At 56.3% G+C, this 113,369-nt stretch carries 111 protein-coding genes, 3 tRNA genes and 1 other RNA gene (1 of these 115 running past the window's edge); 60 read left to right on the top strand and 55 right to left on the bottom strand.

The window, feature by feature from the left end; translation table 11 throughout:
- The 21 genes from FKN99_RS09640 to FKN99_RS09540 form a co-directional block, all read right to left on the bottom strand.
- On the bottom strand, positions 1-680 hold the 5' portion of the coding sequence (locus FKN99_RS09640; RefSeq protein WP_264757779.1) for an MFS transporter. Its footprint begins 460 nt before the window's first position; 680 of the gene's 1,140 nt are visible here — the first part of the coding sequence; the start codon lies at positions 678-680; its stop codon lies beyond the left edge, outside the window.
- A 150-nt stretch (positions 681-830) separates the two neighbouring features.
- Entirely contained in the window at positions 831-1,421 is a 591-nt protein-coding gene (locus FKN99_RS09635) for a 4'-phosphopantetheinyl transferase superfamily protein (RefSeq protein WP_172117653.1), read from the bottom strand.
- Positions 1,421-1,867 (bottom strand): excinuclease ATPase subunit, encoded by a 447-nt coding sequence (locus FKN99_RS09630; RefSeq protein ID WP_226912060.1) that lies wholly within the window; start codon positions 1,865-1,867, stop codon positions 1,421-1,423. The genes FKN99_RS09635 and FKN99_RS09630 overlap by 1 nt, the downstream gene beginning before the upstream one ends.
- A gap of 72 nt (positions 1,868-1,939) precedes the next feature.
- Positions 1,940-3,199, bottom strand: a complete 1,260-nt coding sequence (locus FKN99_RS09625; RefSeq protein ID WP_172117652.1) for a beta-ketoacyl-ACP synthase — start codon at positions 3,197-3,199, stop codon at positions 1,940-1,942.
- Positions 3,199-3,924 carry a 3-oxoacyl-ACP reductase FabG gene (fabG, locus tag FKN99_RS09620; protein ID WP_172117651.1) on the bottom strand — a complete coding sequence of 242 codons (726 nt, stop codon included), beginning with the start codon at positions 3,922-3,924 and terminating at the stop codon, positions 3,199-3,201. Before fabG ends, FKN99_RS09625 begins: the two co-directional genes overlap by 1 nt.
- A complete protein-coding gene (locus FKN99_RS09615; RefSeq protein WP_172117650.1) occupies positions 3,921-4,415 on the bottom strand; it encodes a hotdog family protein in 495 nt (164 codons plus the stop codon). Before FKN99_RS09615 ends, fabG begins: the two co-directional genes overlap by 4 nt.
- On the bottom strand, positions 4,408-5,574 hold the full coding sequence (locus tag FKN99_RS09610) for a beta-ketoacyl-[acyl-carrier-protein] synthase family protein (RefSeq protein ID WP_172117649.1): 1,167 nt from the start codon (positions 5,572-5,574) through the stop codon (positions 4,408-4,410). The genes FKN99_RS09615 and FKN99_RS09610 overlap by 8 nt, the downstream gene beginning before the upstream one ends.
- A gap of 11 nt (positions 5,575-5,585) precedes the next feature.
- Positions 5,586-6,155, bottom strand: coding sequence for a DUF3261 domain-containing protein (locus FKN99_RS09605; RefSeq protein ID WP_172117648.1), 570 nt, complete (start codon positions 6,153-6,155; stop codon positions 5,586-5,588).
- Complete coding sequence (locus tag FKN99_RS09600) at positions 6,152-7,414, bottom strand: NAD(P)/FAD-dependent oxidoreductase (RefSeq protein WP_216658034.1); 1,263 nt, start codon at positions 7,412-7,414, stop codon at positions 6,152-6,154. The genes FKN99_RS09605 and FKN99_RS09600 overlap by 4 nt, the downstream gene beginning before the upstream one ends.
- A gap of 23 nt (positions 7,415-7,437) precedes the next feature.
- Positions 7,438-9,735, bottom strand: a complete 2,298-nt coding sequence (locus FKN99_RS09595) for an MMPL family transporter (RefSeq protein ID WP_172117646.1) — start codon at positions 9,733-9,735, stop codon at positions 7,438-7,440.
- The gene (locus tag FKN99_RS09590) at positions 9,732-10,301 is read right to left on the bottom strand and encodes a LolA-related protein (protein ID WP_172117645.1); all 570 of its coding nucleotides are present in this window, start codon (positions 10,299-10,301) and stop codon (positions 9,732-9,734) included. Before FKN99_RS09590 ends, FKN99_RS09595 begins: the two co-directional genes overlap by 4 nt.
- Positions 10,298-10,738 carry an acyl-CoA thioesterase gene (locus FKN99_RS09585; protein ID WP_172117644.1) on the bottom strand — a complete coding sequence of 147 codons (441 nt, stop codon included), beginning with the start codon at positions 10,736-10,738 and terminating at the stop codon, positions 10,298-10,300. Before FKN99_RS09585 ends, FKN99_RS09590 begins: the two co-directional genes overlap by 4 nt.
- Complete coding sequence (locus tag FKN99_RS09580) at positions 10,728-12,299, bottom strand: HAL/PAL/TAL family ammonia-lyase (RefSeq protein WP_216658033.1); 1,572 nt, start codon at positions 12,297-12,299, stop codon at positions 10,728-10,730. Before FKN99_RS09580 ends, FKN99_RS09585 begins: the two co-directional genes overlap by 11 nt.
- Entirely contained in the window at positions 12,283-13,281 is a 999-nt protein-coding gene (locus FKN99_RS09575) for an LpxL/LpxP family acyltransferase (protein ID WP_319941258.1), read from the bottom strand. Before FKN99_RS09575 ends, FKN99_RS09580 begins: the two co-directional genes overlap by 17 nt.
- Positions 13,221-13,976: a glycosyltransferase family 2 protein gene (locus FKN99_RS09570; protein ID WP_172117643.1), complete on the bottom strand. Its 756-nt coding sequence runs from the start codon at positions 13,974-13,976 to the stop codon at positions 13,221-13,223. The genes FKN99_RS09575 and FKN99_RS09570 overlap by 61 nt, the downstream gene beginning before the upstream one ends.
- Positions 13,969-15,666 (bottom strand): AMP-binding protein, encoded by a 1,698-nt coding sequence (locus tag FKN99_RS09565; RefSeq protein WP_172117642.1) that lies wholly within the window; start codon positions 15,664-15,666, stop codon positions 13,969-13,971. Before FKN99_RS09565 ends, FKN99_RS09570 begins: the two co-directional genes overlap by 8 nt.
- Positions 15,663-16,187, bottom strand: coding sequence for a COG4648 family protein (locus tag FKN99_RS09560; RefSeq protein ID WP_253927012.1), 525 nt, complete (start codon positions 16,185-16,187; stop codon positions 15,663-15,665). The genes FKN99_RS09565 and FKN99_RS09560 overlap by 4 nt, the downstream gene beginning before the upstream one ends.
- Positions 16,188-16,189: 2 nt before the next feature.
- On the bottom strand, positions 16,190-16,456 hold the full coding sequence (locus FKN99_RS09555; RefSeq protein ID WP_193056546.1) for an acyl carrier protein: 267 nt from the start codon (positions 16,454-16,456) through the stop codon (positions 16,190-16,192).
- Positions 16,446-16,721, bottom strand: coding sequence for a phosphopantetheine-binding protein (locus FKN99_RS09550; RefSeq protein WP_172117640.1), 276 nt, complete (start codon positions 16,719-16,721; stop codon positions 16,446-16,448). The genes FKN99_RS09555 and FKN99_RS09550 overlap by 11 nt, the downstream gene beginning before the upstream one ends.
- Positions 16,687-17,481 (bottom strand): lysophospholipid acyltransferase family protein, encoded by a 795-nt coding sequence (locus FKN99_RS09545; RefSeq protein WP_172117639.1) that lies wholly within the window; start codon positions 17,479-17,481, stop codon positions 16,687-16,689. Before FKN99_RS09545 ends, FKN99_RS09550 begins: the two co-directional genes overlap by 35 nt.
- Positions 17,478-18,146, bottom strand: a complete 669-nt coding sequence (locus tag FKN99_RS09540) for a beta-ketoacyl synthase chain length factor (protein WP_319022682.1) — start codon at positions 18,144-18,146, stop codon at positions 17,478-17,480. The genes FKN99_RS09545 and FKN99_RS09540 overlap by 4 nt, the downstream gene beginning before the upstream one ends.
- Positions 18,147-18,379: 233 nt before the next feature.
- Here FKN99_RS09540 and FKN99_RS09535 point away from each other — a divergent pair, with 233 nt between their 5' ends.
- Entirely contained in the window at positions 18,380-19,045 is a 666-nt protein-coding gene (locus FKN99_RS09535) for a hypothetical protein (protein WP_172117638.1), read from the top strand.
- Positions 19,046-19,121: 76 nt separating this feature from the next.
- On the opposite strand, the gene FKN99_RS09530 is transcribed toward FKN99_RS09535, so the two are convergent.
- Both FKN99_RS09530 and ispB read right to left on the bottom strand, forming a co-directional pair.
- Positions 19,122-19,198, bottom strand: a tRNA-Pro gene (locus FKN99_RS09530).
- 86 nt (positions 19,199-19,284) lie between these two features.
- Positions 19,285-20,289: an octaprenyl diphosphate synthase gene (gene ispB / locus FKN99_RS09525; protein WP_172117637.1), complete on the bottom strand. Its 1,005-nt coding sequence runs from the start codon at positions 20,287-20,289 to the stop codon at positions 19,285-19,287.
- A gap of 307 nt (positions 20,290-20,596) precedes the next feature.
- Between ispB and rplU the strand changes: the two genes are divergently transcribed.
- The 4 genes from rplU (at position 20,597) to proB (ending at position 23,796) form a co-directional block, all read left to right on the top strand.
- Positions 20,597-20,908, top strand: a complete 312-nt coding sequence (gene rplU / locus FKN99_RS09520; protein ID WP_087108812.1) for a 50S ribosomal protein L21 — start codon at positions 20,597-20,599, stop codon at positions 20,906-20,908.
- Between the two features lie 31 nt (positions 20,909-20,939).
- Positions 20,940-21,197 (top strand): 50S ribosomal protein L27, encoded by a 258-nt coding sequence (rpmA, locus tag FKN99_RS09515; RefSeq protein ID WP_018917617.1) that lies wholly within the window; start codon positions 20,940-20,942, stop codon positions 21,195-21,197.
- 140 nt (positions 21,198-21,337) lie between these two features.
- Complete coding sequence (gene cgtA, locus FKN99_RS09510; RefSeq protein WP_172117636.1) at positions 21,338-22,531, top strand: Obg family GTPase CgtA; 1,194 nt, start codon at positions 21,338-21,340, stop codon at positions 22,529-22,531.
- A 125-nt stretch (positions 22,532-22,656) separates the two neighbouring features.
- Positions 22,657-23,796, top strand: coding sequence for a glutamate 5-kinase (gene proB / locus FKN99_RS09505; protein WP_172117635.1), 1,140 nt, complete (start codon positions 22,657-22,659; stop codon positions 23,794-23,796).
- A gap of 89 nt (positions 23,797-23,885) precedes the next feature.
- On the opposite strand, the gene FKN99_RS09500 is transcribed toward proB, so the two are convergent.
- Both FKN99_RS09500 and FKN99_RS09495 read right to left on the bottom strand, forming a co-directional pair.
- Positions 23,886-24,842, bottom strand: a complete 957-nt coding sequence (locus FKN99_RS09500; protein ID WP_172117796.1) for a DUF1853 family protein — start codon at positions 24,840-24,842, stop codon at positions 23,886-23,888.
- Positions 24,843-25,013: 171 nt separating this feature from the next.
- Positions 25,014-25,490 (bottom strand): PepSY domain-containing protein, encoded by a 477-nt coding sequence (locus FKN99_RS09495; protein ID WP_172117634.1) that lies wholly within the window; start codon positions 25,488-25,490, stop codon positions 25,014-25,016.
- Between the two features lie 228 nt (positions 25,491-25,718).
- Here FKN99_RS09495 and FKN99_RS09490 point away from each other — a divergent pair, with 228 nt between their 5' ends.
- The 15 genes from FKN99_RS09490 to FKN99_RS09420 all read left to right on the top strand — a co-directional run bounded on the left by FKN99_RS09490 (position 25,719) and on the right by FKN99_RS09420 (position 40,236).
- Positions 25,719-26,039, top strand: coding sequence for a PepSY domain-containing protein (locus FKN99_RS09490; protein WP_087108801.1), 321 nt, complete (start codon positions 25,719-25,721; stop codon positions 26,037-26,039).
- Positions 26,036-26,710 (top strand): response regulator transcription factor, encoded by a 675-nt coding sequence (locus FKN99_RS09485; protein WP_087108798.1) that lies wholly within the window; start codon positions 26,036-26,038, stop codon positions 26,708-26,710. The genes FKN99_RS09490 and FKN99_RS09485 overlap by 4 nt, the downstream gene beginning before the upstream one ends.
- The gene (locus tag FKN99_RS09480) at positions 26,707-28,074 is read left to right on the top strand and encodes a sensor histidine kinase (protein ID WP_172117632.1); all 1,368 of its coding nucleotides are present in this window, start codon (positions 26,707-26,709) and stop codon (positions 28,072-28,074) included. Before FKN99_RS09485 ends, FKN99_RS09480 begins: the two co-directional genes overlap by 4 nt.
- Positions 28,075-28,089: 15 nt before the next feature.
- Positions 28,090-30,009: an alkaline phosphatase D family protein gene (locus FKN99_RS09475; protein WP_172117631.1), complete on the top strand. Its 1,920-nt coding sequence runs from the start codon at positions 28,090-28,092 to the stop codon at positions 30,007-30,009.
- A 240-nt stretch (positions 30,010-30,249) separates the two neighbouring features.
- Positions 30,250-30,546 carry a YtcA family lipoprotein gene (locus tag FKN99_RS17775; protein ID WP_216658032.1) on the top strand — a complete coding sequence of 99 codons (297 nt, stop codon included), beginning with the start codon at positions 30,250-30,252 and terminating at the stop codon, positions 30,544-30,546.
- A 3-nt stretch (positions 30,547-30,549) separates the two neighbouring features.
- Positions 30,550-31,599, top strand: a complete 1,050-nt coding sequence (gene mdtN / locus FKN99_RS09465) for a multidrug transporter subunit MdtN (protein ID WP_172117630.1) — start codon at positions 30,550-30,552, stop codon at positions 31,597-31,599.
- Positions 31,589-33,493 (top strand): FUSC family protein, encoded by a 1,905-nt coding sequence (locus FKN99_RS09460; protein ID WP_172117629.1) that lies wholly within the window; start codon positions 31,589-31,591, stop codon positions 33,491-33,493. Before mdtN ends, FKN99_RS09460 begins: the two co-directional genes overlap by 11 nt.
- Complete coding sequence (locus FKN99_RS09455; protein ID WP_172117628.1) at positions 33,477-35,012, top strand: TolC family protein; 1,536 nt, start codon at positions 33,477-33,479, stop codon at positions 35,010-35,012. The genes FKN99_RS09460 and FKN99_RS09455 overlap by 17 nt, the downstream gene beginning before the upstream one ends.
- A gap of 162 nt (positions 35,013-35,174) precedes the next feature.
- Entirely contained in the window at positions 35,175-35,369 is a 195-nt protein-coding gene (locus FKN99_RS09450; protein WP_253927011.1) for an EAL domain-containing protein, read from the top strand.
- Positions 35,370-35,469: 100 nt separating this feature from the next.
- Positions 35,470-36,435 (top strand): phosphate/phosphite/phosphonate ABC transporter substrate-binding protein, encoded by a 966-nt coding sequence (gene phnD, locus FKN99_RS09445; protein WP_172117627.1) that lies wholly within the window; start codon positions 35,470-35,472, stop codon positions 36,433-36,435.
- A gap of 79 nt (positions 36,436-36,514) precedes the next feature.
- The gene (phnC, locus tag FKN99_RS09440) at positions 36,515-37,351 is read left to right on the top strand and encodes a phosphonate ABC transporter ATP-binding protein (protein WP_172117626.1); all 837 of its coding nucleotides are present in this window, start codon (positions 36,515-36,517) and stop codon (positions 37,349-37,351) included.
- Positions 37,348-38,184 (top strand): phosphonate ABC transporter, permease protein PhnE, encoded by an 837-nt coding sequence (phnE, locus tag FKN99_RS09435; protein WP_172117625.1) that lies wholly within the window; start codon positions 37,348-37,350, stop codon positions 38,182-38,184. Before phnC ends, phnE (FKN99_RS09435) begins: the two co-directional genes overlap by 4 nt.
- Before the next feature lie 16 nt (positions 38,185-38,200).
- Positions 38,201-39,016 (top strand): phosphonate ABC transporter, permease protein PhnE, encoded by an 816-nt coding sequence (phnE, locus tag FKN99_RS09430; protein ID WP_172117624.1) that lies wholly within the window; start codon positions 38,201-38,203, stop codon positions 39,014-39,016.
- Between the two features lie 37 nt (positions 39,017-39,053).
- Positions 39,054-39,683 carry a histidine phosphatase family protein gene (locus tag FKN99_RS09425; RefSeq protein ID WP_087108773.1) on the top strand — a complete coding sequence of 210 codons (630 nt, stop codon included), beginning with the start codon at positions 39,054-39,056 and terminating at the stop codon, positions 39,681-39,683.
- Positions 39,684-39,747: 64 nt separating this feature from the next.
- On the top strand, positions 39,748-40,236 hold the full coding sequence (locus FKN99_RS09420; protein ID WP_172117623.1) for a C40 family peptidase: 489 nt from the start codon (positions 39,748-39,750) through the stop codon (positions 40,234-40,236).
- Positions 40,237-40,427: 191 nt separating this feature from the next.
- On the opposite strand, the gene FKN99_RS09415 is transcribed toward FKN99_RS09420, so the two are convergent.
- A complete protein-coding gene (locus tag FKN99_RS09415; RefSeq protein ID WP_172117622.1) occupies positions 40,428-41,018 on the bottom strand; it encodes a putative metalloprotease CJM1_0395 family protein in 591 nt (196 codons plus the stop codon).
- Between the two features lie 126 nt (positions 41,019-41,144).
- Here FKN99_RS09415 and FKN99_RS09410 point away from each other — a divergent pair, with 126 nt between their 5' ends.
- The 4 genes from FKN99_RS09410 (at position 41,145) to FKN99_RS09395 (ending at position 45,568) form a co-directional block, all read left to right on the top strand.
- Positions 41,145-41,372, top strand: a complete 228-nt coding sequence (locus FKN99_RS09410) for a DUF2835 family protein (RefSeq protein WP_087108764.1) — start codon at positions 41,145-41,147, stop codon at positions 41,370-41,372.
- A gap of 204 nt (positions 41,373-41,576) precedes the next feature.
- Entirely contained in the window at positions 41,577-42,155 is a 579-nt protein-coding gene (locus FKN99_RS09405; RefSeq protein WP_172117621.1) for an antibiotic biosynthesis monooxygenase, read from the top strand.
- A gap of 127 nt (positions 42,156-42,282) precedes the next feature.
- On the top strand, positions 42,283-42,954 hold the full coding sequence (locus FKN99_RS09400; RefSeq protein ID WP_172117620.1) for a glutathione S-transferase: 672 nt from the start codon (positions 42,283-42,285) through the stop codon (positions 42,952-42,954).
- Between the two features lie 7 nt (positions 42,955-42,961).
- Positions 42,962-45,568 carry an EAL domain-containing protein gene (locus FKN99_RS09395; RefSeq protein WP_253927010.1) on the top strand — a complete coding sequence of 869 codons (2,607 nt, stop codon included), beginning with the start codon at positions 42,962-42,964 and terminating at the stop codon, positions 45,566-45,568.
- An 82-nt stretch (positions 45,569-45,650) separates the two neighbouring features.
- Here the strand turns inward: FKN99_RS09395 and nhaD are convergent, their stop codons facing one another.
- Positions 45,651-47,126, bottom strand: a complete 1,476-nt coding sequence (nhaD, locus tag FKN99_RS09390) for a sodium:proton antiporter NhaD (protein WP_172117619.1) — start codon at positions 47,124-47,126, stop codon at positions 45,651-45,653.
- A gap of 494 nt (positions 47,127-47,620) precedes the next feature.
- Between nhaD and FKN99_RS09385 the strand changes: the two genes are divergently transcribed.
- Positions 47,621-48,589 (top strand): TAXI family TRAP transporter solute-binding subunit, encoded by a 969-nt coding sequence (locus FKN99_RS09385; protein WP_172117618.1) that lies wholly within the window; start codon positions 47,621-47,623, stop codon positions 48,587-48,589.
- 85 nt (positions 48,590-48,674) lie between these two features.
- The gene (locus FKN99_RS09380) at positions 48,675-50,465 is read left to right on the top strand and encodes a TRAP transporter permease (RefSeq protein WP_172117617.1); all 1,791 of its coding nucleotides are present in this window, start codon (positions 48,675-48,677) and stop codon (positions 50,463-50,465) included.
- A gap of 29 nt (positions 50,466-50,494) precedes the next feature.
- On the opposite strand, the gene FKN99_RS09375 is transcribed toward FKN99_RS09380, so the two are convergent.
- From FKN99_RS09375 to FKN99_RS09365, 3 genes are all read right to left on the bottom strand, one after another.
- Positions 50,495-51,040: a hypothetical protein gene (locus tag FKN99_RS09375; protein WP_172117616.1), complete on the bottom strand. Its 546-nt coding sequence runs from the start codon at positions 51,038-51,040 to the stop codon at positions 50,495-50,497.
- A 59-nt stretch (positions 51,041-51,099) separates the two neighbouring features.
- Positions 51,100-52,059 (bottom strand): calcium/sodium antiporter, encoded by a 960-nt coding sequence (locus FKN99_RS09370; protein WP_172117793.1) that lies wholly within the window; start codon positions 52,057-52,059, stop codon positions 51,100-51,102.
- A 123-nt stretch (positions 52,060-52,182) separates the two neighbouring features.
- Complete coding sequence (locus tag FKN99_RS09365; protein WP_172117615.1) at positions 52,183-53,208, bottom strand: CNNM domain-containing protein; 1,026 nt, start codon at positions 53,206-53,208, stop codon at positions 52,183-52,185.
- Between the two features lie 366 nt (positions 53,209-53,574).
- Between FKN99_RS09365 and FKN99_RS09360 the strand changes: the two genes are divergently transcribed.
- Positions 53,575-54,264: a ZinT family metal-binding protein gene (locus tag FKN99_RS09360; RefSeq protein WP_172117614.1), complete on the top strand. Its 690-nt coding sequence runs from the start codon at positions 53,575-53,577 to the stop codon at positions 54,262-54,264.
- A 150-nt stretch (positions 54,265-54,414) separates the two neighbouring features.
- Positions 54,415-54,813, top strand: coding sequence for a lysozyme inhibitor LprI family protein (locus FKN99_RS09355; protein ID WP_172117613.1), 399 nt, complete (start codon positions 54,415-54,417; stop codon positions 54,811-54,813).
- Positions 54,814-54,878: 65 nt separating this feature from the next.
- Here the strand turns inward: FKN99_RS09355 and ssrA are convergent.
- Together ssrA and smpB are read right to left on the bottom strand one after the other, a co-directional pair.
- Positions 54,879-55,257, bottom strand: a transfer-messenger RNA (tmRNA) gene (gene ssrA / locus FKN99_RS09350).
- 45 nt (positions 55,258-55,302) lie between these two features.
- Positions 55,303-55,794, bottom strand: a complete 492-nt coding sequence (smpB, locus tag FKN99_RS09345) for an SsrA-binding protein SmpB (RefSeq protein ID WP_087108742.1) — start codon at positions 55,792-55,794, stop codon at positions 55,303-55,305.
- A gap of 126 nt (positions 55,795-55,920) precedes the next feature.
- On the opposite strand from smpB, the gene FKN99_RS09340 reads away from it, so the two are divergent.
- Entirely contained in the window at positions 55,921-56,355 is a 435-nt protein-coding gene (locus FKN99_RS09340) for a type II toxin-antitoxin system RatA family toxin (RefSeq protein ID WP_087108740.1), read from the top strand.
- Entirely contained in the window at positions 56,345-56,656 is a 312-nt protein-coding gene (locus FKN99_RS09335) for an RnfH family protein (RefSeq protein ID WP_172117612.1), read from the top strand. The genes FKN99_RS09340 and FKN99_RS09335 overlap by 11 nt, the downstream gene beginning before the upstream one ends.
- 5 nt (positions 56,657-56,661) lie before the next feature.
- Here FKN99_RS09335 and FKN99_RS09330 read toward each other — a convergent pair whose 3' ends face one another.
- The gene (locus FKN99_RS09330; protein WP_172117792.1) at positions 56,662-57,132 is read right to left on the bottom strand and encodes an outer membrane protein assembly factor BamE; all 471 of its coding nucleotides are present in this window, start codon (positions 57,130-57,132) and stop codon (positions 56,662-56,664) included.
- Positions 57,133-57,204: 72 nt separating this feature from the next.
- Between FKN99_RS09330 and fur the strand changes: the two genes are divergently transcribed.
- Positions 57,205-57,657: a ferric iron uptake transcriptional regulator gene (gene fur / locus FKN99_RS09325; protein WP_172117611.1), complete on the top strand. Its 453-nt coding sequence runs from the start codon at positions 57,205-57,207 to the stop codon at positions 57,655-57,657.
- Between the two features lie 124 nt (positions 57,658-57,781).
- Here the strand turns inward: fur and recN are convergent, their stop codons facing one another.
- Positions 57,782-59,455, bottom strand: a complete 1,674-nt coding sequence (gene recN / locus FKN99_RS09320; protein ID WP_172117610.1) for a DNA repair protein RecN — start codon at positions 59,453-59,455, stop codon at positions 57,782-57,784.
- A gap of 222 nt (positions 59,456-59,677) precedes the next feature.
- Here recN and grpE point away from each other — a divergent pair, with 222 nt between their 5' ends.
- The 4 genes from grpE to FKN99_RS09300 all read left to right on the top strand — a co-directional run bounded on the left by grpE (position 59,678) and on the right by FKN99_RS09300 (position 64,630).
- The gene (gene grpE, locus FKN99_RS09315) at positions 59,678-60,307 is read left to right on the top strand and encodes a nucleotide exchange factor GrpE (RefSeq protein ID WP_172117609.1); all 630 of its coding nucleotides are present in this window, start codon (positions 59,678-59,680) and stop codon (positions 60,305-60,307) included.
- A gap of 130 nt (positions 60,308-60,437) precedes the next feature.
- Entirely contained in the window at positions 60,438-62,369 is a 1,932-nt protein-coding gene (gene dnaK / locus FKN99_RS09310) for a molecular chaperone DnaK (protein ID WP_172117608.1), read from the top strand.
- Between the two features lie 111 nt (positions 62,370-62,480).
- The gene (gene dnaJ / locus FKN99_RS09305; protein WP_172117607.1) at positions 62,481-63,632 is read left to right on the top strand and encodes a molecular chaperone DnaJ; all 1,152 of its coding nucleotides are present in this window, start codon (positions 62,481-62,483) and stop codon (positions 63,630-63,632) included.
- 98 nt (positions 63,633-63,730) lie between these two features.
- Complete coding sequence (locus FKN99_RS09300) at positions 63,731-64,630, top strand: DMT family transporter (protein ID WP_172117606.1); 900 nt, start codon at positions 63,731-63,733, stop codon at positions 64,628-64,630.
- On the opposite strand, the gene FKN99_RS09295 is transcribed toward FKN99_RS09300, so the two are convergent.
- Genes FKN99_RS09295 through FKN99_RS09285 form a run of 3 tightly spaced genes read right to left on the bottom strand, consistent with a single transcriptional unit; the run spans position 64,608 to position 67,490 of the window.
- Positions 64,608-65,357 carry an ABC transporter ATP-binding protein gene (locus FKN99_RS09295; protein WP_172117605.1) on the bottom strand — a complete coding sequence of 250 codons (750 nt, stop codon included), beginning with the start codon at positions 65,355-65,357 and terminating at the stop codon, positions 64,608-64,610. The two genes, FKN99_RS09300 and FKN99_RS09295, sit on opposite strands and share 23 nt — an antisense overlap.
- On the bottom strand, positions 65,351-66,421 hold the full coding sequence (locus tag FKN99_RS09290; protein ID WP_172117604.1) for a FecCD family ABC transporter permease: 1,071 nt from the start codon (positions 66,419-66,421) through the stop codon (positions 65,351-65,353). Before FKN99_RS09290 ends, FKN99_RS09295 begins: the two co-directional genes overlap by 7 nt.
- Positions 66,411-67,490, bottom strand: a complete 1,080-nt coding sequence (locus FKN99_RS09285; RefSeq protein ID WP_172117791.1) for an ABC transporter substrate-binding protein — start codon at positions 67,488-67,490, stop codon at positions 66,411-66,413. The genes FKN99_RS09290 and FKN99_RS09285 overlap by 11 nt, the downstream gene beginning before the upstream one ends.
- A gap of 307 nt (positions 67,491-67,797) precedes the next feature.
- Here FKN99_RS09285 and FKN99_RS09280 point away from each other — a divergent pair, with 307 nt between their 5' ends.
- The 5 genes from FKN99_RS09280 (at position 67,798) to greA (ending at position 74,489) form a co-directional block, all read left to right on the top strand.
- Positions 67,798-68,082 carry a DUF2218 domain-containing protein gene (locus FKN99_RS09280; protein WP_087108719.1) on the top strand — a complete coding sequence of 95 codons (285 nt, stop codon included), beginning with the start codon at positions 67,798-67,800 and terminating at the stop codon, positions 68,080-68,082.
- A 170-nt stretch (positions 68,083-68,252) separates the two neighbouring features.
- Positions 68,253-69,056, top strand: coding sequence for a 4-hydroxy-tetrahydrodipicolinate reductase (dapB, locus tag FKN99_RS09275; RefSeq protein WP_172117603.1), 804 nt, complete (start codon positions 68,253-68,255; stop codon positions 69,054-69,056).
- A gap of 514 nt (positions 69,057-69,570) precedes the next feature.
- The gene (carA, locus tag FKN99_RS09270) at positions 69,571-70,716 is read left to right on the top strand and encodes a glutamine-hydrolyzing carbamoyl-phosphate synthase small subunit (protein WP_172117790.1); all 1,146 of its coding nucleotides are present in this window, start codon (positions 69,571-69,573) and stop codon (positions 70,714-70,716) included.
- A 69-nt stretch (positions 70,717-70,785) separates the two neighbouring features.
- Positions 70,786-74,016 (top strand): carbamoyl-phosphate synthase large subunit, encoded by a 3,231-nt coding sequence (gene carB, locus FKN99_RS09265; RefSeq protein WP_172117602.1) that lies wholly within the window; start codon positions 70,786-70,788, stop codon positions 74,014-74,016.
- Positions 74,013-74,489, top strand: coding sequence for a transcription elongation factor GreA (gene greA, locus FKN99_RS09260; RefSeq protein ID WP_172117601.1), 477 nt, complete (start codon positions 74,013-74,015; stop codon positions 74,487-74,489). Before carB ends, greA begins: the two co-directional genes overlap by 4 nt.
- A gap of 130 nt (positions 74,490-74,619) precedes the next feature.
- On the opposite strand, the gene yhbY is transcribed toward greA, so the two are convergent.
- Positions 74,620-74,946: a ribosome assembly RNA-binding protein YhbY gene (yhbY, locus tag FKN99_RS09255; protein ID WP_087108709.1), complete on the bottom strand. Its 327-nt coding sequence runs from the start codon at positions 74,944-74,946 to the stop codon at positions 74,620-74,622.
- Between the two features lie 115 nt (positions 74,947-75,061).
- Between yhbY and rlmE the strand changes: the two genes are divergently transcribed.
- From rlmE to FKN99_RS09170, 17 genes are all read left to right on the top strand, one after another.
- A complete protein-coding gene (rlmE, locus tag FKN99_RS09250; RefSeq protein WP_172117600.1) occupies positions 75,062-75,709 on the top strand; it encodes a 23S rRNA (uridine(2552)-2'-O)-methyltransferase RlmE in 648 nt (215 codons plus the stop codon).
- Positions 75,710-75,913: 204 nt separating this feature from the next.
- Positions 75,914-77,932, top strand: coding sequence for an ATP-dependent zinc metalloprotease FtsH (ftsH, locus tag FKN99_RS09245; protein ID WP_172117599.1), 2,019 nt, complete (start codon positions 75,914-75,916; stop codon positions 77,930-77,932).
- 97 nt (positions 77,933-78,029) lie between these two features.
- Positions 78,030-78,944, top strand: a complete 915-nt coding sequence (gene folP, locus FKN99_RS09240; RefSeq protein WP_253927008.1) for a dihydropteroate synthase — start codon at positions 78,030-78,032, stop codon at positions 78,942-78,944.
- The gene (glmM, locus tag FKN99_RS09235) at positions 78,941-80,290 is read left to right on the top strand and encodes a phosphoglucosamine mutase (protein ID WP_172117598.1); all 1,350 of its coding nucleotides are present in this window, start codon (positions 78,941-78,943) and stop codon (positions 80,288-80,290) included. Before folP ends, glmM begins: the two co-directional genes overlap by 4 nt.
- 78 nt (positions 80,291-80,368) lie before the next feature.
- Positions 80,369-81,118, top strand: a complete 750-nt coding sequence (gene tpiA / locus FKN99_RS09230) for a triose-phosphate isomerase (protein ID WP_172117597.1) — start codon at positions 80,369-80,371, stop codon at positions 81,116-81,118.
- Positions 81,119-81,122: 4 nt separating this feature from the next.
- Positions 81,123-81,482 carry a preprotein translocase subunit SecG gene (gene secG / locus FKN99_RS09225; protein ID WP_172117596.1) on the top strand — a complete coding sequence of 120 codons (360 nt, stop codon included), beginning with the start codon at positions 81,123-81,125 and terminating at the stop codon, positions 81,480-81,482.
- A 34-nt stretch (positions 81,483-81,516) separates the two neighbouring features.
- Positions 81,517-81,603 (top strand) — tRNA-Leu (locus FKN99_RS09220).
- Between the two features lie 152 nt (positions 81,604-81,755).
- A tRNA-Met gene (locus FKN99_RS09215) sits at positions 81,756-81,832 on the top strand.
- A 307-nt stretch (positions 81,833-82,139) separates the two neighbouring features.
- Positions 82,140-82,601, top strand: a complete 462-nt coding sequence (gene rimP, locus FKN99_RS09210) for a ribosome maturation factor RimP (RefSeq protein WP_172117595.1) — start codon at positions 82,140-82,142, stop codon at positions 82,599-82,601.
- Positions 82,602-82,673: 72 nt separating this feature from the next.
- Complete coding sequence (nusA, locus tag FKN99_RS09205; RefSeq protein WP_172117594.1) at positions 82,674-84,188, top strand: transcription termination factor NusA; 1,515 nt, start codon at positions 82,674-82,676, stop codon at positions 84,186-84,188.
- Positions 84,189-84,215: 27 nt separating this feature from the next.
- Entirely contained in the window at positions 84,216-86,747 is a 2,532-nt protein-coding gene (infB, locus tag FKN99_RS09200; protein WP_172117593.1) for a translation initiation factor IF-2, read from the top strand.
- Positions 86,748-86,765: 18 nt separating this feature from the next.
- Positions 86,766-87,176 (top strand): 30S ribosome-binding factor RbfA, encoded by a 411-nt coding sequence (rbfA, locus tag FKN99_RS09195; protein WP_172117592.1) that lies wholly within the window; start codon positions 86,766-86,768, stop codon positions 87,174-87,176.
- Positions 87,176-88,096 (top strand): tRNA pseudouridine(55) synthase TruB, encoded by a 921-nt coding sequence (gene truB, locus FKN99_RS09190; RefSeq protein WP_172117591.1) that lies wholly within the window; start codon positions 87,176-87,178, stop codon positions 88,094-88,096. Before rbfA ends, truB begins: the two co-directional genes overlap by 1 nt.
- A gap of 8 nt (positions 88,097-88,104) precedes the next feature.
- Positions 88,105-88,245, top strand: a complete 141-nt coding sequence (locus tag FKN99_RS09185) for a hypothetical protein (RefSeq protein WP_172117590.1) — start codon at positions 88,105-88,107, stop codon at positions 88,243-88,245.
- A 31-nt stretch (positions 88,246-88,276) separates the two neighbouring features.
- Positions 88,277-88,546, top strand: a complete 270-nt coding sequence (gene rpsO, locus FKN99_RS09180; protein ID WP_018917553.1) for a 30S ribosomal protein S15 — start codon at positions 88,277-88,279, stop codon at positions 88,544-88,546.
- Between the two features lie 182 nt (positions 88,547-88,728).
- On the top strand, positions 88,729-90,891 hold the full coding sequence (gene pnp, locus FKN99_RS09175; RefSeq protein WP_172117589.1) for a polyribonucleotide nucleotidyltransferase: 2,163 nt from the start codon (positions 88,729-88,731) through the stop codon (positions 90,889-90,891).
- Between the two features lie 126 nt (positions 90,892-91,017).
- Positions 91,018-92,187 carry an MFS transporter gene (locus FKN99_RS09170; protein ID WP_172117588.1) on the top strand — a complete coding sequence of 390 codons (1,170 nt, stop codon included), beginning with the start codon at positions 91,018-91,020 and terminating at the stop codon, positions 92,185-92,187.
- A 100-nt stretch (positions 92,188-92,287) separates the two neighbouring features.
- Here FKN99_RS09170 and FKN99_RS09165 read toward each other — a convergent pair whose 3' ends face one another.
- The 11 genes from FKN99_RS09165 to dksA all read right to left on the bottom strand — a co-directional run bounded on the left by FKN99_RS09165 (position 92,288) and on the right by dksA (position 104,635).
- Positions 92,288-93,466 carry an acetyl-CoA C-acetyltransferase gene (locus tag FKN99_RS09165; protein ID WP_172117587.1) on the bottom strand — a complete coding sequence of 393 codons (1,179 nt, stop codon included), beginning with the start codon at positions 93,464-93,466 and terminating at the stop codon, positions 92,288-92,290.
- Between the two features lie 253 nt (positions 93,467-93,719).
- A complete protein-coding gene (panD, locus tag FKN99_RS09160) occupies positions 93,720-94,100 on the bottom strand; it encodes an aspartate 1-decarboxylase (protein ID WP_087108680.1) in 381 nt (126 codons plus the stop codon).
- A 49-nt stretch (positions 94,101-94,149) separates the two neighbouring features.
- On the bottom strand, positions 94,150-94,998 hold the full coding sequence (panC, locus tag FKN99_RS09155; protein ID WP_172117586.1) for a pantoate--beta-alanine ligase: 849 nt from the start codon (positions 94,996-94,998) through the stop codon (positions 94,150-94,152).
- A gap of 37 nt (positions 94,999-95,035) precedes the next feature.
- A complete protein-coding gene (gene panB / locus FKN99_RS09150; RefSeq protein ID WP_172117585.1) occupies positions 95,036-95,827 on the bottom strand; it encodes a 3-methyl-2-oxobutanoate hydroxymethyltransferase in 792 nt (263 codons plus the stop codon).
- 184 nt (positions 95,828-96,011) lie between these two features.
- Positions 96,012-96,512 carry a 2-amino-4-hydroxy-6-hydroxymethyldihydropteridine diphosphokinase gene (folK, locus tag FKN99_RS09145; protein WP_172117584.1) on the bottom strand — a complete coding sequence of 167 codons (501 nt, stop codon included), beginning with the start codon at positions 96,510-96,512 and terminating at the stop codon, positions 96,012-96,014.
- 7 nt (positions 96,513-96,519) lie between these two features.
- Positions 96,520-97,905 carry a polynucleotide adenylyltransferase PcnB gene (gene pcnB / locus FKN99_RS09140; RefSeq protein WP_172117583.1) on the bottom strand — a complete coding sequence of 462 codons (1,386 nt, stop codon included), beginning with the start codon at positions 97,903-97,905 and terminating at the stop codon, positions 96,520-96,522.
- Between the two features lie 841 nt (positions 97,906-98,746).
- Positions 98,747-100,129 (bottom strand): sigma-54-dependent transcriptional regulator, encoded by a 1,383-nt coding sequence (locus FKN99_RS09135; protein ID WP_172117582.1) that lies wholly within the window; start codon positions 100,127-100,129, stop codon positions 98,747-98,749.
- Positions 100,107-103,049, bottom strand: a complete 2,943-nt coding sequence (locus FKN99_RS09130; protein ID WP_172117581.1) for an ATP-binding protein — start codon at positions 103,047-103,049, stop codon at positions 100,107-100,109. Before FKN99_RS09130 ends, FKN99_RS09135 begins: the two co-directional genes overlap by 23 nt.
- Positions 103,039-103,215, bottom strand: coding sequence for a hypothetical protein (locus tag FKN99_RS09125; RefSeq protein WP_172117580.1), 177 nt, complete (start codon positions 103,213-103,215; stop codon positions 103,039-103,041). The genes FKN99_RS09130 and FKN99_RS09125 overlap by 11 nt, the downstream gene beginning before the upstream one ends.
- Before the next feature lie 10 nt (positions 103,216-103,225).
- Positions 103,226-104,116, bottom strand: coding sequence for a tRNA glutamyl-Q(34) synthetase GluQRS (gluQRS, locus tag FKN99_RS09120; protein ID WP_172117579.1), 891 nt, complete (start codon positions 104,114-104,116; stop codon positions 103,226-103,228).
- Positions 104,117-104,197: 81 nt separating this feature from the next.
- Complete coding sequence (gene dksA, locus FKN99_RS09115) at positions 104,198-104,635, bottom strand: RNA polymerase-binding protein DksA (protein WP_087108663.1); 438 nt, start codon at positions 104,633-104,635, stop codon at positions 104,198-104,200.
- Between the two features lie 185 nt (positions 104,636-104,820).
- Between dksA and FKN99_RS09110 the strand changes: the two genes are divergently transcribed.
- Both FKN99_RS09110 and sfsA read left to right on the top strand, forming a co-directional pair.
- A complete protein-coding gene (locus FKN99_RS09110; RefSeq protein ID WP_172117578.1) occupies positions 104,821-105,981 on the top strand; it encodes an aminotransferase class I/II-fold pyridoxal phosphate-dependent enzyme in 1,161 nt (386 codons plus the stop codon).
- Complete coding sequence (sfsA, locus tag FKN99_RS09105) at positions 105,978-106,787, top strand: DNA/RNA nuclease SfsA (protein WP_172117577.1); 810 nt, start codon at positions 105,978-105,980, stop codon at positions 106,785-106,787. The genes FKN99_RS09110 and sfsA overlap by 4 nt, the downstream gene beginning before the upstream one ends.
- Here sfsA and metW read toward each other — a convergent pair.
- The 6 genes from metW to FKN99_RS09075 form a co-directional block, all read right to left on the bottom strand.
- Entirely contained in the window at positions 106,728-107,321 is a 594-nt protein-coding gene (metW, locus tag FKN99_RS09100) for a methionine biosynthesis protein MetW (protein WP_172117576.1), read from the bottom strand. The two genes, sfsA and metW, sit on opposite strands and share 60 nt — an antisense overlap.
- Complete coding sequence (gene metX, locus FKN99_RS09095; protein ID WP_172117575.1) at positions 107,321-108,502, bottom strand: homoserine O-succinyltransferase MetX; 1,182 nt, start codon at positions 108,500-108,502, stop codon at positions 107,321-107,323. Before metX ends, metW begins: the two co-directional genes overlap by 1 nt.
- 64 nt (positions 108,503-108,566) lie before the next feature.
- The gene (locus FKN99_RS09090; protein WP_172117574.1) at positions 108,567-109,160 is read right to left on the bottom strand and encodes a YggT family protein; all 594 of its coding nucleotides are present in this window, start codon (positions 109,158-109,160) and stop codon (positions 108,567-108,569) included.
- A 28-nt stretch (positions 109,161-109,188) separates the two neighbouring features.
- A complete protein-coding gene (proC, locus tag FKN99_RS09085; protein ID WP_172117573.1) occupies positions 109,189-110,013 on the bottom strand; it encodes a pyrroline-5-carboxylate reductase in 825 nt (274 codons plus the stop codon).
- Between the two features lie 14 nt (positions 110,014-110,027).
- Positions 110,028-110,738, bottom strand: a complete 711-nt coding sequence (locus FKN99_RS09080) for a YggS family pyridoxal phosphate-dependent enzyme (protein ID WP_172117572.1) — start codon at positions 110,736-110,738, stop codon at positions 110,028-110,030.
- A 129-nt stretch (positions 110,739-110,867) separates the two neighbouring features.
- Complete coding sequence (locus FKN99_RS09075) at positions 110,868-112,010, bottom strand: anhydro-N-acetylmuramic acid kinase (protein WP_172117571.1); 1,143 nt, start codon at positions 112,008-112,010, stop codon at positions 110,868-110,870.
- Positions 112,011-112,127: 117 nt separating this feature from the next.
- Here FKN99_RS09075 and tyrS point away from each other — a divergent pair, with 117 nt between their 5' ends.
- The gene (gene tyrS, locus FKN99_RS09070; RefSeq protein WP_172117570.1) at positions 112,128-113,327 is read left to right on the top strand and encodes a tyrosine--tRNA ligase; all 1,200 of its coding nucleotides are present in this window, start codon (positions 112,128-112,130) and stop codon (positions 113,325-113,327) included.
- The last annotated feature ends 42 nt before the right edge of the window (positions 113,328-113,369 follow it).

Genomic DNA, 113,369 nt, shown 5'->3' with positions numbered 1-113,369 from the left:
CCGCTGACCTCACCCTGCTCTGAAAGTAAAAAAGGCAGTTGCGCCGGAAACATGTAAAACATCATCATGCTCAGCATGCCCGCCAGATAGGCAATCCCGGTGCGCATATAGTCGACCTTGACTGGCGCGTTGACGCTGCCTGCCTGCGCATTGCTTTGAAGCTTAGGCGCCTTGAGCATCGCCCAGGCATAAGGCAGTAGAAACACCCCGGTTAGGTAAAGCAGAAAAGGCCCCCGCCAACTCCAGTCGGAGAGTAGCCCACCCAGATTAATAAACACCACCCCACCGAGCGCCATGCAGCTACTTTGCAGACCCAAAAAACGCACTCGCTCGGGGCCATCAAAATAGTCGCCAACTAGCGTAGTACTAATACTTAAAATACCGGCCACGGCGATGCCCATCAGCGCCCGTGATGCTAACAACAGGTCCACGCTATCAATCAAGAAGCCCGCTCCACCCGCCAAGCCATAAATGGACAGCATCATCAGGAGTAGAGGCTTGCGCCCAAACCGGTCGGCCAGATAGCCCATTAGCGGGCTGAACAGCGTAATCATCAGCGCAGGAAGCGTCAGGATCAGTTGAATCAACACCTGTGGCTGATCCGAAAAATGGCGGCTAATACCCGGCAAAGCAGGCGCAATAATCGCGCCCGACATCACCGTCATGGTGCTGGCAAACAGCAGTACGGCTTTGGTATGGGTTAAATGGTTGATGGTGAGCTTCCCTAGATGAACATCGAGATGGCAAAGGCACTGATAATAGCACTGTCGTTAGCAAGCTACTATTTTACGTCAGGAAGTAAGGGAGGGGGCGGCCCGCGTTGGCGAGTGTTAGTCGAGTTGCATAAAAGAGAGGTTGGGGAGACTGCGAATTTCAAGCGAACTTGCGTGTGCACAGAGGCTGATGGTCCAGCCTTGCTGCTGCCATTGCCAGGCATGAACATTGCCCCTAGGGGCTAGCCGCTCAAGACGGGTGCTCAATACATGGCTTGAAGGAGTGCCGGACAGGCTATCCAACTTGAACAGCGCTTCGTGGAGTGTCCATGCGCGGTAAAAGGCGTCTAGAGGTACAGCGGACTGATGTATCTTGCGGCGTACGTCGGCCTCAGGCAGGCACGCCACCAGCTCGGGTAGGCGTTTTTTATGTCGCAGGCGAACATGCTCTATATCAATGCCCACAGGGACCGTGGCGATACCGGCAATCACGCGGTTGTCGCGGTGGGCGAGACATGCTTTCCACGGAGGCGGAAGTGCTGGGTGCCACGGCGCACCGCCGCCTCTAGGCGACCACTCGCTAACAGGGCAGCGGTAGCCGCGAGCGTCGGCAAGCTGGGAGAGAAGCTCTCTGCCCAGCGCCGATAAACAAGCCCCGCTGCTGTGAGCGGGGGCTTGGGCCAACACAATGTCTAAATACGCGGTCATTAGTCGGCTAGCGTGACAACGTCACCTCGCAGCGCGACACCGGCCATAAGCGCCCCTGCATGGCACTCATACTCACTGGTCGAGGACATCGGCTGACGGTCATAGAAACTCTCAATGTTAACCACCGCATTACCGCCTTCCGCTTTGACGCGGTCTTGCAAGCTAAGAAGCGCCGAGAGCATGACCCACTCGCAGGCTTCTACATCAGACTTGTTGAAAGCATTGGTCTTTTTATTTGTGACGGCAGGACCATGCTCAGCGGTAATCTCGCCGTGCGGGGTGTCGCCAAAGATAAATTGAATATTGGAATCAAGCCGTGCTCTCGCATCGGGCGTGTTCATTGCGTCCTCAATAGAGAGCATGTGTGTCGTGTCGCGCGCATGGCTCGTCGTGCTTACTAGTAGAGCGCCTAGTAGCACCCCCATTAACATCATTCCTCGGCTCATTTAGCGTTCCTTCTTGCTGGGTTTAAGTACCTGAGAGCAGGTAGTGTGAGTGGCACTGAGTCGTAAGCGATATCAGGGCCAGCGGCGGAAGATCAACGAGGTGTTGATGCCTCCAAAAGCGAAGTTATTGCTCATGACATAGTCACAGTCAATGTTCCGTCCTGGGCCGTTCAAGTAGTCGAGTTCTGCACAGGCATCATCAAGGCGGTCAAGATTGGCGGTGCCGTGGAACCAGCCTTCCTGCATCATCTTGATGGCGACCCAGGCTTCCAGCGCACCGCAGGCGCCCAGCGTGTGGCCGGTGAAGCTTTTAAAAGCGCTAATGGGCAGGTTTGAGCCGAACACCGCGTGTGTCGCATGACTCTCGGCAATATCGCCCCGCTCGGTGGCCGTGCCGTGGGCGCTGACATAACCAATCTGCTCGGGCTGCAAATTTGCATCCTCCAGTGCTTGGCGAATCGCCTGCTCCATCATGCTGGCATCCGGCTGGGTAACGTGGCGGCCATCGCTGTTGGTGCCAAAGCCCACAAGCTCTGCGTGAATGGTGGCTCCCCGTGCCTGGGCATGCTCCAGTTCCTCAAGGATCAGCGTGCCTGCCCCTTCTCCGATCACCAGACCGTCGCGCTCGGCGTCAAAGGGGCGCGGCGAGGTGTGCGGCGCGTCATTGCGCGTACTGGTCGCAAACAGCGTATCGAAGACGGCCGCCTCGGAAGCTGAAAGCTCCTCGCAACCACCGGCAATCATGGCGGTCTGGCGCCCGAAACGGATGGCTTCGTAAGCATAGCCGATGCCTTGGCTGCCAGACGTGCAGGCACTTGAGGTGGTATAGATCCGCCCGCGCACCCCGAGAAAAACGCCGATATTGACCGGTGCGGTGTGGGCCATCATACGAATATAGGAGTTGGCGTTCAGGCCATCGGTCGACTTATTGATCAACATGTTGCCAAAGTCGGCAATGGCGTCGGGCTCCCCAGCAGAGGCGCCGTACGCGATCCCCATCTGGCCACTGCCTAAGAGCGGCGTATCCAGCAGGCCTGCATCTTCCAGCGCCAGCTCACTGGCACGCGTGGCCATTTGCGCGCCGCGGCCCATGCTGCGCAGCGCCCGGCGATGATAGTGCGCAGGCAAGGTAACGTCGCGTACGGGCGCCCCAAGGCGCGTATTGAGGCCGTCATAACTTTCCCAGTCATCCATGTGGATAACGCCGTTTTGCAAACGCTCAAGGCGAGCCTTGATGCTTGGCCAGTCGTTGCCGATCGGCGAGAAACCGGCCATGCCGGTCACTACCACACGGCGCCCCAGCCCGTCTTGGCGTTGTACATTACTTGCCATCAGCACATCCCTCCGTTGACGGCGAATACTTGCCGAGTGATATAGCCGGCATCGGCTGAACATAAAAAGCCCACTGTGGCTGCGACTTCTTCGCTGGTACCGGTGCGTTGCATGGGAATTAACTTGAGCGCTTCCTCGGTAACCAGGTCGTCGGTCATGTCGGTGTCGATCAAGCCTGGGGCAACGCAGTTGACCGTAATGCGGCGTTTCGCCAGTTCCACGGCCAAGGCTTTCATGGCACCGATCAGTCCGGCCTTGGCAGCGCTATAGTTGACCTGGCCACGGTTGCCCATCATGCCTGAAACCGAGGACATCACGACGATGCGGCCGGGCGCCCGGCGGCGAATCATCGGCATGACGAGGGGCTTCACAACGTTATAGAAACCGTCGAGATTGGTGTGGATCACGCTGTCCCAATCCTCATCAGAGAGCGCGGGGAAGGCGGCGTCGGCGGTAATTCCCGCATTGCAGACAACACCATAGTAGGCGCCATGCGCTTCGATATCGGCGTCCAGCGCCTGCTGCGCCGCGGCCCTGTCGGCAACATCAAAGCACAGCACGCGGGCGTTGCGGCCCATCTCACGAATCTGGTTTGCGACGGCTTTTGCCTCTGCCTGACGCTGACGGCAATGTATGACGATATCGAAGCCATCCCGCGCCAAGCGTAAGGCGATGGCTTGGCCGATACCACGGCTTGAACCGGTAACCAGGACGGTGTTCGTCATTGAGTTTTTCCTTGTTGCATCATTTCCAGCGCCTGTTGCGTATCGGGCTGAAACACGTTGAGTGTGGCGTTAGCGATCAGCTGTTGCTGAGCATCTAGCAAGCGCCCCTGAAACGCGCCCAGGCCATTATCTGCCCGAAAATCGAGCTCTACTTCGATGCGTATCGGCTGGTCGAAGTTAAAAAACGGCTGCTGGCACTGATAACGGCGCGTGCCGAGTAGAAAGCCAATTTTCGGCGTATCGCCTGACGTCACGGACTGCACACCCGCCCACGCGGCAACGGCCTGGGCAAGCCACTCTAACCCGACCCAGCCGGGAATGCCGTCTGGTGTGGCAAACAGGTCGTCGGGTTGAGGTACGACGCGGGCATGCAGGTGTTCGTCACCCACGGCCAGTAGCGTATCCAGAAGGCACATGCCCAGGCGGTGTGGCACGTACGGCGCGATATCGCAGGGCAGGTCAAGCCGTGCGGGCATAAGTGAATCATTCATTGAAACGTTCCAGCAACAAGGCGATGTTATTACCCCCAAACGCGAAGGCATTGCTGATCGCGCGACGGCCGTGATGAGTCGTCGCCTTGGCGTAATTCAGTAACGGAAGTTCTGGGTCGACGTCACTATCGTGAACCTGGGGCGGCAGGCGCCCCTCATTGAGCGTCAGCCAGCAGAACGCCGCTTCGAGCGCGCCGCAGGCGCCTAGCGTATGCCCGGTCAGGGCCTTCGTTGAACTGCACGGTAGCGTATTGCCGAAAAGCGTTGCGACTGCCTTGGCTTCCATGCTGTCGTTCTGGCGCGTGGCGGTGCCGTGCAGATTGAGATAATCAATGGCCGTGGCGGGCAGCTGTGCCATGAAAAGCGCGGCTTGCATCGCTTGAATGGCCCCCTGGCCATCTGGCCGTGGAGCGGAAATATGGTAAGCGTCGCTGCTTTCACCGTAACCACTGAGCTGAATGCCGCCGGTTTCTGCCGTTACCAGAAACAGCGCGGCGGCTTCTCCAAGGTTGATACCGTCACGCTCGGCCGAGAAAGGCTGAGAAGGACGGTCGCTAAGCGCCTCAAGCGAGGCAAACCCGTTGACGGTCAACCCGCAAAGACTGTCAGCCCCACCGGCGATAACCGCATCGCACATGCCGCTCGCCAGCAGGCGTTTGGCGCTTGCCAGGGCGCGCGCACTCGACGTACAGGCGGTAGAGAGCGTGTAGGTTGGTCCGTCCAGGCCGAGCCACTCGGCAACAAAGCGGGCTGGTGAGCCAATTTCATGGCGCTGGTAATGAAAGTCGTCGGGCCAGTGGCCTTCGCGCTGACGCTCAGCCAGCGCCGTTTCGGTTTCGCCGATGCCGGAGGTACTGGTGCCGAGCACCACGCCGATACGCGCTTGGGGGTGCCGCTTGCGAAAAGCCTCAAGCGTCGGTGCCAACTGCTCCAGGGCGGCGGCCAGCAGCTGGTTATTGCGCGAACGGTGTGCTGGCGGTAGCGCCTGGGCATCGGGCAGGGAGGTCGTGACTCGGCCTAACGGTAAAGGCCGGCCGGGGGTAAACACGTCGTCATACTCAAGCCCACGACGGCCAGTAAACAGGGCGTCGGCTATGGTGGCCAGGTCGTCACCGATCGAACAGACCAGGGCCGGTGGCAGGAGGCGACAAGGAGGCATCTGAGACGCTATCAAGGGGTTAAGCATGGGGCGGTTGTCTGGTCGGTGTCACTAAGGGGCATGATATACAGGCGGTAGCCTGCCTCAACGTCGTCAATTAACGTGCATGCCGAGTTACCGCTGATCCGCGCGACGACGCGCTGTCGATAGCGCATCGTGCGGCCTGTCTTATCCTCCTGGATTGACCAGGCGTTGGACCCAAAGGCTTGTTCAATAGCCGGTGCGGGCCACAGGTTCCAGCTCAAACGGCTGGCCAGCCACTCAGCGGTAAAGGGCGGCTCAAAGGCGGCATCCTGTAGAAAGCGGCTGCCGCTATCGTCGTGTATCAGAGTCAGCAGGCGCTGGCCTTGTGGGCTTAGTATGACCAGGCGCAACGTCTTGTCGTCGTGGCGCAGAACGCCAATCATCTCATGGTGCTGGTCATTATGTTCAAACGTCAGGCGCTGCCGCTGCGTTTCCATCGCCGGTAGTGTCGAGAGGCTGGGTACGGTCGCCACCGGCCGCCCGGCACAGCCGAACAGCAGAAGCAGGGCGCTGAGCAGTCCTGCCTGACATGCGAAGCGAAACAACGTGGTGGTCATTTTTCCTTCCCTGCGGTATCGCAGTACATATCGGTACAGGCCTCTGCCAGACTGTCTAACCGCCGACGGCTGGCGGCAACGAACGGGTTTTCTTCATCCCAGGCGTAGCCGGCGAGCACTGAGCTGATCATGGTGCGTATGCGAGGTATCTGCTGGTCATTGAAGATGATCCGCGGTAGGCGGCCATCGTACCAGGCCTCCACGAATTCACGGAAGGTGGCAACGCCGCGTCGTAGGGGCTGTTCAAACTGGCTATTCCAATCGACGTGCTCACCGGCGAGCTGGCGCTCGACCAGGGGGGCGGCACGCAGGGCCGAATCCAGGGCAATGGTGACCCCTGAAGAGAAGACCGGATCAAGAAATTCGCCCGCGTTACCCAGTAAGGCAAAGCCGGGGCCGTGCAGTTGCTCGACATCTGCTGAATAACCCTCTAAGCGGCTAACCGCGCGAACGGCGTTCGCATTGACCAGTAGTTCGGCGAGCCTCGGTTCGGCACGTATGAAGTGCCAGAGGCGCTCCTCATCATTGATACCTGCAGCTTCCAGCGTTGCCCGATCACCTACTACGCCAACCGATGCCCGCCCATTCGTGAAGGGAATCAGCCAGTACCAGATGCCGGGATGCTCAGGGTGTAAACCGATCAGGATCTTCTCGCGGTCGTAACGCGAACAATCAATGTGATCGTCAATATGGGTAAACAGCGCGCAGCGTGATTCAAGCGTCGAGGGGCGGGCAAGGCCGGTGAGGCGCGCAAGGACGCGACCATAACCACTGGCGTCGAGCACAAAGCGTGCGTGTAACGAGCGCTGCTCACCGTTGGCATCGACCAACGTAAGGCTGGGGCGCTCGGGGTCGGCGACAAAGGCTTCAACGCGGGTGTCAAACTCAACCTGGGCGCCCAGCTGGCGCGCGCCTTCGATCAGGCGCTGGTCAAAATCAGCGCGTTCGATCTGCCACGTGGTGCCTGGGCCTGGCGTGAACTTGTCGCGAAAATCGATGGCCGCATAGCGATCCTGCCAAGTAAAGGCCGCCCCGTTCTTGGTTTGAAATCCGCCTGCCTTGGCGGCATCCAGCAGGCCACAGGCTTCAAGATGGACCATGCACTGTGGCAGCAAACTTTCGCCGATGGAGAAGCGCGGAAAGCGGCTGCGCTCAATCACCCGCACATCCAGACCCCGCTGGGCAAGCCAGGCCGCTGCAGCCGCTCCGGAAGGCCCGGCGCCGATGATGGCGACATCGGTGGTATCTTGGATATTCATGTGTTGCGTTGTTTCTATAGCCATCAGGGAGTGTCCTGTCGAGAAGATAGAGGCCTGGTGCCCGCCCTGGCAAACGGCACAAGTGCCCAAGCTGATGCAAGGCCAATGAGGCAAGTGAGCCCCAGGTAGTGAAGCGCCGGGGTGGCACTGAACGCCAGTAGGCCAAAGGCCAATAGGCTTGAGGCACACGACAGGCTAATGGCCAGCCAGGCAGCTGGGCTGTTGGGGTGTTCGGTGCTGAAGATACCCGCGTCGAGACCGATACCCAGTACCAGCAGCAATCCCAGCAGGTGGAAAAGCGTCAAGCCGATATTAAAGGCGCTCAACAGCGCGATGGTTGACAGCAGTGCGCCCAGCGGGGGCAATAATACGCGCCAGGCCCGCCTGCGATAGCGAACGCCAAATATCACCGCAAGCCCCGCCACGGCGATGGCCAGGCACAGGGCGATCTGGTCGCGGAGCTGCGACAGATGGCTGGATAACGTTGCCACGCGGTCCTGGTAGAGCACGTATTCCGGTGCAGCAAGGTGAGTAAATGCTTGCTGAGCAGTACTGTCGGCATCGCCCAGCGTTATCAGCGCCGCCATGTCTGTACGCTCGACATCGGCGGTTGCGTCTAGCCAGAGCATGGTATCGGCTTGCCCCGCCGGGGTGTTGAGCCACGCCGTGATCGTCAGCAGCGGCACGCTTTCAAGTGAGCGCTGCGCGGCTTCCTGTAAGGTTGAGGGAAGGCCTGCTTGGGCGATCAGCTCGGGCAGGGCGTTGCGGTAGGCCTGGCGCACACGCTCAAGGTTGGCGTCTTGTGTCGCTGGAGAGGGCACCGCTTGGGCCAGGTGGCGGTAGTGGGTCAAGTGCCCTTGCGCCTCTAAATCGGCAAGGTCCGCGTCCAGAGCTTCAAGGCGCTCCAATAGTTCGCCTTCCTGCTCGGCGGTGACAAGCAGGTAGCGGCTGGCGGTCGGGCTATCCAGCAGTATTTGTACGCGTTGCTGCTCGCTAATCAGCTCGGCCGGTGATGGGTTGAGCTGGCGAAGATCATCGTCAGCGGACAGCCGCGTGGCGATCATGACGACTGCGAGAACGCCAAGTAGAGCGAGTAGCCCCCAATACCTGGGTGCGTGAGGCGGTAAACGTAGACGGTTCAACTGAGTGGCAATACGCGTGGTGGCGGCATGAGGGCGCGGGGTGAACCACGGCAGCCAAAGCCGCACCGTTAGCCAGGCGCCAATTAGCCCCAGTGCCACGAACGTGGCCATCTGGCGCAGCCCCGGCAGCGGCGTGGCAAGCTGGACAAGATAGGCGACCAGGCTGGATATCAGGCCGAGTAATAGCCCCGGCCAAAGCCTGGCCAGCGGCTGTTCGGGCGCCAGCTGGCGAGCGCATTGAAAATGCAGGGCGTAATCTATCGCAATGCCGATCAAGCTAGCGCCAAAGGCCAGCGTCAGCAGGTTAAGCGTACCAAAAAGTAGCCAAGTCAAGGGCAGTGCAAACAGAACGCCACACGCCACCGGTAGCAACAGGCTGGCCAGTATCGAACCGCGCCGAAAGGTGACCCAGAGCAGCAAGGCGATACCCAGCAGCGAGCCAATGCCGATGGTCAAGGTTTCGCGCTTGGCCTGCTCGGCACCGGCGGCGGCGTGAAACACCAGCCCGCTTCGCAACAGCTCGGCTTCTGGATGAGCATCGCTAAACTCCGCAAGCGCTGTGACAAGGCGTTGCTGCATGGCCATATCGTAGGGGCTGGCCGTGAGTTGACCGCTGATGATGAACCAGTTACCGCTCTCATCCCTGACGGCAGGCAGGCCGTCGACCAGGCGAATGGGGCCCGCCAGGCGTTGGTCCTGCCAGGCATCCAGCAGGCCAAAGGGGTCTTGGCGTGGGTCAGCGCCACTTCCCGGCGTGAACAACTGGCGCAGGCCTTGTTGCACCCAGACGTCGTTATCGGCAGCGGCCAACGAGGGCGATAGCAGCCGATAACGGTACGCTGACAAGTCGCTGTCGGGGGTGTGCAGAAGGTCATCGTCGAAGGCTGTGACGCTGGCCGATTGTTTAAGACGGGTCTTGAGATCCGCAACCAGCTGAGCCGGCGATTCGCTCTGCAACAGCAGCACGAAGCGATCCTCGAAGGCCTGCGTCAGGCGCTGCTCAGCGTGTTCGAGCAGCGCTCCCTGCCGGGTGTCCGGCAACAGCGTGGTAATGCGCGTATCCAGTGCTGCGCCCCTGCTCAGCAGGCTCGCCAAGAGCAAGGCGCAGCCCAGCAGCAGCCCCGCCCAGCCGATAGCTGCCAGACGCTCCAGGCGGCCGGGACGCGTTGCTGCACTCACGATGTATGCTTATCGTCTTCAAGACGCTCGCAAGCCGCACCGCTCAAGGTAAGCTCAAGGCGGTCATCATTGGTGAACATGATCTCGACACGCTCTACCTGCTGGTTGCCGTGAACCAGTAACTGGTCAAGCCGTTGGGCGATGTTCGCTTCACTGGGCGTCAGCTTGGCCTGCCACTCTTCCTGGGTGCCGCTGAGTTCGATGGCGAAGTATCTCTCCAACGCCTGCCAGTCACCTGAAAGCAGGCCACCAAGCACCGGTGCGACCGCCTGAAAACCCATCGGTAGCTCGTCGTTGTCCGCGCTCATCACCACGCGGTCATTAATGGGGGAGGTCGTTTGCCAGACAAGCCCTGCGTCTTGATGTTCAAAGGTTCCACGGCTTTCCAACTGACTGTCGAGATCGGCTAGCCAGCGTGTCTGCTCGAATCGCCCGCACTGCGGTGCATTGTCGGCCAGGCGTGCGGCAAGCTCGTCAGCGTCGGGAGCCGCCCAGGCGGCAGCGCTGGCGCTGATGGCTAGAAGGGTAAAGACAAAAAAAGCCGCTTGGTGAATAGCGCGCATCATTGATTGGCCTCCTGCCAGGCGAGCAGACGTTCCCGCAGAACGGGGGGCGATTCCAGGCGCATTTCGCGGTCTTCAATTCCGACGGCCACTTGTACGCTCCAGGCACGCGTCAGGCGTTTGCGGGTGTGTGCATCGCGAATGGTGTAGTCGATCTTGAGGCGGTTCTCCCACTCGCTCAGGCGCGCTTCGATTGCGATTCGCTGGGCGAATAGCGCTGGCGCCGCGTAGCGCAGGCGTAAATCGATCACCGGCCAGGCAAATCCTGAGGCCTGCATTTGGGGATAGTTGTAATCGAGCGCATCGAGCAGCGTGCAGCGGGCAATTTCCAGGTAGCGCACATAGTGGCCGTGCCAGGCCACCTGCATCATGTCGATATCGTGAAACGGTATCGACAGTTCGGTTTCGTAACGGGGCAGTTTGCCATTATCAAGCGTCATATAGGCTCCAGTGGCGTTGGCGAATCACGTCACACAGAGTGCGGAGTTCGTGTTCCAGGGCGCGGTCTTCGCCAAGTGCCGGAAAGATCTGGCGGCAATCGGTCAGAAACTCAGCCAGGCGGTCGGGCAGCGGTGGCGCATCGCCTATCTGGCTGCGTAGCTCAACACCCTGACAGGCCGCATGCAGCGTGGCGGCCGCGACCTGTTCTACCAGGGTGAGCACACGCAGCGCATCGCGGGCGGCAATCGTGCCCATGCTGACCTTGTCCTGATTGTGGCATTCGGTGGAGCGCGAGAAAACGCTGGCGGGCATGGTCAGCTTCAGCGCCTCGGCGGTCCATGCGGACGCACCGATCTGCACGGCCTTGTAGCCATGATTAAGGCTGGCCCGCTCGGGGACGGCACCGCTTAAGTTGCTGGGCAAGCCATGATTGAAACGAGCATCCACCAGCAGCGCCAGTTGGCGGTCGAGCAGATCCGCGAGGTTGGCGCAGGCCTGCTTGAGGCTATCCATGGCGAAGGCGACATGGCCGCCGTAAAAGTGGCCGCCGTGCATGACCTTGCCTTGTTCGGCGTCGATCAACGGATTGTCGTTGGCGCTGTTGAGTTCGTTCTCGAGAAACTGGCGCCACCAGGGCAGGGCATCTTCTACTACGCCGATCACATGCGGGGCGCAGCGCGTCGAGTAGCGATCCTGAAGGCGCGATGAGTTGCGCGGCGTATCGGGCGCGTGGAGATCCTCGCGCAGGCGTTCAGCTACCTTGTTCTGCCCTGGATGCGGTTTGGCGGCGAAAAGCTCGGCATCAAAATGGTAGGGGTTGCCGTTCAGCGCATGCACGGAAAGCGCCGTGATACGGGTGGTCAGGCGCGCCAGATAAGTGGTGCGGGCGAAGGCGAACACGCTCAGCGCTGTCATCACCGCGGTGCCGTTCATCAGCGCCAGGCCTTCCTTGGGCTTCAGGCGATAGGGTGCAAGCCCGTGCTCGGTAAACACCTCAGCCGTAGGCCGTCGCTTGCCGTCATGAAATACGTCCCGCTCACCGCACAAGACGGCAGCCAGGTAAGATAGCGGTGTGAGATCCCCGCTGGCCCCGACAGAGCCTTCTTCAGGAATCACCGGTATCACGTCGTGTTCAAGCAACCATGTCAGGCGCTCGAGAAGTTCGACGCTGACGCCGGATACGCCGCGACAAAGCGAGACAAGGCGTACCATGATCACCGCCCGCGCGGCTTCAACCGACAGCGCCTCGCCCAGCCCGCAGCCATGAAAGGTGTACAGCTGGCGGGGCAGTTGCTCCAGGTCGGAGGCGGAGACTTCGCGGGTGCAGGAATCGCCATAACCGGTGGTAACGCCGTAGACAACGCCCTCTTCCTCTAGCAGGCGCTCGAGAAAGGCATTGCCTTTGGCAATACGCTTACGAAAATCGGGCGTCGTCGACAGGATGACGCGGCGGCGACCTTCGGCAACCGCCAGCACGTCTTCAAGGTTGACCATCGATCCATCCAGAATGAGCGGCTCGCTGGTGAGAGGGCCCGCCGTCGGGTCACGCAGTATCGTCATGAAGGTATCCAGTGTCATTTATCCAGAAGGGATAAAAATTGAACCATTGCAGCGGGTGCCGCCGAACGCGTTCGGACAGATGGTCGGCATGCGCCTGCATGGTATCGGCAATCCACGTTTCACGCTGACGACGAGGCAGGCTCTGGGTGTCGCCAAGAAGCTCAAAGTCGATCCTGAAGTTGTCATCATCGCGTACGCAGGCCAGCGTATAGAGAGGGCAACGCAGCAAGGTGGCCAGGCGGAAAGGGCCTTCCGGGAAGCTTGCCCGGTCGCCGAGAAAATCAAGCGGCTGGGTTCGCTCGCCTGACAGGGGAAGGCGGTCGGCGGCGATGACCACATAGCCACCGGCGTTAATGCGCTCGGCCAGCGTCTGGGCTGTGGCCGGGGTAACTTCGCTGACTTCGAGAATCTGTGGGCGCGGCTTGCCCGTGACGCGTTCAAGCAGGGCATTGAACTTGCGCGCATTGCGGGTGTGCATCATTACCGTCAGGTCGAGATTGGTATGGCGTTCGGTCAGCGCATTCACAACGTCAAGGTTGCCGTGGTGGGCGACAAGGATCAATCCGCCCTGACCGCCAGCGATCGCTTGAGTGAAGCGCTCGACCCCGCTACCCATCAGGCGCTCGTCGGCAATATTGCCGCTCCACGCTTCAACCTTGTCCATCAGCGTTTCGCCAAAGGCCAGAAAGTGGCGATAGCTTTGCCACCAACGGGCGAAAGGCTGCTGCTTGAGTGAGGGATAAAGGCGTTGCAGAAAAGCCTGGGAAGCGCGTCGCGCCGTGGTGTGGACGAGAAAATACCAGAGCATCACCGGCCATAGCGCCAGCCGAAAAGGCCAGCGGCCCAGGCGCCGCTGTATAGCCACCATCAGGGTCATCCCCAGCAGCGTGCCGCGTTCGCCGATCCGCGCCCAGTGGTAGTTCATGGGCTCGCCACGCGGTGTGGCGGAAAGCGCCGGGCGAGCAAGCGTGGCAGGCGCCACAACATGCCGAAAAACAGGCGCGTATGCATCAGCGATATCTGCCGGTTATCGCGCCATACGGCAAAATGGCTGATACCGTCGCGGGGGTAGTGCACACGTACCGGGCGGTGCATCATGGCGCCTTGTTCCCAGTGCCAGCGCACCAGCACTTCGGTATCGAAGGTCATGCGATTACCGCAGGGGTGGCGGGCCAGCATTCGGTTGAGCGGTGCCACCGGGTAGAGCCTGACACCACACATCGAGTCGCGAATATCCAGCGATAAGGTATTTATCCACACCCAGATATGGGTGGCGTAGCGGCCATAGAAGCGCACTCGGGGCACGCTAGCGTCATATCGAGGATAACCCACTACTAGCGTGTGCTGGGCTACCGTTAGCGTGGCGAGAAACGCGGGCAGATCATCGACCCCGTGCTGGCCGTCGGCATCGACCTGAAGTGCATGGCTGAACCCCAACTGCTCGGCGTAGCGTAGTCCGGCACGCACCGCCGCCCCCTTGCCCTGGTTAGTCTCAAGGCGCAGCAGGTGATGGCCCTGTTCAGCCAGGCGATCCAAAACGGCGGCACACTGTTGGTCACTACCGTCATCGACCAGTAGCAGCGGTATCTCCAGCGCTGCCAGTTCCTCGCATAGCGGGGTGATTGTCGCTGGGTGGTTATACACAGGGATAAGGATACAGGGCCTTGGTTCAGCCATGCTGGTCTCCCTTGGGCGTTTGCAGGCGAACCTGCCCGGTGCAGTGGCGCCCTTCCTGGGAGTCAATGCTAAACGCGATACCATCCTCGCGGCGGGTCAGCTGTAGGGTGAAACGAGTGCCGGGCATCAGCGCGCGCGTAAACTTCAAGCGCTCGATACCCAGAAACAGGCCTCTGTGGCCAAAGATATCGTGGGCATAATGGATGGCCCACTGCACCATCACCACGCCCGGAACCAGCGGGTACTGATCAAAGTGGCCTTCCAGAAACACCAGCCGCTCCGGAACTTCCAGGGTGAGCAGGCGACTATTGGCATCAAGAGGGTGCTCTCCCAGCCAGCGCGGCACTTTCGGGTCGTCCAGGTCGGCAAACAGGCGGTTGATCAGCGTGCGGTCCAGCTTTCCCTGGGCATTGCTTGGCAGCGTTTCAACAAAGCGCCAATAGCGGGGCACGGCAATAGGCTCCAGGTGGTCGGAAAGGTTTTCGCGCATACGCTGGATCAAATTCTGCCGAGCATCACGCTGGTGCGGAATCGATGGTTTATCCAGCACAATTATGGCGCCTAGACGGCTATCGGCGCGGTCAAGGTCGACACAGCGAACCTCGCTGACCGCTTCCACTGCCGCAAGAATGCGCTCGACATGGTCGAGAGAGACACGCTTGCCGCCAATCTTGACCAGGCGATCCGCTCGGCCCAGCAGCGTGAAGCCATCATCTGCCGGCGCCGCCTGATCAGGCTGATGCCACCACTGTTGAGGCGTCTCCAGAAACGGCGACCGCAGGCTCAGGCCGCCATCTTGAAATGCTAACTCCACGCCGGGCAGCGGCTGCCAGCTGGAACGGCGTGTTTGCCGACGCTGGGCAATGCCGCCCGTTTCGGTGCTGCCATAGATCTCGATGACCGGCGCCTGTAACAGGCGTTCAGTAAGCTGCGCATGTTCCAGCGCCAAGGGCGCACCCGATGAGAACACGCGGACCGGCGGCGTAGCGGCGTGCCAGGGCAGGTGTTCAGGCAAGCGCGACAGCTGCGCGGGGGAGCTGACCACGACCGGATGCAGGCCTGCTGTATCGGCTTCCTGCAAACGGGCCATCAGCGCTTCGGGATAACGGCTTTCACCACCGCAGAACGGCGCGCCCGCACATAAGGGGTGCAGTATGCCGGTGAGCAGCCCGTAGATATGCTGGTGGCTGACCTGGGAAATAACCCCGCTGTCTGCCAGTGGCCAAAGCCTGGCGTGGGCTGAGAGCTCTGCTTCCAATTGATCAAAACGCTTGGCTAACTGAACGGGGTTGCCGGTGGAGCCTGAAGTAGATAGCACAACGGCGGTAGCGCTCGGGTCCAGAAATGCCGTGCGGGGGCGTGTTTCAGCGCCCTGCGGGAGCCGCGGCTCGGGCACATCGGGCAGGGTGCCATCGACTTCGCTTGCCAGCCGGGAGAGCGTTTCGGGGCGATCATCGGCGGGTAGCACGGCGACCCGGCCGCTTTCCCACAAGGCGATCAGTGCGGCGCAGAACGCTAACGGTTGCTGCTGGCACAGCAGCCAGCGGCCGGCGGGTTTGTCCGTCAGCCAGTGGTGCCATGCATCAATATGCGCCGTAAGCGAAGCGCCACACACCCAGTGGTTGGGCAGTGGCTCATGACGGGGAGTGGATCTACGCCAGGGTAACTGAGTAAGCGAGATAAAGGTCATGTCAGGCGGCTCCGCAGCTGATGACGTACTAACCATTCACCGGTAAACATGACGGCGATTAGGCCATAGCTGATGGCACCGTTGTACAGTGTCCATGTTGCCAAGCTTGCGTACAGCGCTGTCCAGCTTGCGATGGCACCGTTGAGTATGAAAAAGCCACACCATGCCCAAGTGACATTTCGGGTATAGCGTACGCCGGCGGCGGGCAGCTCGGGCTCGCGCAGGCGCGCCAAACGTTCGATGACCGGTACTCCTCGCCACAGACTGGAGAGAAAAATAGCCAGCATGACCGCGTTTACGGCCACGGGGTATGCGCGCATGCCGAGTTCCGCGTGCCCCAGCCCGCCCAGGCCGACCAGCAGGACCGCCGCAGCGGCCGCCAGATAGCGCGCTTGGGGCATTCTCCAGGCGAGTAGTGCCGCACCGATGACCAGTAATGGCCAGCTGCCGATATCATCGTGCAAAAGCAGTACCAGTAGTGGCCACATCAACGCGCACGCCATGCTTGCGTATTTGGACATGATTACTGCTGCATCAAGTGTTCGACGGCAGTGACAACATCGCTGATCGTGCGCACTGATTTGAAATCCTCAGGCTTGATGCGTCGTCCAGTGAATTGCTTTAGCTCGACGACAAGGTCCACCGCGTCGATGCTATCGATATCCAGGTCCTCATAGAGGCGGGCGTCGGGCTCTATTTCGCTGGCATTGAGGTCAAACAGATCAACCAGTGTCTTGCGAATATGGGCGAGTATTTCTGCGCGCTGGTGATCAGCGGTTTCAATTGACACGGCGGGCCTCCACGAGTGCTTGCAGCGCCGCGAGGCTTTCGAAATGGCGACGCGTCTCATCAGCTTCGGAATCAAGCTTGATACCGTACTGCTTTTGCAGTGCCAGCCCGAGTTCAAGCGCATCGATAGAGTCAAGTCCTAGCCCTTCGCCAAACAGGGGAGCGCTTGGGTCAATATCGGCAGGCGTAATATCTTCAAGCTCTAGCGCGTCAATGATGAGACGCTTGAGTTCAAGTTCCAGCGCCTGATTGCAGGTTTCTATCATGATGGAAGTGTTCCAGTTCTCTGTTGAAGTGGTCGCTCAGCCATTGAGTTAGTTGTCTAGCGAGCTGGCCGGTTGGTTGTTGGCTAGCGGAATCAACGTGCAGGTCGTCAAGCACGCTAAGCTCCATTAAAACCCTGGTAGCGGGGATGTGGTACCAGGGTTCGTGTTTTGTCAGTGTGGTCGGCGTGCAGCGTATCAGGACAGGGGTGAGCGCTGTACCGGTGCGCAGGGCGATATTTGCTCCCCCGCGACGAAATTTGATCGGGCGTTTCGGGCTAGTGCGGGTGCCTTCAGGAAATAGAATCAGTGAGTCACCTCGTTGCAGGCTCTGACGGGCAGCCTCCAGCACTGACTCGGGGTCATCGTTGGTGATATAGCCCGCAGCACGAATAGGGCCGCGGGTAATAAAATTGCGGGTCAGCCGACCCTTTACGATGCAGTTGGCATGAGACGTGTAAGCGATTAAAAAAATAACGTCGATGAGCGAGGGGTGGTTGGCAATCACAAGCAATCCAGGGCGTTTGAGGCGCTCAGGGTTGTCAACGCGGTAATCAAGCACGCCAAGGCCTTTCATCAAATTGATGAACCCGAGAAAGCAGACGCGGATAAGGCGGCGCGCCAGGTCGCGGCGCCGCTCAGTATTACGCACGCAGAGGTTCAACAGTGGCGCAATTACCAAGCCAATGAAAAGGCCACCGATCCCGAAGACTGTGAAGGAAATAGCTGTACCCAAGCCGCGATACAGTTGGTTGATACTCATTCCTGCTCCAGATGCCAGCGCTGTCGACCGTTTAGGAAAGCGGTCTCCCCACTAAGCCACTGCAGCACATTGACCGGTGTCGGAGAAGCGCTGTGGGCTGATGTAGATGCCGTGATGGCGCGACCTCGTTGTAGAGTTAAGCGCATGCCAATAACACAGGCTGTGCCTGGATGCTGTGTTTCGCCCTGATAGGCCGCAGGAAGACAGCTTTCTGAAAATGCGGCAACTACGGCGGGGTAGCCCGCTTGCAAATACCCATACGACTCGTGAAGAAGCGCATCAAACTCATCACCACAAGCGCCTAACGCCTGCAAGGGACGGTGATGCGATTGCGCAATAGAGTGAACGCCCAGAATAGCGTTATGCACTGACATTGAGAAGCGGGTAGGGGAGATCGGGTCGCCCCGCTGCAGACTCTCCAGCATCGCGAGCGTATGCGTCGTATCGCCATGTCGTGAGGCATGCACCAAGGGGGCGTTAGCCTGTGGGTCGAGTTCTCGCAGAATATCGCAAGTGGCGCGCCCCGTATCATCAAGCCGTCGCCGCAGCATAGCAGGCAGTTCGCTACTCAGCTGGGCCGAAATAAGACGATTTGGCTTAACGGTTGCCATTGCCTCTTCAGGAAGCCAGCCCCGCCAGTCTTCGATAAATAGAGAAAAGGACACCACTTAGCAGCCTGCTCAAAAAAGGCGGCTACTTTAACTTAATTATAGGGTATGGAAAAGGAATGCGGCTCAAATGATGCGAAACGGTGAGGTGATCTCAATAGGCAGATCGTTCAAGGCTTGAGGCAATAATGCTGACTTTGTCTAAGTTGACATAGTCCTCTCCAGGGAGGAAGCTTGAACTCCTGGTAAATAACTTTATTAGATAAAAACTAATCAAAGGGGATAAGGCATTGAGACTTAACATATATTCAGGGGTAGTGGCGGTTTTTTGTCTGGCGTTGCTGTCAGGGTGTGCTACTAGCCGCAGCGAAATAGCGCTGACACTGCCAGAAGAAAATACGAGTCAATATATTAGTGAAGGGCAAGAAGTAATAATAGGCGAGGTTATCGATCGACGAGTTTTCGAAGAGGCGCCAAGAGAGCCCAGTACTCCTTCGCTTGGGAAAGGAGGGGCAAGTAAGGCGTCCGATGAGACCAAGGCAAGAGCGGTTGGTCGAAAAAGAAACACTTACGGTATGGCGATGGGGGATGTTCTTTTAGAAAATGGACAGACCGTTGATGAAGTCGTGCGTAGCAATTTGACTCTCGCCCTGCGTGAAACTGGCTATAATGTTCTCGCTCATTCAACTGGTGTCGCCACAAATACCCCTATTATAGATGTTTACATCGATGAGTTTTGGGCATGGCTCAATCCGGGATGGTCTGGCACGCTGAACACCCGCATCGCAACTGTTCTAGAGCTACGATCTAATGAGGAGCAAGAGCGCATTTCTGTTCATGCCCTTGAGCACCGGCATCTCGCAACGGATGGCGCTTGGATCGAAATTATTGAAAAAGCGCTGAATGACTATAGAAACGAGGTTATCAGCGTCGCGCCTGACCTGCTCGAAGAATAGGCTAGCGGAAGGGAAGTGTAGATTAAAAAAACGGCCACTTGCTATATTAGCTAAGTGGCCGTTTTTTATATGTTCTTGGTCGGAATAGCAGGATTCGAACCTACGACCTCTGCCTCCCGAAGGCAGCGCTCTACCAAGCTGAGCTATATTCCGAAGGTTGTGAGCGGTGCTCGACAACGGGGCGTATCTTACACAAGTAGACGCTTTTTATCAAGCCTCAGCGCCTCTGTTGTGCGAATTTATGCTTGCCTGTCAACGGCCAAGCGGGCGAGTTGCGCCATGCTATCGCGATATGGGCTGGGTGAAAGTAACTCTAATTGCGCCAGTGCCTTATCGGCCATTTCATTGGCGCGTTTACGGGTGTACTCAAGCGCGCCCGTGGCGTGAACAATGGCGAGTACGTCATCCAATTGTTCAAGGCCGCCTTTGCGGATCACCTGGCGAATCAGCTTGGCCTGCTCAGGCGTGCCCTGCTCCATGGCGTGAATCAGCGGCAGGGTGGGCTTGCCTTCGGCCAGGTCATCGCCGACATTTTTACCCATGGCGTCGGCATCGCCTTGGTAATCCAACAGGTCATCAATCAACTGGAAGGCAAGGCCCAGGTAACGGCCATATAACTGTAGCGCCTGGGCTTGCTCTGGTGTGGCATCAGCAAGTACGGCACCGCTGTGGCTGGCAGCTTCAAACAGCATGGCGGTTTTACCTTGAATGGTTTCAAAGTAGTCCGCTTCAGAGACGCTGGGGTTGCCAATGTTGGTTAGCTGTAGCACTTCGCCTTCGGCGATGGTGCAGGTGGCGCTGGAGAGAATCGCCATGATCTGCATCGACCCAACATCGACCATGAGCTGGAACGAGCGCGAGTAGAGAAAGTCGCCGACCAGTACCGAAGGCGCGTTACCCCAGGCATCGTTGGCGGTTTTTTTGCCCCGCCGCATGTGAGACTCATCCACCACATCGTCGTGCAGAAGTGTGGATGTGTGCATGAATTCGATCAGCGTGGCCAGGGTAATGTGCTTGTCGCCCTGGTAGTCCAGTGAACGGGCTGCCAGCAGTACCAGCATGGGCCGCAAACGCTTGCCGCCGCTTTCAATAATGTATTGGCTAATGGTCTCGACGAGCGGGACTTTCGAGGTGAGCTGCTCAACAATCGTCCGGTTGACGGCTTCAAAGTCATCTGCCACCACGGCGTGCAGCGGTGAGGGCGTAGGGCTGGCAGTCGGGGTTGGGGAGACGTTGGCGGTCATGGGTTCCGTTCATCGCGGCAGGTGGAGGGGTACGCCCCTGAATTGAGGTCATGCTATGGGGCTACCGGGAAAGCGTCAAGGCGCGTGCAGGGCATCCATTCGACGTGCGACAATAATCATCAATTGACAACGGCCTACAGTCTTGTGGTAGAAGGCGATTGTCGTTATAATCCGCGACCCACTCATCATGCTCCCTGTCAGATGGCTCCAAAAGGGGCGCCACTCGCAGCAGGTCAATAAGAGCGTCAGGCGATGAGCGCTGGTTATGCAACGCATAACGGCATTACCGACAAGTCCGGAGAGCGACATGTACGCAATTATCAAAAGCGGTGGCAAGCAGTACCGCGTTCAAGAAGGTCAGACCCTTAAACTCGAGAAAATCGAAGTCGCTACCGGCGAAACGATTGAGTTTGATGAAGTGCTGCTGGTTGCAGACGGCGACGACGTAAACATTGGTGCTCCGCTGTTGAGTGGCGCCAAGGTTTCCGCTGAAATCGTTTCCCACGGCCGCGGTGACAAGGTGACGATCATTAAATTCCGTCGCCGTAAGCACAGCATGAAGCGTCAGGGCCACCGTCAGTGGTTCACTGAAGTCAAAATTACCGGAATTTCCGCGTAAGCGGTTCATTCCCTGAAAGGAGAATTTTGCAATGGCACATAAAAAGGCAGCCGGCTCCACGCGTAACGGTCGCGATTCCGAATCCAAACGCCTCGGTGTTAAGCTTTTCGGTGGCCAAGCAGCGAACGCAGGTAGCATCATCGTTCGTCAGCGCGGCACGCGTTTCCACGCGGGTACTGGCGTTGGTCTAGGTCGTGATCACACTTTGTTCGCACTGAACGAAGGCTTTGTGAAGTTTGAGACCAAAGGCCCGAAAAACCGCAAATTCGTTAGCATCGTTTCTGAATAAGCAACTCTGGTTGCGTAGAACGTAGTTAATGAAGAAAAGCCCCGCTATGGCGGGGCTTTTTTGTCTGTTTAAACCCTCTTGCCCAATGAATGGAGGCAGGAGCGTTGCATATAGGGCGGCGGAAGCGGCCGGGAGAAACTATGCAGTTCGTCGATGAAGCCTCGATTATTGTTGAGGCGGGAAATGGCGGCAATGGCTGTCTGAGCTTTCGCCGCGAAAAATATGTGCCCAAGGGTGGCCCCGATGGTGGTGACGGTGGGCACGGCGGCAGCGTTTACCTGATTGGTGACGATGCGCTCAATACGCTGGTCGACTTCAAGTTTCAGCGTTTTTACAAGGCTGAGAACGGCCAGGGCGGCATGGGCCGCCAGATGAGCGGTAAAGCCGGTGAAGATCTGCACGTTAAGGTGCCGGTAGGCACCACCGTTGTGGACGTTGATACGCTGGAAGTCATCGCGGATATTACCGAAATTGGCCAGGTGGTACTGGTCGCGGAAGGTGGTCGACGTGGTTTGGGTAACATCCACTTCAAGTCGTCCACCAACCGTGCTCCTCGGCGTACCACGCCAGGTACCGAAGGCGACCGTCGCAACCTGCGTCTGGAAATGAAGGTGATGGCGGATGTTGGCCTGTTGGGCATGCCCAATGCCGGCAAATCCACCCTGATTCGCTCGGTATCGGCGGCCAAACCTAAAGTCGCCAACTACCCGTTTACCACGCTGGTGCCTAACCTGGGTGTGGTGAAGCTGGGGATGCACGAGCACTTTGTGATGGCGGACGTGCCGGGGTTGATCGAAGGTGCCTCTGATGGTGCGGGCCTGGGGCTGCGCTTTCTTAAGCACCTGACCCGCACGCGGCTGCTGTTTCATGTGGTCGATATAGCGCCCTTTGATGAGTCTGACCCAGTGGAAGCCGCCCAAGCGATTGTGTATGAGCTTGGCCAGTTCTCTCCGGCGCTTTCCGAGCGCCCGCGCTGGCTGGTGTTGAACAAGTTTGACCTGCTGCCGGAAGAGGAGCGCGAAGAGCGCGCCCAGGCGATCATTGATGCGCTTGGCTGGGAAGGCCCGGTGTTCCGTATCTCGGCGATTAGCAATGAAGGCACGGACAAGCTGGTTCAGGCCGCGTACCGCTGGCTGACCGAGCAGCGTCGCCTTGAGAACGAAGACGAAGAGGCGCTGGCCCGCGAGCAGGAAATGCGCCGCCGCATGGAAGATGAGTCGGTCGCTCGTATCGAAGAGCGTCTGGGGCGTCGCCGCAAGCGGCCTGCTGAAGAAGCCGACGACGATGATTTCGATGATGATGATTACGACGTTGAGGTCGAGTACGCGCCCTAACGGCCGAAACCGGCAGGCTTGCTCAGCCTGCCAGTAATGGCCGACGTTGAATATTGTTGTCGAATACCATCGCTGAATATCGTTGCTGAATAGCGTTAACAATGTGCCTGATAAGGTAGAGACGGATGGAGAGTCATGAGCAGGGGATGGGCCGCGAAGCGCTAAGCTGTGCGCGCCGCGTGGTAGTGAAAATCGGTAGCGCACTGCTGACCAACGACGGCCGTGGCCTGGATGAAGCTGCTATTGGCGGCTGGGTTGACCAGATTGCCGAGCTTCATCAACAGGGTGTTGAAGTGGTGCTGGTCTCCTCCGGCGCCGTAGCAGCAGGCATGGTGCGGTTAGGCTGGCAAGCACGCCCGAGTGCGGTGCATGAGCTGCAGGCCGCCGCCGCCGTGGGCCAGAACGGCCTTACCCAGTGCTATGAGCAACATTTTGCTCGCCACGAAATGCTCACTGCGCAAATTCTGCTCACTCATGACGACCTTTCCAACCGCAAACGCTACCTCAATGCGTTATCGGCCCTGCGCACACTGGTGGAGATGCGCGTGGTGCCGGTCATCAACGAAAACGATACGGTGGTGACCGACGAAATACGCTTTGGCGATAACGATACGCTGGGTGCGTTGGTAGCCAACCTGCTGGAAGCGGACGCGTTACTGCTGCTGACCGACCAGGAAGGCTTGTTCGATGCCGACCCACGCCATAACCCCAATGCCCAGATGATCGCCGAAGGGCGCGCAGATGACCCGCGCTTGGCAGCGGTGGCGGGCAGCGGCGGAGCGCTGGGGCGGGGTGGCATGAGCACCAAGGTGCGTGCTGCCAAGCTTGCCGCGCGTTCAGGCGCCGTTACAGTGATTGCCAGTGGTCGCCAGCCAGGCGTCATTACCCGGCTTATGAGTGGTGAAGCGTTGGGAACGCTACTGCACCCGGAGCAGGCACCGATGGCGGCGCGTAAGCGCTGGCTGGCGGGGCAACTGCAAGTGCGTGGCACGCTGATGCTGGATGCCGGGGCGGTAAAAGTCCTGCGCGAAAAAGGCTCCAGCCTGTTGCCGGTAGGGGTGCGGGGTGTAAAAGGCACGTTCAAGCGGGGCGATATGGTGGTGTGTGTCGATGAGCAGGGCATGCCGGTTGCCAAAGGGCTGGTCAATTACGGCGTGGATGAAGCGCGTCAGTTGGCGGGGCAGCCGAGTCACCAAATTGAGGCTATTTTGGGCTACGTAGAAGCCCATGAACTGATTCACCGCGATAACCTGGTCGTGATCTAGCGCTTGGTTTTTGCCCGGGTATTGGTTGAAATAGAACATCATCAAAACGCCGTTTGCTGTGATCAGTAAGCGGCTTTTTTATGTGTGCGCTACTTTGCCTTGGGGGCGATGGGCACTTGGCGGGGCCAGTCGTTGGGCACAATAAATACCCGCTCAATGCGCTGCTGGTGGGGCAGGTAGAGCATTATTTGCTGGGGCCCGTACTGTTCGATGAGTCGCTCAATGCCAGGTATCACGGCGGCCACTGGTTGAAAATCTTCCGCTCTGGGCGGCGCTAGCCAGTGCGGTTTTCGTAACCAGACTATGCGTAACGACGCACCCAGGCTATCGCGCAGCGCAGGCCAGTCACGCAAAAAACACCACCTGCCGCGGTGATGGTCCGGCGTAGCATGTTGGGGGGAAGGCAGCGCCGTATGCCACGGGTAAAACAAGACGCCCGGCATGGCGAGGCGATGAGTAAGAAGCTCTCCTACCGTGGACGAGCAGGTGGCGATGTCGCGGGGGGTTAGCCAGTGAGCAAGCGTGGCCAGTGCCCCGGGCGTTATGGAGCGCGGCAACTGGTGCTGGCATAAATGAGCGCATTTTAGCGCCAGGCTATCCAGCCCACCAGGACCGATCCAGCGGCTTGGGCTGTCGGCCGGGCCGGGGCCTTCAGGCAGGCCCAAATAAAACTTGATCGCCACTTCCAGATGCACGGGCGCCGGGTTATCGCGGGTGCGGTAAAGCATATCCAGCTCGCCAAGCGTTGTACGCTTTTTAAAGATGCGCACATTTTTGGCGAGTAGCCGCGTGTTAGGCGCGTTATCCAGCAGGAGATGCCACAGCCGCTCGTGGTAGTGCCCCATGCGGCCTGTCTGTTGGCGGTTAACACCTGCGAGTAGCGGCGTTATTTGCTGTAGCCAGTCAGCAGTGCCTGCGGCCAGGCCCAACTCCTGACACGTCGGGCGGCCACCGTTTGGCATGGGCGGCGGGAGCGTGACCAGGTCGGGCGCTGTTATCAACCACGCCAAATCATGCGCTATTTGAGACACCCCCGGCGCTATCATCTCTTCGCTTTTCTCAGCACGATGCCTTCTTACTTCCACGTTATCAGTTCCACGATGTTCTCCCCTTGACAAAACTGTCGCTAGGTAGTGGTAAAAACACAAGCGGGCCCCGTAGGGCCCGCACTGTGTGGTAACACTTAGCCAGCGATAGGGTGCTACCGCTAGCAGCCATTAATCACGGTCAATTTCAGTAATCTCGTAAGAGCCTTGACGCAGGCTTATTTCCAGCTCACGGCCATTCTCATCCCGGCCTTCGATATCAATAATGCCGCCCTTATCAATGTCGATATCCTCAAACTCGCTCATACCCTCTTTTCGTGCCACTTCCAGCGCCTGGCGTACGTCCTCTTCGCTCATTCCCCACGCACCGGTAATTAAGCGTTTACGCTCTTCTTTCAGGGTTTCGCCGTTATCCAGAGAAAATTCAACGTCGGCGTACCACTCATCATCCAGCCAGCCTTCTACTTCTGCGCGTCCACGGCTTTTAATGCTGATCTCTTCATAATGGGTGAATCCATAATCGACGGCAGGTACCAGCACCTCGTCAACCCGATCCATGGACAGCGCGTCTGCTTGGGCGCTGCCTGCTGCTGCGGTAAGTAGCAGAGCAGAGGCGGGGATCAACAGCATTTTTTGCATGACGTTCATATCAAATTCCTTCTTTGCTTAATGAATGGCATTGCCTGATGAATGTGGTCTGATACAGATCACTCAGCGAATGCGACAGAGGATTTATAGCACTGCGGTTATTTCCCCAAGCTGAACAATCCATTCATCTAGCGTTCATGTTGCTTCTGGCATTCTAGTCCAATGAAGTCACTCCGCCATCGATTCACGCACCGACTCTTTTACTGCTTCCGCTCTTCTGCCAAGTGGATGGGCGGGGCGCTGCTGGCTGCCATATTGATAGGCAGCGCTGTGGGTGACCAGCACTGGGAAACACTGCATAGTGAAGTGCGCCGTGGGGAGGTGGTGCCCTTGGAAACCATTTTAGACTGGCTGGAAGCGAACTATCTGGGAGACGTGCTGGAAGTGGAGGTAGAGCGCGAGCAGGGTCTGGTAGAGTATGAAATCAAGCTGCTGGGCCCCCAAGGTCAAGTGGTTGAGTTTGAATTTGATGGTCACAATGGTCAGTTAATGAAAATAGAGGGTGTGCGTATCAATGAGATGCGCCGCCCACAAGGTATGACGCCATGAAGTGTTTGCTGGTAGAGGATGATCAGGCGATTGCCCGCGAGCTGAGCCAAGCGCTGCGTGACGGTGACTGGGTCGTTGAGCACGCCGAAAATGGCCAGGAGGCCGACTTTCTGGTGCGTACCGAAACCTACGATACGGTAATACTCGATGTAGGTTTGCCCGACGGTGACGGCACGCGCTGGCTGGCTGCCTGGCGTGAAGACGGCATTGACCTGCCTGTGCTGATCCTGACCGCTCGAGAGCGCTGGGCGGATAAAGCGGCGGGCTTTACCGCAGGTGCCGATGACTACGTTACCAAGCCTTTCGAGCCGGGTGAGGTGTTGTTTCGGCTACGGGCACTGGTGCGGCGTACCCACGGCCATGCTCATCCGGTACTCAAAGTAGGTGAACTCAGCCTGGATACTCATACGCAGCACGTTAGCCTGGCGGGCCGCCCGGTAAGCTTGACTGCCCAGGAGACACGTCTGCTCGGCTACCTGATGCATGCCGCTCCTAGAGTCGTCAGTCGAAGCGAGCTTTCTGAACACGTTTATGACCGCGACCATGAGCCCGACTCAAACGTGATTGATGTGCAAATCAGCCGGCTACGTCGCAAGCTGGGGGCCTGGCGGTTTGCCACCCTGCGTGGGCAGGGTTACCGGCTCTTGGCAGAAGTGCCCGGCGGCGAATGAGCAAGGTAACGCCCACTTGGCGAACGCGCTGGGCAGGCCGCTCGATTAGCCTTCGCTTGCTGCTGGCCGTTTTAGTCATGATCGGAGTGGCCTTGCCGCTCGCTGGAATGCTGCTCTCGCATCATTACCGAAACGCGGCGACCGAGTCGTTTGATGAACGCCTTGAAGCAACGCTGAACGTGATTATTGCAGGCGTTTCCGTTGACCCGCTAAGTGAGCAGTTGCGCTATGACCGCGCTCTTGGGGACCCACTTTTTGACCAGGTCTTCTCGGGCTGGTACTGGCAAATTACCGATCAACAAACGCACACGATCACCTCGCGCTCGCTGTGGGATCAACGCCTGCCGGTCATCGATAACGAAGAGGTGAGCGCGCGCTCGTTGCCCGGCCCACGTGGGCAATCACTGCGTACCGTCGAGCGAGATATTTACCTGGCCCCTTTAGAAGCCCCTTTGCATATTAGCGTAGCGGCCCGCGATGACGAGCTGAAGGCCGATATACGCGAGTTCCAGCGCTTGCTCTGGCTGGGCCTGGTCAGTCTTGGAGCATTGCTGTTAGGCGTGTTGGGCCTACAGGTGCGCTGGGGGCTTGCGCCGCTGCGGCGTATGCAGGCCAACTTAAAAGACGTTGAGCAGGGGCGCGCAGCAGAAATGACAACGGACCTGCCTAACGAGCTTGCTACGCTTGCGGCTTCCATGAACGCCGTACTGGCCCGCGACCAGCGCCTGATTGAGCGTGGCCGACACACGGCAGGTAATTTGGCCCATGCCCTGAAAACCCCCTTAAGCGTTATGCGCTTGCTGGTCCACCAGTTGCCTGACGCGCATCGCGCCGCCTGGGAAGCCGAGTTAACCCGAATGGACAGTGCCGTTCGCCATCACCTGGCACGGGCCTCTGCCGCCGGTGACGGTGGCCGCTTTGCGCCGATTTCGCTGCACGATACGCTATCGCCACTGCTCAACGGGCTGGGTCGGCTGGCTCAGCGTCGCACGCTTACCCTGCATCAAATCTGGGAAAATCACCCGCGTGTGCACTTGGATGCCCAAGATATTCAGGAGCTTATCGGCAACGTACTGGATAATGCGCTGCGCTGGGCAAGCCATGAAGTGACGTTTAGAGTGTGGGTTGTCGACCAGACACTTTGGTTGAGCGTCAGTGATGATGGCCCTGGGATGACACAGCAAGAGAGCCAGGAGGCACTTGAGCGCGGCAAGCGATTGGATGAACAGCGCTCCCAAAGTGGCTTGGGTCTTGCCATCGTAGCGGACCTGGTCACGCTCTATCATGGCCAAATGCGCCTTCAGCGCGCAGAGGCTGGGGGGCTTGAGGTTACTGTTGAACTGCCGGTGGTGGCGCATGGCTAAGGGAGAACAAATGCAATGACAATGGATGATGCGTTGCCGGATGTATTGGTCGGCCCGCTATTGCGCCGCATTAGCCCCACACGCCTGGTGTTGTGGTTAGTGGCAACGCGCCCGCTTGATATGTCGCTGGTGCTTTTCCCGGGCAGCAGCGATGAGCAGCGCTTTCACTTAAATGATCATCACCAGTGCCTGACTATCGGTCGGCACGCGTTTATTCACTTGATTGATCTGCGCTTGCCGCACGCGCTACCCACTGATGAACGCATCGAATACGACCTGCGACTTCAAGCGGCGACGGGGGAGTGGCAGGCGCTGCCCGAGTGGGCGCCCTGGCTGTGCCATGAAGGCGCTGCTTATCCTGCCTTTGTCATTGCCTCACGCCATCACCGGTTGATGCACGGTTCGTGCCGTAAGCCTCACCATGCGAGCGCCGATGGGTTAGTGCGCGCCGACAGCTGGCTGGCGGACAAGCAGCAAGCGCCGAAAGAGTGGCCAGCATGGTTGTTAATGACCGGCGACCAGGTGTATGTGGATGATGTCGCAGGCCCCATGCTGCGTGCGGTGCATGCACTTATTGAATGCCTGGGGTTAGTCGATGAGCGGCTGGAGGGCGCCACGGTGGAGGATAGCCAGGCGCTTTATGCCTCGCCTGATAGCTATTACCAGCGCGAGTCGCTGCTGCCTGATGTCACCAGCAACGTGGCGCTGCGCGAGCGATTTTTCGGCGGTGTTAAAAAGCCGGTGTTTACCTCGGCGAACGCCTCCAATCATCTAATGACACTGGCGGAAATGCTCGCCATGTATTGTTTAGTGTGGTCGCCGGTTGCTTGGCAAATGATTTCCCCGGAGATGCCTGCCCTTAACGATAAAGCAGCCCAGCGTTATCGCCAGGAGCAGGCGGCTTTGGATGATTTTGTGGCCGGGTTACCGCAGTGCGCTCGGTTAATGGCGCATTTGCCCAGCTTGATGATCTTTGACGACCACGATGTTACCGACGACTGGAACCTGACCGCCGATTGGGAGCGCTGTGCGTATGGTCATCCGTTCTCAAAGCGCATTATTGGCAATGCGCTGATGGCCTATTTGCTCTGCCAGGGGTGGGGCAATGCACCGGATAAGCTTAACCCGCTGGTCGAACAGGCGGCCGAATTGTTCCGTGAGCAAGGGCCGCTTGCGTGCGCCAGGCAGGATGCATTGATCGAACGGCTACTGCGTTTTCAAGGGTGGGAGTTTCAGGTGCCCGGTACGCCTGCGCTGATTGTTTTGGATACCCGTACCCGCCGCTGGCGTAGCGAGCGTAGCCCCAAACAGCCGTCCGGCTTAATGGATTGGGAAGCGCTGATGGAAATGCAGCAGGCGCTATTGGGTTGCAAAAGCGCTGTCATCGTCTCGCCAGCTCCCATGTTTGGGGTAAAGCTGATTGAAGGCGTTCAGAAGATATTCACCTGGGCGGGCAAGCCGCTGGTGGTGGATGCCGAGAACTGGATGGCCCACCGTGGCGCCGCCAATACATTGCTGCAAATCTGGCGTCATTCCAAAACGCCGGGCAATTACGTGATTCTCTCTGGCGATGTGCACTACTCGTTTGCTTACGACATTATTGTGCGTCGCCAAAAGCGTGCGCCACATTTATGGCAGGTGACCTCCAGCGGCATCAAGAACACTTTCCCCGTGCAGTTGCTAAATACCTTTGATCGGCTTAACCGATGGCTCTACGCGCCCTGGTCGCCGCTTAACTGGTTTACCAAACGTCGCAAGCTGAGTATCCACCCGCGTGACCCCAGCGGGGCAAGCGCGGGCGAGCGGCTTTGGAACGCCAGCGGTATTGGCCTTGTAACGCTGGATATTGAGGGCCGCCCGGTGGATATTCGCCAGTTGGACGCCAACGGCAATGACGTTGTCTTTCCCCCGCCCGCTGACCTTCCCTATATCTGATGACGTGTATCTGACGTCAGTGCATGGCAAACAACAGGGCTGTTCGCTGGAATAGCGTGTAGCGCGGGCGGCGGCATAGACAGCCGCGAACCACGCATGCCATAGTAAGCATGCTTAGGGGACGGCATGCACCAGGTGCATCGCCTCATCAAGATCGAACAAAAGTAAAAGGCCCTGTTGGGCACTATTTTGATAGGGGCAGATTTGATAGGGGCAGACTGCAATGAATAGGAGGCTCTGGTGCTGAGAGCAGGCGCCGCCAGGAAAGAACGGCTGCTGAAAAGAATCTTTCTGGCGATCCTTTTGTTGATGGCCGCCACTCCGGCCTTGGCAGCCGCTCCGGCTGTCGGCATGTTTGGTAGCTTCTTTCCTTACTGGCTAATCTCGCTGTTTATCGGTGTGGTGGCAACGATTTTTATCCGTGTCATTTTCGTGGTGACGAAGCTTGATGACATCATTCCGTGGCGTGTCTTGGTATATCTGTCTCTGACGCTGGCCATGACGCTGTTATCTTCTCATCTTTTTTTTGGACGCTGAATCATGAAAGGTCATGCTTCCAAGCGGGTAGCATCCATTGTCGGAGCCGTGATCGCCATTGCCATCATTGCGGGCGCTGCTGTTCTGGCTTACCACAGCTACGAGAATGCGCGTGCCAATCCGCTGTCAGATGATGCCACTCTGAGGGCCGATATTGTCCACATTGCTCCATCGGTTGCGGGCCGCATCGTAGCCTTGCATGTTGAGGAAAATGACTTTGTCCGCAAGGGCGATCTGTTGCTGGAAATTGATGACACTGCCTATCGGCTGGCCTTGAAACAGACACAGGCCGACCTGGCCATGGCAACGGCGGCCAGTGGTGATCAGTCTCGAACTATCCGCGCGGAGCAGGCCAATGCAGAAATTGCCGAGGCCCAAGTCAATCGAGCCACGGCAAACCTGGCGCTGGCGAACCAGACCCTTGACCGTCTGCTGCCGATGGAGTCCAAGGGGTATGTTTCTCAGCAGCAGATCCACGACGCGCGCACTGTTAAACGCAATGCCGAAATCAGCTTGCAGGAAGCGATTCAGCAGCGTCAGGCCGCTGAGGCGCTGGTGGGTAATGATGAAGCAACCCTGGCGTTGATTGAAGCGCGCCGGGCCGCTCAGGACATTGCCCAGCATGAGCTGGACGGCACTCGGGTCTATGCGCCTGCCGACGGTCGGGTTGTCGGAGTGACCGTTTCTGTGGGTGACTACGCGCTGCCTGCCCAGTCCCAGTTCAATCTGGTCAAGACGGACACCTGGTATGCTTCGGCCAACTTCACCGAAACCATGCTGGGCAATATCGCTGTCGGTGACTGCGCCACGGTATATGCGCTGGCTAACCGCGACCGTGCCATTAAAGGCACAGTGGTGGGAATAGGCTGGGGCGTGGCCTCGAAGGACCTGATCGACCTGCCGTTATCGCTGCCGATTGTGCCGAAATCTCTTGATTGGGTGAGAGTTCAGCAGCGCTTTCCCGTCCGCATTCGGCTGGATGACCCGCCGGCAGAATTGATGCGTGTTGGCGCATCGGCGGTGGCAACGGTTCACCACCACGATGGCTGCTGAATCTCCGTGGGGGAAAATCGCCCGCCAGGCGTGGGCGGATATCCAGCCCTTTCCCGGAAGGATGGGCCTGACTTGGCGCGTGGCGCTACTGTGTGCTCTGGTGTCTGCAACGGCCATGCTGCTGAAAATACCTGAGGCCGCGATTAGCTGCTATCTGATCATTTTTCTGTCCAAGCAGGATGCCGTAAAGAACTGCATTATGGCTTTGGGCGTCATTTTGATGGCGTCTACCGTGGTGGTGCTGATGATTCCGATCATCAACGTTAGCATCGACAGCCCTGCCATGCGGCTGGCAGTCATGTTTTTTGCCTCGTATATCTTCCTGTTCCTCAGCTCAGCGACTCCGCTGGGCGAGCAGGCGGCCATTGTTGGCTTGGTGATCGCCTTTATCATGACGCTGGTGACCATGGTGCCGGTTGGAGAGGTCGCTGACAAAGGCTTGCTGATGGCATGGAAAATGGCCTGCATGCCGATGTTTTTGATGATCCTTTTTAACCTGCTGTTCGGCACTCCTTCGCAAACACTGGTGCGTAACCGGATTGTCGAAAGACTGCGCTGTGCGGCAGACCGCATCGAGACACAGCAAGCATCCACGGCTTTTAACATCCTGGTGAGCGAAGGTAATGATGACTCGTTGCAGCAAATGCAGCTCGTTAAGCTACTGCACCTGATATCGACGGCACGCTCTCGCTGGCTCAGCGGAGCCACTGAGACAAGTTATCGCATCCTGATTATCGCGGGGGCCCTGCCTGAAAGCCTGAGCCGCGCAGCAAGGAGTGACCTGGCGGTTGAGTTACGCCAAGCGGCGGATGCTATCGCCAATGATACGTGCCCAGTGCTACAGGCGGCGCCGGAAGCGACAGAAGCCGGCTTACAGCCGCTTTATGTCGCCTTACAGGGTTTGTCCCAGCCGGATGGAGGCGCTGCACAGCCACCGCGTCCGAGAAAAATACCTTTGCTGGCTGCTGATGCGTTTTCCAATCCGATACATCAGCGCTATGCGCTAAAGACATCCGCCGCGGCGGTGCTCTGCTATTTGATTTACACCGGCATGCAGTGGGATGGCATTCATACGGCGATGATCACCTGTTATGTGGCCGCGCTCGGCACTACAGGGGAAACACTGCGCAAACTGACGTTGCGGATCGTCGGTTGTCTGATTGGCGCAGCGATGGGGATTTTTTCGTTGGCCTTCATCATGCCGCACCTGAACTCCGTCGGTGGCCTGATGGGGCTGGTGTTCTTTGGCGTGCTGATCGGTGCCTGGGTGTCATCAGGTACTGAGCGGATCTATTATGCCGGCGTGCAGATCGCCTTGGCTTTCTTGCTGACCACCCTCAACGGGTTCGGCCCCAGCTTTGATATCTCCCAAGCCAGCAACCGTATCTACGGAATTTTGCTGGGTATCTTTGTTATCTATGTGATCTTCACCCAGTTCTGGCCGCGTAGCGTCATCAATCAGGTGGCACGGCAGCTCAACGATGTGCTGGATGCCTTGAGCGATCTCAGTACGCTTTCCAGGCAGGATCAACAGTTGCGCACCCAGGCGGCATCTACTGCATATTTTGCACTGGGCCAGGCCGAAGAACTGCTCGATATGGTGCCTTTCGAGCCGTCGCGTCTGCGTGCCAGCGCTGACGAGCTGGAGCGCGTGGAGAGAATTGTTGAAGAGCTCAATGACCTCACCAGCCAGCTTTACATGGCAGAACAGGATGACGGCACTATCAAAGAGCGCCTGCAGCGACTCAAGTCACAGCTGGTCACTGAGCTTGAAAACCGACGTAACAGGGCGCCTTCGACTTACGAGGGCTCTCCCCTCGACGACGGCGCGTATAGTGATATAGAACGGCAACTCACTCGGATAGAGCGGATTGTGCATGTTGAGAAAAGCTAGCGTGTTCAGATTAGCCAAGCTCAGAACCTGTATTGCTCTGGGCGTTGTTCTTGGCACTATAGGGGGCCTGCAGGGCTGTGCAACGGATGCACTGAAGAATACTTCCGCCTCCCCCAGCACACCCTGGGTGCCTCAAGGTCAGTCCGCGCTACCTGGCGATTTTTCCGTGTCAGGTTCAGCTGATATCGGCTTGCTGCCAGACCCGGTGTCACAGGATCTACAGTCGGACAAGGTTTATCAGTTACCCGAACTGATAGACTTTGCGCAACGCCATAACCCGTCAACCCGAATTGCCTGGGAACAGGCGCGCCAGCTGGCGCTGGCCTCTGGAATGGTTGAAGCCACGTTTCTGCCGATCCTGACCGCCAATGTGTTTGCGGGCAGGCAGCAGACCAGCATTCCTTATCGCGGATTGCTGGATGGTGACACTCACCATGTCGATACCACCGTCAGCGGTGTGGCGCCGAACCTTGCTTTGCAGTGGCTAGTGTTTGATTTTGGTCGGCGCGAGGCGCTCAGTGATGCCGCCCGACACAATGCCTATGCGGCCAACGTCAACTTCAATGGTGCCCACCAGGCGGTGATCTACAACGTGACGCGTAGCTATTACCAGTACGGTGCTGCCAAGGACAGGCTGGCAATTGCTGAGGAGGTGCTGGTCAACAACCGCCTTCTGCAGGATGCGGCTGAGTCCCGCTACGCCAATGGCGCCGGCACCAGTATCGCTGTTGCTCAAGCCCGTCAGCTTGTCGCCCAATCTAACCTGCGGATGGTGCAGGCACAGAGTATGCTGCGCGATCAGTATCAGGAGTTGCTGAGTGCTCTCGGCGCTTCGCCGACGACACAGATCGAGGTGGCCAGCACGTCGAATCGCCCGCTACCGGGTATTGACGAGTTGGCATCGGTGGATTCTGCGATTGAGGCAGCACTCAGCAAGCGGCCGGATGTGCTGGCCAGCTATGCTGAGCTGCAAGCTGCCAAAGCGACAGAGCGTGCCGCCGATGCCGACTTCATGCCCCGGGTATTTGTTGCCGCCGCCACGGGAACCAACAAGCAAAATCTGAGCATTGGTCATTTGCCCAGTATTGGCAACCAGACCACAGGCACCGGAGTGTTCCTTGGGGTGACAATGCCTATCTATGATGGCGGCCTTCTTGCCGCCAAACGCCAGCAGGCAGTCTCTGTCACGGCTTCAGCCGAAGCGGCATTCGAGAAAATTCGCAACACGGCGATGCGCGAGATGGTGGTTGCTGCTGATGCACTGCGCTCCTCACTGGCGGCTTTTGACGCCGCTGACGCGTTGACCGAAGCGGCTGCGGTGACTTACGACGCGGCCTTTGATGCTTATCGCAACGGGGTAGGCACTATCACTGAGGCTACTGCGGCGGAGTCCGGTCTTCTGGATGCAAGGTTGGCACGCTCCGAGGCACATGCGGCAAGCCTGATTGCAGCATCGACGCTTGCGTTCACGCTTGGCGCCATGACCTCAAGCACGTCCCCTTTAGAGGCTATTCCCTGACGCTTGTCCGCCCACTACCCTTCACACGTAAGCTATTTTAGCGCGCTAACTGTTGCGTCAGTGTCATAAAAAAAGTCGCACGCTTGCTAACTAGACAGTCCTCGTAAAAAGCCTTTGCAAACTGCCTCTAACACCGTCTCTAATACAAGAGGCATTCAGCCGTTGACCGCCCAGGAAGCTCAATGGCTTAACCGTGTTATTGAATCAGAAGATCTGCACGTGTTGTTTCAACCCATCGCGGATGCCAGCCAGCACTCTATTTACGGCTATGAAGGTCTGATACGTGGGCCTAAAACACCGCCGCTGCGCTTGTTTGATGTGGCCATGCAGGCAGGGCTATTGGTAGAGCTGCATTAAGTGTTTTGCAACCGTCATCAAGTGGTCACTTAAGTGTCGCGGTGTTGTCATCTAGCGTCGGCAGGATGGCGCTATCTTTGAACAACATTTCAGGTGACGTATGCATGCTGTGACTCTTCCCCGTACTTTGATCAGCGCTGCTGTTGTCAGTGCCTTTGCTCTGGTTGCCGTTAATGCATCGGCAGACCTCTCTGCGCGCTATGTTGATAACGACGGCGACATGGTAGCGGATGCACCCACGGACGAGTCGCAGTGGGTCGACCCCGATACGTTGGTATTTGCTTATACACCGGTTGAAGACCCGGCTGTTTACGCGGATGTTTGGGCCGGTTTTTTGGACCATCTGAGTGAAGCCACAGGCAAAGACGTTCAGTTCTTCCCGGTGCAATCCAACGCGGCACAGCAAGAAGCGCTGCGCGCTGGCCGCCTGCATGTAGCGGGCTTTAACACCGGTGGTGTTCCGGTTGCCGTAAACTGCGGTGGCTTCCGTCCGTTTGCCATTATGGCAGCAGACGACGGCAGCTATGGCTATGAAATGGAAATCATCACCTACCCAGGTAGCGGTATTGAGTCGGTTGAAGACCTCGAAGGCCGCCAATTGGCGTTTACTTCTGAGACCTCTAACTCAGGCTTCCGGGCACCTTCTGCGCTGCTGCGTTCTGAATATGGCATGGAAGCAGGGGAAGCCTTCGAGACAGCGTTCTCGGGTTCCCACGATAACTCCATTCTGGGCGTTGTGAATCAAGACTACGACGCAGCGGCCATTGCTAACTCCGTTGGCACGCGCATGATTGCCCGGGGCGTAGTTAATGAAGGCGATTACGACATTATCTACACCTCAGAAACCTTCCCCACCACAGCGTACGGTTTGGCGCATAACTTGAAGCCTGAACTGGCTGAACAGATCCAAGACGCGTTCTTCAGCTACGACTGGGAAGGGTCTGCGCTACAGGCTGAGTTTGCCAACTCGGGTGAAGCGCAATTTATGCCGATTACCTATGAAGAGCACTGGTCCGTTATCCGCACGATCGCCGATGCTAACGGTGTGACGTACGAATGTGACTAAGTAAGCCCTTAATTTTGCAGTTACTCGGCCAGAAGGTTAATCCCTTCTGGCCGTTACATTATGTAGATGAGGTAGAGCGATGTTGACACTCAGCGGCGTTACCAAACGCTATCCAACCGGGGACCGTGCGCTTACCGATATCGAACTTACCCTGCCTAAAGGCCAGGTGATGGCGCTTATCGGCCCCTCTGGTGCGGGTAAAAGCACCCTGATTCGCTGTGTAAATCGCTTGGTAGAGCCTACGGCGGGCAGCATTTGCCTGGAAGGAACAGAGCTTACCAGGCTTTCGGGCAGCGGCCTGCGTAAGGCACGCCGCTCAATGGGCATGATTTTTCAGGAGTATGCGCTGGTTGACCGCCTGACCGTGATGGAAAACGTGCTTTCCGGACGGCTTGGCTACGTGGGCTTCTGGCGTAGCTTTTTGCGTCGCTACCCGCAGGGTGCCGTCGCTGAAGCGTTTCGTCTGCTTGAGCGGGTAGGTCTGCCTCACGCTATTGATAAGCGCGCTGATGCGTTGTCCGGTGGCCAACGCCAGCGAGTGGGGATTGCTCGGGCACTGTTACAAAGCCCCAAGCTGTTACTGGTAGATGAGCCAACCGCCAGCCTGGACCCCAAAACCTCACGCCAGATTATGCGCCTGATTCGTGAACTGTGTGCTGAGCGCGAGTTGGCGACGATTATCAATATTCATGACGTGGCGCTCGCCCAGCAGTTTGCGGACCGTATTGTGGGCCTGCGGGCAGGCCAGATCGTGTTTGATGGCCGCCCGGATGAGCTAACCAGCGAGATTCTCACCACGATTTATGGCGAAGAGGATTGGGATACCTCTCCTGAACCTGCCGATGAGCCTGATAGTGAAGCCGTTTCCTGTGAGCGTCGCTCTATCGCAGTTGAGATGGCTGGGGTAGCGCCATGAGTGAGCAGCGCTCTGCGTATTTTGAAGCCCGCCAACACGCGGCCCGCCAGGGGCATTGGCGTCGGTTACCCCTTGTGCATAGCCAGTGGTTGCGTTGGGCTATTGCCTTGGGTGTGGTGGCTTACCTGGTGTTGGCGCTGGCCTCTGTTGAGGTGAATTGGGCACGTGTGGCGGAAGGCACCAGCCGCGGCCTGCGTTTCATTAGCGCGTTTGCGCAGCCTGATTTTTTCAGCCGTGGTAACGATATTATCAATGGGCTGGTCGAGAGTTTGACCATGACGCTTACCTCCACGGTCATTGGGGTAGCGCTCGCGATTCCCGTGGGACTAGGCGCTGCACGCAACATTGCGCCGCTGCCGATTTATTTCGTGTGCCGTAGCATCATTGCCGTCTCACGTACCTTTCAAGAGATCATTATTGCGATCCTGTTTGTGGTGATGTTTGGCTTTGGCCCGCTGGCGGGGATGATTACGCTGGCGTTTGCGACTATCGGCTTTATGGCCAAGCTGTTGGCCGAAGATGTTGAAGACCTGGACTGGCGCCAGGTAGAAGCGGTGAGAGCGACCGGCGCCAGCTGGTGGCAAACCATGAATCACGCCATTCAGCCCCAGGTCATGCCGCGCTTAATTGGCCTTTCCATGTACCGTTTGGATATCAATTTTCGCGAATCGTCAGTGATCGGCATTGTTGGTGCAGGCGGAATAGGCGCCACGCTGAATACCTCGCTTAGCCGCTATGAGTACGACACGTCAGCCGCCATTCTGTTGATCATCATTGCTATTGTGCTGCTGTGTGAATACAGCTCAAGCCACGTCCGCCGTTGGACGCAGTAATCTCCGGAGAATCTATATGCCTGTTTCAACCTCCCGGCAAGGGGTCCCGGTATGGCGGCTACGTACCACGCGTGCCCAGTGGCTGCAATTTAGTGCGTGGCTAGTAGGGATTAGCCTGTTCTTGTTCTGCTGGAAGGTGATTTCCGACAACACCATGTGGGTGTTTGTTGAGGATGCTGGACGCCAGGGCAGTGATCTTTTAAGCCGGATGATGCCCCCCAAATGGGAATACGCCAATGTGCTGTGGAAACCCATGTGGGATACGCTGAACATTGCCACGCTGGGCACCGCCTTGGGGATTGTGATGGCGTTTCCTGTGGCGTTTCTCGCCGCGCGTAACACCACGCCGCATCCGCTAGTGCGAAGCCTGGCGTTGATGGTGATCGTGTCGTCACGCTCTATCAATTCGCTGATTTGGGCCATGCTGTTGGTAACGATCTTGGGTCCAGGCGTCCTGGCAGGCATTATCGCCATTGCGCTGCGCTCGATTGGATTTGTGGGCAAGCTTCTTTATGAGGCCATTGAGGAAATTCACCCGACGCCTGTCGAGGCCATTAGCGCAACCGGTGCCAGCCGTTTACAGGTCATGAACTACGGCGTTCTGCCTCAGGTCATGCCAGCGTTTGCGGGTATCAGTGTTTACCGGTGGGATATCAATATTCGTGAATCCACCGTGCTTGGCCTGGTGGGCGCTGGGGGGATCGGGCTTCAGTTGAATGCCTCTATCAATATGCTCGCCTGGAATCAGGTCAGCGTTATTTTTGTCATGATCTTCGCCACGGTATTGGTCTCGGAATGGATATCCGCCCGTGTCCGCCACGCGATTATTTAACCCACGGATTGATAAATCGCCAAGCGAGGAGTTCTGAATGCGCTTTCCTGATGCTGATGTCACCACTATTGATTTGCTGCGCCATGGCGAACCCGTTGGCGGGCGTATGCTGCGCGGTTCCACTGACCACCCGCTGAGTGAAACTGGCTGGCAGCAGGTAACGGATGCCATCATGCGCCATACCGTTGACGGCAGGCCGCCTTATGATGCGGTGCTTACCTCGCCGCTTATGCGCTGTCGTGAGTTTGCGCTGTGGTTAGGTGAAGAGTTTGAGTTGCCAGTACAGATTGAAGACGATCTCGCCGAATTGCACCTGGGACGCTGGGAGGGCAAAACCCACGCTGAGGTGTTTAGCGAGGAGGGCTCCGCGCCGATGAGCGCTTTCTGGAACAGCCCTGAGGCCGTATCACCACCGCAGGGCGAGGCGATGGATGTTTTTGATTCACGGCTTGCTGAAGTATGGCAAAACGTGCTGGCAAACCCGCCTGGTAAGCATGTATTGGTAGTGGCGCATCTGTTTGTTTGCAATGGCCTGCTGCGCCAGGTGCTGGGGCAACCGTTAGGGCGTGTATTGGCGATGGATTTGCCTTACGCTGCGATGAGTCGTGTACGCCACGAACGCCATGCGTTAGGCGAAACCAGCTTTATTGAGTGGATTGGCCGTTAGTTGAACTTGGCGCTGCCCTCCCGTTTGCGCCATGATAAGGGCATTGCCACAAGGAGAGCTGCTAATGCCCATCACGCTGGGAAGGTTTACGTTCGCTTTGATGATGTTAATGTGGCTTTCGGGCTGTGCCAGCCGTGATGTCGCTATCGCACCCCCTTCATCGCCCGCCGAATCCCGCGAAGGGCTCTCCATGGAGCGCGTGCTGATCCTGGCCCATGCTCAGCAGGCCATTGGCACGCCTTACCGCTTTGGCGGCAATACGCCCGACGGCCTCGACTGCTCGGGGCTTGTTGAAATGGCGTATCGCGCGGCCGGTATGCGCGTACCGCGCACCGCAGACGCACAGTTCCGTGCGCTACCTTCAGCTAATACCCCCAAACCTGGCGATCTGCTCTTCTTTGGAGAGCGTAGCAAGGCCACGCATGTAGGCATCTATCGCGGTAACCAGCAGATGATCCATGCACCGGGAAGTGGTCGCGCCGTGGTCAGCGTTCCCTTGGATGTCGACTACTGGCAGCAGCGCTTTTTAGGCGCCGCTGCACTTGCTCCTTGATACCTGGCCTGCACCTTTAACGCACCTACTTACGATTACATCCCACCTTATGGGACGTAAGGTCGCTTTTTAATGAGTTCTCTCCGGGCCGAAAAAAGTAGCCCTAATGCTTGGCTTTTGCGATGGCCGTTACGAGCCGATTGGCAGTCGCTTACACAACTTCCATAAGCACTGCGGCTTCGGGGCAGCGGTTAAGCGGCTTGTCCCGAGTCGGCCGCTTCAGGCTCGTTCTGCTCAGGTTCACTCTGCGCAGATCTTGTGGCGCTCTCTTGCTGGGAAGCCTCGAGGCGGGCTTCCAGCAAGTATTGGCGGGCTTGGGCGGCTACCTGCACGTCTTTTGGCGACGGGTCGGCTGGCGCCAGCGCGGCAGCAATCACCGTCTGCATTTTCTCTATGGTGGACTGTGGGTCACCCGGGATGGGGCCGTAATCGATAGGCACTTCACCCGCAACGGCGTACTTCTTTCCATCGGGGCCTATTTCATATTCGTAAGTGGCGCCGCCAGTATAGGCCCCGCCGGTAATTTGGTGAGCCATCTCATGCTGACGAACATCCCGGTCGGTCTGCTTTAACTGCTCAATCAGCTTGATTTCTTCCGGCGCTAGAGGCGTTCCATCGGGGCGCGTAGGGGCAGCCGCCTCATTATCTGTTTTGGCCGTTTCGTCTTCGGAGGTGGAAGGCGCTTTTAGCGTGTCCTCGGTGTCGTCAGTCGACGACCCACGATGGGAGGCCGTGGTATATGCGGCCCCAACCGGGGAAAAAGCACTGATGGTCGCATCCATAAGCAGTTACCGCCGTTTGAGTCATTACGTTATTGTACGGTTGCGTTACTATAGCGCATTCGTAAACCAATAGAAGCGTGCAAGGGCATGTCACTTGCTGGATAACCGTTTTTAACTGATACCGCTATGCCGTCCATTGATGTGATTCTCCATCTTAGCCCCGATGAATGCTTGGCCCATTATGAAGGGCGCGTTGCCAACGTGCGTACCCGCAGCGTGGATGGGCGTTGGGTGGTATTTCCCTCCGATGCTATTCGACGTGTGGTAGGTAAAAACGGTGTTCATGGCGTTTTCCGGCTGGAGTTCTCAGCGCAAGGGCGCTTTACGAGCATCCATCCGCTCTCTTATCGTTAATGCATAGGCTGCACGCTTAGAGCGCTTAAGATGGCTTAACGTCACCTGTTAAATAACCCACATGGCATTGCTATTGTCTATATAATTACGTCATCTCATAAGCGGTATCCCTCGCTTATGCCGTTAACGCGATCAGGCTTATCCGCCGGGTCGTTTACAACCTGCTTACCCAGCATTGGTTGTGGTTATATCAGGAGATATACCATGTCTGCCTCACCTGTCACATTGATGGTAGCTCGGCGCATTGCCAGTGGCCGTTACCATGATTTTAATCGGTGGTTGAACGAAGGTCGCGAGCTAGCGGCTGATTTTCCTGGTTATCTGGGCTCAGGAGTGCTTGCGCCACCTGAACATCACGATGAATATCAGATTATCTTCCGCTTTAGCAGCAGTGAAACGCTCCATGCATGGGAGCACTCGGCTTCACGTCATGCCTGGCTTGTGCGCGGCAAGGGGCTTTATGATGCGCCTCATGAGCACCGTGCCACGGGGTTGGATGCCTGGTTTCAAACCGGCTCAGGCAGTGTGCCGCCTCGCTGGAAGCAGGCCGTTGCCGTTTGGTTGGCCTTTTTTCCTATCTCGTTACTCTTTCAGTGGGTATTTGGCGGTATGTTGGCCGATTGGGCACTGATCCCGCGCGTGTTAGTGAGCACTCTGATATTAACGCCAGTGATGGTGTTTGTGTTTATTCCACTCTCCACACGGTTACTGTCGCCTTGGCTGCAAGGGAAGTGGTCACCAATGGATAGGTGGATACATGTGCGGCGCATTAATCGAACATAAGACTTTTTTTACCTGGATATATGTACTCCATGAGGGGCAACGCTGCTACGCTAACTAAGCTTGCAGTAAAAGGACAACTGCTGCAGGCCTAGCGCCTGCGTATTACATCGCCTTCATGGAGTACTTTATGATTCACGTCCATCATTTGGAAAAGTCACGCTCACATAGAATTTTATGGCTTCTCGAAGTGCTTGCGTTGGACTATGACATCCATGTATATCAGCGTGATCGTAAAACTCAGCAGGCGCCTGAAGCACTAAAAAACATTCATCCTTTAGGTAAATCCCCAGTCATTATGGATGGCGAGTTAGTGATTGCAGAGTCAGGGGCAATCATTGATTACTTAATACACACCTACGGAAAAGAGCGCTTGCAACCCTCTGCCGATAATATCGCCGACTGGGTTGATTACCGCTATTGGCTACATTATGCCGAAGGCTCTTTAATGCCACTGCTGGTGATGCAACTGGTGTTTAAAAAGATACCCGCACAGTCTCCCTGGTTAATTAAACCGCTCGCTAAAGGCATTGGCGATAAGGTTAGTCAGCAATTTTTAGCGCCTCAGCTTAAACAGCATCTGGGCTTTATCGAAGATCATTTAGCGCGTAAAGAGAACTTTGCAGGTGAGTGGCCAAGCGGGGCCGATATTCAAATGAGCTTTCCTCTTCAGGCCATAGCTGCCACCCAAACGCTGACAACGTATCCCGCCATTATGCGGTTTGTGGCGCGTATTGACGCTGACCCTGCCTGGCAGCGTGTGGTCGAGCGCGCAGGCCCGCTCACTATGCCAGGCGAGTAACAGGACGATGCAGGATAAGGCTGGATACGTTACTCACCCGCTGTGGTTGATGTCAGGACGACTGCTTGCTCGTACACGCAGAGGCGCTATTAAGGCCGCTGCGTTGCTGGGCCTCTGGAGTTTGGCTTTTTCAAGCATGGCCAGCGACACCTTATTGGTGGGCGTTTATAACAATCCGCCAAAAATATTTGTGGATGACCAGGGGCATTTGCGCGGCATTTTGGGTGAGCTGCTTGCAGCGATTGCACAAGAAGAGGATTGGCAGCTTGAGAGTATTGCCTGCGAATTCCACCACTGTCTTACCCTGCTTGAACAGGGGGATATCGATATATTGCCCGGGACTGCCTGGGGTGAAGAGCGTGGTGAACGTATCACGTTTCATCGTGAACCGATTATCCAAAGCTGGTCGCAGATTTATCAGCGCGAAAACGAGCGGGTCGAGGCGATTCTTGACCTTGAACAAAAACGCGTCGCCATTGTAGATGGCTCTATTCAACAGAACTACCTGAGCGCCGTGACAGAACGCTTCGGTGTTGCGGTCACCTGGCTGCCCGTTGATAGCTATGCGGATGCTTTTCAAGCAGTGGCCATGAGGGATGCGGACCTGGCGGTTACCGACCATATCTTCGGAGACTGGCGCGCGCAGGACTATGGGCTATATGAAACGCCCATCATCTTTCAACCTATCCGGCTGTTCTATGCCGGGTCGCCTACTGTGTCGGCAACCATACTGAACCGTATCGACGATGTGCTGCTTGGTTGGAAGCAAAATCCACGTTCAGCGTATTTTAGGATACTGCGTTCCTGGCGTGCCGAAACGCCACCCGATACGATCTCTACCTGGTTATGGGGCGGGCTTGGTCTGTTAACGGCGCTACTTGCTGTGGCACTAGGCAGTGCATGGTGGCTTAAACGACGTGTCACGCTAAATAGGGCACAGCTCGATGCTAATGAAGCCATGCTGGCCACTATTCTTAATAACGTGGACGCCTACATCTATATCAAAACACCTTCGTTACATTACCAGTTTGTCAACCAGCGGGTGGTTGAGCTCTTTGGGCTGCCGAAAGAGCAAATTCTGGGTAAGAGCGACGAGGCATTTTTTGATCGTACAACCGCGAATGAAATAGCCCAGATTGACCGCAGTGTGATGGAATCAGGCAAAAAAATAACGCTCGAAGAGAGTAACGTACTACGGCACAACGATAAGGTTCGCACGTTTGTGACTATTAAAATGCCGTTGTCCCTCTCCCCAGGCGAGCCCGCGAGTCTGTGCGGGATCTCCACTGAATTAACCGATTACCTTGAACTGCAATCGCGTACCAATCATCTGGCGTTTTACGATGCGCTGACAGGTCTGCCTAATCGACGCTTATTGATGGAGTCGTTAAGCGGGAAAATTGAGCAGGAGAATACGTCCCATCTCTACAGCGCACTGCTGACCATTGATCTGGATAACTTTCATCTCGTTAACGATATTCAGGGCCATGAAAGTGGCGACCAGCTGTTAATTGATGTGGCCAAGCAGGTGCGGCCGTTGTTACCGGAAGGGGCTGTGTTGGCCCGCTTTAGTGGGGATGAGTTTGTTGCGCTACTGGCAAAGCTGGGCGAGCACCAGGCGGATGCTGCGTTAAGCGCTGAACGCACAGCCAAGCAGCTGTTGGACGCTATCTCCAAACTGCGTACGGGTCGTTCGCTGCCCGTCAGCGCCAGTATTGGTATTACGCTCTTCGATGGCGCTGATCATAGTATGAACAGCGTGCTCCAACAGGCCGATTTGGCACTTCAGCAGGCGAAAGCAGCGGGTGGGAATACGCTGCGCTTTTTTAATCGCAGTATGCAAACACGCTTGATCGAGCGGGCCAACCTTGAGGCCGACTTACACCATGCGCTGGCACGTCATGAGCTGACGTTGCACTATCAAGCTCAGGTAAACCATCAAGGCATCACCACCGGTGTGGAGGCGCTTTTACGCTGGTATCACCCCCAGCGTGGCTGGGTGCCGCCCTCGACCTTTATTCCTCTAGCAGAAGAGAATGGGCTAATTATACCCATTGGGTATTGGGTGCTTCATTCTGCCTGCGAGCAGCTTGCCAAGTGGGCCAACCAGGCCCCTTATGCTGCGCTGACGATTTCCGTTAACGTGAGCTCGGTACAGTTTCAGCAGCCTGAATTTGTACGCAATTTGGAAGGTCTTCTTGCTCAGACCCAAGCGCCACCTGGGCGGCTGGTGTTGGAAGTCACCGAAAGCCTGTTAATGCGTGATCCAACACGCGTGCGCAATACAATGCTCAAATTGCGTGCGCAAGGGGTTCGCTTTGCGATTGATGACTTTGGTACTGGCTACTCGTCGTTAAGCTATCTTAAACGACTGCCCTTGGATGAACTAAAGATTGACCAGTCGTTTATCCGCGAGCTTTTAACCGATAAAGCGGATGCCGCCATCGTCGATACCACCATTTTGTTGGCGGTGAGTCTTGGGTTAACGGTGGTAGCCGAAGGGGTCGAGAAGCAGGAGCAGTTGGATTGGCTAAAAGGTCATGGCTGTTATCGTTATCAGGGTTACCTGTTTGGCCGCCCGACATCCATTGATCGCTTGTTTGAAAGCTATTAAAAAGTTAAACGATAACGCCCTGGATAAGGGCGTTATCTATTGTAGTGAGGACGTGTGTTAAAAAACAGCGTATCAATCTGTCTTAAGCGGCGGTAAAGCTTCCTGCATTAAGCCATAAATGAACGGCAATACTGGCGATGTAGCCCAATAGAATAACCGGCGCCCAGCGCAAGTGGCCCATAAAGGTATAAGCGCCGCGTGCTTGGCCCATAACCGCAACACCAGCTGCTGAACCAATAGAGAGCAGGCTGCCTCCAACACCGGCGGTTAGGGTGATCAACAGCCACTGCCCGTCAGACATTTCAGGTTGCATGGTAAGCACCGCAAACATCACGGGAATGTTATCCACCACAGCGGAGACCACGCCCAACACAATGTTCGCCCACGTAGCATCCCAGTTGGTATAAAGCGCATCGGACAGCAAGCCAAGGTAGCCCATAAAGCCAAGCCCACCTACGCACATCACCACGCCGTAGAAAAACAGCAGTGTGTCCCACTCGGCCCGCGCCACGCGGTTAAATACGTCAAACGGTACCACGCTACCTAACTGCGCCAGTTTCTTGTTATCCCCACGACGACTGTAGCGTTCACGCTTACGCTCCAGCGAACGAGGCAGGCTCTTGCGTAGGTAGAAGCCAAAGAACTGAAGATAACCAAGCCCTGTCATCATGCCGAGCACGGGCGGCAAGTGTAAGAAGGTGTGGCAGATGACGGCGGTTAAAATGGTCAGTAAGAAAAGCACGATAATCCGTCGTGCACCGCGTTTCAGTTGCACATCCTCATATACGCTACCGGGCTTTTGGTCCTTGATAAACAGGCTCATGATCATGGCCGGAATCAGGAAGTTAACCAACGAAGGGAGGAAAAGAGTAAAAAACTCCTGGAATTGAAGAATGCCTGCCTGCCATACCATCAGCGTGGTGATGTCTCCAAATGGGCTAAAGGCGCCCCCCGCGTTGGCGGCGACCACAATATTAATGCACGCCAGGTTAATAAAGCGCTTGTCACCTTCGGCCACCTTGGTGATGACGGCACACATTAGCAGCGCGGTGGTTAAGTTATCGGCAATCGGTGAAAGAATAAATGCCAAGCCGCCGGTCAGCCAGAAAAGCGTGCGATAGTTAAATCCTTTACGCAGCATCCAGGAGCGCAGAGCATCAAATACTCGACGCTCCTCCATGGCGTTGATATAGGTCATGGCCACCAGCAGGAACAGCATCAGCTCGGTGAACTCTAAAAGGGTCATGCGAAACGCATATTCTGAGGTTTCTGACATGCCGTTTTGAACATACACCCAGCCGATGAGGCTCCAAATAATACCTGCCGCTATTAGCACTGGCTTTGATTTACGCATATGAATCTTTTCTTCTGCCATCACCAAGGCATATGCCAAAACAAAAATGGCGACAGCAAAAAAACCGATAAAAGATGTCGTTAAATCAATCTCACCCGTCACAGCAAAGGTCGACACGCTATAGAAAAATAGTAAGGGGGCTAACAAAAAAAGCCAGCGACGAGAAAATCTCGGCTGGCCTGGGTCGCAATCCTGCGTCAACATGATGCGTTTATCCTTATTTAAAGGTGGTAGGAAGGGTTAATAAGCGGCGTTAAGTATAACAAATTGCCGGTTTTCTAAATAAAGAATAAAACCGAATAAAGATCGTTTATTAACTCGCCATGGCATCTTTTTTTAGCAAATTACCCATTTAGCTAATAGTAAGTTTGTTGATAAAGTGCGATACATTTTAACAGTGATTAATCTTTATGGTAATAAACCAAAGTTGCAAGCGATAAGCGATGCAGTAAGACGAACGCTGAGTGCCATACTCTGTTTGCCATTATTGCCCGTCAGTGCTGCCTATGCATCGAATTCGGGCTGTCTTGGTCGGGCTACTCCGTTGAGGCACAGCGTTCCTGCTCGGCGTATTACATGCTAATGTTAGCGGCGCTAGGCGGGGCACTGTTCACGACCTGGCCCGCTGGCGTTTATTATTCTTTCAGCGCGACAAAAAAATCAGGCCGTTGAGGTCGCTGGATACCAGGAATTGACACATGCTCCCCTTTATACGCTCTGCTTTATGCACGCCCTTACTCGTAGCCACCACGCTTTCACTTAGCTTGGCTGCCCAAGCGGAAACCCGCGTTACCTATAAGTCGGCAACGGCGGGAACGGCTTATTATCAGATGGGCGTCGAGTTATCAGAAGCCATTCGCCAAGGCACGGATGACGCTATTATTCTTACCCTGGAAGAGAGCCAAGGCTCGGTGCAAAACGTGATGGAAGTCATGGCGCGCCAGGGTAACTATGTTTTTACCACGCCGCCTGCATTGGTTGACCAGGCCATGGCGGGTGAAGGGCCTTTTGCTGAACGTCAGAACCCACGTTTTCAGGAGATCCGCGGCCTGTTTCCCATTCCAGCGATTACCATGCACTTCATCCTGGGCGAGGATAAAGGTGTCGTGGGTATTGAGGAACTTGAAGATAAACATATCCTGATTGGCCGGGGCACGTTCGGCGCACGTGAAGCCGCGCGTTACTTGGCGCTGTTTGGATTGGAAGAGAGCGTACAGGTTGCCGATGCTGCCTTGGGCAGCGGCCCCGACGCGTTAAAAAACGGACAGATTGACGGCTTTGTAACCGCAAGCTCTTACCCAACGCCCAATATTATCGAAGTGGCTGCGGGCATGCCGATTGCGATGGTGAGTCTCACTGACGAGCAGATCGACATGACCGGCGCGCCGCGTCAGGTAATTCCTGGCGGCACCTACCCAGGTATTGATGAGGACGTACAAACCACGTCGCTGCCGGTCATGGCGTATACCACATCACAAATGGATGACGAAACCGCGTATACGTTGACCAAAACCTTCTGGGAACGCCGTGACGCCATGGCCGAAGAGACCGCGTGGTGGGGCGGTATTACCCCGGACCAGCTCGAAAATATGGCAGGTATGCTGCACCCCGGCGCTCTGCGCTATTACGAGGAAGCCGGCATCGACGTTCCCGAATCGCTGCGTTAATTCTCTCCCAGGCAGTGCCGACGCCACGAGGTCCGCTTCGTGGCGTCGCTATTTGTTGTTGACTCGTTTCTGATAGGCATAGGGCATGACACTTTTTTCAACTTCGACGCTAGACGACGAGGCGCCCGCTGCGCGTGGCTGGGTAGCGCTGGGCACCTTAAGCGTGGTTTTCCACATGGGGCTTATCTTTTACGGGTTAACGCCTGCGTTAATTAGTCGACCGCTGCATATGGCATTACTGCTGCCCTGGGTGCTGATATTTATGGCTAAAACGCCTTGGCAGCGGGCGAGCGGCTGGGTGTTGACACTACTTGGTGTGGCGGCCTGTGGCTATATCGCCCTTAACGAAGCATCACTGGCCAACCAGTACGGTTTTATCGATAGCCATCTGCAGATGGGAATTGGGCTTTTTTTGATCGCTCTGGCGCTTGAAGCGGCGCGCCGTGCTATCGGCTGGCCCTTACCGTTGGTTGCGTTGCTCGCTTTGCTGTATGGCGCTTTTGGACAGTATGTGCCCGGCACGTTTGGTCACCCAGGTATTCCCCTGCCAAGCATGGTGGGCTCGCTGACCATTGCCGAAGGCGGGCTGTGGGGGTCGCTTACTGGTGTCAGTGTGGGCGTCGTCGCGATTTTCGTTATTTTTGGCGCGGTGCTTAACGCGGGCGAGGCAGGCCAAGGGTTTATGAATCTGGCAAGTGCTGTGGCGGGCCGATTAACCGGTGGCGCGGCTAAAGTCTCGGTGATCTCTTCGGCGCTGATGGGGTCCATTTCCGGGTCGGCCTCCGCCAATGTGGCGTCTACCGGGGCCATTACCATTCCTTCCATGGTGCGTTTGCGTTATCCGAAATCCCTGGCAGGGGCGGTGGAAGCCGTGGCCTCCTCGGGTGGGCAAATCATGCCGCCCTTGATGGGAGCGGGGGCTTTCGTCATGGTGGAGCTCACTGGAACCCCCTACACACAGATTATGGCGGCGGCTGTTTTACCGGCGTTTCTTTACTTTCTAACGGTCTGGATGGGGATTAATGCTTACGCGACTCGGCATGATTTGCAGCCTTTGGATAAAAGCGATCAGCCCAGTCGTAAAGAGGTGTTGATTACCTCACTGTTTTTTGCGGTCCCGTTTGTGTTGCTACTGGCGTGTATTTTTATCAGCGGATACACCCCTCAGTATGCAGCGAGCATTGCCATTTTCGCCAGTTTGGCCCTGCTGTTTTTTAACGTCACACTGCGTTTTTCTCTTTCCGGTTTTATAACCCGGTTTATGCTTGCCATGGTGACCGCTGGGCGGCAGATTGCGATGATTGGCGCGATTATTATTTGCGCCTCGCTGGTGATAGGCGTGCTTTCGCTGACCGGGCTTGGGGTGAAAATTACCTCCGGTATCCTGTCGCTTTCCAACGATATGCTGTGGCCTGCGCTGTTGTTGACGGCACTGGCGTGTTTGATTCTGGGCATGGAAGTCCCCACCACGGCCGCCTATGTCATCTGTGTCTCAGTGGCGGGACCTGCACTGACATCGCTTGGGCTTGAGCCGCTCCTCGCGCACTTGTTTGTCTTCTGGTATGCGCTACTGTCGACGATTACACCGCCGGTGTGTGGTGGTGTCTTTATCGCGGCGGGCATGGTGGGAGAGAACTGGCTTAAGGTAGCGCTGAAGGCCATGGCGCTGGGCATTGGGCTTTATATCATTCCGTTAGCAATGGTCGCTAATCCTGACATGATTCGGCTTGCCTTTGACCCCGCTGGTGCGCTGTTCGATACCGCCAAGGTGGCCGTTGGCTTGGGGGCGATCTCCTTTGGCATCATTGCCCATAAAGCGCTCTGGCTGCGCTTGGCGCTTGTGGTGGTGGGCGCGCTGATTATCTTCGCACTCTAGCTTGCCGGGTTCGCCGCTGCCAATGCACGCTATAAATACAGCGGCGAACCCTCATTCAGCGCTTCGGTGGCGTAGATAACCCAGCTATCAATGGCCGGTCCTAGCGAGCGTACCAAGGTTAGCGTGTCAGGTGCCTGGGCCAGTGCTTCTTCTGCACAAATACCGGCCTGATAACGACCTTCAATCAACCCATTGGCAACGTCGACGGTTGTCGGTGCCTCAATGATCGTCTTGAACGCGCTTAAATCAGTGTAGTAACGCGTGGCAGGCTGAAGCGCGATGTGCTCTGGTTCGGCAACATCACGACGGGCGAGCAGCGCCAGCGGCTTACTGCCCGCAATAAACGTATCGACTGGAAAAGCGCGATGCATATAGCGACCTACGCAGTCGGCATGGCTGAAGTGGGCCGTACATTGCAGTACATGGGTTAGCTCACCGGCCAGCAGTGCCTCGAAAGCCGCCTCAAACGTATCGAAGAAAATGCATTGGCCGCCTTGCGGTGCCCGACGCTTGAGATAGTGCCCAGCAATCAACGCATGATTGTTGCCTTCAGGCCCCAGAGTACCAAGGATCATTGTGCTTCCTTATGCCGTTAACGCCGTATGGTCGAGCGCAAGCCGTTGTCGTAAAAAGCCTAACTAATCACCGTAAAACTGGCCGTTAAATACGCTATATATCCTACCAGGAGCAATAACCCCTCACCACGCGATAAGCGTAGACCGGTATAGAGGAAAGCAATCAGCAGCGCAGAGGCGCCCAGCATTACCCACTGGTCAAAGGATGCCATGCGCTCAACAAGCGGTAGCGGCTGAAGAAAGGCGGAGATGCCCAGTATGCCGAGTAAATTAAAGATATTGCTGCCCAGAATGTTGCCTACTGCCACATCGGCATGACGCCGCAGCGCCGCGATCACCGATACCGCGAGTTCAGGTAGTGAGGTGCCGATAGCCACGATGGTAAGCCCGATAACCGCTTCAGAAATACCCAGCGCCTGAGCAATGCCGACGGCGCCATAAAGCAGCAATTGGGAGCCGCCGATCAGTAGAGCCAGCCCGCCGATTAAAGCCACCACGATAAACAGCGTGCTGCTGGGCAGTTGGGTCACTTCCTCTGCCTCGGCCGTGTGTAGCTCGGCAGAAGGGGAGTGCTGGCCGCTTTCGCTGCGGTAGGCCCATACCAGATAAGCCGCCAGGCTTGCGAGTAGCACCGCTGCATCGAAACGCCCCAGGCTGCCGTTAAACGCTAAAAGAATAAACAGCCCAGTGGCGAGCATCATTACCAACCCATCGCGCTTAAGCGCTTGGGGCTGGGTGGTCAGTGGGCAGATAAGCGCACAAAGGCCCAGAATCAACAAGATATTGCCGATATTGCTGCCGACCACATTGCCAATCGCAATGTCGGGCTGCTGGTTCATGGCGGCATGGATCGAGACCACCAGTTCAGGCGATGAGGTACCAAAGCCGACAATCACCAATCCGGTAAACAGCGGTGATACGCCCAGCCGTTTGGCCCCGGCGACGGCGCCGCGAATCAATCCTTCGCCACCTAGCGTTAAAAGCACGATGCCGGCTAATAAACTCAGTCCATAAAGCAGCATAAAGGGCCTCCACCATGTAGCCTAAGCGCTTATTGTTAGTGACTATAAGCATAAACTCGGTGCGTGGCGAGACACATTATTTTTCAGCCATAGGGGGTTAAAATATTCGCTAAGGGTCAGCTAGTGAAGGGGCGTATCGGACGTTACTTGCTTGAGCCAACGCTGCTTTGCATGGTTTCTAAGATTCTGAATTTTATCCGTTTCATCTACAATATCCTGCCCCAGAATCGTTTCGATAACGTCTTCAAGGGTAATAATGCCAAGCCATGTCCCATGTTCATCATGGATCACACGCATATGGTGACGGCTGGTTAGCATGTCGGTAAATACCTGCTCAACGCTTGCGCTATCGGCGATGCTCCCCATTGGGTGCATTAACGTTTGCATGGTTTGGCCTGGCTCGGCGTGATAAACATCAAGCTTATGTACATAGCCTAACGCCTGCTCGTTTGCATCCATCACAGGGTAGCGCGTAAAAGAGAGCTTGCCGAAGCGCTCATCGAAAGCGCTCACCGTCATTTCTGGGGTGACCGTTTCACTGACGGCGCGTGGTGTCATCGCCTTGGTCACCGGAATTTCATGCAGATTAAGGATATTAGTGATCGTGCGTGTTTCATCATTATCCATCACTTTTTCCTCCAGACCTGCGCGCGCTAATACTTTTATTTCACTGCGCACATCGATGCCTTCATCTGCCTCACCCAGCCGTTGAGTAATCATTTTTGATAGCCAGATAAAGGGCATTAACACCACCATTAAGGTATTTAAAATAGGAGGCAGAAAAGGAGCCAAACGGCGCCAGTAGTTGGCACCTAACGTTTTAGGAATAATTTCTGAAAATACCAGAATGAGAATGGTCATAACTGCCGAGGCAACAGCGACATAAACATCCCCAAATACAGCGGCTACCTGAGCGCCTATCCCCGTCGCGCCCGCCGTATTGGCGATAGTGTTAAGCGTTAAAATGGCCGCAAGCGGGCGGTCGATGTTGGCTTTTAATGTATCAAGTGCTTTATGTAATTTAGGACGCTCTTCTTTAAGCTGAGCAATATAGCTTGGTGTAATTGACAGCAATGAGGCTTCAAGTATCGAACAAAGGAAAGAAGCTGAAATAGTTAAAATAACAATGATTGTTAAGAGCACCATATATAATGTCTCGCCAGATAAAGAGAGCGTTAAGCTCTTTATAGTTAAGCTGTTTTGACTGTCAATGAAATGGCGCCGACTTCTAATTTATGTTGTTTTAATAAAAGCTATATAATGTATAACCTCTTCGAAAATAATTTTTACTTCGACCAAGTTTGGCGACTGATTGGCTAGTGATAATGGCTCCGTTGTGCTTGTTGGATCTGGCACGGCCGGTACGATGATGGTCGACCCACTTGCCGCCAAGAAGCGTTAGGTGCTTTATCGTTTCAGGCCAACATGCTTTGTTTGATTGATGTTATGTTATAATGTATCTTTTGTGTTGATTTAAAAACCATTCATTCTCTGAAAAAGGAAGTCTGAAAGATGCCATTACTTTCATCAAAAGCACTCAGCGCATTAGCCATCAGCTTGCTGGCATTGGCGGGTATTCAGCCGGTGGTTGCAGATGACAAGCATGAACACCACGACCATGATCATTCACACGACCACTCCCATGACCATTCGCACGACCACCGTAGTGATATTTATTCCGGGCATTTCAGTGATGACCAGGTAGCGGACCGTTCACTTTCCGACTGGGAAGGTGATTGGCAGTCCGTTTATCCCTATCTAGAGGATGGCACGCTGGATGCGGTGTTTGCTCATAAAGCTGAGCATGGCGATAAAACGGCTGAAGAGTACAAGGAGTACTACGACACCGGTTACCAAACAGCGGTTGACCGTATCATTATTGAAGGCAATAACATTACCTTCTACGAAAACGGCGAAGAGAGTACGGGCGAGTATCAATACGACGGTTACGAGATTTTAACCTACGACGCAGGCAATCGTGGCGTGCGGTTTATTTTCGAGTTAGAGGGTGAGAGCGCTGAAAATCTTCCTCAGTACATTCAATTCAGCGACCACGCTATCTACCCAACCGACGCGCATCACTTTCACCTTTACTGGGGCAATGATCGCGAAGCACTGCTGGAAGAAGTCTCTCACTGGCCGACCTACTACCCGTCCGATTTAGACGGTAATGAAATCGCTGAAGAAATGACCGCTCATTAAGGTCGAGCCACTTTTTTTATAGCTAGTCGACGGGCGCCAGCAGAAATGCTGGCGTTTTGCCGTTATGGGCGCATGAAAAAGAGGCTAACCTGTAAGGCAGGTAGCGTTCTTGTTACCACGTTGGCTTTATCCACCAGAATAGGTACGACGATGCGACTACTTTCACGATGGGCAGGCATGGGGATTTTGATCTTCAGCGGCTTGGTAAGCGCTAATGAAGAGTGTGTTAGCCCTGAAACCCAAGCGGAAATGACGCAGTGTTCAGCGAAAACGTATCAAGCGGCCGATGATGCGCTTAATGAGGCTTATCAGGCATTGATTGGAAGGCTTGAGAATAATGCTTTATCGCTTGAGAAGCTCAGAGTGGCCCAGCGCAAGTGGATTGATTTTCGTGACGCCGAATGTGCGTTCGAGAGTAGCGCGGTCGAAGGGGGGAGCGCCCAGCCCATGGTACGTAATGGCTGCCTTGAAGCGCTCACCAAAGCACGTACGCAAAGCCTGCAAGAGCATGCCAGCTGCGAAGAGGGCGACCTTAGCTGTGTAAGGTAGCTAATGCAAAGGCTGGCTGTAGACACAAAAAAAGCACCGCTAGGTGCTTGATTTGTAGGGGTGTCTGGTGGAGGCGGCGGGAATTGAACCCGCGTCCGCCAGCACGCGCCTATTGGCTCTACATGCTTAGATTTCGTCATTTGTTTTAACGCCACTGACTCCGACGATCAGGATTCAGCAACGCGAGCCTTCTAAAGTTTAACGCTTGGCGAGAAGACACCACCAAACGCGGTCCTATCAGCTTTAGCTCGTATCCCCTCAATGATGAATAGGCACATCACCTTGGGGCCAGACAAGAAGCTAACAGTTTAAGCTGCTAGCGCGCCTTGAGCGTAGTTTTCGTCATTTGCGACTATTTTTTCGTGATGTGGGATTTACGAGATACATCATGCTCTCGGCATGCACCGCAAGGGTTGTCACCGGCGTCGAAACCATGTCGCCCCCTTCTTTCAGATGAGCATTCTAACGTGCTCACACCTGATTGACCAGTTAAGCCTTGTTATGTTCCCGCATAATTCGTCCTTTTTGACGGCTCCAGTCACGATCTTTTTCTGTCGCCCGCTTGTCATGCAGCTGTTTACCGGTCACTAGCGCCAATTCGCACTTCACTTTATTGCGCTTCCAGTAAAGCTTGAGCGGCACGCAGGTGTGGCCCTTGTCTTGGGTAATCGAAAAGATTTTGGCGATTTCTTTACGATGCAGCAGTAGTTTGCGCGTGCGGGTAGGGTCGGCAATTTCATGGGTGCTTGCTGTATTAAGCGGCATGATGTGGCTGCCAAGCAGGAAGGCCTCGCCGTTACGCACCAGAATGTAGGTGTCGGTAAGCTGAGCTTTACCCGCACGCAGGCTTTTGACTTCCCAGCCGGCGAGTGCCAACCCTGCTTCAAAGGTCTCATCGATATGGTATTCGAATCTTGCCTTCTTGTTCTGGGCAATAACGCTGCTGCCGGGGCCCTTGCTGTTACCTTTCTTAGTGGCCATGAAACCTCATCTATAATCTGTCGGTGGCACCCCCTTCGTTATATGGGGAGGCGTGATACCATTCAAGGTCTGAATAAATGTTTCCCATGATACGCTTTGGGCACTGTGAAGTCAGCGGAGAGGTCAATGCCAACCGTCAATCGTTCCGCCCTGGTGCGGCACACCCCCCAGCAAATGTTCGATCTGGTCAACGATTTCGAACACTACCCCGAGTTTTTACCAGGCTGTCGTCAGGCGCGTCTGGTAGAGCGTGACGCCACCCATTTAATTGGGGAAATGACGCTGGGCCGTGCGGGGATAGAGCAAACGATCACTACACGTAACGACCTGTTTGCCCCCGAGCAAATCGAGATGTCGCTGGTAAAAGGGCCATTTAAGCGCTTGAAAGGCCACTGGCGGTTCACTCCGATGGGAGATGATGCTTGCAAGGTGAGTCTGGAAATGGAGTTTGAGTTTGCCAGCCGCCTGCTCAGCATGGCCTTTGGTCGATTGTTCCAGCAAATCGCCGGTCAATTGGTCGATGCCTTCACTAAGCGTGCTGATGAGCTGTATGGGCGGTGATCGCCTTCAAGTAGAGGTTGCCTTTGCGTTGCCTGCCAAACAGCGCCTGGTGGCGCTGGAAGTGCCTGAGGGCACCACTGCCCGGCAGGCGGTAGCACTTGCCAACCTGCCTCAACTATTTCCGGAGTTGCCCGAAGACACGTTCAGCAAGGCGCCGCTGGGTATTTTTGGCAAAGCGCTACGCAACCCCGAGACGCACACATTGCGCACCGGGGATCGTGTCGAAGTCTATCGCCCGCTTGAGATCGACCCTAAAGCTGCCCGCCTGGAACGTGCCAAACGCCAAGCAAGCGGCCAGTAACGCTGTTACTCAGCGCGCAATACGGGCTGAGGCGCGGGTGCTGTCTCCGGTGTTTGCGTGCTTACATTCTCCTGGGGAAGCGCATTCAGCGGGTCAGCACCTTCAACGGCAGGCCCTAGGCTGGTGTCGGTGCTTAGCGAAAGATCGGTGGAAAAATCGCCCTGCTGCTGCACATTGGCTAAGCGGCCCATCGGGTCAAAGGTAAGTGTGACGCGTCGCTGTACAACGCCACCGTACGCTTCGTCCAATCGATAGACGTAATCCCACTGGTTTGAATCAAACGGGGCTTCCAACAAAGGGCGGCCCATAACGTAGGTGACCTGCTCCTGCGTCATGCCCGGCTGAAGCTGGCTAACCATTTCTTCGGTTACCAGATTGCCTTGAGGGATGTCACGTTTGTAAACACCGACGTAACTACAGCCACTTACAACAGTAAGGGCAACGGAAAGCGTAATGATGCGAGTCAATTTTTGCATTTGGACCTGTTCTTCACTATCGTGGTTTCGGTCGATCATACCCGACCTAACCTGTTACTGCGAAGAGCAACCATGGCCGATCAGAACCATGAACTGCGCAAAGCCGGGCTGAAAGTGACCCTGCCGCGCGTCAAGATCCTTCAGATTCTCGAAAATGCTTCGGGTCAACACCACCTTAGCGCAGAAGAAGTGTATAAAACACTGATTGATGCGGGCGAGGATGTTGGCTTGGCAACCGTTTACCGCGTGCTGACGCAATTTGAATCAGCAGGTTTGGTAATTCGTCATAATTTTGACGGTGGCCACGCAGTCTTTGAGATGACGCAAGAAGACCATCACGACCATATGGTGTGTTTAGAAAGTGGTGAAATCATCGAGTTTCTTGATGACATCATTGAACGACGCCAGCAAGAAATTGCAGAAGAGCACGGCTACGAGCTTGTCGATCACGCTCTGGTACTTTACGTACGCCCTCGCGGGTCGGACGTAACGCGCCAGGTTAACGTGCCGATCAATAAAAAATAGGGTTTCCCGCAAAACCTGTTTTGGCCGTGATGCAAACCCTCATGCCGCTCCTTGTTACTACAGGGAGCAGCATGGGGGTATTTTGCGTGGTAGCCGTTAATTAGATAGTGATGTGAGAAAGCTCTTAATGAGGCGGGCGCTGGCTGGCATGCAGCATTTCCTGGGCATGAGCCAGTGTTTGGTCAGAGAGCGTCACTCCGCCTAGCATGCGCGCAAGCTCGCTGATGCGGCCTCGCTCGTCCAGCAAGGCCATATAGGTACGCGTAGTATCCCGCTTGGCACGCTTTTCAATATGCAGGTGCTGATGCGCCTGCGCGGCCACCTGGGGCAGGTGCGTTACGGTCATGACCTGGCCGTTCTCGCCTAACTTGCGCAGTAACTGGCCGACAATTTCCGCCGTGGCGCCTGAAATACCCACATCCACCTCGTCAAACACCAGGCTTGGAATCGTCGAGTGCGAGGCGGCCACCACCTGAATCGCCAGGCTGATACGCGAAAGCTCACCCCCAGAGGCAACTTTGGCGAGTGGGCGAGCAGGCTGGCCTGGGTTGGCGCTGATCAAAAACTGTACGCTATCCAGCCCCTCAGGCGTAGGCGTTTCACGCGAAGCAACGGCCACTTCAAAGCGCGCCTTACCCATGGCCAAAAAGGCCAGCTGCTGCTGAACTTCTTTACCCAGCCGCAGGGCAGCTTTTTGACGGGTATCGCTGATTTTCTTGGCTTCGCTGCGGTAGCGCTCACGATACTCAGCGACTTGCCCACTCAGCGCTTCAAGGTCCTCATCGCTGGCTTCCAGCTGAGCCACTTCACGTTGAAGGGTGCTATGCAGGGCGTAAATTTCTTCAGGCGCGACGTGATGCTTGCGCGCAATGCGGTGTATATCCGTCAAGCGCTCCTCCACCCACATCAGGCGCTCTGGGTCGAGCTCGGTGCTGCTGGCAAAGCGCTGCAACTCGCTTGAGGCCTCTTCCACCTGAATGCGCGCATCGCTGAGCATGGCGAGCGTATTGGCAAGTGTGCCCTTATCGCTGCCCGGTAGGGCGCTTAAGTGTGCATAAGCTTGATTAAGAAGCGACAGCGCGCCGCCGTCATCGCTGGCGCAGCAGTCGGCAGCCAACTGGGTTTCACGCAGCGTCTCTTCGGCATGCGCAAGGGTCAGTTGCTCCTCTTCAAGCGTCTGTAGTTCGCCTTCGCCCAGACCCAGCTGGTCCAGCTCTTCAACCTGGTAGCGCAGCAGTTGGCGCTTGGCTTCTACTTCACTGCCTTCTTCACTGAGCTTTTTAAGCCGTCGTCGCGCATTGCGCCATTCGTGGAAGGTTTCTGCCAGTTGCTGGCGAGCCTCCCGCAGCCCGGCATAGTCATCCAGCAGGGCCAGGTGCACCTCTTCACGCATTAACGCTTGATGGGCATGCTGGCCATGAATTTGAATGAGCTGCTCGCCAAGCGATTTTAAGTCCGAAATGGTCGCTGGCTGGCCGTTAATCCATGCTTTTGAACGTCCACTGGCGGTCACTACACGGCGCAGTAGGCATTCGTCGGTGGGGAGCTCGCGGGCCGTTAGCCACTCGGCGGCGGCGGGCAGGTGTTGAATGTCGAAACGCGCCGATAGGTCGGTGCGCTCGCAGCCGTGGCGCACGCTGCCAGCATCGGCACGCTCACCAAGGCACAGGCCCAGTGCGCCTAGGAGAATGGATTTGCCTGCGCCTGTTTCCCCCGTGATGGCCGTCATGCCGTGGGTCAGGTCAAGCTCAAGGCGGTCGACAATGGCGTAATCTTGAATCGCTAGCTGAGTAAGCATGATGCCTCCTGAGGCGGTGCGACACAGAAGCTGGATACTTATCCAATAAATGTTGTTTTATACAGTAGTCGATAACTGACTTCAATGCTCCTCTTGAGATGGCTTTTATGGCCCCCATATAGCCTCTATACGTGTTTAAGGCTGTTTTAAAACTGATTTATTGATTATTTTTTATGAGCAGTGTTGGGCAGAAAAAGCCCGAACCCTTTTGAGGAGCATGGCATGGCAAAAGAACCGCAAACTCCATTAGATGACGAACTCGCTCGCCAACAGCGTGAGGCCGATATGAGGGACCAGGAGTCTGAAGAGCGCTTGATTGATGGGGAGCTGGAAGGCCTGATTAACGACGAGGCGCCGCTTGAAGGCAGCTTCGCCGACCCGGAGGCCGATGTACTCGCCGCTCAGGTAAATGAGCTGGAGCAAAACCTGGCAGAAGCCAAGGACCAGGCGTTGCGCGCCGCCGCTGAAGCGCAGAATGTTCGCCGCCGTGCCGAACAGGAAGCAGACAAGGCGCGTAAGTTTGCCTTGGAAAAATTTGTAAAAGAGCTGCTGCCTGTGGTGGATAGCCTGGAAAAAGCGCTTGAATCCATGCAGGACGACGCCTCTGAGGCGCACCGCGAGGGCGTTTCCATGACGCTCAACATGCAGCTAGGGGTGCTCAATAAGTTTGGTGTTGAAAGCGTTGAGCCCCAAGGTGAGCCTTTTGACCCCCAGGTGCACGAAGCCATGGCGATGGTGCCGAACCCCGAACTTGAGCCCAACACCGTAATGGAAGTGATGCAGAAAGGTTACTTGCTCAATGGTCGTTTGGTTCGCCCAGCGATGGTCGTGGTCAGTCAGAAGGCAAATTAAGCCGATTTAGTGACGTAAAGCGTAAAAAAGCCCTTGAAAAGTCACTGGCGGCCCCCAGATAAAGGTCAACCCGCGGGGAAATCCCGCACACGTTTTAAGTATTGAGACAACTGAATTCGAGGTTTTTGCTATGGGACGCATTATTGGTATTGACCTGGGTACTACCAACTCTTGTGTGGCAGTACTTGATGGCGACAGTGCTAAAGTTATCGAGAATGCTGAAGGTGGCCGTACCACGCCTTCGATCATCGCTTACACCGATGACGGCGAAACTCTGGTAGGCCAGGCCGCCAAGCGCCAAGCCGTTACCAACCCGGAAAACACGCTTTACGCCATCAAGCGTCTGATCGGCCGTCGCTTTAAAGACGACGTTGTTCAGAAAGACATCAAGATGGTGCCCTACAAAATCGCTGAAGCTGACAACGGCGATGCGTGGGTAGAAGTAAAAGGTAAAAAAATGGCGCCGCCGCAAGTAAGTGCGGAAGTGCTGAAGAAAATGAAGAAAACCGCCGAAGATTACCTCGGCGAAGCGGTAACGGAAGCGGTTATCACCGTACCGGCTTACTTCAACGACAGCCAGCGTCAGGCCACTAAAGATGCAGGTCGCATCGCGGGTCTGGACGTTAAGCGTATTATCAACGAGCCGACCGCAGCCGCACTCGCCTACGGTATGGACAAGTCACGCGGTGATAAAACCATCGCCGTTTATGACTTGGGTGGCGGTACGTTCGATATCTCGATCATCGAAATTGCCGACGTTGAAGGCGAAACCCAGTTTGAAGTACTCGCCACCAATGGCGATACCTTCCTGGGCGGCGAAGACTTCGATCTGGCGCTGATCAACTACCTGGTCGACCAGTTCAAGTCTGACAGCGGTATTGATCTGTCGGGTGACAACCTGGCCATGCAGCGTCTGAAAGAAGCCGCTGAAAAAGCCAAAATTGAACTTTCAAGCGCCCAGCAGACCGACGTTAACCTGCCCTACATCACGGCTGACAACACTGGCCCGAAACACCTTAACGTTAAGGTGACTCGTGCCAAGCTGGAATCGCTGGTAGAAGAGCTGGTTCAGCGTTCACTTGAGCCCTGCAAAATGGCGCTGAAAGATGCGGGTCTGTCTGCGTCTGAAATCGACGAAGTGATCCTGGTCGGTGGCCAGACACGTATGCCGATGGTGCAACAGAAAGCCGCTGATTTCTTCGGTAAAGAAGCGCGTAAAGATGTTAACCCTGACGAAGCGGTTGCCGTAGGTGCAGCGATTCAAGGTGGCGTTCTGGGCGGCGACGTGAAAGACGTACTGCTGCTGGACGTTACCCCGCTGACTCTGGGTATCGAAACAATGGGCGGCGTGATGACGCCGTTGATCGACAAGAACACCACCATCCCGACGAAGAAGACGCAAACCTTCTCCACGGCGGATGATAACCAGACGGCCGTGACCATTCACGTCGTTCAAGGTGAGCGTAAGCAAGTGACGCAGAACAAGTCGCTCGGTCGTTTCGACTTGTCTGATATTCCGCCTGCGCCGCGCGGTGTTCCGCAGATCGAAGTGGCGTTTGACCTGGATGCCAACGGTATTCTGAACGTTTCTGCCAAAGACAAAGCGACCGGTAAAGAGCAGTCGATTGTCATTAAAGCGTCCAGCGGTCTGACGGATGAAGAGATCGATCAAATGGTACGCGACGCTGAAGCCCACGCTGACGAAGATAAAAAATTCGAAGCGTTGGTACAGCTGCGTAACCAGGCCGACGGCATGATCCACGCAACGCGCAAAACCGTTCAAGAAGCGGGCGACAAAGCGACGGATGATGAGAAACAGGCCATCGAAACCGCGATCAGCGAGCTGGAAGAAGCCGTCAAGACTGACGACACGGACAACATCCAGAAGAAACTGGATGCACTGACCGAAGCGTCTGGTCAGTTGGCGCAGAAGATGTACGCCGAACAGGCGGAAGCTGCTCAGCAGGCGGATGAAGGTGCTGAGGATGCCAGCACCAAGCAGGAAGATGACGTGGTTGACGCCGAGTACGAAGAAGTCAACGACGACAAAAAACAGTCGTAACATCCTCTTTCTACCAAGGAAGAAGGTAACGCGGGAGGAGACTCCCGCGTTGCTGTTTCCGCGGTCAAGACGCCTAATCAAGAGCATAGTTAACCAGGAGGCGTAGGACCCATGTCCAAACGCGATTATTACGAAGTCCTGGGTGTCGATAAAGGGGCCGATCAGAAAGAGATCAAAAAGGCCTACCGCCGCCTGGCGCAAAAATTCCACCCTGATCGAAACCCGGACGATGATACTGCCTCGGAAAAATTCCGCGAAGTGTCAGAAGCTTACGAAGTGCTTAGCGATGGCGAAAAACGTGCGGCGTACGACCAGTTTGGTCATGCCGGTGTTGATGGCCAGGGCGGTGGCTTTGGCGGCGGCGGTTTCGGTGGTGGTGGCGCGGGTGACTTTAGCGACATCTTCGGCGATGTGTTTGGTGATATTTTCGGTGGCGCGGGCGGCGGCCGCCGTCGTGGTCCTAATGCGCCCGCACGTGGCTCCGACCTTCGCTACAACCTGGAGTTGGACCTTGAGAGTGCGGTAGCCGGTACCACTGTCGACATCCGTGTGCCACGCCACATTGAGTGTGACCGCTGTGATGGCGATGGCGCTGAGCCAGGTTCTTCCAAGGAAACCTGCCCCACGTGTCATGGCCACGGCCAAGTGCGTATGCAGCAGGGCTTTTTCGCAGTACAGCAAACCTGCCCGACCTGTCACGGTAGCGGCCAGCACATCAAAGTGCCGTGCCACAAATGTAACGGCGAAGGCCGTGTGCGTGAAACGCGTACGCTCTCTGTGAAGATTCCGCCGGGTGTTGATACCGGTGATCGCATTCGTCTGAACGGCGAAGGCGAAAGCGGCGTTAATGGTGGCCCAGCGGGCGACCTTTACGTTCAGGTTTCTATCAAAGCGCACCATATCTTCCAGCGCGATGGTAAAAACCTGCACTGCGACGTACCGATCAACTTTGTTGATGCCGCGCTGGGTGGCGAGCTTGAAGTGCCCACGCTTGATGGCCGTGTGAAGCTGAAGATTCCACCGGAGACGCAAACCGGCAAACTCTTCCGTCTACGCGGCAAAGGTGTCAAACCAGTGCGCGGTGGTGCGCCGGGCGACCTGCTCTGCAAAGTCGTTATCGAAACCCCGGTCAACCTGGGTGAAGAACAGCGCGATTTGCTGCGTAAATTCCAGGAAAGCCTGGAAGGCAGCAATAGCCATTCACCCAAGAAAACTGGCTTCTTCGACAGCGTGAAGAAGTTCTTTGAAGAGATGAAGTCCTGATATTGGTGTGACTGCCCTAACGTAATTGTACAATGTTAGGTTCCGTAGACCCTCGGCCCAGGCCGGGGGTTTTTGACGTTTAAGGAACATAAAGCGTAATGGATAGCTTGCAGGACAAACCCACGTTGGGCATTTGGCTCAGAGTTCTTTCCGGTCTGCTGTTTACCGGCATGTTGGTGTGTATTAAAGCGGTGAGTGATGACGTGCCGGTGGGGCAGTCGGTGTTTTTCCGCTCGTTGTTTGCGCTGTTGCCGATTATGGTTTTTCTGATGATTCGCCGGGAATTCCCGGGAGGGCTGGCGACGCGTCGTCCGTTGGGCCATGCGCTGCGTTCGGGGTTGGGGGCGGCGGCGATGTTTGCCTCGTTTGCGGCGGTCGCGCTGCTGCCCGTTGCCGAGGCAACGCTGTTGGCTCAGCTAACGCCGGTGTTTATGGCAGTGGGCGGGGTGCTATTGCTGGGTGAGCGGTTCTCGTTTTATCGCGCTGGGGCTATTTTGTTGGCGCTTGCCGGTATGGCGGTGCTGGTACTGCCTGGCCTTAATGCCAGCTCTGAAAGTGGCCTGATGACCGGCTATGTGTTGGGCGCGCTAAGCGCACTTTTAACGGCAGGGGCGCTGCTTACCGTTAGGCGCATTTCACGTACTGAAACAGCAGCTTCTATCGCCTTTTACTTTATTTTGGTGTCTGCGCTTGCGGGGCTGGCCACGCTGCCGTTGGGATGGTCGGCGCTGGATACAAAGGCCCTTTGGCTGTTGGTGCTCTCGGGGCTGTTTGGTGGTGCGGCGCATATTGCCATGACGCTGGCACTTCGCTATGCCGAGGCATCGCGGCTTGCACCGTTTGAGTACATTGCACTGATTTGGCCAGTAGCCGCCGATTGGGTGCTGTTCGGCATTCCGGTATCAAGTAATTTCTTGCTGGCGCTTCCCTTGATGCTCAGTGGGGTGGCGCTCGCCGCCCTGGAAGGGCGGCGGTTTAGACAGCTTCTTCGACGATAAGCTGGGGGCGGCCTTTCGAGCAGGTCTCGATACGTGCCGCGACCTTGTACACCTGGCGCAAAAGCTCAGGAGTAATGACCTCTTCGGTGGGGCCGCATGCGATCAGGCGGCCGTTTTCAAGCACCATGGAGGCATCGGTAAAGCGCAGCGCATGGCCTAAATCGTGGAGCGCCACCAGAATCAGCATCTGGCGCTCATCTGCCAAGCGGCGCAGCACCGTTAGCAGGTTGATCTGGCGGTTAAGGTCCAACGCTGAGGCTGGCTCGTCCAGCATCAGAATCTCGGGCTCTTGTACCAGTGCCTGCGCCGCGCTGACCAGCTGGCGTTGGCCGCCGCTTAAATTGCCAATGTCACGCTCGCCAAGTGGCGTGATATTAAGCTCTTCAAGTGCCCGGTCCACCTGGGCCAGATCCTCTGGCTGCACTTTCAGGCTGCGTCCTTGCATGCGTGCGAGCAGCACCGACTCATAAACCGTCAACACCGCTTTGGCGCCGGTGTCCTGGGGCATATAGGCCACCGGGCGCTCGGCGCTTGTATGGCGAATAGCGACGTCACCTTCGCCTTTCAGCAAGCCTAGAATACGCCTGAAAAGCGTCGATTTTCCGGCAGCGTTAGGGCCCAGCAGGGCAACGACTTGACCGCCTTGAAAGCAGGGCGTCGTGATATCTTCCAGAATTGAGCGGCGTCCGTAGCGGGCCGAAACGCGGGTTAGCTGTAGGGTTACCATGAAGCCTTCTTGTGGTTGAGCACCAGAAACAGGAAGAAGGGAATGCCCACCAGCGATGTGATAATGCCGATGGGAATAATCGTGCCTGGAATAATAATCTTGGAGATCACCGAGCCCACCGAAAGAATCAGTGCACCGCAAAGTGCTGAACCCGGCAGGAAGAAGCGTTGGTCTTCACCGAGCAGGATGCGCGCAATATGCGGCCCCACCAAGCCGATAAAACCGATGGTACCTACAAACGCCACGGCCACTGCGGCAAGCAGCGATACCAGCACCAGCACTTCCAAACGCAGCGCACGCGGGTTAACGCCCATGCTTTCGGCCTTGGCATCGCCCAGGCGCATGGCGGTAAGCGCCCAGCCGTGACGGGCAAGCAGCGGCATAACGGCGGCAAGAATGCCCAGCGCAATCCAGAATTTGGGCCATGTCGCTTTGGTTAAGCTGCCCATGGTCCAGAACACCACTGCCGAGACGGCTTCCTGGCTTGCAAAAAACTGGATCAGCGCCATTAGTGAGTTGAAGATGAACACCATGGCGATGCCGAGCAGTACGATGGTTTCCACCGTCACGCCGCGTTTAAGGCTCAGCGCGTGGATGAGAAACGCGGTGAACATGGCCATGATAAAGGCGTTGAGCGGCACCACGAACTCAATGGCGGTGGGCACAATCGCCACGCCGAAGGCAAGCCCAAGGGCGGCGCCAAAGCTTGCCCCGGCGGAAATGCCCAGCGTAAAGGGGCTGGCCAGCGGGTTGCTTAGAATGGTTTGCATCTGCGCGCCCGCTACCGAAAGGCTGGCGCCTACCACCAGGGCCATTAGCGCCACCGGCATGCGGATTTCCCAGAGAATGACACGTGCCTGCTGGCTGACGCTTTGGGGCGTCAGCAGAGCGGCGACCACTTCGCCCAGGCTGTAGCGGGCTGGCCCCAGTGCCAAATCAACGCAGAGGCTAAATAACAGTGCCACCACCAGCGCCAGAAGAATCATCTGGCGGCGGAATACCTGAGTGCGGTAGAAGGCGCGCCCCTGTGAGTAGCTGTCGGCGGCGATAGTCTCAGTCGTCATGGAGCGATACCCAGTAACCCGGCTCGTAATCAATAGGCAAGAAGCGGTCGTGAAGCTCTTGCAGGGTGGCTTCAGGGTCTAAATCTTCAAACAGCGCTGGGTGCAGCCATTTGGCGAGCTGCTGAATGGCCACGAAGTAGTAGGGGCTGTTGTAAAACTGGTGCCAAATAGCGTGAAAGTTACCATCTTCCACCGCCTGGATGCCGGTCATGGCGGTACGCGAGGTCAGCGCTTCAAGCTTGGCGTGAGCGGCTTGCATACCAGAGCCGGGCCCTACGCCTACCCAGGCACCGCCGGGTACGTAGGCGTCCCAATTACCGCCAGTCACTACAACGTGATCAGGGTTTGCGGCAATGATCTGCTCAGGATTTAGCGTGCCGAAACTGCCAGGAATGATGCCGTCGGCAATATTGGTGCCGCCTGCCAGTGTCACGTACTTGCCGAAGTTACCGGGCCCAAAGCTCATGCAGCACTCATCCGAGTAGCCGCCCGCGCGGTCGATAAAGACGCTGGGGCGCTCGGGGTTCGCTTCGTTAATGACATCGGTCACCCGCGCCAGCTGCGCCTCAGCGAAGTCAATAAACTCCTCAGCCGCCGCTTCGTCGTTCATGACCTGGCCCATGATGCGCATGGAGGGGATGGTGTGCTCGATGGGGTCTTCACGAAAATCGACGTAGATGATCGGAATGCCCAATTGAGCAAGTTTGTCATCATAGGCGGCATCTTCGGTGGCGGCTTTGGCCTCAAGGTTCATAAAGACCACGTCAGGGTTAAGCGAGGCGGCCTGCTCAACGTCGAAGGTGCCGTCTTTAAAGCCGCCAAACGTTGGCAGAGCTTCAATTTCAGGAAAGCGTTCCGCGTAGCGGGCGTAGTTATCAGGGTCTGCTTGGAAAAAATCTTCGCGCCAGCCGACGATATGCGCAAACGGGGCTTCAGGCTCCAGTAGGCCGAGCAAGTAGATCTGACGACCCTCACCCAGGATAACACGCTCAGCGGGCGCCTCCAGTGTGACTTCACGGCCGGTAACATCGGTAACGGTAACAGGGTCTGCCGCTGCCGTACCTATCAGCGTTTTTAAAAGAGAGGACTCATAAGCGTATTGATCACTTGTGGGTGGGTCGGTTGTCAGTGCGCCAAGCTGGAGCTGGTGTCAGCGCATAGCATCGAATATGAAGTTTTTGGGTATAATTCGCATTCTCATAGTGATGCATTATCATGGAATCCGATGTAGCTGTCGAGATGACATCTGTTACGGTAAGAACATTTTTCAGACGGTGCTGAACACGCTGTTGCGCTATCAAGGCATTTAACTGTTTGGCGGCTATCCCTGTTACCCATAAGCTAGAGGTAACACCCTTTATCCAGTGGAGAATACTATGCCTTTATCACGTGCTGAAATTGCGACTGCATCAGGCGAGCGCATCATTAACCGGCTTTGCAAGCACTGGGCGCATAAGTTGGAGGTTGAGCACAGCCAGCAGGAGGGCAGGATTGTATTTCCTGACAAAGGCACCTGCTTGTTGCACGCAGAAGCTGACAAGTTGCTGGTGTCTATCGAAGCCCTGGAAGAGGAGCATCTGGATCAGTTGGAAGGCGTGGTGGAAAATCACCTTGTGCGCATGGCGAAAGACGAGGAACTGATTGTCGTTTGGCAAAACTGACGCTTTTAGAAGACATGCCTTTAGATGCTAGAGCGTTGAAAACCAGCGGCAAGGAAAGTCAGGCCGCCTGAAACACAAGCACAGCACTGCTTGAAGCGTCTGTTATAATCACCGCTTGGTTACTATTCAGTTTGATTCGACGTAATTGATCGCAAAATGCAGGAGTTCGCATGACCCGAGTTGCCATTGTAGGCGTGGCTGGCCGAATGGGCCGTACGCTGGTAAGCGCTATTGAACAGGATGCTGGCGCGACGCTCGCCGGTGGAATTGTCGAGCCAGGCAGCTCGTTGGCAGGTGCGGATATTGGTGAGTTAGCGGGCGTGGGCAAGCGCGGTGTTAGCGCAGTCGACTCCCTTGATGCAATCGTTAACGACTTCGATGTGCTGATCGACTTTACCGCGCCCCAGGTAACGCTGGCGAATCTGGCATTTTGTGCCAAGCACGATAAGTGCATGGTGATTGGCACCACGGGCATGAGCGATGATGAGCTCGCCCAACTGGATAGCTACCGCGATAAAGTGGCGATGGTGTTCGCGCCTAATATGAGCGTTGGGGTTAATCTCACGCTCAAGCTTCTGGAAACCGCCGCTAAAGCGCTGGGTGATGAAGGCTACGATATCGAGATTATCGAGTCGCATCACCGCCACAAGGTGGATGCGCCCTCCGGCACTGCGATTAAAATGGGCGAAGTGGTGGCCGATAGCCTCGGACGTACCTTAAAAGAGCACGGCGTGTTTGAGCGAGTAGGCCAGTGTGGTCCGCGTACCGATAAAGAGATTGGCTTTGCCACTGTACGTGCGGGCGATATCGTCGGCGAGCACACGGTGATGTTCGCCACCGAAGGCGAGCGCATCGAAATTACCCACAAGGCTTCCAGCCGCATGACGTTTGCCAAAGGGGCTGTACGTGCGGCGCGCTGGGTCGCAGGCCAAAAGCATGGCCGTTACGACATGCAGGATGTGTTAGGGCTTTAGTGAGAAGCATCGCATCGATCTTGGCCCGCTTTAGAAGCGCACCACGCGTTGCGGGTTTTTATGGGTAGTCAAAGGCCAGAATATGCTGTAACATTCCATAAATTTTGGCCGGGTGGCCCATGAAAAACAGACGGCGCGCTTGTTGCGTTGGTCAGCCCACTGCCTGCTCAGGTTCGTTAGTGCGAATTTAGTGACAGCGAAATTAGCTACAGCGTCTGTATTGCCTTTGGCATATAGGCCTGATCACAGACCTGAGATGCCCAGAACAACAAGCGGGATGAAACCGATTTTTTCTTTATCGGCTTCGTCCCGCTTTTTTACGACCCGAGTTTTAAGCATTTGATACTGAAGTTTTGGTAGCTGGGTTTCAACACCGGGTTTAAAAAAACCAGACTTCAAACATTAATCTCGATTCTGGTGAGGGCATCCTGCGGATGCTTTCAACCAGCATCGCTGAGCCTGCGCCCACAGGCTCCCACCAGCATGGGAGGACCTTGACTTGAATAACCCCGCATTGAGCAAACCTGCGATTTTGGCCCTGGAAGACGGCAGCGTGTTTCATGGAATCGCCATTGGCGCGGACGGATTAACAAGCGGTGAGGTAGTGTTCAATACAGCCATGACCGGCTATCAAGAAATCCTGACTGACCCCTCCTATACCCGCCAAATCGTAACGCTCACTTATCCCCATATCGGCAATACCGGCATTAACGCTGAAGACATTGAGTCAGCTTCTATTGCCGCCGCCGGTTTGGTTATCCGCGACTTGCCCCTGATGGCCAGCAGTTTCCGCTCTGAGCAAACGCTGTCTGACTACCTGGCAAGCCAAAACGTTGTGGGTATCGCTGATATTGATACCCGCCGCCTGACGCGTATTTTGCGCGATAAAGGTGCCCAGAACGGTGCGATTTTGGCAGGCGAGGACGCGCAGGGCGATGACGCTGTTGAGCGCGCGTTGGCGGCCGCCAACGCCTTTCCTGGTTTGAAAGGTATGGACCTGGCCAAAGAAGTCTCCTGCAAAGAGGCTTATGAGTGGACAGAGGGTGAGTGGACGCTGGGCGAAGGCTATGCGGATGCAACGAAAGGCGAGCGCCCTTACCATGTTGTGGCGTTTGATTACGGCGTGAAATTCAACATTCTGCGCATGCTGGCTGCCCGCGGCTGCCGCCTGACGGTGGTGCCCGCGCAAACACCCGCCGCTGACGTGCTGGCGATGAATCCGGACGGTGTTTTCCTGGCCAACGGCCCAGGTGACCCCGAACCCTGCGATTACGCCATCAAAGCCATTCAGGACGTACTCGAAACGGACACGCCGGTGTTCGGTATTTGCCTGGGCCACCAGTTGCTCGCGCTCGCCTCGGGTGCCAAAACCGTCAAAATGAACCATGGTCACCACGGTGCTAACCACCCGGTTCAGGATTTGGACACGGGCGCTGTGATGATCACCAGTCAGAACCATGGTTTTGCCGCCGATGAAACGAGCCTTCCGGCCAATTTGCGCGCCACCCATCGTTCGCTGTTCGACGGCACGCTGCAGGGTATTGAGCGCACCGACCGACCCGCATTTAGTTTTCAGGGTCACCCGGAAGCCAGCCCCGGCCCGCGTGATGTAGCGCCGCTGTTTGATCGCTTCATCACGATGATGCAGGCACGCCGCTAACGCAGGCTCTGCTTCATCACTGTATGCCGCTTTTGTCGCTCTTCGTCACCATTTTTTGCGGGAACCGTTATGCCTAAGCGTACCGACTTAAACAGTATTTTGATCATTGGCGCTGGCCCGATTGTTATCGGCCAGGCCTGCGAATTCGACTACTCCGGCGCCCAGGCGTGTAAGGCGCTGCGCGAGGAGGGGTTCCGGGTTATTTTGGTGAACTCCAACCCGGCCACCATCATGACCGACCCGGCCATGGCGGATGCTACCTACATTGAGCCGATTACCTGGCAGGCCGTTGAGAAGATCATCGAGGCTGAAAAGCCCGATGCTATTCTGCCCACCATGGGCGGTCAGACCGCGCTTAACTGTGCGCTGGATCTGGAAAAACATGGCGTGTTGGAAAAGCACGGCGTGGAGATGATCGGTGCCAACGCTGACGCCATCAACATGGCCGAAGACCGCGACCTGTTTGACCAGGCCATGAAGCGTATTGGCCTTGAGTGCCCGAAAGCGAAAGTCGCGCACACCATGGACGAAGCGTGGGAAATTCAAGCCGAGCTTGGCTTTCCGACCATCATTCGGCCTTCCTACACCATGGGCGGCTCCGGTGGCGGCGTGGCGTACAACAAGGAAGAGTTTGAAGAGATTTGTACGCGTGGTTTCGAGCTTTCCAACAACCACGAGCTGCTGATTGATGAGTCGCTGCTGGGTTGGAAAGAGTACGAAATGGAGGTTGTACGCGACAAAAAAGATAACTGCATTATTGTCTGTGCGATTGAAAACTTTGACCCGATGGGTGTGCATACCGGCGACTCGATTACTGTCGCACCGGCACAAACGCTGACGGACAAAGAGTACCAGATCATGCGCGACGCAAGCCTTGCGGTGCTGCGCGAGATTGGCGTGGAAACCGGTGGCTCCAACGTGCAGTTCGGTATGGACCCGAAAACCGGCCGCCTGGTCGTGATCGAGATGAACCCGCGGGTGTCTCGCTCTTCCGCACTGGCGTCCAAGGCCACCGGCTTCCCGATTGCCAAAATCGCCGCCAAGCTGGCGATTGGTTACACCCTGGATGAGCTGCAAAACGATATTACTGGTGGACGCACGCCAGCGTCGTTCGAGCCGTCTATCGACTACGTGGTCACCAAGATCCCGCGCTTCACGTTTGAGAAGTTTCCGCAGGCCAATGATCGCCTGACGACTCAGATGAAGTCGGTGGGCGAGGTCATGGCCATTGGCCGTACCTTCCAGGAGTCGCTGCAAAAAGCACTGCGCGGTACGGAAACCGGTAACGACGGCCTCGACCCGATTATTACCGACTTCAACCCGGAAAATATGGCCCTGATCAAGGGAGAGCTTCAGGCGGCAGGCGCTGAGCGTATCTTCTATGTGGCCGATGCCATGCGTTCAGGTATGAGCGTGGATGACGTCTTCGCACTGACTAATATCGACCCCTGGTTCCTGGTCCAGATGGAAGACCTGGTACTGACCGAAGCCGCTGTTGCCAAACGCTCGCTAAGCGACTTCTCTGCGCGCGAGCTTTATCAGCTCAAGCGCAAAGGCTTTGGCGATGCGCGCCTGGCCACGCTGCTGAGCGTGAGCGAAAAAGAGTTCCGCCAAACGCGTCAGGCCGCAGGTGTTCGTCCGGTCTACAAACGCGTGGATACCTGCGCCGCCGAGTTCGCTTCTGATACCGCCTACATGTACTCCACCTATGAAGAGGAGTGTGAAGCGGACGTATCTGATCGCCAGAAGATCATGGTGCTGGGTGGCGGGCCGAACCGTATTGGTCAAGGCATCGAGTTTGACTACTGCTGTGTTCACGCCGCCTTCGCCATGCGCGATGACGGTTATGAAACCATCATGGTTAACTGCAACCCGGAAACCGTGTCGACGGATTATGACACTTCTGATCGCCTCTACTTCGAGCCGGTAACGCTGGAAGACGTGCTTGAAATTGCTGACAAAGAGAAGCCGGTTGGCGTGATTGTTCAGTTCGGTGGTCAAACGCCGCTGAAACTGGCTCGTGAGCTGGAAGCGGCTGGTGTGCCAATTATCGGCACCACACCGGATGCGATTGACCGTGCTGAAGACCGCGAGCGCTTCCAGGTGATGATTGACAAGCTTGCCCTGAAACAGCCGCCTAACGCTACCGCACGCAGCTTTGAAGAAGCCTTCGCCAAGGCGGAAACCATTGGTTACCCACTGGTAGTGCGCCCCAGCTACGTGTTGGGCGGTCGGGCCATGGAGATCGTCTACGACGCCTCCGAGCTTGAGAACTACATGACCAATGCGGTCAAGGTTTCCAACGACTCACCGGTGCTGCTGGACCACTTCCTGAGTGCTGCCATTGAGATCGACATTGATGCGGTATCAGACGGCCAGCAGGTAGTCATTGGCGGCATTATGCAGCATGTCGAGCAAGCGGGCGTTCACTCCGGTGATTCCGCCTGTGCGCTGCCGCCTTACTCGCTGCCCGCCGATGTACAGGATGAGATGCGCCATCAGGTCAAGCAGATGGCGGTTGAGCTGGGCGTTAAAGGTTTAATGAACGTGCAGCTGGCCTGGCAGGATGGCGAGATCTACGTGATTGAAGTTAACCCGCGTGCGTCGCGTACCGTGCCGTTTGTCTCCAAGTGCATTGGTACCTCGCTGGCCCAGATTGCGGCACGCTGCATGGCGGGCACAACACTTGCCGAGCAGGGCTTTGAGCGCGAAATCATTCCGCACTTCTATAGCGTGAAAGAGGCGGTTTTCCCGTTCAATAAGTTCCAGGGCGTTGACCCGATTCTGTCGCCGGAAATGAAGTCCACCGGTGAAGTAATGGGTTCAGGCGAGACCTTTGCCGAAGCATTCTTTAAGGCGCAGCTGGGTGCAGGCGAAGCGATCCCGGCGCTTGAGGGTGACCGCAAGGCGTTCCTTTCCGTGCGTGAGCCGGACAAGGCGGGGATTATCGAAGTCGCTCGTTCTCTGCTAACATTAGGCTTCACACTATGCGCGACACGCGGCACAGCCGAAGCACTGGAAGCCGCTGGGCTTGCGGTCGAGCACGTCAATAAAGTCTATGAAGGTCGTCCCCATATCGTCGATCTGCTTAAGAACGACGAAATCGCCTACATCGTGAACACTACCGAAGGTCGTCAGGCTATTAATGACTCTTCGGTCATTCGCCGTACTGCTCTTGCGCGCAAGGTGCCCTATGCAACCACCTTGGCGGGCGCTAATGCCGTTTGTATGGCACTTGAGTACGGTAGGGAGATTACGGTGCGTCGCCTTCAGGATCTGCATGCAGGAGCAAGTCAATGAACAAGGTCCCGATGACGGTTGCGGGTGAAAAAAGCCTTCGCGAAGAACTCAATCATCTTAAGGGCGAAGCGCGCCCGCGAGTGATTGCGTCGATTGCCGAAGCGCGTGAGCACGGCGACCTTAAGGAGAACGCCGAATACCACGCTGCCCGTGAACAACAGGGGTTTATCGAAGGCCGTATTCAGGAAATCGAGAGCAAGCTTTCGGTAGCGCAGGTGATTGATGTCACCAAGCTGCCAAATACAGGGAAAGTGATCTTTGGTGTCACGGTCGCTCTGCTCAACCTGGATACGGATGCCAGCGTGACCTACCGCATTGTGGGCGAAGATGAGGCAGATATTAAGTCTGGCCGCATTTCTGTCACGTCCCCTATTGCACGTGCGTTGATCGGTAAAGAAGAGGGCGACGTTGCCGTGGTGAAAACACCCGGTGGCGACGTTGAGTATGAGATCGAAAGCGTTGAATATGCCTAAGCGCTAGGTCTATAGAGCTAGTGGGTGCCCAACTTAATGGGCGCCCATAAAAAAAAGCCCGCTTATCAGGTTGATATCAACCGAATCGCGGGCTTTTTATCGCTCTTTGTAACAGCCAGGCAATGACGCGTTAGTGGCGGCCGTGGTGACCCTCGAAGCGTGAAACGTTAGAGAGCTTCGGATTGGCTTTAGGGTTTTTGCGATAAAGCAGTGCCATTTTGCCAATCGTTTGCACGACGTCGGCGCGGCTGCCGGTGACCAGTTCGTTTAGCATGGCCGCACGGTCGTCACGCTCAGGCAGGGCAAGTTTCACCTTGATAAGCTCGTGATCGTTGAGCGCGCGGTTGAGTTCTGTGAGCAAATTTTCGGAGACGCCGTTTTCAGAAACGGTGACCACTGGGTTCAAATGGTGGCCAATGCTGCGAAATGCTTTCTTTTGTGCCTGTGACAAGCTCATGGTATCTTGCGGTATCCCGGTTAGCGCTTAACGTTCCATCTTACGGTGAAATGCCACCAAGTGAAAGCTATCGCGTTAACGCGCCCATCTCTATATTGCAGTGTTAGATTCTGATATGCAGCAAAAGCCCCCGAGTCGTAAACATTCAGTGAGCAAAACCAGCAACAACTGGAAGAAAGAGCACTTTGACGACCAGTACGTGAAACAGAGTTGGCAGGATGGTTATCGCTCTCGCGCAAGCTATAAACTGCTGGAGCTGGATGAAAAAGATAAGCTGCTTCGCCCGGGCATGACGATCATTGATCTAGGCGCGGCGCCTGGCGGTTGGAGTCAGATCGCCGCTGAAAAAGTCGGTATGGACGGTGTGGTGATCGCCTCTGACATACTGGAGATGGACGCGCTGGCAGGGGTGGACTTTATTCAAGGCGATTTTACGGAAGAGTCGGTGCTTAATGCGATTCTTGAACGGCTGGGAAATCGTCAGGTAGACCTTGTGATGTCCGACATGGCCCCCAATATGAGTGGTATGGCGGCTATTGACCAGCCTCAGGCTATGTACCTTGTAGAGCTGGCGCTAGAGCTCGCCCGTGAGACACTGCCCCCCAAAGGTCGCTTTCTGGCCAAGGTGTTTCAGGGGGAAGGATTTGATGCCTACCTTAAAGAATTGCGCGGCAGTTTTGATCGTGTCGTGATCCGTAAGCCAGATGCCTCGCGGGCTCGTTCGCGGGAAGTCTACTTTCTAGCGGAGGGGTTTCGCGGCTAAACTGACAGGTCGTGCATAGCAAAGATTTATCATCGCGATTGCCAGACAGGCAGGCGCAAGGTGTGTCACATTATACGCATGAGATAAGCGTGATACAGATGGCCCAAAGTTAATAGTGCTTTGGCAATGGTTGAACGCCAGGTACTGGTGTAAGGTCTCAGTATTGGCGTTTAACTGACGGATTCTTGTAATGAGGGTAGCCCCTTGAACGATATGGCGAAGAACCTGATTCTGTGGCTGGTCATCGCGGCTGTGCTACTAACAGTGTTCAACAATTTTAGTACCGAAAGTGCTCCCCAAAGCACCAATTACTCCCAGTTTGTGGAGCAGGTGCAAAATCAGCAGGTGCGTAGCGTTACCATTGATGGCTATACCATTAACGGTGAGCGTACGGACGGTTCGCAGTTCCAGACGATTCGTCCGGCGGCTGAAGACCCCAAGCTGATGGATGACCTGCTAAGCAATAATGTAACGGTGGTGGGTAAAGCGCCAGAGCAGCAAAGCATCTGGATGCGCCTGCTGATCGCAAGCTTCCCGATTCTGTTGATCCTGGCCATCTTTATGTTCTTTATGCGCCAGATGCAGGGCGGTGCTGGTGGCGGTAAAGGCGGCCCGATGAGCTTTGGCAAGTCCAAGGCCAAGCTGCTTTCTCAGGACCAGATCAAAACCACGTTTGCCGATGTAGCCGGTTGTGATGAAGCGAAAGAGGAAGTGGAAGAGCTTGTCGACTTCCTGCGCGATCCAACGAAATTCCAGCGCCTGGGCGGTACGATTCCTCGCGGTGTATTGATGGTGGGTCCGCCGGGTACCGGTAAAACGCTACTGGCAAAATCGATTGCCGGTGAAGCCAAGGTGCCGTTCTTCTCGATTTCCGGTTCCGACTTCGTTGAAATGTTCGTGGGTGTCGGTGCGTCTCGCGTGCGTGACATGTTCGAGCAGGCCAAGAAGCAGGCGCCCTGCATCATCTTTATCGATGAGATTGACGCGGTTGGCCGGTCACGCGGTGCTGGTATGGGTGGCGGTAACGACGAGCGCGAGCAGACGCTCAACCAACTACTGGTTGAAATGGACGGCTTTGAAGCCAACGAAGGCGTTATCGTGATTGCCGCCACCAACCGCCCGGACGTACTCGACCCGGCGCTGCTGCGTCCAGGCCGCTTTGACCGTCAGGTGACCGTTGGCTTGCCGGACATCCGTGGCCGTGAGCATATTCTGGGCGTTCACCTGCGTAAGGTGCCGCTGGCGGAAGACGTTAAACCGTCGATCATTGCGCGTGGAACGCCAGGCTTCTCAGGTGCCGATTTGGCTAACCTGGTGAATGAGTCAGCACTGTTCGCCGCGCGCCGTAACAAGCGCTTGGTCAGCATGGAAGAGCTAGAGCTTGCCAAAGACAAGATCATGATGGGTGCTGAGCGCAAATCGATGGTCATGACCGATAAAGAGAAGTTGAATACGGCTTATCACGAATCGGGCCATGCGATTATCGGCCTGGTGATGCCTGAGCACGACCCGGTCTACAAGGTAACGATTATTCCGCGCGGTCGGGCATTGGGTGTCACCATGTTCCTGCCCGAGGAAGACCGTTATAGCCTGTCGCGTCAGCAGATTCTTAGCCAGATTTGTTCGCTGTTCGGTGGCCGTATCGCCGAAGAGATGACGCTGGGGGCCAACGGTGTCACCACCGGCGCTTCTAATGACATCAAGCGCGCTACCGAACTGGCTCATAACATGGTCGCGAAATGGGGGCTGTCAGACGAGATGGGCCCGATCATGTACGACGAAGATGAGTCACATCAGTTTCTCGGTGGCCCGGGCCAGGGCGGCAGCAAGATGAAGTCGGGTGACACAACGACGCGTCTTGATAAAGAAGTACGTAAGATTATTGACGATTGTTATGAGCAGGCGCGTCAGATCCTGACCGATAATCGCGATAAGCTGGAAGCCATGACCGAAGCGTTGATGAAGTACGAAACCATCGATGCCGACCAGTTGAAAGATATCATGGAGGGCCGTGACCCGCGTCCGCCGGAAGGTTGGAACGACGGTGATTCACCTGGTGGTGGCACGCCCGTTAGCGATGACGCACCGACGACGCAGAACGATTCACCGAACGCCACTGATCATGCGTCTGGTGGTGGTGCTTCAGGGGATGAGGGTGACGAGGATGATGACAAGCCTCGCCGACGCCCCTCTGACCCGCTAGGTGGTTCAACGGGCTCCTGATACGCTCCGGCCACTGCAAAGGCGCCCCAATATGGGGCGCCTTTTTGTTATGCTGTTATTCAGGCAGTAGCAGTGCTTCTTTTTAATAGGCAGCCGCATGAAATCAATAATTGACCCCTCTTTATCACCCGCAATGAATGAGAATGTGCACATGCGTTGCGGGCGCCATGTACTGGATCTCTCTTTTCCTCGCGTTATGGGGATTTTAAATGTTACGCCCGACTCTTTTTCTGATGGTGGTCGGCACGTAGCGCTGGATGACGCGCTGCGTCATGCCGAGCGTATGCTTACCGAAGGTGCCGCGATTATTGATGTGGGCGGTGAGTCGACGCGCCCCGGGGCTGAGCCGCTAAGTGCTCAAGAGGAGCTTGATCGGGTCGGGCCGGTTGTTGAAGCGCTGGTTCGTGAGCTGGATGCGTTGGTATCAGTCGATACCAGCTGCTCGCTGGTGATGCGCGAATCAAGCGCGCTGGGCGCTGGAATGATTAACGACGTGCGTGCGCTTGAGCGTGAAGATGCCTTAATGGCGGCCATTGGCAGCGGGCTTCCTGTCTGTTTAATGCACCGCCAGGGTGAGCCGCAGGATATGCAGCAGTCACCTTCTTATGACCAGCCGGTGGAAGCGGCTGTCGCTGATTATCTAGCGCAGCGTGTCGCGGAGTGCGAGGCTGCTGGCCTGCGTCGCAGCCGTTTGCTGCTCGACCCGGGCTTTGGGTTTGGTAAAACGGTTGAACACAATTTGCGCCTGCTAAAATATATGGATGCCCTGCAGGCGCTTGGTTTGCCGCTGTTGGTGGGAATGTCGCGTAAAAGCATGATTGGCAAAGTGCTGGGGCGTCCGGTTGAAGAGCGTTTGGCGGGTGGTCTTGCGCTGTCTGCCATGGCCGTTGAGCGTGGCGCTAAAATTCTACGTGTGCACGATGTGGGGCCGACGGTCGATGCCGTTAATATGGCCTGGGCGGTACTCCAGGAGGGGTGCGACATGCCGCTAAACGAGGAAAAATATTCATGACACGACGCTATTTTGGTACCGACGGGATTCGGGGCACGGTCGGACAGGCACCAATCACTGCCGATTTTATGCTCAAGCTTGGTTGGGCAGCGGGCCAGGTATTGCGCCGCGAAAAGGGGCGGACGCGGGTGTTGATTGGTAAAGACACGCGTATTTCAGGTTACATGTTTGAGTCGGCGTTAGAAGCCGGGCTTTCAGCAGCAGGCGTTGATGTGTCGCTTTTGGGGCCCATGCCGACACCAGGTATTGCGTATCTCACCCGCACGTTTCGTGCCGATGCAGGGATCGTGATTTCAGCATCACATAATCCGTTTGATGATAACGGCATCAAGTTTTTCTCGGCAGAGGGTAAAAAGCTCCCCGATGAGACAGAAGACCGTATCGAAGCCATGCTGGAGGCGCCGTTAACGACCGCTGAAGCGGCCCAGCTAGGCAAGGCAACTCGGATCGGTGATGCCGCTGGTCGCTATATTGAATTTTGCAAATCGACACTGCCAGACCGCTTAAGCCTGCATGGGCTAAACGTTGTGCTGGATTGCTCCCACGGTGCGACCTATCACATTGCGCCAAACGTGTTTCGCGAGCTAGGCGCAGAGGTCAGCGTTATCGGCGCGTCACCTGACGGCTTGAATATTAACCATCAAGTAGGCTCTACACATCCTGCGGCGCTACGTGCTGCGGTCATCCACCGGGGGGCCGATTTAGGCATCGCATTTGATGGTGATGGGGACCGCGTGCTGATGGTGGATAGTGATGGCCGCGAAATTGATGGCGATGATATCCTCTATTTGATTGCTCGTGACCGTCATGAGCGAGGCCTGTTAGCAGGCGGTGTGGTCGGCACCTTAATGAGTAACTTTGGCCTTGCTGTCGCGCTTGAAAAGCTGGGTATTCCCTTTAAGCGGGCCAAGGTAGGCGACCGCTTTGTCATGGAGATGATGGCGGCTAACGAGTGGGAGTTGGGTGGCGAAGCGTCGGGGCATATCGTATGCGGTCATGTGCAAACCACTGGTGACGGCATTGTCGCTGCTCTACAGGTGTTGGCATTGATGATCCGTGAGCAAGCATCGCTGCCGGAATTGCTGAAAGGGTTTGAGAAAGTCCCGCAGGCCTTGGTGAATGTGCGCTTGCCCGCTGGGACCTTGGCGCATGATGTCATGGCATTAAGCGCCCTGCAGGACGCTGTTGCTGACGTTGAAAAACAGCTGGGTGATCAAGGGCGGGTGCTGTTGCGGCCCTCCGGCACCGAGCCATTGATTCGCGTGATGGTAGAAGGCTGCGGTCACTTGAATGTTGATCAGTTGACTCAGGGGCTGGCTGATCGTGTTCAAGCCTTGCTCAAATAAGGCAGCTGTGCTTGTCAGCGGTTGTCTTGTCAAGGCCGCTCCTATACCATTTCGCTCCACCTTGAGTGAGGAGAGTTCATGCGTACGCCATTAATTGCCGGTAATTGGAAAATGAACGGGTCCGCTGCACTGATAAATGATTTTGGCAGCGCGTTTGCTGATGTCTCGTTACCTGCAGCCTTGGACGTTGTGCTTATCCCCCCCTTTCCTTATCTGGACGCGGCGCGTCAGGCGTTTCGCAATACACCGCTAGCGCTAGGCGCCCAGACGCTCAACCCTATCGAGTCTGGTGCGCACACGGGTGAAGTGAGCGGACGTATGCTCAAAGAGTTCGAAGTGTCGTATGTGCTGGCGGGTCACTCCGAGCGTCGCGAGCTGTACCGTGAAAGCGATGAGCAGGTGTTTGATCGCTTATTGGCGGCGCTGGATAATGGCCTGACGCCCATTCTGTGTGTGGGTGAGTCACTTGCCGAACGCGATGCCGAGAAGACCATGGATGTGGTATTGCGCCAGGTAGGCTATGCGATGACGCGTTTAGCGCCCGAGCAGCGCCAAGCGGTCGTGATTGCCTATGAACCCGTATGGGCGATTGGTACCGGGCGGACAGCAACGCCCGAGCAGGCGCAGGACGTAATGGCCGGAATCCGCGCCTACCTCGCAGAGTTTAGTGCAGCGCTCGCTGAGCAGATGCGGTTGCTCTACGGCGGCAGTATGAACGCAAAAAATGCGGCTGAGCTACTTGCCCAGCCGGATATCGACGGCGGTTTAGTGGGCGGTGCTTCGCTCAAAACCGATGATTTTTACGCCATTTGTCAGTCAGCAGGATAACGCCATGCAAGTTGCAATTCTTATGGTCCACGTGGTGATTGCGGTCGCCCTGGTTGTATTGATCCTGCTTCAGCAGGGTAAAGGTGCCGAAGCGGGTGCCGCGTTTGGAGGCGGTGCCTCGCAAACGGTATTTGGCTCGCGCGGTAGCGGTAGCTTTTTGTCGCGTACCACCGCGGTTCTGGCAGCAGGTTTTTTCGTAACCTCTATGGCGCTGGCGTACTTTGCAACGCAAGCAGGCCAGGCGCCGGAAGCGGGTATTCCTGATTCACGCCTGATCGAGCAACAGCAAAGCGTTCCAACGCTTGACGATAGCCCTGCAAGTGTGGATAATACCGCGCCAGTGCTAGAGGAAAGCAGCGAGTAAATGCTTGATGTCGCTTTCTTTAGCCTCCCCTGATGCCGAAGTGGTGGAATTGGTAGACACGCTATCTTGAGGGGGTAGTGACCGTATGGTCGTGCGGGTTCAAGTCCCGCCTTCGGCACCATCTGTTTTGCTGGCTCGCCAGCTTCCCAGACTCTTTATCAAACAACGTTCGTCAAAAAACGTTTTGATAAAGAAACCCAGGTTTAGCGCCTGAGACGAAAAGAGTTCTTGACGTAAGTGGTTCAAGTGTCTATTATCGTCGACCTAGATTGATGCGGGGTGGAGCAGTCTGGTAGCTCGTCGGGCTCATAACCCGAAGGTCATCGGTTCAAATCCGGTCCCCGCTACCATTTCCTGGTAGCACGTTAGATAGGCGACTAGCCTGACAGATCATGGTAATGAGATGTCGATAAGGGTTAATTGCCAAGTAGGTAAATCCTGCGCTGTGTTTCCTGGTTGGTATTACAGGTTTCTTATGAAAAGCCCCTTCCTGTGAAGGGGCTTTTTGTTAGCAAGCTTTTTGTTAACAAGCGTGTCTCAAGAGCGGATATCGTCCGAGTTGCCGGAGACACATTCCGGGTAACGCCAATCAGCCTCCTGGCTTCTCTAATAACTCCTGGCCAGGTGCCTGATGCAACGGCTATAGGAGCTTTGTCTGTGGCCACTAAACACGCAGCGCTACATGCGCTAATTGAACCTGTCGTCGCCGCCATGGGCTTTGAGCTATGGGGCATCGATCATGTTTCCCAAGGCAAGCATTCGCGGTTGGTGGTTTACATCGAAAGCGAAAGCGGTGTCAGTGTGGAAAATTGCGCTGATATTAGTCGCCAAGTCAGTGCTGTGATGGACGTGGAAGATCCCATTCCCGGTGAGTACCGGCTGGAAGTCTCTTCGCCCGGTATGGCACGCCCTTTATATACCCTGGATCAATTTACCCGCTATCAAGGCCACCATGTCGCACTTAAGCTGCGCGTGGCGTTTGATGGACGGCGCAAATACCAGGGGCTCTTGGCAGGTGTCGAGGGTGATGAAGTACTGCTACAACTGGATGGCGAGGAGTTCTGCTTTCCGATTGAAAGCATTGATTCAGCGCACATCGTACCGCAGTTCGACGATTAACCGGGTGGCGGCGCTGCCGGCAGGCTGCCGGGGTGATGCACAAAAGGACAGGTTTTCTGGCGAGGCAAACGCATGAGTAAAGAAATTTTAATGGTCGTTGACGCGATCTCCAACGAAAAAGGCGTCCCCCGGGATGTCATCTTCGAGGCGGTAGAAGCGGCTCTTGCGAGCGCGTCACGCAAGCGTTTTGAAAATGAAGAAGCCAATGTGCGGGTACGTATCGACCGCCGTACAGGGGAATACGACACCTTCCGCTATTGGACAGTGGTTGAAGATGACGAATTCGAAACGCCAGATTACGAAATCAAAGAAACCATCGCCGAGCAGCGCGACCCGCCTTTGAAACTTGGCGACGTTGTCGAACAGCAGATCGAAAACGCGATGTTTGGACGCATTGCCGCCCAAACCGCCAAGCAGGTCATCGTACAAAAAGTGCGTGAAGCTGAGCGCGCTGAAGTGGTTCGCCAATATGCGGACCGTGAAGGCGAGCTGGTGGCCGGTATTGTCAAAAAGACCACTCGCGACGGCCTGATTATCGATTTGGGCGAGAATGCTGAAGCCTTCTTGCCGCGCAATGAGATGATCCACGGCGAGCGTTACCGCATGAACGAGCGGGTTCGCGCACTGCTGGTTAAAGTTGACCCGGATGCACGGGGTGCCCAGCTGCAGCTGTCGCGTACCAACCCGGCGTTGATTATCGAGCTGTTTAAAATTGAAGTACCTGAAATCGCTGAACAGCTGATTGAGATTAAAGGGGCTGCGCGCGACCCTGGCTCACGTGCCAAAATTGCCGTTAAGACCAATGATCGCCGCATCGACCCGGTAGGGGCGTGTGTGGGGATGCGTGGTTCACGCGTTCAGGCTGTTTCGTCTGAGCTGCAAAATGAGCGTGTCGATATCGTGCTGTGGGACGACAATCCCGCCCAGCTGGTCATTAATGCCATGGCGCCCGCTGATGTTGGGTCTATCCTTGTCGACGAGGACGCCCACGCAATGGACGTGGCGGTTGCTCAGGATAACCTGGCACAGGCAATTGGGCGTAGTGGTCAAAACGTACGCTTGGCGTCAGAGCTTACCGGCTGGCGTATCAACGTGATGACCGAAGAAGAAGCTGACTCCAAGCGCGAGCAGGAGATTGATAGCCTGGTGGACACGTTCGTTCAGCACCTTGAAGTGGACGAAGACGTGGCCCGCCTGCTGGTAGAAGAAGGGTTTACTACCCTGGAAGAAGTTGCCTACGTGCCGCTTGAAGAAATGCTCGAGATCGAAGAGTTCGATGAAGATCTGGTTGAAGAGCTGCGTGCACGTGCGAAAGACGAGCTGCTGACGATGGCGATTGCCTCGGAAGAAGCGCTAGACGGTGCCCAGCCAGCAACTGATCTGCTGGAAATGGACGGCATGGAGCGCCATCTGGCCTTCATTCTGGCTAGCCGTGGCATTGTCACTATGGAAGATCTCGCCGAGCAGTCTGTCGACGATCTGGTCGATATCGAGGAGTTGGACGAAGCGCGCGCAGCGGCACTGATCATGACTGCCCGTGCGCCCTGGTTTGAAGACGATAACGCATCGGATTCGAACACACAGTAAACAGGTCACGGGCTGAGGAGGGTCACTATGTCAGATATGACAGTTAAAGATTTTGCAGTAAAGGTGGGCCGTGATGTGCCCCGCCTGCTAGAACAGATGAAAGAAGCTGGCTTGAAGCACGCCTCTGAAGGCGATGCCGTGTCTGAAGAAGACAAGCAGAAACTGCTGACTTTTCTGAAGAAAAGCCATGGCGGCGACAGCGACACTGATACAAGCAAAAACCGTATCACGCTGACCCGTAAAACGCGCAGCCGTATTAAAACCGGCGAACGCGGTAAAACGATTGAAGTGCAAGTACGTAAGAAAAAAACGTACGTTAAAAGCGCCGAAGAGGATAAGCCGAAAGTCGCTGAGCCCAAGCATTCAGGTCCGCGTCAGTTGGTAGGCGATATGGCCGAAGCCGAAGCCGAGCGTAAAGCGCGCGAAGCACGTGAAGCTGCCGAGAAAGCAGCCGCCGCTAAAGCCAAAGCAGCGGAAGACGCCGCGCGTAAAGAAGCCGAAGCGAAAGCAGCGGCTGAGCCTAAACTTGAAGTGCCCGAACTTCAGATCGAAGCTGCGCCAGCGACAGAGGAAATGCCGCCAGCACCGCCGAAAGAAGGCCGTACCGACCGTCGTACCGCACCGCCCAAGAAAGCTGTCGCGAAGAAAAAAGGTCGTGATGACGAAGATGACCGTGGTGATCGCGAAGAGCGTAAGCGCGGCGGCGGGGCGAAGAAAGTAAAACGTGCCGAGCGTCGTGGCGGCCGCCGTGGCCCAAGTCAGAGCGGCAATGGCAAGCACGGCTTCCAAAAGCCGACTCAGCCGATCGTACGTGAAGTATCGATCCCTGAGTCAATCAGCGTGGCTGAGCTTGCCGACAAAATGTCGATCAAGGCCAACGAAGTCATCAAGGCCATGTTTAACATGGGCGCGGCCGTGACCATCAACCAAACGATTGACCAGGATACAGCGGCCATCGTAGTGGAAGAGATGGGCCACAAGGTCAAGCTGGTGAAAGATGATGCGCTGGAAACGGAAATGCTTGAAGGCATCTCCTATGAAGGCGAAGAGATCACCCGCTCTCCCGTCGTGACCGTTATGGGCCACGTTGACCACGGTAAGACCTCACTGCTGGACTACATTCGCCGTGCCAAAGTGGCCACCGGTGAAGCGGGTGGTATCACCCAGCATATCGGTGCTTACCACGTTGAAGACAGCCATGGTGGCGTGACCTTCCTGGATACCCCTGGCCACGCGGCGTTTACCGCCATGCGTGCTCGTGGTGCCAAGGCAACCGACGTGGTTATCCTGGTGGTCGCTGCTGACGACGGCGTGATGCCCCAGACCATTGAGGCGATCGAGCACTCCAAAGCGGCTGAAGTACCCATGGTCGTTGCGGTGAACAAGGTCGATAAGATTGGTGTTGATTTTGACCGCATTCGTAACGAACTCTCGCAGCACGGCGTGATTTCCGAAGAGTGGGGCGGTGATACGCAGTTTGTACACGTTTCCGCCAAGACCGGTGACGGTATTGAAGAGCTGCTGGAAGCGATTCAGCTGGTTTCTGAAGTACTTGAGCTAAAAGCAGTGCCGTCGGCACCTGCGAAAGGCGTTGTCGTTGAGTCGCGTCTTGATCGAGGTCGTGGCCCCGTTGCCACCGTACTGGTTCAAAACGGTACGCTGCAGAAAGGCGATATCGTTCTGGCTGGCCTGCACTACGGCCGTGTACGTGCGCTGACCAACGAACTTGGCCTGCAGGTTGAAAGCGTTGGCCCGGCCATGCCTGTTGAGATTCAGGGCCTGGACGGTACGCCGGATGCGGGTGATGACTTCATGGTCGTGGCCGATGAGAAGAAAGCCCGCGAAGTGGCTAACTTCCGTCAAGGCAAGTACCGCGAAGTACGTCTGGCGCGTCAGCAGAAAGCCAAGCTTGAGAACATGTTTAGCCAGATGGGTCAGGATGAAGTGGCCAAGGTTAATATCGTTCTTAAAGCTGACGTACAAGGCTCTCTGGAGGCGATTAAAGGTGCCCTGGAAGAACTCTCCACTGATGAAGTACAAGTGGCTGTGGTCTCTTCAGGTGTTGGTGGTATCACCGGTACTGACGCCAACCTGGCGCTTGCCTCTGAGGCAATCGTGGTCGGCTTCAACGTCCGTGCCGACGCCGCTGCCCGCGAGATTATCGAGCGTGAAGGCTTGGATCTGCGTTACTACAGCGTCATCTACCACTTGATCGATGAGGTCAAGCAGGCGATGAGCGGTATGCTCGCCCCCGACTGGAAAGAAGAAATCGTCGGTGTTGCCGAAGTGCGCGATGTGTTCCGTGCGCCGAAGATCGGTGCAGTGGCGGGTTGTATGGTCGTCGAAGGTTCCGTGTCCCGCAGCAAACGCATCCGCGTACTGCGTGACAACGTGGTCATCTACGAAGGCGAGCTCGAATCGCTGCGCCGCTTCAAGGACGACGTACAAGAAGTGCGTAACGGTATGGAGTGTGGCATCGGCGTGAAGAACTACAACGATGTCCAGGTCGGCGACAAGATCGAAGTCTTCGATCAAGTCAGAGTCGAGCGCAGCCTGTAAGGCCGCGAGGAGACAACCATGCGCGAATTTAAGCGTACCGACCGAGTAGCCGACCAGCTCCAAAAGGAGCTGGCGGTACTTATTCAACGCGAAGTGAAAGACCCGCGTTTGGGCATGATCACGGTGAGCGGCGTAACCGTTAGCCGTGATCTTGGCTACGCCGATATCCATGTCACCCTGTTGGGTGAGCAGGAGCCTGAGCGTATCAAGGAGAACCTGCAGGTGCTTAAGCGTGCCGCCGGTTTTCTAAGGAGCCAGATTGCCAAACGCATTCAGCTGCGCCATGTCCCTGAACTGCGTTTTCATTACGATGAGAGCGTGGTGCGTGGGCAGCACCTCTCTTCCCTGATTGAAGAGGCCGTGTCGACTGACCGGGCCCGTCAAGTAGATGAAGAGGGTGATTCTGATCAAGGTGAGGAGACGCGCTAATGGCCCGTCGCCGTCGCGGTTTACCGGTCAATGGGGTATTGCTGCTGGATAAGCCCAAGGGCATTTCCAGCAACCATGCCTTGCAGCGTGTGCGTCGTTTGTTCGAGGCTCAAAAAGCCGGGCATACCGGCACGCTGGACCCCATGGCAACCGGCTTATTGCCGATTTGCCTGGGCGAGGCCACCAAGTTCTCCGCGCACCTGCTGGAAGCCGACAAGATGTATCGCACCCGCGTTGAGCTGGGTGTGATCACCGACACCGGTGATGCAGAAGGCACGGTGATTGAGCGCCGCGATGTGCCGTCGTTAACAGCGGATGACGTTGAAGCCGCGATTGCGCGCTTTCGCGGTGAGATCGATCAAGTGCCGCCGATGTATTCGGCGCTCAAGCATCAGGGTAAAAAACTCTATGAGCTGGCCCGTGAGGGTAAGCAGGTAGAGCGTGCAGCGCGGCGGGTAAGCGTGTATGATGCGCGCCTGCTTGCGTTTGACGGCGAAGCCTTCGAGCTTGAAGTCACCTGCAGCAAGGGGACTTACATCCGTACGCTGGCCGAAGATATCGGTTTGGCACTGGGGTGTGGTGCTCACATCAGTCAGCTCCGCAGGCTCAAAACCGGGCCTTTTACGGGCGATGCGATGTGGACCCTCGAAGCGCTTGAAGCATTGGCGGATCAGACCTCGCGTGAGGCTGAATTAATGCCCGCTGATGTGCTGGTGGATCATCTGCCGACGCTTGAGGTGGACGAAACGGCTTACGGGCGCTTAGCCCACGGCCAATCAGTCAACTTGAGTATTGGTACGCTGGCTCCCGATGCATTGGCAAGACTTTATTATGCTGAGACGTTTATCGGCCTCGGTGTTGTAAAAGGTGCTCAGGAAGTAGCACCCAAGCGGCTGTTAAGTACCGTCGCTATCTCGTAAGAGTCCGGGTGAAACGTTGCAAGGATGTGACGATTTACGCGAAAATAGCACTTGAAATAGTACTGGAAACGGTACTTGAAATAGTGCTGGAAACAGTACGTCGAAAAGAGTCGCCTGAGACTGCAAATATGCGTGGTCTCACCCATTAAATTTTAGGCATATTGCTTACTGGAGAGACAGATGGCATTAACCGCTGAAACGAAAGCCGAAATCGTCAACGAATACGGCCGCGGCGATAACGATACCGGTTCCCCTGAAGTACAGGTTGCACTGCTGAGCGCCAACATCAATGGCCTGCAGGACCACTTCAAAACCAACAAGCAGGATCACCACTCGCGTCGTGGTCTGATCCGCATGGTAAACCAGCGTCGTAAACTGCTGGACTACCTGAAGCGTAAAGATTTCGAACGCTATCAGTCTCTGATCCAGCGTTTAGGTCTGCGTCGCTAAGCTATTGTTGGCGAAGATTGAGAAACGGGCAGCTCCTTGTGAGCTGCCCGTTTTTTTATGCGTGTCGCCCACAGGCCGTGGCTTGCCCCGGTGATTTTGGGTTTCTGGTAGCCGTATGGCGCTACAGCGCCTAGAATGGTGGCGAGTCAAAACGACCCAAACGAATAGACAAGTAGATATTAATGTTAAAGGAAGTCGCCGTGAATCCGGTAAAAAAAACGTTTCAGTACGGTCGTAGCACCGTCACGCTAGAAACCGGGCGTATCGCTCGTCAAGCCACGGGGGCCGTTATGGTCACCATGGAAGATACCGTTGTGCTGTGTACCGTGGTGGCGCGCAAAGAAGCCAACCCCAGCCAACCCTTTTTCCCGCTCTCGGTTCATTACCAGGAAAAAACCTACGCAGTAGGTAAAATTCCCGGCGGCTTCTTTAAGCGCGAAGGACGTCCGACCGAGAAAGAAACTTTAACCTCGCGTCTGATCGATCGTCCGATCCGTCCGCTTTTCCCCAAAGGCTTTATGAACGAAGTGCAGGTTATCTGTACCGTTCTTTCCACCGATCGTAATCACGACCCGGATATTGCCGCGATGCTGGGTACCTCCGCTGCACTGAGCATTTCTGGCGTGCCGTTCAACGGCCCGATCGGTGCTGCGCGCGTTGGTTTCAACGAAGAGCAGGGGTATTTCCTTAACCCGACCGTTGAAGAGCTTGCGACTTCCGAGCTGGACATGGTCGTTGCCGGTACTGAAAACGCCGTGCTGATGGTCGAGTCCGAAGCCAAAGAGCTTCTGGAAGACGAGATGCTGGGCGCCGTACTGTTTGGCCACCAGGAAATGCAGGTCGCGGTTAGCGCGATTAACGAGCTGGTTGCCGAGGCCGGCAAACCGCGCTGGGACTGGCAGCCAGCCCCTGAGAACGTAGCGCTGAAAACCGCCATTGCGGATGCGTTTGAAGCGCAGGTGGGCGATGCCTATCGCATCACCGATAAGATGCAGCGCCAGGATGCCCTGGCAGCCCTGAAAGATCAGGCGGTTGAACAGCTGGCAGCCATTGACGGTGAACCGGTTAACGACAAGTTCAGCAAAGACGAAGTAAAAGGTGCCTTTGCTGGTCTTGAGAAACGCGTTGTACGTTCACGCGTTGTAAAAGGTGAGCCGCGCATTGATGGCCGTGACAACTTCACCGTGCGCCCGCTGGCGATCGAAGTGGGCGCGCTGCCCAAGACTCACGGTTCGGCGGTGTTCACTCGTGGTGAGACCCAAGCGATTGCAGTGGCAACGCTGGGCACCCTGCGTGACTCTCAGTTGATCGAGTCGCTGGAAGGCGAGCGTAAAGACCGCTTTATGCTGCACTACAACTTCCCTCCCTACTCGGTCGGTGAAGCGGGCTTTATGGGTGGCCCGAAACGTCGTGAAATCGGCCATGGCCGTTTGGCACGCCGTGGTGTTCAGGCCATGCTGCCGTCTGAAGAAGCCTTCCCCTACACTATTCGTGTGGTATCGGAAATTACTGAATCCAACGGCTCAAGCTCGATGGCTTCGGTATGTGGCTCCTCACTTGCGCTGATGGATGCGGGTGTTCCGTTGAAAGCACCGGTGGCGGGTATCGCCATGGGCTTGGTGAAAGACGAAGATGGCTACGCGGTACTGACCGATATCCTGGGTGATGAAGATCACCTTGGCGATATGGACTTTAAAGTGGCCGGTTCAGAAGAGGGTGTTACTGCTCTGCAGATGGACATCAAGATTGAAGGCATCAACGAAGAGATCATGGAGACTGCGCTTCAGCAAGCCCACAAAGCGCGTCTGGGTATTCTTGAGCAGATGAATGTAGTCATCAGCCAGAGTCGTACCGACGTCTCCGATAATGCGCCTTCCATGGCCACCATCAAGATCGACCCGGACAAGATCCGTGACGTTATTGGTAAAGGCGGCGCCACCATTCGCAAAATTTGCGAAGATACTGGCGCGTCTATCGACCTCGATGACGACGGCACCGTGCGCATCTACGCTGAAGACAAGGCTGCGGCGAAAAAAGCCATCGATACCGTATTGGCGATTACGGCAGAAGCGGAAATTGGCAAGCTGTATAACGGCAAGGTCGTACGTATTGCTGACTTCGGTGCCTTTGTGAACATCATGCCGGGTACCGATGGTCTTGTGCATATTTCGCAAATCGTGGCTGAGCGCGTTAACAACGTGCGCGATTTCCTGAATGAAGGCGACGACGTGATTGTGAAGGTGCTCGACATCGATAACCGCAACCGCGTGAAGCTCTCGATGAAAGAGATCACCGAAGAAGAGAAAGCAGCGTTTGCCGCTGAAAGTGAGAACACCGCGGACTAAGTCGCCGTAAGGTTGTCTCTTCCGCCCCCGTAGCCCCTGGTTGCGGGGGCGGAGTCGTTTGGTTGAAAGAAAGTGTGATTAAAAGAGCATTTGGTTGGGTGGACGTTTAGTTAGAAGGAAGTAGGCATGGAGAAGGAACAGGCACCGCGTTGGTGGGCGGTGGTCGCCGTGATGATCGGCATTTTTCTATTGGTAACCGCTGAACAGCTGCCTATCGGGTTGTTGTCTCAGGTGGCTTCATCCATGGATGTAACACCCGGTGTCGCTGGCTTGATGGTAACGGTACCGGGCGTGGTCGCCGCTTTTTCGGCGCCGCTACTGCCCGTGGCGGTAGGCCGGTTGGATAGGCGCATTATGCTCACGCTACTCATGGTCGTCATGGTGATTGGTAGCGTGCTTTCAGCGCTGGCCAGTAGCTTTATTCTGCTGCTGGCCGCCCGCGTGCTGGTGGGTGTCAGTATCGGCGGTTATTGGGCCGTGGCCGGGAGTATTGCTCCGCGCTTGGTGCCCAGCGATAAAGTGCCCAAGGCCATGACGATTATTTTTGGCGGCGTAGCCGCTGCATCGGTGCTTGGCGTGCCACTGGGTACCTTACTGGGTGATCTAAGCAACTGGCGAATCGCGTTTGGGGCTTTGGGCGGTTTTAGCCTGTTAACCGCACTGGCACTGTGGTGCTGGCTGCCGCCACTTCCACCCAGGGAGCCAGTCCGTCTCAAAGTGCTGGCCCAGCAGTTCACTAGCCGTGGCGTTCGGGTCGCGGTTCTGGTCACGGGCTTTGTAGTTGTTGGACACTTTGCAGCGTACACTTTCATTAGCCCTATCCTTCAGGAGATAAGCGGTGTAGCTCAGCGCCATGTGGGCAGCTTGCTGCTACTGTATGGGGCGGCAGGAATACTGGGCAATATCGCCGCAGGCATGTTCGCTGGGCGCCATCCTTACCGAGCGGTGCTGGCGATCCCAAGCTTGCTGCTATTGGTGGTGGCGTCTTTCCCGCTGCTCGGGGTCGAGCCTGTCAGCGGCGTGCTGCTACTCATGGTGTGGGGCGCGGCCTTTGGCAGCGTGTCGGTGAGCATACAGACGTGGATTTTACGCACGGCACCCAATACCGAAGCCGCGACCGCCTTGATGGCCTTTGTATTCAACCTCTCCATTGGGCTGGGCGCGATGGTCGGTGGCCGGGTTGTTGATGCTACTAGCCTGCCTATTACCATGTGGGCCGCATCGGGCCTATTCTTGCTGGGCGCGCTGTTGGTATGGCGAACACCCGCCACCATTGTGGGTGAAAAGCACCGCTAAGCGCCCCATGAGTGCTAGATGCCAGATGCGAAGCCTTGAGGCATAAAAATGCCCCTGTCAGTGACAGGGGCATTTACATTTTAAGCGTTAATCGCCGAGATCAGGGGCGCTCAATCGCCAGTGCCACCCCTTGGCCGCCGCCGATACACAGCGTTGCCAGGCCTTTCTTGGCATCCCGGGCAATCATCTCATGAAGGAGCGATACCAGTACGCGACAGCCAGAAGCGCCAATCGGGTGGCCCAGGGCAATCGCGCCACCGTTGACGTTGACCTTGGATATATCCCAGCCCAGCTCTTTCTGAACAGAAAGGGCCTGTGCCGCAAAAGCCTCGTTGGCTTCCGCCAGGTCCAGGTCCTCCAGGCTCCAGCCGGCTTTTTCCAGGCAGCGACGGGTAGCGGGCACGGGGCCAATACCCATAATGGCAGGGTCTACGCCCGCATTGGCATAAGCGGCAATACGTGCCAGCGGCTCAAGACCTAACGCCTTGGCTTTTTCTGCCGAGCAGATCATCACAACGGCCGCGCCATCGTTCAATGAGGAGGCGTTACCTGCGGTAACGGTGCCATCCTTTTTGAACGCTGGGCGCATGCCCGCCAGCTTTTCAGCGGTAATTTCGCGCGGGTTCTCGTCGGTATCAAACACAACGGGATCGCCTTTGCGCTGGGGGATCTGCACCGGCACGATCTGGCTTTTAAATTTGCCCTCTTTAATGGCCTTGGCAGCGTTCTGTTGCGACTGAGCGGCAAACGCGTCCATTTCCTCGCGGGTGATACCGTATTTTTCAGCCAGGTTTTCGGCGGTGATGCCCATATGGTAGTCATTGAAGGCGTCCCAAAGGCCGTCATGCACCATGGTATCAATGGCTTTCCAATCGCCCATGCGCTGACCAGTGCGCGAATGGGGCAATACATGGGGAGACGCCGACATGTTTTCCTGCCCACCCGCCAGGATCAGCTCAGCGTCGCCACAGCGAATCGCTTGTGTGGCAAGATGCACGGCTTTTAGGCCTGAGCCACATACCTTGTTGATTGTCATGGCCGGTACAGAGGCCGGCAGGCCCGCTTTAATCGCCGCCTGACGAGCAGGGTTTTGCCCTACGCCCGCCGTCAGTACTTGACCGAGGAGTACTTCGTCCACCTGGTCGGGGGAAACGCCGGTTGATTCAAGGATATCCTTAATCACTAACGCGCCAAGCTCGCTTGCAGGAATGCCTGCCAGTGAACCGCCAAAGGAACCGACCGCGGTGCGGCGAGCCGCAACAATGACCACTTCTTGCATGAGATGACTCCTAACGTGAGTAAGGTAGACCGCCTGTTTTGCTATTTTGTTTGTACGGGCCTGTTTTTACGGACCTGTTTTACTGTCTGTTCTTACTGCCTGATGTACTGAGCATAACCTACGCTATCTGTTTTTTATGTCAGGCTTGCTACTCAGCATAGGGGAAAGTTGTGCGTTGCGGCAATGCGCTTTTTTAAAGGCAAATAAAAACGGACCCTGAAGGTCCGCTCGGTAGATGACTAGAAGGCGTAGCCTACGCCAGCTGCACCGGGATAGCGTTGCTGGTATGGCTAACCTCGTTACCTTCTTGTAGGTAGACCAGAGCTGGCTGGTGCTGTTCAAGCTCGGCTTCCGAATAGTGGGCGTAGCTACAAATAATAATCCGGTGGCCGGGGGCAGCTAAATGCGCTGCCGCGCCGTTAATCGAGATCAAACGAGAGCCTTCTTCGCCACGGATCGCGTAGGTGGTAAAACGCTCACCGTTTTCAACATTATAGATCTGGATTTGTTCGTTTTCACGAATACCGGCCATATCCAGCAGGTCGCCATCAATGGCGCAAGACCCTTCGTAATTAAGCACTGCATGGGTAACGCGTGCCATATGGAGCTTGGCTTTGAGCATAATTGTTTGCATAACAACTCCTGGTTGCGAAGCCTGCGGCTTGGCGATAAAGCGTAATGGATCAAGCGGGCAGCTGCACGCTGAGATTATCAATCAAGCGAGCGGGACCTAGCCGAGCAGCGGCCAGTAATACCGCGTCACGAGTGGTGGTGCTGACAGGCGTTAACTCGGGCGTACGAAGCTCAAGGTAATCGGGCGTAAAGCCCGACTCGGTAAGCGACTTTAAACCGTACCTGAAGGCGGTTTCCAGTGACTCACCCTGTTCCAAGGCGTCGCGCAATTCACATAGTGTGTGGTAAAGCGTAGGGGCTATCGCGCGTTCGGCATCGCTCAAGTAGCCGTTACGCGATGAAAGTGCCAGCCCATCGTCATCGCGCACAATCGGCACGCCAATAATGTCAATCGGCATATGCAGGTCCTGCACACACTTGCGAATAACGGCAAGCTGCTGGTAGTCCTTCTCACCAAAGCAGGCAACGTCAGGCTGTACCAGATTAAACAGCAGCGTGACAACGGTAGACACGCCGTCAAAGTGCCCGGGCCGTGAGCCACCGCACAGGCCCTCACCCACGTCAGGCACGTGAACGCACGTTTGTGAGGTTAGCCCATTGGGATAAAGCGTGCTTACCGAGGGTGAAAAGAGCACGTCGCATCCGGCTGCCCTAAGCTTTGCCTGGTCATCGGTGAAGGTGCGTGGGTAGCCGTCCAGATCTTCGTTAGGCCCAAACTGCATGGGGTTTACAAACAGGCTGGCAACGACAACATCTGCGTGCTCACGCGCCTTGGCAACCAGCGCTAAATGCCCGGCATGAAGATTGCCCATGGTCGGCACGAGCGCGATTCGCTGGCCGCGCGTTCGGTAGTCGCGCAGGAGGCTGCGCAGGTCGTTGATCTCTCGCAATGTACGCATAGTCATGTGTCGTAAGGTTACGTCGCAAACGGGCAGATTAGAAGCAGTGCTCGGGAGCTGGGAAGGCGCGCGTTTTGACCGCCTCGTGGAAGTCCTGAAAGGCGCCCTGAATATTGCCAGCATCTGCCATGAAGTTTTTCACAAACCGCGGCGGGCGGCCATGGGTGACGCCGAGCACATCATGCATGACCAGAATTTGACCATCGGTATCGGGGCCTGCGCCAATTCCGATGACCGGTACATCAAGTGCGTTGGTAATGGCCTTGCCCAGGCTTGCCGGTACGCACTCCAGTAATATAACCGAAGCGCCCGCCTCAACCAGCACTTTGGCATCTTGCAGGATACGCTCTGCCTGGGTGGTGTCTCGTCCTTGTACCTTGTAGCCACCTAGCTGATAAACCGCCTGTGGCGTTAAGCCCAAGTGGGCGCATACGGGCACGCCGCGGCGTGTTAGCTCACGGATCCCCTCGGCCATCCAGGCTTCGCCTTCTACCTTGACCAGTTCCGCACCGGCACGCATGAGGGCTGCGCCGTCTTCCAGCATGCGCTGCGTAGAGGCGTTACTCATAAACGGCAGGTCAACCATCAACAGACTATGGCCTTTGCCGCGTGCGGCACAGCGGGTGTGGTAGCAAATATCGTCGACTGTCACGGGGAGCGTGCTGGTATGCCCCTGGAGCACCATGCCGAGCGAGTCACCCACCAAAAGCACGTCGATACCGGCGTGGCTCGCCGCTTGGGCAAAGGAGGCATCGTAAGCGGTTAAGCAACTAAACGTTTCGCCAGCGCGCTTGTAGGCCTGTAGCGTGCTTAGAGTCACGGGTTTCATGGCATGCTCTCACTCGTCGTGGCCGCTGCGGCATGGGCAGCCGGCCGTTGTTAATATCACGCTGTTGCGATGTTCTTAAAAAATGGGCCCTGAAAGACAAACCAGAACGTTAGTGTGTGGGCTGGAAAACGATTGTTACCCGGTCCAGTGTTGTGTGTCGAGGCTAGGGTAGCAAGATAACCGCTTAGGCAGGGCCATCTTCGACTAAACGCTGAATGCCTGGTTCGGGGATTTGATTTAGCCATTCGCTTACCGGCTGCTGGCGAAGCGTCAGCGTTGCATCCAGTTCCGCCAGGGGAGCGAGCACAAAGGCGCGCTCGAGCATACGCGGATGGGGAACGTTTAAACGCGGATAGGCAATTGCCTGCTGGTCAAAAAGCAGTAAATCCAGATCCAGTGTGCGTGGGCCCCAGTGGCGTAGCCGCTGGCGCCGGTGCTGTTGTTCCAGCGCCTGTAGTTGGTCAAGCAGCGCCAGCGGTGAAAGGCGCGTTGTCAGGGCGACTACTGCGTTGACAAAATCCGGCTGGTCCTGGGGGCCAACTGGGCGGCTCGCGTAAAGTGAGGAGGTGGCCGTCAACTGGCTCAAGGGCAGCAGGGCAAGTGCCGAAATCGCCTGGCGCACCTGCCTGATAGGATCATCAAGATTACTACCCAAGCCAATATACGTAAGCGATGTCGGGCTCATGCGTTGCTCACTTTTCCGATTTGCGCGTGGGTTTACGGCGCCGTTTGCGGCGGCGGTCGCCCTGGCTTGCCGGGTCGCCCCCAATTTTTTGTAGCAAGCGAAGCTGCTCATGCTCGTCGCCCTGCTGGAAGGCCGTCCACCAGTCGCCCAAGCCGCGCGGGATTTCGCCCGCCTGCTCACGCAGCAGCAGTAAGTCGTAAGCGGCACGAAAACGTGGGTGCTCGCGGGTTTGGAACGCACGCTTGCCGCGTCGTAACGGCAGACGTGCCTGTAGCTCCCAAATATCGCGCATGGGCATGCCAAAGCGTTTAGGGATAGAGGTATGTTCCAATTGACGCGACACCACCTCCTGCGATGCCGTTTGCAGTGCCGGTATCGCGGGCATGCCTTCACTTTCAAGCTCGGCCTGGCGATTGGCAACCGGGGCCCATAAGAAGGCGGCCAGCAGGAAGGCAGGCGTCACCGGGCGACCTTCGGCAATGCGCTTGTCGGTATTGGCCAAGGCGAATTCAATGAGCTTTTCCGCCCACGCCGCATCGGCCATGGCCTCTTCCGATTCGGGGAAGAGCATGCCAAACAGGCCGTAATGGCTAAGCAGGCGGAAGGTTGCCAACCCATAGCCTGACATAAACATCTTAAGCACTTCATCAAATAGCCGTGCAGGCGGAATTTGCAGCAACAGCGGCGCAAGGTCGTACATCGGTGCTTCGGTGTCAGGCTCAATAGTGAAGTCGAGCTTGGCCGCGAAGCGAACGGCGCGCAGCATACGCACCGGGTCTTCCCGGTAGCGGGTGGCTGGGTCGCCAATCAGGCGCAGCGTGCGCGATTCAATATCACGCGCACCGTTGGCAAAGTCGTGAAGGCTGAAGTCGGCAATGTTGTAATACAGCGCGTTAACGGTGAAGTCACGCCGTAAGGCATCTTCCTCAATGCTGCCCCATACATTATCTCGCAGCAGCAAGCCGGCGTCCGACTGGTGCGCGATATTCTCGCCGTGTTCGTCTTGCGGCTTGCCACGGAACGTAGTGACTTCGATGACCTCGCGCCCAAAGCGGACATGGACAATACGAAAGCGTCGGCCAATCAAGCGCGAATTGCGAAACAGGTCACGCACCTGCTCCGGCGTGGCGTTGGTGGCAACGTCAAAGTCCTTGGGCATTTTGCCAAGCAGCGCATCGCGAATACATCCGCCCACCAGGTAGGCGTCGAAGCCTGCACCGCTAAGGCGGTAAAGCACTTTTAGCGCAGCGTCGCTGATATGTTGGCGAGAAACAGGGTGCTCGGACCGAGGGATAATGCGTGGGCTGAGAGCGGTTCCACTCTCTTGGGGATCGAGCAGGGTTTTCAATTGCTCTCCCGGGCTATGTAAGAAACGGGTAAATCCTTTGAACATGCGGCGATATCGACTCGCAGGGTATCGAAAAAGTGACCGTGAAGTAAGCGGTAAGCCGATGAGTGTAGCCGACCCCTTTACGCTTGCAAAGCATCTCGGGCAGGTTTGCGAACGCCTTCCCCTTTAAACGCGGAAAGGGGAGGCTAAAAGAGCCTCCCCTATAAAGCATTTAATCAGCGTCCATGCTGCTGTTTTTCTTCATGATGGCACATCGCCCTGAATACGCACCGCAGTCGATAGGCAGTATCCGACCGCCTCGTATTCAAAACAATAATCCAACCGCGAACTTTTCTTCCCCGACGTATTATTGTTGGTTCCGGGGGTGTACACACTCACTGCTATTATTCTTGTTGGGGCGCAGATCATTTGGTGTACGTCGCGTCCATTTTGGGCACTTGCTACCTGTTGTTTTTATTAGCTGCGCTTATTGTGCTTAGCGCCAGCAAGTCATGAGATTGAAGCCTGTTGTTATTATTAGTGCTGTTATCTCCCCTGGCCTTGTTGTTTTTGTTATGGCTCAGGTTAGGGTGGTGTCATGTTGTTTTTGTTAGTGACCCACCGCTTGGCCCAGTTTATTTTTCTTACCCAGTAATATTGCACTCGTCGTGCCACTTGTTTAAATGTTTATTTATTTCATGTGCTTATGATTATTTTTTTATTTTGAGGAACTTCGGTGACAGATAAGTGTTACCGTTTTTGGTCCGGTTTTTTACGGGCATTGTGTGGGTAGGTAACAATGATTGGGTAACGTAAATCGGTTATTTTTTATTTAAATCAGTATAGTAGACGATGGTCGTAAGCATTTGGTGTGAGGCGCTGGTGGGCAGGCCAGTCAGCGACGTCAATTGGGACGCCGAGCAGTTTTTTTACGCGGGATGCCAAGCCGCTGGCGCCGTTCCCACAGGTTTTTACGACTAATGCCCAGTTTTTGAGCCAGCTCGGTTTCGCTCATCAGGTCCTGATGCTCAAGCACAAAGTGCTGGAAATAGTCTTCCAAAGAGAGATCATCCTCATCCTCCGCTGGCGTGCTCTCGTCGCTGGAGGAAGCCGCTGAACTCGCCTGTGAATGGGCGCGAGGCGGTGCAGGTGCCAACCCGAGATCGTCCGGGTGAATCAGATGGCCTTCGGCTAAAATCACGCCTCGCTCCAGGGCGTTTTCAAGCTCACGAACGTTACCTGGCCACGGGTAATCACGCAGGTCCTGACGGGCGGCCCTTGAAAGCCGTAGGCCGGGGCGCTCGTGACGCGTGCACGCTTTATCCAGCAAGATATCGGCAATCTGGAGCACGTCGTCTTCGCGTTCGCGCAGCGGGGGGAGCTCGATCTGCATCACGTTTAAGCGGTAGTAAAGGTCCAGGCGAAATTCACCACTTTTGGATAAGGCACGCAGGTCGCGGTGGGTCGCGGCAATCAGGCGGACATTAACGTGGCGGGTCTCCACAGAACCAATCTTGCGGATTTCTCCCTCCTGTAACACACGCAGCAGGCGTGCCTGGGCATCAAGGGGCAGCTCACCAATCTCATCAAGAAACAGCGTGCCCTGGTCGGCGGCCTCCACCAAGCCGGTGCGTGATGCGCTGGCGCCGGTAAACGCGCCTTTCTCATGGCCGAACAGTTCAGACTCAATCAGCGTTTCGGGAATAGCGGCACAGTTAACGCTGATTAGCGGGGCGTTGGCGCGCTTGCTTTGTTGGTGAATGGCCCGCGCAACCAGCTCTTTTCCGGTACCTGATTCTCCTAAAATCAGCACGGTCACATCGGCCGGGGCGGTTTTGCGGATACGCGTATAGACCTGCTGCATGGCCGCGCATTCGCCAATCATCATCTGCTGGCTGCCACCATCATCGGTAATCGCAGGTGGCTCGCCATGCTGCATCGACTGCTGATGCAATATACGCTCAACGGTCTCCAGCATTTCAGTATGGTCAAACGGCTTGGCGATATAATCGACGGCACCTTGTTTTAAGGCATCTACCGCTGAGCGCATGCTGGCATAGCTGGTCATGATCAGCACCGGTGCGGGAGCAGCAGCGCCAATCAACGTGGTGCCAGGCTCACCCGGCAGACGCAGGTCACTGATAATGAGGTCGAACTCAGAAAGCGTTAGTTGGTTGGCCTCTTCAACGCTGCCTGCTTCGCTGACGGTATAGTCATGACGCTCAAGCAGGCGCTTTAGCGCACTGCGAATAATCGCTTCATCTTCAACAATCAGAATCCTGGGCATAGGGTCGCTGGCCATCCTGTTGGTAAAGCGGCAGCCAAAGCGTAATGGCCGTGCCGCGAGGCTCATTGGGCGGCGGCGAGGCCACGTCTATTCTGCCTTGGTGCTCGTTGATAATTTGATACGCAAGCGACAGCCCAAGTCCTGTGCCTTCGCCTGCTGGTTTGGTCGTGGTGAATGGCTCAAACAAGTGGTCACGCACGCGAGGATCGATTCCCTGGCCGTTATCCGTTACCCGCCACCAGGCACTGCCTGCCTGCTGCCCTGCGGTAATCACCACTTGGCCGCCGGGCATGCAAGCGTCCCTGGCGTTGCTAAGCAGGTTGACCATCACTTGGGTTAAACGCTGAGCATCCCCGCGTACCACAAGACCATCAGGGCACGCATTGGTCAACGTTACATCCTCACCCGAGCGCGCGAGGTGGATCAAGTTTAATGCGTCTTCGCTCAGCGTGTTAAGCGCCGCAGGAGACGCAGGCGGCGGGCCTGCCTGGCGCCCGCCATGCGCAAAGCCGACCAGCGAGTTTACAATGGTCGTTACGCGCCGGGTTAGCTGCTGGATCTGATCCGCAGTCTCCAGCAGGGCGGGGTCATTGGTATCGTAGCGTAAATTTTGTGCCAGTGACGAAATCCCGGTAATCGGGTTGCCAATCTCGTGGGCAACGCCGGCTGCCAACTGGCCAATAGAAGCCAGGCGGGCAGCATGGACCAACTCATCTTCCAGCCACTTCATCTCGGTGTGGTCTTCGACCAACACCACGCTGCCACCCCGGCTGTCGTGGCCGCTAAGCTCGGCTTTATGCAGGGTAAGAAAGTAATCCTTGCCGTGCAGCGACACCGCCTGCTTATAAAGCGGTGTGTGGGAGGCCAGTAAGACGTTGCCCAATAGCTCAGGCCACGGCGCAGGTAAATTATCGCAGCGCGCGCCAATCACGCTTTCGCCGCTGATGCCAGAAAGCTGGGAAAGCGCCTCGTTCCACATCAAAAGCTCTTTGTCATCGCCAAATACGCACAGACCAACAGGAAGATAAGCCAGCGTTTGGCGGTGGTGGCGGCGCAGTCCGTCAAGCTCTCGGGCAAGCCCGGTCAGGCGTGAACGGTAGGCTTCCAGGCGGCTCTCCACAAAGTGGATATCGTCCGTTACCGGGGCGTCGTCATGGCGGTAGGGCAGGTAGCGGTCGACAATATCACGTGCGACCGAAGGCCCCATTAAGCCTGACAGGTTGGCCTGAATGCGGTCACGCAGGCGGCGCAGTGCGTAAGGGCGGCGTTCTTGTGGCGTGAACTTGAGCGCTTTTAATGCTCTGGATACTTCTCGCTGGGCGGCTTCATCGCCGATCGCTTGCGCCAGATGAGTAGAAAAGTCAGCAGCGGTGGCTGCCTCCAGCGGTAGCCGCTTGGAGCGGATAACGGCATCGACGGAGCACGCCTCGGCGGCTGATTTTTCGCCCTCTGAAATACGTGTAAACAGCGAAATAACCATCAAGAGAACAATGTTGGTCGCCAGTGATACCAGCGTTACCGTGTACCAGGGCGGCGCACTGTCGCTCATCAGGTGAGTAAAGGGCAGTGCGGGGGTCGGGAACGTGAAGATAAGCGGTAGCCAAAGCCCCCAAAGCCATAGGATGACACCTGCGATAAGGCCAACAACCATGCCTTTGCGATTTGCACCTGGCCAGTAAAGCAGTGCCAGCATGCCGGGCAAGCACTGCGCCATACCCACAAAAGAGGCCATGCCCAGGCTCACGAGGTCGTGATGGCGCCCAACCCCCTCATAAAATAGCCAGCCGCTAACAATCACGCCGACCACCAAGGCTCGGCGTAGCCAGAGTAGCCAGCCATAAAGATCGCTACGCGCTTCGGGCGGCCTGGCCACCAGTACAATATGGTTGAGCACCATGCCGGATAGCGCCAGGGCGATCATGATCATCGTACCGGTGACCGCAGCGAGCCCGGCCAGAAATGCCAGTGCTTTGACCCACCAGTGTTCGCTGATCATATACACCGCGTAGGCCGTGATCGGAAGCTCGTTATTGACCGATTGAGCGGCCCACCAGATAAGTGGTATCGGCAAGGCCATCAATAACAGGTAAAGCGGTAATGTCCAGCTGGCCTGAAGCAGGGTGTGGCGTGACAGGTTTTCGGCAAAGGTAATATGAAATAGATGGGGCATCATGAACGCGGCTGCAAAAAACAGCAGTAACAGCGTGCGCCATTGAGCGTCATCCAACTGATAGGTTGCCTGCTGGGCTTGTAGGCCTGGCCCCTCAAGCCAGCGTTGTAAATCATTGGGTCCATCAAACACAAGCCATAAGGCCACCGCTCCCAGGCACAGCATGGCGAGTAGTTTGATCAGAGACTCAAGCGCCAACATGCTGATTAACGGGTCCTGGCGCGTATGGCTATGTCGGGCTCCGAACATCACGGCGAGTACCGCAATCAGCCCACAAAATAGCAGGGCGACCGCGGAACTATAGGCACTGCCGGTGAGCCATTGAATAGCGCTGCTCAAGGTTTGAACTTGAATGCCTAACAGTGGCAGCACGGCCAAAAGACTGATTAACGTGACCAGTGAGCCTGCCCAGCGCGAACGAAACCGGAACGCAAACAGATCCGCGAGTGAAGCGAGCTGATACGTGCGGGTAATCCGCTGGATAGGCACTAGCAGGACCGGAGCAAGTAGAAAGGTACCGGCCGCGCCCAGGTAGTAAGCCAGGTAGCCAAACCCTGCCTGGGCCGCAAGTTCAATGCTGCCATAAATTGCCCAGGCGCTGGCATAAACGCCGAGGGCGAGGGTGTAAACGATGGGATGGCGGGTAACGTATGTAGGCAACCAGCCGCGCTCAACGGCGACGCCACAGCTAAACATCAGCCCCAGGAAGCCCAGACCGAGCAGTAAAACGCCGGTTAACTCAACGCTCATCTAACTTCCTTTTTTGCTCAAGCCATAGCGTGAGCGCAATCAACACGCCCCAGATAGCGAACGGGCGATACCAGGCCGTGCTCGGATTGCTCCAGCCGTCCATTAATAACGGAGAGAGCAAATAACCGCCAAACACCAAAAACAGCATGATGCGATAGACATACATGGAGAACTCCTTACGGCGAGCGGCGGTGTTCGGTGGGGGAAAGGCGCTCAATCGCCCAGTTTGCCACTGCCCAGTGTAGCTGGCTGGCGGGAGGTTCTGTGGCCAGAGCGGCCGGTGGTGCTTGATCAAGCGCTTGAAGCGCCTGAAAAAGCTGGCGCCGCCTGCCGTCCTCGTCCTCGGCAAGCGCCGGGGCCAGGTTCTGTTTTGAAAGCTTTTGGCCGTCTGGGGTGACGACCAGTGGCAAATGTAAATAGCGCGGTTCTGGAAGCTTCAAAGCGCTTTGAAGCTGACGCTGCCAAGGGGTGTTGTCGAGTAAATCGAGCCCACGAACCACGTCGGTAATACCCTGCTCGGCATCGTCAACGACGACCGCCAACTGATAAGCCCAAAGACCATCCTTGCGCTTAAGTACCACGTCACCCAGCGCTACTGGGTCAAACTGCTGCGCGCCAAACAGACGGTCCTGCCAGACAATCGGGCGCTTGGCCAGGTCACTGCGTAACCGCCAGGCAACCGGCTTATCCGGCTCCCTTAACCCGTCACGGCACCAGCCTGGATAAATAGCATGCGATTGCCACTGTTTGCGTGAGCAGCTACAAGGATACGCCAAGCGCTGATCAATGAGTTGATCCAGCGCTTGTTGATAAGCGTCATGGCGGTTGTGCTGCCAGCATAGCGTTTCATCCCACTGTAAGCCAAAGCGTTCCAACTGGCGCAAAATGGTGGCGTCTGCCCCTTGGGGGCAGCGCGGTGGGTCGATATCTTCAATACGCACCAGCCAGCGCCCGCCAGCGGCACGGGCATCCAGATAACTGCCGAGCGCTGCAACAAGCGAACCAAAATGCAAAGGCCCTGAAGGAGTGGGGGCAAAGCGCCCCCGGTAGCTGGTAGAAGACATCATGCAAACCTTTACCCAAAACAAAAGCGGGCACCCAAAGGTGCCCGCTTCAGCGTTAGCGTACCAAGGGGTTAAATAACCGGCTTAGCCGCCAAGCTGTTTTTCTTTAAGTTCCGCCAGGGTTTTGCAATCAACGCAAAGGGTGGCGGTAGGACGGGCTTCCAAACGACGAATACCGATTTCAACGCCGCATGCTTCGCAGAAACCATAATCGTCGTCGTCGATATTTTCGATGGTTTCATTGATTTTCTTGAGCAGCTTGCGCTCGCGGTCGCGAGTGCGCAGTTCAAGGCTAAAGCCCTCTTCCTGCGTTGCCCGGTCGGCGGGGTCGGCGTAGTTGTTGGCGTCTTCCTGAAGGTGGCGCACGGTGCGGTCCACCTCTTCCATGAGGTCTTGCTTCCAGTCCAACAGCAGCTGACGAAAATGCGCCAACTGCTTATCGTTCATGTACTCTTCACCCGGTGCCGACTCATACGGAGTGAAGGACTTGGCCGCTTCCGGTTTTTTTTCCGCTACTGGCATGGGATTGCCCCTTACGTATATGACTGCTGATCGATCATGAGCGTATGCCACGATCTCACGCCAAAGGGATGCTTGTTTAGCTGAAAAACTCCCGCTTTGCAAGCATAATGGTGCGTTTGCGACTATGGTCCTACTGCTTGTAAGACCCCTGTCATGCTTTAACTTTGCTAGATGAAGGAGCCGTTATGGCCTGGAACCCACGAATCAGCCACGTGGCACCTTTTCGCGTGATGCATCTATTGGAAATGGCCCAGGCGCGGGAGGCGGCGGGGCATGACGTGATTCATCTGGAGGTCGGCGAACCAGACTTTGCCACGCCTGAGTCGGTCATTGCGGCAGGTCAACAGGCCTTATCACGTGGCCAGACGCGTTACACTCCCGCCGCCGGGCTGCCTGCGCTACGTGAGGCCATTGCCAGGCACTACGCTGAACACTTTAATGCTGACGTGGACCCTGCCCGAATTCTGGTTACGCCGGGTGCATCCGGCGCGCTGCTGCTGGCAAGCCAACTGCTTGTAGAGAGCGGTGACCGGGTGCTGATGGCGGACCCCAATTATCCATGCAACCGCCACTTTATGGCGTTGGCAGGCGCTGAAGTTGACGCGGTTTCCGTGGGGCGTGAGAGCGGCTGGCAGTTGGATGCCGGTTTGGTCGAGCGGCACTGGCGTGATGAAACCCGGCTGGCCATGCTGGCTTCGCCCTCCAACCCTACCGGGCACACCTTGAGTGCTGAGCAGCTGTCTCAAGTGCTGGACGCTGTGGCCACGCGCTCGGGCGAAGTGATCGTTGACGAGATCTATCAAGGGCTCAACTACGACGATGTTCCGCTGTCTGCGACATCACTTTCCAGCGAAGCGTTTGTGGTTAACAGCTTCTCAAAATATTTCGGTATGACCGGCTGGCGCTTGGGCTGGCTGGTCGCGCCGCAGCGCGCGGTTGAGCCCTTGACCCGGCTTGCCCAGAACGTCTTTCTGGCAGCTTCTACCCCGTCTCAGCATGCAGCGCTTGCCGCTTTCACTCCCGAGTGCCGGGCGATTCTGGAGCAGCGTCGTGAAATTCTCGCTGAGCGCCGTCAGGTATTGCTTGATGGGCTGGCGACGCTTGGCCTGGCGCCCGACTTACCGCCTCAAGGCGCGTTTTATGTCTGGCTGGATATCTCGCGCTATAGCCGCGATAGCCAGGCCTTTTGTGAACGGCTGCTGGAAGAGGAAAACGTAGCCATTACCCCCGGTATTGATTTTGCCGTGCGCGGTGGCGAGCACCATGTGCGGATTGCGTTTACCAATGATGTTGCTCGGCTTGAGGAGGCGGTGGCGCGGATCACCCGCTTCGTGGGGCGGCTATGACACGGGCCTCTTCGCTGCCTTCTCCATTGGGTTATCCGTCACTGGTTCCCGGTACGCTGCTGCGCCGCTATAAGCGTTTTTTTGCTGACGTGCGCTTGGACGATGGCCGAGAAGTGGTAGCGCACTGCCCCAATACCGGGTCGATGAAAGCCGTCAATGTGCCCGGCTGCCGAGTGTGGCTGTCACCCAGTGATAACCCCAAGCGCAAGCTTTTATGGACATGGGAGCTCATTGAGCTGCCCCAGCCCGATGGTAGCGTGTCGTTGGTATCGGTTCATACGGGGCGAACCAACCGGATTGTCGAGGCGGCGCTCAGTGCTAACCAACTGGAGGCGCTTACCGGTTATGCCTGCCAGCGTCGTGAGGTAAAGGTCGGGGAGTCGCGGCTTGATTTTCTGCTTGAGGACCCGGTGAAAGGGCGCGCGTACATTGAGGTCAAACAGGTAACCCTCAAAGAGCAGGATGGATACGGTTATTTCCCCGACTCGGTAAGCGTGCGCGGGCTTAAACACCTGCAGGCGTTAAGTGCATTGGCCTTGCAGGGGGAGCGGGCCGTGCTGCTGTTTTGCATTGCCCACGAAGGTATTAACGATGTTGCACCCGCTGCACATATCGACGCCGCCTATGCGGCAGGGCTTGAGGCGGCGGTTGCCAGCGGTGTTGAAGTGCTCGCGTATGGTACGAGCACTCAGTGGAAGGAGGGTGTTCCGGTCAGCGTAACGCTTGCGCGCACGCTGCCGGTTCGCTTAACGGCGACGTACGCGAAAGATGGCGATCTCGCCGAAGAGGTTGGGCCACCACTTTGAGGTCCAGTGCCCGCGGCGCTCGCCCACACCCACGGCACGATCCACGATGACCAGGCCCTTTTCACGGCACAGCTGCTCGAAGTCGTTAAAGGTCGACAAGTGAATGTTGGGCGTGTCGTACCAGGCGTGAGGCAGCGACTTGGAGACCGGCATGTAGCCGCGTAGACCCAGGTAGACGCGGTGACGCCAGTAGGCAAAGTTGGGGAAGGTGATAATGCCTTCGTCAGCGACGCGCAGCATTTCATCAAGCATTTTGTCGGGGCGGCGCAGTGCCTGGAGTGCTTGGGTCATGATGACCAGGTCGTAGCTGTGATCGCAAAAGCTGGCCAGTCCGTCGTCCAGGTTGTGCTCTATCACGCTGACACCGCGTGCCACGCAGCTGGTAATGCCGTCTGGGTCGATCTCCAGACCATAGCCAGTGACGCTCTTGTCGCGGGCCAGGCTCTCCAGAAGTTCGCCATCGCCGCAGGCGAGATCCAGTACGTGAGCGCCTTTAGGCACCCAGTCGTAAATCAGTTCAAGGTCGGCGCGCATCAACGGGTCTCCTCCAGGCCTAGCTCACGAGCAGTACGGTTCATAAAGGCGCTGAACAGCGCTTCATAACGCGGCTCTGGTAGCAGGAACGCATCGTGCCCATGGGGCGACGCAATATTGGCGTAGCTAACCGACTTGCCCGCTCGGATAAGGGCATCGACCAGCTCACGGGAACGGGCGGGCGGGAAGCGCCAATCGGTAGTGAAACTGACAATCAAGAAAGGGCACTGTGCCGGGGCAAGCGCTTTGGCCAGGTCACCGCCGCAGGTGGCGGCCGGGTCGAAATAGTCCAGCGCCTTGGTCATCAGAAGATAGGTATTGGCATCAAAGGCGGTGGAGAATGCATCGCCCTGGTAGCGCAGGTAGGATTCGACCTGGAACTCAACATCGAAGCCGAAGTTAAGGTCGTCGCTTCTAAGGTCGCGCCCGAACTTGCTGCCCATGGCGTCTTCTGACAAGTAGGTGATATGTCCCACCATGCGTGCCAGTTTCAACCCGCGCTTGGGTACGGTGTCATGCTCGGCGTACCAGCCGCCGAAGAACTCGGTGTCTGAGCGAATGGCCTGACGGGCTACTTCGTTAAACGCAATGTTCTGCGCTGAAAGCCGGGGCGTTGCGGCAATTACCACGGCATTTGCTACTCGCTCAGGGTAGGTTATTGTCCACTGCAGTACCTGCATGCCACCGAGGCTTCCGCCCACGGCGGCCGCCCAGCGCTCAATCCCCAGATGGTCGGCCAGGCGTGCCTGGCTTGCGACCCAGTCGCTGACCGTGACCATGGGGAAATCTGGCCCCCACTGGCGACCGGTTTCAGGGTTGTGGCTAACCGGGCCGGTGCTGCCGTGACAGCCGCCCAGGTTATTCAGGGAAACGACAAAGAAGCGATTGGTGTCGATCGATTTACCTGGCCCAATGTGCGCATCCCACCAGCCGGGCTTTCGGTCATCCAGACTGTGATAGCCCGCCGCGTGGTGGTGGCCGGAAAGCGCATGGCAAATCAACACCGCATTGCTGCGTTCGGCGTTTAAGGTGCCGTAGGTCTCATAGATCAGCTCATATTCCGGAAGTACTTTTCCGCAGGCGAGGGCAAGCGGTGTGTCGAACTGCGCAACATGAGGCGTGACAAGACCAACGGCGTCCGTTGGTCGGTCAGCAAGGGCAAGCGTATCTGAGTCGGGCATCGAAAGCGTTAGTCCTGCAAAAAGGGTTCTTCTGAATAAAGCCGGGGGAAGCGGGGCTAAAGCCTTAAAGCCCTACCAGGGCCCCTGAAATGCCGGCAGCACGGATCAGAGAGCCAACCACCAGGCCATCAAGAAGATTAATGGCAATAAAGACCACAATGGGGGACAGGTCGATCATTCCCAGCGGTGGAATCACCCGGCGTACCGGCGCCATGATGGGCTCAACCACCTGCATGACCAGCAGTGCGCCCGGGTGGCTGGCATTCGGAGCCACCCAGCTTAAAATGATCATCACAATCAGAGCGAAAAAGTAGATCTTTAATATCGCATTGGCAATCGCCGCCACCCCGGCAATCAGTAGCCCGGCAATGGGCGGGATACCAATGCCGATCACCATGAAGATAGCCACCATGCTCACTACTTTTAGCACAAAGCCTGCGGCGAGCGTGGCAAGGTCGAAACGGCCCGCCACAGGGCCCAAAAAGCTCTGAAAAGGCCTTACGACAGGCTGGGTGATCTTAACCACCGACTGACTTAGCGGGTTATAGTAGTCCGCCCGCGATGCCTGCAATAAGAATCGCAGCATCAGTAAAAATAAATAGATATTGATCAGCGAGTTAACTAGCGTTAACCCGGCGCTACCCAATTGACTGCCCATTGCTGGTGTCTCCGTTACGTTAGATGATTCAGTGGCTGCTTAATTCACGGGCCATTTCCTGGGCGCGCTTGGCACAGGCTTCCATGGCATCGGCAATGGTAGTGCGCAACTGCGCCTCTTCCAGATGATGAATCGCGCGCTCAGTGGTGCCGCCTGGCGACATCACGTTTTGCTTGAGCGTGGCAGGGTCTTTGTCACTCTTCTGCGCCATGGTAGCGGCGCCCAGCGCCGTTTGGATGGCCAGGCGGCGCGCCGTTTCAGCCGGTAATCCAAGCGTTACGGCAGCCTCTTCCATGGCTTCAAGCATTAAAAAGAAATAGGCCGGGGCGCTACCAGAAACCGCCGTTACCGCGTCCAAAAGCGGCTCTTCTTCCACCCACTCAACAATGCCGACAGCTTCCATTAGCTGAGTGGCGATATCGCGCTGGGCATCGCTCACGGCTGAATTGGCGAACAGGCCGCTGGCGCCGTATCCCACCAGCGAAGGTGTGTTGGGCATGCAGCGGACCAGGGCGTTATTGCCCCCTAGCCACTGGTCGATGGTCGCGGCGTCCAGACCTGCTGCAATGGAGATCACCAGCGGGCGCTGTTGCTGAATAGTCTCCCGCAGCTTTTCACATACCACCCGCATGATTTGCGGCTTAACGGCCAGCACCACCACGTCAGCGTGACTGACGGCAACGTTGTTGTCGGTGTGAATATTAATACCCAGGCGCTCTTTTACCGGCGCAAGCTCGCTGCTGCTGGGCGCGGTGGCGGTAAGGTCCGTGGGTGCAACACCGCTGTCGATAAGGCCGCCGATAATAGCGGTCGCCATATTGCCTGCGCCGATGAAAGTGATCTTATTTGTCATGTGCGTGTCCTGTGTTATGAATTGACTGCGCCGCGCGCACCGAAAATAGCGGTGCCTAAGCGTACCAGTGTGGCACCTTCCATGACGGCGGCTTCAAGGTCATCACTCATGCCCATTGAAAGCGTATCTAATGGGGCCTGAGGCAGCGTTGTCTGTAGTTCTGTCAGCAGGTGCCTTAGTTCGGCTAACGGCTTGCGCTGTGCCTCTAGTGTGTCCGCTGGCGCGGGAATTGCCATTAAACCGCGCAGCCGTAAACGGGGTAGCTGGGCTACCTCATGGGCCAGCGCCCTAACGTCTTCAGGCATCACCCCCGATTTAGACGCCTCACGGCTAATATTAACCTGTAAACATATATTTAACGGCGCTAAATGACCTGGGCGCTGCTCGCTGAGTCGGTTGGCAACTTTTAAACGGTCAACGCTATGCATCCAGTCAAAGTGCTCTGCCACTGCGCGGGTTTTATTCGACTGTAGCGGGCCAATGAAATGCCACACAATATCGTTTAGGTCAGCAAGCTCGGTCTGCTTGTCTAATGCTTCTTGCAGGTAGTTTTCGCCGAACGCCCGCTGACCAAGTGCATAAGCCTGGCGAATCAGAGGGGCTGGCTTGGTTTTACTCACCGCAAGCAGCGTTGCGTCATTTAAAGGACGCTTGGCCTCTAAAAGCGCCTGATGCAGACGTTCTCGCGCTTGGGCGAGCGACTCAGGAAGCGCGATGTCCATCATACTCAAGCACCTTACCGCAGTTGGAAGTGAGAGGGATATTACCGAACTGCGAGCATCCTCGGCAAAGTAGAATGCGTATGAACGGCCTCTTTTCGCTAATAAATATCAGCAGCTTCCATCGCCTGACGCTTAGCGTGAGTAAATGCCCCCTAATACACGCAGGCCGCTGGCACCCGTGACCGAGGGTAAATTACCAGGTAAATGGTGCAAACGCTGATGGGCAAGCCAGGCAAAGGCGCCTGCTTCAATCCAGTCTTCTGGCCAGCCGTAAGCCGATGGCGAGGTAAACGCGGCGTTAGGTAGGTAATGGGCAAGGCGTGCCATTAAGTAGGCGTTGTGGGCGCCTCCGCCGCAGGTGATTAGGGTTGCGGGTTGGTTGTCGGGCAATAAGTGCTTAATGCCTTCGGCCACGCTGATCGCTGTTAGCTCGGCAAGTGTGGCCTGCACATCTTCGGGTGACTCCGTGCCGGTAAGGTGCTGCTTGAGCCACGTTAAGTGAAACAGTTCGCGCCCGGTGCTGCGCGGCGGCGGTTGACGAAAGTAGGGTTCGTTGAGGCAACGCGCCAAGAGAGCGCTATCTACCTGGCCGCTTTTGGCCCAGCTGCCGTTTTGATCAAAGCGGCCGGGATAATGTTTTGCAAACCAGGCGTCCAGTAATACATTAGCCGGGCCGGTATCAAACCCTAATACCGGCTGTTCAGCATGGCGCGGTAGCCAGGTAACGTTGGCAATCCCGCCCAGGTTGAGGATGAGTTGTTCTGCCGTTTGCCTGCCGAATAGCGCCTGATGAAAGGCGGGCGCAAGTGGGGCCGCCTGACCGCCTGCCGCCAAGTCGCGGCGGCGAAAGTCGGCGACGACCGTACAGCCTGTCAATTCCGCCAATAGGCTTGGGTTATCCAGCTGCAGCGTGTAGGCAGGGCCACCGCTATGTCCGTCAGGCGCATGCTCGATAGTTTGGCCATGGCTGCCGATTGCACTGATCTGGCTGGGTGAAAGGCCTTGCTGGGCCAAAAGGGTGTTAATAGCCTGCGCCTGAAGATGGCAAAAGGCATTTTCGGCCAAGGCCAACTGGGCGAAATTTACCTGCTCTGCGTTACATAGCGTTAATAGTGCGCTGTGCAATGCCTCCGGCATGGGCTCGGCATGGGTTGCCACTAACCGAGGTGGGGCGCTGTGAGTGATCGCAACAAGCGCTGCATCAATGCCGTCAAGGCTGGTGCCTGACATTAAACCCATATAATAAAGCGTGGGAGCAGTCGGGGGCGTTTTCATAAAGCAGAGTATCCAAGGCGGTGCGAAGGCTCAACCAGGTCGGGCAGGCATGGTAACATCGTCGGCTATTGTTCATCTGTATGCCCAATGGGGCAACGTTTAGAGTGGAGAGAGGCAATGAGTGAGGTGGATCAGGCTTTAGCGCTGTTGGCGCGGGGTACGCATGAAATCCTCGTAGAGGACGAGCTTAAAAAGAAGCTGGCCTCCGGGCGCAAGCTGCGTATCAAAGCTGGTTTTGACCCCACCGCCCCAGACCTGCATTTGGGTCACAGCGTACTTCTGACCAAAATGCGTCAATTCCAGGACCTGGGGCATACCGTTATTTTTCTGATCGGTGACTTCACTGGACGTATTGGTGACCCGACGGGTAAGAACATCACCCGCAAGCCACTGACCGAAGCCGATGTGAAAGCCAACGCGGAAACCTATAAAGAGCAGGTTTTCAAGATCCTTGATCCTGAAAAGACCGAGGTGCGCTTTAATGCGGAGTGGTTTGGCGAGCTGACCGCCGCCAAGATGATTGAGCTGGCCGCACAAAGCACCGTTGCGCGTATGCTTGAGCGGGATGATTTTGAAAAACGCTATAAAGCCAATCAGCCTATCGCCATTCATGAGTTTCTGTATCCGCTGGTTCAGGGCTATGACTCTGTGGCGCTGGAAGCGGATATCGAGTTAGGCGGCACCGACCAGAAGTTTAACCTGCTGATGGGGCGTGAAATTCAAAAGCACTTCGGCCAGGAGCCTCAAGTTGTTATCACCATGCCGTTGCTGGAAGGTCTTGACGGCGTGCAGAAGATGTCGAAGTCGCTCGGTAACTACGTGGGCGTTGATGAAGCACCGGGTTCCATGTTCAACAAGCTGGTTTCAATGCCCGATAGCTTAATGTGGCGCTACTTTGAGCTACTGTCGCTGAAATCCAACGAAGAGCTTGATGCGCTTAAGCAGAGTGTTGAGCAGGGTGCGAACCCACGTGACGTGAAAATGGAGCTGGCGCGTGAGTTGATTGCTCGCTACCACGGTGAAGAAGCCGCCGCTAATGCGCACAAGTCCGCAGGTAACCAACTGGCCGATGGCGAACTGCCTGACGATCTGCCAGAAATAGAAGTGGATTTTGAAGTCGCTGATCAAGCCCCCATTGCTGCCGTACTCAACCGTTCAGGCCTGACCAAAAACAGTGCTCAGGCGAAAGACATGCTTAAGAACGGGAGTATTAAGGTCGATGGCGACGTGGTTGCGCAGGACACCATGCTGGCAACGGGTAAGGCCTACGTTATACAGGCAGGCAAGAAACGTTACGGTCGTGTGACGCTTGTTTGAACTTTTTGAAACTATCTTCAAAAAGGCCTTGCCAAACGCCCG

This window comes from Halomonas hibernica, from assembly GCF_013183775.1.
GTDB classification, from domain to species: domain Bacteria; phylum Pseudomonadota; class Gammaproteobacteria; order Pseudomonadales; family Halomonadaceae; genus Vreelandella; species Vreelandella citrativorans.
Note: the sequence above shows the minus strand (reverse complement) of the source record. Positions and strands in the feature narration are given on the sequence as shown.

Excerpts from the sequence above, each read along its gene's own strand:
- FKN99_RS09080 (WP_172117572.1), bottom strand. The coding sequence starts at position 110,738 with ATGATGGACATCGCGCTTCCTGAGTCGCTCGCCCAAGCGCGAGAACGT.
- FKN99_RS09610 (WP_172117649.1), bottom strand. The coding sequence starts at position 5,574 with ATGCCTCCTTGTCGCCTCCTGCCACCGGCCCTGGTCTGTTCGATCGGT.
- tyrS (WP_172117570.1), top strand. The coding sequence starts at position 112,128 with ATGAGTGAGGTGGATCAGGCTTTAGCGCTGTTGGCGCGGGGTACGCAT.
- greA (WP_172117601.1), top strand. The coding sequence starts at position 74,013 with ATGAACAAGGTCCCGATGACGGTTGCGGGTGAAAAAAGCCTTCGCGAA.
- FKN99_RS09455 (WP_172117628.1), top strand. The coding sequence starts at position 33,477 with ATGTTGAGAAAAGCTAGCGTGTTCAGATTAGCCAAGCTCAGAACCTGT.
- FKN99_RS09560 (WP_253927012.1), bottom strand. The coding sequence starts at position 16,187 with ATGTCCAAATACGCAAGCATGGCGTGCGCGTTGATGTGGCCACTACTG.
- FKN99_RS09425 (WP_087108773.1), top strand. The coding sequence starts at position 39,054 with ATGCGCTTTCCTGATGCTGATGTCACCACTATTGATTTGCTGCGCCAT.
- nusA (WP_172117594.1), top strand. The coding sequence starts at position 82,674 with ATGAGTAAAGAAATTTTAATGGTCGTTGACGCGATCTCCAACGAAAAA.
- folP (WP_253927008.1), top strand. The coding sequence starts at position 78,030 with ATGAAATCAATAATTGACCCCTCTTTATCACCCGCAATGAATGAGAAT.
- FKN99_RS09300 (WP_172117606.1), top strand. The coding sequence starts at position 63,731 with ATGGATAGCTTGCAGGACAAACCCACGTTGGGCATTTGGCTCAGAGTT.
- FKN99_RS09375 (WP_172117616.1), bottom strand. The coding sequence starts at position 51,040 with ATGATCCTTGGTACTCTGGGGCCTGAAGGCAACAATCATGCGTTGATT.
- dksA (WP_087108663.1), bottom strand. The coding sequence starts at position 104,635 with ATGCCAGTAGCGGAAAAAAAACCGGAAGCGGCCAAGTCCTTCACTCCG.
- FKN99_RS09125 (WP_172117580.1), bottom strand. The coding sequence starts at position 103,215 with ATGTATGTCTATCGCATCATGCTGTTTTTGGTGTTTGGCGGTTATTTG.
- FKN99_RS09420 (WP_172117623.1), top strand. The coding sequence starts at position 39,748 with ATGCCCATCACGCTGGGAAGGTTTACGTTCGCTTTGATGATGTTAATG.
- gluQRS (WP_172117579.1), bottom strand. The coding sequence starts at position 104,116 with ATGATGTCTTCTACCAGCTACCGGGGGCGCTTTGCCCCCACTCCTTCA.
- FKN99_RS09460 (WP_172117629.1), top strand. The coding sequence starts at position 31,589 with ATGGCTGCTGAATCTCCGTGGGGGAAAATCGCCCGCCAGGCGTGGGCG.
- rlmE (WP_172117600.1), top strand. The coding sequence starts at position 75,062 with ATGCAGCAAAAGCCCCCGAGTCGTAAACATTCAGTGAGCAAAACCAGC.
- FKN99_RS09485 (WP_087108798.1), top strand. The coding sequence starts at position 26,036 with ATGAAGTGTTTGCTGGTAGAGGATGATCAGGCGATTGCCCGCGAGCTG.
- dnaK (WP_172117608.1), top strand. The coding sequence starts at position 60,438 with ATGGGACGCATTATTGGTATTGACCTGGGTACTACCAACTCTTGTGTG.
- FKN99_RS09330 (WP_172117792.1), bottom strand. The coding sequence starts at position 57,132 with ATGCAAAAATTGACTCGCATCATTACGCTTTCCGTTGCCCTTACTGTT.
- FKN99_RS09625 (WP_172117652.1), bottom strand. The coding sequence starts at position 3,199 with ATGGCAAGTAATGTACAACGCCAAGACGGGCTGGGGCGCCGTGTGGTA.
- FKN99_RS09165 (WP_172117587.1), bottom strand. The coding sequence starts at position 93,466 with ATGCAAGAAGTGGTCATTGTTGCGGCTCGCCGCACCGCGGTCGGTTCC.
- FKN99_RS09170 (WP_172117588.1), top strand. The coding sequence starts at position 91,018 with ATGGAGAAGGAACAGGCACCGCGTTGGTGGGCGGTGGTCGCCGTGATG.
- FKN99_RS09605 (WP_172117648.1), bottom strand. The coding sequence starts at position 6,155 with ATGACCACCACGTTGTTTCGCTTCGCATGTCAGGCAGGACTGCTCAGC.
- FKN99_RS09635 (WP_172117653.1), bottom strand. The coding sequence starts at position 1,421 with ATGACCGCGTATTTAGACATTGTGTTGGCCCAAGCCCCCGCTCACAGC.
- FKN99_RS09630 (WP_226912060.1), bottom strand. The coding sequence starts at position 1,867 with ATGAGCCGAGGAATGATGTTAATGGGGGTGCTACTAGGCGCTCTACTA.
- FKN99_RS09290 (WP_172117604.1), bottom strand. The coding sequence starts at position 66,421 with ATGACGACTGAGACTATCGCCGCCGACAGCTACTCACAGGGGCGCGCC.
- rplU (WP_087108812.1), top strand. The coding sequence starts at position 20,597 with ATGTACGCAATTATCAAAAGCGGTGGCAAGCAGTACCGCGTTCAAGAA.
- panB (WP_172117585.1), bottom strand. The coding sequence starts at position 95,827 with ATGAAACCCGTGACTCTAAGCACGCTACAGGCCTACAAGCGCGCTGGC.
- phnD (WP_172117627.1), top strand. The coding sequence starts at position 35,470 with ATGCATGCTGTGACTCTTCCCCGTACTTTGATCAGCGCTGCTGTTGTC.
- FKN99_RS09495 (WP_172117634.1), bottom strand. The coding sequence starts at position 25,490 with ATGAACGTCATGCAAAAAATGCTGTTGATCCCCGCCTCTGCTCTGCTA.
- FKN99_RS09110 (WP_172117578.1), top strand. The coding sequence starts at position 104,821 with ATGGCCTGGAACCCACGAATCAGCCACGTGGCACCTTTTCGCGTGATG.
- recN (WP_172117610.1), bottom strand. The coding sequence starts at position 59,455 with ATGCTTACTCAGCTAGCGATTCAAGATTACGCCATTGTCGACCGCCTT.
- FKN99_RS09280 (WP_087108719.1), top strand. The coding sequence starts at position 67,798 with ATGCCTTTATCACGTGCTGAAATTGCGACTGCATCAGGCGAGCGCATC.
- fabG (WP_172117651.1), bottom strand. The coding sequence starts at position 3,924 with ATGACGAACACCGTCCTGGTTACCGGTTCAAGCCGTGGTATCGGCCAA.
- FKN99_RS09335 (WP_172117612.1), top strand. The coding sequence starts at position 56,345 with ATGGGCGGTGATCGCCTTCAAGTAGAGGTTGCCTTTGCGTTGCCTGCC.
- rpsO (WP_018917553.1), top strand. The coding sequence starts at position 88,277 with ATGGCATTAACCGCTGAAACGAAAGCCGAAATCGTCAACGAATACGGC.
- nhaD (WP_172117619.1), bottom strand. The coding sequence starts at position 47,126 with ATGTTGACGCAGGATTGCGACCCAGGCCAGCCGAGATTTTCTCGTCGC.
- FKN99_RS09500 (WP_172117796.1), bottom strand. The coding sequence starts at position 24,842 with ATGATAGCGCCGGGGGTGTCTCAAATAGCGCATGATTTGGCGTGGTTG.
- panC (WP_172117586.1), bottom strand. The coding sequence starts at position 94,998 with ATGCGTACATTGCGAGAGATCAACGACCTGCGCAGCCTCCTGCGCGAC.
- FKN99_RS09415 (WP_172117622.1), bottom strand. The coding sequence starts at position 41,018 with ATGGATGCGACCATCAGTGCTTTTTCCCCGGTTGGGGCCGCATATACC.
- FKN99_RS09365 (WP_172117615.1), bottom strand. The coding sequence starts at position 53,208 with ATGGTGCTCTTAACAATCATTGTTATTTTAACTATTTCAGCTTCTTTC.
- folK (WP_172117584.1), bottom strand. The coding sequence starts at position 96,512 with ATGAGCCCGACATCGCTTACGTATATTGGCTTGGGTAGTAATCTTGAT.
- FKN99_RS09550 (WP_172117640.1), bottom strand. The coding sequence starts at position 16,721 with ATGATAGAAACCTGCAATCAGGCGCTGGAACTTGAACTCAAGCGTCTC.
- FKN99_RS09075 (WP_172117571.1), bottom strand. The coding sequence starts at position 112,010 with ATGAAAACGCCCCCGACTGCTCCCACGCTTTATTATATGGGTTTAATG.
- FKN99_RS09130 (WP_172117581.1), bottom strand. The coding sequence starts at position 103,049 with ATGAGCGTTGAGTTAACCGGCGTTTTACTGCTCGGTCTGGGCTTCCTG.
- pcnB (WP_172117583.1), bottom strand. The coding sequence starts at position 97,905 with ATGTTCAAAGGATTTACCCGTTTCTTACATAGCCCGGGAGAGCAATTG.
- FKN99_RS09400 (WP_172117620.1), top strand. The coding sequence starts at position 42,283 with ATGATTCACGTCCATCATTTGGAAAAGTCACGCTCACATAGAATTTTA.
- FKN99_RS09410 (WP_087108764.1), top strand. The coding sequence starts at position 41,145 with ATGCCGTCCATTGATGTGATTCTCCATCTTAGCCCCGATGAATGCTTG.
- infB (WP_172117593.1), top strand. The coding sequence starts at position 84,216 with ATGTCAGATATGACAGTTAAAGATTTTGCAGTAAAGGTGGGCCGTGAT.
- FKN99_RS09545 (WP_172117639.1), bottom strand. The coding sequence starts at position 17,481 with ATGAGTATCAACCAACTGTATCGCGGCTTGGGTACAGCTATTTCCTTC.
- FKN99_RS09090 (WP_172117574.1), bottom strand. The coding sequence starts at position 109,160 with ATGGGCAGTCAATTGGGTAGCGCCGGGTTAACGCTAGTTAACTCGCTG.
- FKN99_RS09615 (WP_172117650.1), bottom strand. The coding sequence starts at position 4,415 with ATGAATGATTCACTTATGCCCGCACGGCTTGACCTGCCCTGCGATATC.
- FKN99_RS09475 (WP_172117631.1), top strand. The coding sequence starts at position 28,090 with ATGACAATGGATGATGCGTTGCCGGATGTATTGGTCGGCCCGCTATTG.
- glmM (WP_172117598.1), top strand. The coding sequence starts at position 78,941 with ATGACACGACGCTATTTTGGTACCGACGGGATTCGGGGCACGGTCGGA.
- tpiA (WP_172117597.1), top strand. The coding sequence starts at position 80,369 with ATGCGTACGCCATTAATTGCCGGTAATTGGAAAATGAACGGGTCCGCT.
- ispB (WP_172117637.1), bottom strand. The coding sequence starts at position 20,289 with ATGACCGCCAACGTCTCCCCAACCCCGACTGCCAGCCCTACGCCCTCA.
- FKN99_RS09600 (WP_216658034.1), bottom strand. The coding sequence starts at position 7,414 with ATGAATATCCAAGATACCACCGATGTCGCCATCATCGGCGCCGGGCCT.
- phnC (WP_172117626.1), top strand. The coding sequence starts at position 36,515 with ATGTTGACACTCAGCGGCGTTACCAAACGCTATCCAACCGGGGACCGT.
- truB (WP_172117591.1), top strand. The coding sequence starts at position 87,176 with ATGGCCCGTCGCCGTCGCGGTTTACCGGTCAATGGGGTATTGCTGCTG.
- pnp (WP_172117589.1), top strand. The coding sequence starts at position 88,729 with ATGTTAAAGGAAGTCGCCGTGAATCCGGTAAAAAAAACGTTTCAGTAC.
- mdtN (WP_172117630.1), top strand. The coding sequence starts at position 30,550 with ATGAAAGGTCATGCTTCCAAGCGGGTAGCATCCATTGTCGGAGCCGTG.
- FKN99_RS09490 (WP_087108801.1), top strand. The coding sequence starts at position 25,719 with ATGGGCGGGGCGCTGCTGGCTGCCATATTGATAGGCAGCGCTGTGGGT.
- proC (WP_172117573.1), bottom strand. The coding sequence starts at position 110,013 with ATGACAAATAAGATCACTTTCATCGGCGCAGGCAATATGGCGACCGCT.
- FKN99_RS09585 (WP_172117644.1), bottom strand. The coding sequence starts at position 10,738 with ATGACGCTTGATAATGGCAAACTGCCCCGTTACGAAACCGAACTGTCG.
- FKN99_RS09580 (WP_216658033.1), bottom strand. The coding sequence starts at position 12,299 with ATGACGATACTGCGTGACCCGACGGCGGGCCCTCTCACCAGCGAGCCG.
- FKN99_RS09355 (WP_172117613.1), top strand. The coding sequence starts at position 54,415 with ATGCGACTACTTTCACGATGGGCAGGCATGGGGATTTTGATCTTCAGC.
- metX (WP_172117575.1), bottom strand. The coding sequence starts at position 108,502 with ATGCCCGACTCAGATACGCTTGCCCTTGCTGACCGACCAACGGACGCC.
- cgtA (WP_172117636.1), top strand. The coding sequence starts at position 21,338 with ATGCAGTTCGTCGATGAAGCCTCGATTATTGTTGAGGCGGGAAATGGC.
- FKN99_RS09385 (WP_172117618.1), top strand. The coding sequence starts at position 47,621 with ATGCTCCCCTTTATACGCTCTGCTTTATGCACGCCCTTACTCGTAGCC.
- FKN99_RS09480 (WP_172117632.1), top strand. The coding sequence starts at position 26,707 with ATGAGCAAGGTAACGCCCACTTGGCGAACGCGCTGGGCAGGCCGCTCG.
- FKN99_RS09295 (WP_172117605.1), bottom strand. The coding sequence starts at position 65,357 with ATGGTAACCCTACAGCTAACCCGCGTTTCGGCCCGCTACGGACGCCGC.
- dapB (WP_172117603.1), top strand. The coding sequence starts at position 68,253 with ATGACCCGAGTTGCCATTGTAGGCGTGGCTGGCCGAATGGGCCGTACG.
- rpmA (WP_018917617.1), top strand. The coding sequence starts at position 20,940 with ATGGCACATAAAAAGGCAGCCGGCTCCACGCGTAACGGTCGCGATTCC.
- metW (WP_172117576.1), bottom strand. The coding sequence starts at position 107,321 with ATGCGCGCCGACCTTGAACTGATTTACGACTGGGTGCCTAAAGGCGCT.
- grpE (WP_172117609.1), top strand. The coding sequence starts at position 59,678 with ATGGCAAAAGAACCGCAAACTCCATTAGATGACGAACTCGCTCGCCAA.
- FKN99_RS09340 (WP_087108740.1), top strand. The coding sequence starts at position 55,921 with ATGCCAACCGTCAATCGTTCCGCCCTGGTGCGGCACACCCCCCAGCAA.
- smpB (WP_087108742.1), bottom strand. The coding sequence starts at position 55,794 with ATGGCCACTAAGAAAGGTAACAGCAAGGGCCCCGGCAGCAGCGTTATT.
- FKN99_RS09395 (WP_253927010.1), top strand. The coding sequence starts at position 42,962 with ATGCAGGATAAGGCTGGATACGTTACTCACCCGCTGTGGTTGATGTCA.
- FKN99_RS09590 (WP_172117645.1), bottom strand. The coding sequence starts at position 10,301 with ATGATGCGCGCTATTCACCAAGCGGCTTTTTTTGTCTTTACCCTTCTA.
- proB (WP_172117635.1), top strand. The coding sequence starts at position 22,657 with ATGGAGAGTCATGAGCAGGGGATGGGCCGCGAAGCGCTAAGCTGTGCG.
- dnaJ (WP_172117607.1), top strand. The coding sequence starts at position 62,481 with ATGTCCAAACGCGATTATTACGAAGTCCTGGGTGTCGATAAAGGGGCC.
- sfsA (WP_172117577.1), top strand. The coding sequence starts at position 105,978 with ATGACACGGGCCTCTTCGCTGCCTTCTCCATTGGGTTATCCGTCACTG.
- fur (WP_172117611.1), top strand. The coding sequence starts at position 57,205 with ATGGCCGATCAGAACCATGAACTGCGCAAAGCCGGGCTGAAAGTGACC.
- FKN99_RS09405 (WP_172117621.1), top strand. The coding sequence starts at position 41,577 with ATGTCTGCCTCACCTGTCACATTGATGGTAGCTCGGCGCATTGCCAGT.
- yhbY (WP_087108709.1), bottom strand. The coding sequence starts at position 74,946 with ATGAGCTTGTCACAGGCACAAAAGAAAGCATTTCGCAGCATTGGCCAC.
- FKN99_RS09570 (WP_172117643.1), bottom strand. The coding sequence starts at position 13,976 with ATGGCTGAACCAAGGCCCTGTATCCTTATCCCTGTGTATAACCACCCA.
- carB (WP_172117602.1), top strand. The coding sequence starts at position 70,786 with ATGCCTAAGCGTACCGACTTAAACAGTATTTTGATCATTGGCGCTGGC.
- FKN99_RS09380 (WP_172117617.1), top strand. The coding sequence starts at position 48,675 with ATGACACTTTTTTCAACTTCGACGCTAGACGACGAGGCGCCCGCTGCG.
- FKN99_RS09565 (WP_172117642.1), bottom strand. The coding sequence starts at position 15,666 with ATGACCTTTATCTCGCTTACTCAGTTACCCTGGCGTAGATCCACTCCC.
- FKN99_RS09360 (WP_172117614.1), top strand. The coding sequence starts at position 53,575 with ATGCCATTACTTTCATCAAAAGCACTCAGCGCATTAGCCATCAGCTTG.
- phnE (WP_172117624.1), top strand. The coding sequence starts at position 38,201 with ATGCCTGTTTCAACCTCCCGGCAAGGGGTCCCGGTATGGCGGCTACGT.
- secG (WP_172117596.1), top strand. The coding sequence starts at position 81,123 with ATGCAAGTTGCAATTCTTATGGTCCACGTGGTGATTGCGGTCGCCCTG.
- panD (WP_087108680.1), bottom strand. The coding sequence starts at position 94,100 with ATGCAAACAATTATGCTCAAAGCCAAGCTCCATATGGCACGCGTTACC.
- rbfA (WP_172117592.1), top strand. The coding sequence starts at position 86,766 with ATGCGCGAATTTAAGCGTACCGACCGAGTAGCCGACCAGCTCCAAAAG.
- phnE (WP_172117625.1), top strand. The coding sequence starts at position 37,348 with ATGAGTGAGCAGCGCTCTGCGTATTTTGAAGCCCGCCAACACGCGGCC.
- FKN99_RS09135 (WP_172117582.1), bottom strand. The coding sequence starts at position 100,129 with ATGCCCAGGATTCTGATTGTTGAAGATGAAGCGATTATTCGCAGTGCG.